We start from the raw sequence: 112,609 nt of genomic DNA, 5'->3' as shown, positions 1-112,609 counted from the left end.
CTGGGACGACCTGCTGCGCGCCGTCTGACTGGACGGGTCAGGCCGCCGGCTCAGGCAGCGGCCGGCCCGGCACCGGGAAGACGATGTCGTAGGCCCAGTTGAAGCAGAAGGCATAGACGCCGAAGAACACGCCGAAGCTGACGTCCATCAGGAATGCGGCGAGGAGACTCATGCCGAGCGCCCAGGCGATCATCGGCACCAGCAGCGCCAGCAGCCCGACCTCGAACAGCACCGCGTGCACGATCCGCAGGCCGACCGACTTCTGCGTCGTGCCGCGCCGGCGCTGCAGCACGCGGTCGAAGCCGAGGTTGAAGCCGTAGGTCCACAGCCCGGCGATGATCGCCGCCGCCACGGCCACCGGCCCCATCTCCTGCATCGGATAGCCGAACGCCCACGCCAGCAGTGGCGTGATGATCAGCAGCCCCGAAATCTCGAAGCTGACGGCATGGCGGATCCGGTCGGCGGTCGAACGCATAAAATAGTCCTCTCGGGCGGCTCCTGACCGGCACCGGTGATGGAGCGTTCTCTACCAGCCGCGCGGCGCGCGGTCTCCCTCGAGCGGCCGAGCACCCAGGAATTGGCGCAAAAAAAAGCCGGGCACGAAGCCCGGCCTTAGAAGTTTGGAGACGTCGCTCGCGGGGGGCGCGGCGCGTCATCCAGAGGGGAACAGCTGAACGTTCGACACTGCCGGGAGGAGATGGCAGGAAGAACAAACCCATCAGCTGCTGCTTATTTGCAATGCAGCACGGGCTTTCGCAAGGCGCGGATCTGCATGTCAGGCATGCAGTCGGCGATTCTATTGCCTATCAAACGATCAGCAAGCCGAATGGGTCAGCAAGCGGTCAATAGGCCCAGCGCTGCGCCTTGCCGACGAGGAAGTCGCGGAAGGCGTGCACGCGCGCCGAATTGCGCAGCTCGTCCGGGTAGACAAAGTAGGTGTCGTAGGACGGCAGGTCGACTTCCGGGATCAGTTGCACCAGGCCGGATTCCGCGTCGATCAGGTAGTCCGGCAGCAGCGCGATGCCGATGCCGCGCTGCACGGCGCGCTTGATCGCCACCACGTTGTTGACGCGCAGCACGGGCACGCGCGGGTTCTCGTAGGGCCGGCCGGCGGTCTCCAGCCAGTTCATGTCGCGCAGGTAGGTCGGTGCCGCGACGCCGAAGGTGACGATGCGGTGGCCGTCGAGGTCCTCGATGGTGCGCGGGCTGCCGAAGCGCTTCAGGTAGGCCTGCGACGCGTAGAGGTGGAAGTGCACGGTGAACAGCTTGCGCTGCACGAGGTCGGGCTGCACCGGCTGGCGCAGCCGGATCGCGACGTCGGCCTGGCGCATGGCGAGGTCGAGTTCGTCGTCGTCGAGGATGAGTTGCAGCTGCACTTCGGGAAAGAGATCGATGAACTCGTGCACCCGAGCGGTCAGCCAGCTCGAGCCGAGACCGACCGTGGTGGTGACGCGCAGGCTGCCCGACGGCCGCTCGCGCGAATCGGTCAGGCGGCTCTGCACTTCCTCGAGCTTCATCAGCACGTCGTGCGCGGTGCGGTAGAGCAGCTCGCCCTGTTCGGTCAGGATCAGGCCGCGGGCGTGGCGGTGAAACAGCGGGACGTTGAGGTCCTGCTCCAGCGCGCTCACCTGCCGGCTGACGGCGGACTGGCTCATGTTGAGCGTATCACCGGCATGGGTGAAGCTGCCCGCCCGGGCCGCGGCGTGGAAGATGCGCAACTTGTCCCAGTCCATCACGCGCGCTCCCCCGAGTTTCGTCTTTGCCGGTTGCCGGCCCTTTGGCCGACTATACACCAAGCTGTTGTTTTGTCGTGGAATGACGTGGGAATTTTGCGCGAGGGCGGGCAGGGTCCCAAACGCCGGGCCTACTCCGCCGCTACCGCGAGGCTCGTTGCCGACAGGAACCGCTCGGCTTCCAGCGCCGACATGCAGCCCATGCCCGCCGCCGTGACCGCCTGGCGGAACACGTCGTCGGTGACGTCGCCCGCCGCGAACACGCCCTCGATATTGGTCGCGGTGGAATCGGGCGCCGTCCAGATGTAGCCGCCGGCCTTCAGGCGCAGCTGGTCCTTGAACAGGCCGCTCGCCGGCGCATGGCCGATGGCGACGAAGATGCCGTCGGCGCCGATTTCGCGCGTCTCGCCGGTGTGGATGTTGCGCAGCCGCGCCCCCGTCACCGAGGGCGGGAAGCCGGTCGTGCCGGTCACTTCCTCGAGCACGCTGTCCCAGATGACCTCGATCTTCGGATGCGCGAACAGCCGGTTCTGCAGGATGCGCTCGGCGCGGAACTCGGAGCGGCGGTGCACGACGGTGACCTTGGAGGCATGGTGCGTCAAGTACAGCGCCTCCTCGACCGCGGTGTTGCCGCCGCCGATCACCAGCACTTCCTTGCCCTTGTAGAAGAACCCGTCGCAGGTGGCGCAGGCCGAGACGCCGAAGCCCTGGAACTGCTGCTCCGACGGCAGGCCGAGCCAGCGCGCCTGGGCGCCCGTCGCGATGATCAGCGCATCGCAGGTGTAGACGTCGCCGCCGTCGCCGACGAGGCGGAACGGGCGCACCGAGAGGTCGGCCTCGAGGATCATGTCGGAGACGAGCTTCGTGCCGACGTGCTCGGCCTGCCGGCGCATCTGGTCCATCAGCCAGGGGCCCTGGATGACGTCGGCGAAGCCCGGGTAGTTCTCGACGTCGGTGGTGATCGTCAGCTGGCCGCCCTGCTGCAATCCGGAGATCAGCGTCGGCTCCATCATTGCGCGCGCGGCGTAGATCGCGGCCGTATAGCCGGCCGGCCCGGAGCCGAGGATGAGGACCTTGCTGTGATGATGCGCCATGTCGTTGTTCCGCACTCGTGTCTCGGCCGTCCGCAGGACGGGTCGCGCCGGCCCGACGAAGCCGTCAGTCGGACGTGGCATATGGGGCGGGTCGCTCAGCGCCGGTAGGGCCGGGCCCGGCAGCCATGGTGGGCAGCAGGTCCGCGATCCGCGGCGGCAAACGCCTGCGGATCTCGTCCGCAATTTCCGGGGTCGAGTTTAGCGGCGGATAGGTCCAGTCGGCAAGCTGGCCCTCGAACCAGCGCAGGGCGCCGTGCGCGGTCATCCCCCGGTGAAATGCCTCGAACTTCGCCGAGCCGCCCGGCAGCTTCGCCGCGAACACCGGCCGGCCGGTCATCGCCGCCTCGCCGATCATGTTGGCGCTGTCGCAGCTCACCACGAAGTGGCTGGCGAGACCGATTGCGCCCGGATAGGCGTCCGGATCGCGGCTGCCGTCGAGCAGGCGATAGCGATCCGCGTCGATCGACGAGGCGATGGCGTAGAGCGCCGCCGGATCGGTGCGCCGCGACGGCAGGATGACGAGCCGCGCCCCGCCGGCCTGCAGCCGGTTGAGCTGCGCACCGAGCGCCGCGCCCTCGGCGCGGCCGAAGCGATAGGCGCCGGACGGCCCGCCGAGCAGCACGGTGACGAATGGCGCGCCCGAGTCGGCGCCAAAACCGGGGCCGAGCTTTGCGGCGAGCGCGGTGGCGGCGCGGGCACACTCGGCCGTCGTCAGCCCGTGTGGCGCGGTCAGCGTCGAGATCACGTTCGGACCGGCGAGCCCGTCGTGCAGGCTCGCCCAGACGAGGTCGAAGCGGCGCGGCGGCAGGCCGGGGTCGTCGAGCGCGACGAGGAAGCCGTCGGCACCGAGCGCGCGCTTCAGCGCCCGCCCGAGCGGGATGGTGCGCCGGCCCGACGCAAAGACGATCGCCGGGCGCGGCGGCGGCTCGAAACCCCGGGGCAGGGGCGGGCGGGCGTAGGGCGCCAGCAGCGACCACGGCCATCCGGGCGCCGGCACCAGCTTCGCCGCCAGCCCGAGCGCCGCCGCGATGCCGAGGCCCTTCACGTCGTGCCCGCGCTTGCCCGACGAGACGACGAGGGCCAGCGGGGGCGGGGGCGCGCCGGTCGGGCGGCCGATCTCGGACCTCGTCATGTCGGGCTGCACCGCTTCGGACATCGTGGTCTCCGGCACCCCGGCGGGCATCAGTGCTTCGCCGGTGGTTCTCCCTTGTTTCGGCGGCAAAAGCCGCCGGCGAGGCTTTCGGCGCTCCGCGGGCCGATGGTATATACGCCGGACGTTTCCCGACCAATCGACCGATCGCGGCCGGCGCCGCGCCGACCGTGCCTTGCGGTAGAGCCCCGAGCGAGTGCAGCCTTGACATTCAAGCCCGACGAGGTCGACTGGAAGATCCTGAAGGAGCTCCAGGACGACGGCCGTATCACCAACGTCGAGCTCTCCCGCCGCGCCGGCATCTCCGCCCCGCCGTGCCTGCGCCGGGTGCGCGCGCTGGAAGAAGCCGGCGTGATCGAGGGCTACCGCGCCCTGCTCGACGAAAAGACGCTCGGCTACGAGCTGACCGCCTTCGCCATGGTCTCGCTGTCGAGCCAGTCCGAAGCCGACCTCTCCGCCTTCGAGGCCGCCGTCGCCGGCTGGCCGATCGTGCGCCAGTGCTGGATGCTGTCGGGCGACACCGACTTCGTGCTGATCTGCGTCGCCCGCGACCTGAAATCCTTCCAGGACTTCATCATCCAGAGCCTGACGCGGCATCCCTCCGTCGCCGGCGTCAAGACGGCACTCACCATCAAGGCGTCGAAACGCGAGGCCATGGTGCCGATGGAGGCGGGGCGGGGCGCGTAGAGCGCCATTGTTTCACGTCCGGCGCCGTGGCATACCGCGCCGATCGAAGACAACCGGGCCGCAGGCGGCCCGCATCGCCGGACAGCACGCCGCTCGCCGGTCCAGACACGAGGTGGCGTGCGCTCATGAAGGTCGGCCTGATCGGATTCACCACGGTCAATCTCGGCGACGACGTGCAGGCGATCGCCACGTCCCTCAACCTGCCGTACGTCGACCGTCTCGTGCTGCGCGACAAGTTCGCCAGCCTGAAGCTCGACGAGCGCCATTTCTGCCTGATGCAGTCGTGGTTCACCAAGCAGCGCCTGCTCGCCCCGTCGAGCGCCATCGACCCGCTGTTCTTCGGCTTCTGCTTCGGCGGCGAGACGATGAGCTACGGCCTCTGGCCGCGCTACCTGCGCAAGTATCAGCCGATCGGCTGCCGCGACACCGGCTCGGTCGCGCGGCTGAAGAAGCTCGGCATCGACGCGCACTGGTCGGGCTGCCTGACGCTGCGCATCGGCAGCTTCCTGAAGCCGGTGCCGCGCGAGGAGCGCAAGGGGACCTACCTCGTCGACCTGCTGCCGGGCTCGCTGAAGTACATCCCCGAGGACATCCGCGCGCGCGGCGTCGCGATCTCCAACGCCGTGCCGCCGGCGATTCTCGACGATCCGCTCGCCCGCATGTCGCGCATCGCCAAGATCTGCGACGTGTTGCGCCGGGCCGAACTCGTCGTGACCAAGCGCCTGCACACCGTGCTGCCGAGCGTCGGCTTCGGCACGCCCGCCGTCGTCTTCGCGCTCAACCGCAAGGGCAACGTGCACCGCTTCTCGGGCTTCGAGGAGTTCGTGCCGATCAACTTCTTCGGCCCCGGCGTCGAGCCGAAGCCGGTCGACTGGGCGAACGTCGTCCCGGCGACGATCCCCGCCCATCTCGATGCCCGCTATGCGGAGCTGCGCGGCGAGATCGCATCCCGCCTCGGCGGCGTCGGCGAGACCCAGTACGACAACCTCTACCGCCGCGATGTGATCACCTTCCCCAACCCCGGCCTCGGCCACGAGGCCGGCCGCGTCGCGATCGACCTCGGCATGACGCGGGTCGAGCGCGTGCCGCTGGTCTGGACCGAGAAGTTCATCACGGTCGAGATCGAGAGCTACGCCTCGTTCGAGCGCTTCCGGGCGCCGCTGCTCGTGATGGGTAACCGCAACAAGGAATGGACCGAGGTCGGCCGCATCGACCAGATGATCGGTGCATCGACCGTGCAGCCCTATCCCTCCGAGGAGGAACTCCTCCGGGGCTTCGCTTGAGGCTCCTCGTCCTCGAGGACAAGAAGCCTGGCCATGCCCACCAGGCGCGCGGCATCGCGCGCGCCATCGCCCGGCTCACCGCCGTGGAAACCACGCAGATCGAGGCCCGTCCGGGCCGGCTCGGCCACCACCGCCTGCTCGCCTTCGCCGCCAACCGGCGCGGCGGCAAGGCCGCGACCTGGCTGCGCCGCCTCTACGGCATCGACGTCGCGGTGCTCGGTCGGCCGGATGCCGTCGTCGGCTCGGGCCGGCCGACCATCGCCGCGGGGCTCTTCCTCAGCCGCCATTTCGGGGTGCCGTTCGTCTACGCCGGCCGCATCAAGGGCTATCATCTCGACGACCGTTGCCTGCAACTCGTCGCGTCGCCGCGCCACGGCTTCGACCCCGGCTGCGCCTATGCCCCGGTGCCCGGCCTCATCGATCCCGCGGCGCTGCCCACGCCGCGGCGGCTCGACGACCCGGCCGCGCTGAACGGCGCGCTGGCGACGCTGTTCGTCGGCGGCGACGGTCCGGCGCATCTCTTTTTCGAAAAGGACTGGGCGGCGCTCGGCGCGCTGCTGCGCGAGGCCCGGGAGAGGCTCGGCCTGCGCTGGCAGGCGAGCACCTCGCGCCGGACGCCGGCCATCGCCGCCGACCGGCTGGCCGCACTCGCCGCCGAGGGCGTCATCGAGCGCTTCGTCGACTACCGCAGCGCCGGCGCCGGGTCGGCGGACGATCTCTTCGGCGCCGACGTGCTGGTGGTGACGGAGGATTCGCTGTCCATGCTGGCCGAGGCCGTCGCGGCGCGCCGACCGGTCGTCGCCCTGCGGCCGGCCATGACGCGCGACAACTTCGCGAACGAAGTCGTCGCCGCGATGGCGGGGCGGGGGGAACTTGCGGTCGTGCCGCTCGGCGCGGTGACGCCGGAGCGGCTCGGCGCCGCGATCCTCTCCTGCCGACCGTTCGAGGAAGATCCGCGCGACCGCATCGCGGCCGCGGTCGCGCCGATCCTCGGGCTCGATCAGCCGAAGCGGACGTCCAGCACCTCGTAGCCGCGGGCACCGCCCGGGGCGGCGACTTCGACGTTGTCGCCGATGGTCTTGCCGATCAGCGCGCGGGCGATCGGCGAGGAGATCGAGATGCGGCCGTTCTTCACGTCGGCTTCCTGGTCGCCGACGATCTGGTAGACCTTCTCTTCCTCGGTGTCCTCGTCGATGAGCTTCACCGTCGCGCCGAACTTCACGGTCTTGCCGCTGAGCTTGGTGACGTCGATCACTTCCGCGCGCGAGATCATGTCCTCGATGTCGGAGATGCGGCCCTCGTTCAGGCTCTGCTGCTCCTTGGCGGCATGATACTCGGCGTTCTCGGAGAGGTCGCCGTGCGCCCGTGCCTCCGAAATCGCGGCGATGATGCGCGGCCGTTCCTCGGACTTGCGCCGGTGCAACTCGCGCTCGAGCGCGGCATAGCCGTCGACGGTCATCGGGACCTTTTCCATCGTTCCTTCAGCCTTTCAAACCTTCCCCGGCCGTCGCGCCGGCCCGCACCGCGTCACATCCGCGGCGGGGCCGCGGCGCCGCCGCGGTCTGCTGTTCTTGTCGTTCCGGCCGCGGGATCGCTCCCGCCGCCGTTTCCAGCCCCGCGGGCCCGCCGGCAACGTCACCGGCCTGCCCGCAAAACGAGATGCCCGACGCAAGGGCGCGCCGGGCATGACTTCCAACTCCATACCGGTTCCACGGAACCGGCCTACAATCCCCGCCCGGTCCGAAGACCGGCCCGACAGGGAACCGGGTCACGGGGCACCCGTCAACGGCCCCGGCCGCGCCAGGTTCCCTTTCCGGCCCGCGTGGCCGTCCCGCCGACCGTTCCGCCCGGCCGACGCGGACGCAACCGCTCAGCCGGCCTTGGCGAAATAGTCCTGCAGCGGACGGACTTCCGCTTCCCCCGCCACCCACGCCTCGATCCCGCGCGCGGCGGCGAGCGCCCCGGCAAGGGTGGTGTAATATGGCACCTTGTGCAAGAGGGCCGCCCGGCGCAGCGAGCGGCTGTCGGCGAGGGCCTGGGCGCCCTCCGTGGTGTTGAACACCAGCTGCACACCGCCGTTCTTGATAGCATCGACGATGTGCGGGCGGCCTTCAAGCACCTTGTTGACCTTGGCGCAGGCGACGCCGTGCTCCTCCAGCCAGCGCTGGGTGCCGCTGGTCGCGAGAATCTGGAAGCCGAGCGCGTCGAGCCGGCGCACCGCGTCGAGCACGCGCGGCTTGTCGGCCTCCTTGACCGAGACGAACACCGTGCCCGAGGTCGGCACCCGGGTGCCCGAGCCGAGCTGCGATTTGGCGAACGCCACCGGGAACGCCTTGTCGAGCCCCATCACCTCGCCGGTCGAGCGCATCTCCGGGCCGAGGATGGTGTCGACGCCGGGGAAGCGGGCGAACGGGAACACCGCTTCCTTCACCGCGACATGGCCGAGCACCGGTTCCACGAGGTTGAACGAGGCGAGCGTCTCGCCGGCCATCACCCGGGCGGCGATCTTCGCCACCGGAATGCCGATGGTCTTCGCGACGAAGGGCACCGTGCGCGAGGCGCGCGGATTGACTTCCAGCACGTAGATGTCGCCGTCCTTGATCGCATACTGCACGTTCATCAGGCCGCCGACGTCGAGCGCCAGCGCCATCTTCGCCGTCTGCACCTTCAGCTCGGCGATGGTCTCGGCGGAGAGCGAGTAGGGCGGCAGCGAGCAGGCGCTGTCGCCCGAGTGGATGCCGGCCTCCTCGATGTGCTCCATGATGCCGCAGACGAAGACGTCGGTGCCGTCGCACAGCGCGTCGACGTCGACCTCGATCGCGTCGGCGAGGTAGCCGTCGATCAGCACCGGCGAGGTGCCCGACACCACCACCGCCTCGGTGATGTAGCGCTCGAGCTGCGCCGTATCGTGCACGATCTCCATCGCGCGGCCGCCGAGCACGTAGGACGGGCGGATCACGACGGGATAGCCGATCCGCTCGGCGATGACGCGCGCTTCGGCGCCCGACTTCGCGATGCCGTTGTTCGGCTGCTTCAGGCCGAGCTCGACCAGCAGCTTCTGGAAGCGGTCACGGTCTTCGGCGAGGTCGATCGCGTCCGGCGAGGTGCCGAGGATCGGGATGCCGGCCTTTTCCAGCGCATCGGCGAGCTTCAGCGGCGTCTGGCCGCCGAACTGCACGATGACGCCGGCGAGGATGCCGGTCTCCTGCTCGCGCTTCAGGATCTCGAGCACGTCCTCGGCGGTCAGCGATTCGAAGTAGAGCCGGTCGGAGGTGTCGTAGTCGGTCGACACGGTCTCCGGATTGCAGTTGACCATGATCGCTTCATAGCCGGCGTCCTTCAGGGCGAAGGCGGCGTGGCAGCAGCAATAGTCGAACTCGATGCCCTGGCCGATGCGGTTCGGCCCGCCGCCGAGGATCACCACCTTCTTCGCGGTCGAGGTCACGGCCTCGTCGGCAAGCGCGCCGGCGAACGGCGTCTCGTAGGTGGAATACATGTAGGCGGTCGGCGAGGCGAACTCGGCGGCGCAGGTATCGATGCGCTTGTAGACCGGGCGCACATCGAGCGAGGCGCGCAGCGCCGCGACGTCGGCCTCGGCGGCCCCCGTCAGCGTGGCGAGCCGCGCGTCGGAAAAGCCCATCGCCTTCAGGCGGCGCAGCTGGCCGGCGGTCTGCGGCAGGCCGTAGGTCCGCACCTTCTCCTCGGTGTCGACGATCGTCTTGACGTGCTCGAGGAACCACGGGTCGATCTTGCACGCCTCGTGGATCTGCTCGACCGTGAAGCCGTGCCGCATCGCCTGGGCGCAGACCAGCAGCCGATCCGGGGTCGGCCGGGCGAGCGCGGCGCGGATCGCGTTCTTGTCGTCGCCTTCGCCGAGGCCGGCGATCGCGATCTCGTCGAGGCCGCTGAGCCCGGTTTCGAGGCCGCGCAGCGCCTTCTGCAGGCTTTCGGGGAACGAGCGGCCGATCGCCATCACCTCGCCGACCGACTTCATTGCGGTGGTGAGCAGCGGCTCGGCGCCGGGGAACTTCTCGAAGGCGAAGCGCGGGATCTTGGTGACGACGTAGTCGATCGTCGGCTCGAAGGCCGCCGGCGTCGCGCCGCCGGTGATGTCGTTCTCGAGCTCGTCGAGCGTGTAGCCGACGGCGAGCTTCGCAGCGACCTTGGCGATCGGAAAGCCGGTCGCCTTCGAGGCGAGCGCCGAGGAGCGCGAGACGCGCGGGTTCATCTCGATGACGATCATGCGCCCGTCGGCCGGGTTGACGGCGAACTGCACGTTCGAACCGCCGGTCTCGACGCCGATCTCGCGGAGCACCGCGAGGCTGGCGTCGCGCATGATCTGGTATTCCTTGTCGGTCAGCGTCAACGCCGGCGCGACGGTGATCGAATCGCCCGTATGGATGCCCATCGGGTCGAGGTTCTCGATCGAGCAGATGATGATGCAGTTGTCGTCCCGGTCCCGGACGACCTCCATCTCGTACTCTTTCCAGCCGAGCACGCTCTCCTCGATCAGCACCTCGTTGGTCGGCGAGGCGTCGACGCCGCGCTCGACGATCTCGATGAATTCCTCACGCGTATAGGCGATGCCGCCGCCGGTGCCGCCCATGGTGAACGAGGGGCGGATGATCGCCGGCAGGCCGATCTCGTCGAGCGCCGGCAGCGCCTCGAGCAGCGAATGGGCGAGCCGCGACTTCGGTGTTGCGAGACCGATCTTGGTCATCGCGTCGCGGAACAGCTCGCGGTCCTCGGCCTTGTCGATCGCCTCGGCGGTGGCGCCGATCATTTCGACGCCGAACTGCTCGAGCACGCCCATCTTGCGCAGCGACAGCGCGCAGTTGAGTGCGGTCTGGCCGCCCATCGTCGGCAGCAGCGCGTCCGGGCGCTCCTTCTCGATGATCTTGGCGACGATCTCGGGGGTGATCGGCTCGATGTAGGTGGCGTGCGCGAGATCCGGATCCGTCATGATCGTGGCGGGATTCGAATTCACGAGGATGATGCGATAGCCCTCGGCTTTCAAAGCCTTGCAGGCCTGGGTGCCGGAGTAGTCGAACTCGCAGGCCTGGCCGATGACGATCGGGCCGGCGCCGATGATGAGGATGGACTTGATGTCGGTGCGTTTCGGCATCGGTACTCGCGTCTTGCCGCAGCCGACCGGCGCACTCTTCGGGAAAAGGTGCGGCAGGCGGGTCGCTGCTGTCGTCGTGAAGCGTTCGGGCTGGCGGGGCTTATAGTCGAAAAGCCCGGGCTCCGGAACCCTCGCAGGCGGATTTTTGCCCATCCGCGCGGCAGCCACGCGCACTGCGGCGGCCGCCGCGCCGGCGGCGAGGGAACCGCGCCGGCCCCGCCCGCGTTCGCTAGCCGGATGGGACGAGGCGGCGGGCTCGCGAAAGCCGCTGCCACAGGCTAGTGTCGCCGGAACGCGCGCCGCGATCGGCGCCGGCCGGACGACGGCCGGCGCGGACCGGATCGGGGCAGTGCCAGGGCGCGGGCCGTGGCGCAGGACGGAAGAGGACGGGGATCATGCGCTGGCAAGGACGGCGGGAGAGCAAGAACGTCGAGGACGGCCGTTCAGCCGGCGGCGGCGGGTTCGGCGGCGGCCTCGGCGGCCCGCGCATGCGCATTCCGATCGGCGGACGCGGCGGCGGCATGGGCATCGGCACGCTGGTCGTGGTCGGCGTCGTCTGCCTGCTGCTCGGCATCAACCCGCTGACGCTGCTGACCGGCGGCGACCTCGGCTCGGTGGTCGGCGGCGACACGCAGCGCCAGTCGGCGCCGGCCGGAGGCGCGCCGCGCACGGCGGCCGAGGAGGAAATGGTCTCCTTCGTGTCGGTGGTGCTCGCCGAAACCGAAGACACCTGGGGCCAGATCTTCGCAGACGCCGGCGAGACCTATCCGCAGCCGACGCTGCGCCTCTTCACCGGCCAGGTCTCCTCCGCCTGCGGCTATGCCAGCGCGGCGAGCGGCCCGTTCTATTGCCCCGGCGACCAGCGGGTCTACATCGACCTCGCCTTCTACGAGGAACTCCGCCGCCGCTTCGAGGCCCCCGGCGACTTCGCCCAGGCCTATGTGATCGCGCACGAGGTCGGCCACCACGTCCAGAACGTCATCGGCGTGCTGCCCGAGTTCAACCGCCGCCGCCAGTCGATGAGCGAAGCCGAGCAGAACGCCATGTCGACCCGCGTCGAGCTGCAGGCCGACTGCTTCGCCGGCATCTGGGCCGCCGACGCCGAGCGCAAGGGCCTGCTCGAAACCGGCGACCTCGAGGAAGCCCTCAACGCCGCCACCCAGATCGGCGACGACGCGATCCAGAAGCGGACGCAAGGCTACGTGGTGCCGGAGAGCTTCAACCACGGCACGTCGGAACAGCGCCGGCGCTGGTTCCAGACCGGGTTCGATCGCGGTGAGATGACGGCGTGCGACACGTTCACGGCGCGGAGCCTGTAGGGGCGCCGTGCCGTGGGGCTACCCCTCCCGACCCGGCCGCTGGCCGGGCCACCCTCCCCACAAGGGGGAGGGATGTTCTGGCTGATGATCTGAAGGTCCAGAATGCTCGCCGAAGGTTCTGCGCTGCAGCGTGATCTGCGACGTGCAGCGTTCTCGTCCCTCCCCCTCGTGGGGAGGGTGGCCCCGCGGAGCGGGGTCGGGAGGGGTAAGGCCCCACCCAAAGGCCTATCGAACGAAACCCCTCACCGCTCCGCCACGGCCTGCTGCCCCTTCCGTACCCGGCGCCCCCATCCGCCGCGCTACCCCCCGCTCCTCGGCCGAGTCAAGCTCACCGAGGCGGGGGCACCGAACGTCGCTCGAAAGTCGCGGGCGAAATGCGGCTGGTCGGCAAAACCCGCCGCGTGGGCCGCGGTCGTGAAATTGGCGCCGGCCACGATCTCGGCGATCGCCCGCCGCATCCGCGACCAGGTGCGGTAGCGGCGCAGCGACACCCCGATCTCCTGCTTGAACAGATGTTGCAGCCGCGACGGCGACAGGTTGGCCGCGCGCGCGAGATGCTCGACGCCCGGCACATGCTCTGCGCGGTCGAGCGCGCGCGCCGCCGCGGCGACCCGCGCGCAGATCGTCCTTCGGCTCCGCTCGCCGGCGAAGGCGAGCAGCCCGTCGAGGGCCGCGGCCGCGAACCGCGGACCGTCGGCCCGTTCGTGGAGCTCGCGGGCGAGCAGGCGGGTTGACGAGCGGCCGACGAGGACGCCGTCGTGGTCCTCGCCTTGGCTCACCAGCGAGGCGAGCAGCTCGGCGCCGCCGGCGCCCGGTTCCGCGTAGAGCACCATCACCGGCTCGCCGTCGAGCCGCAGCTCGTGGACGCGGCCGGCCGGGATCATCGCCGCCTCGCAGGCGATCCAGCGGCCGGACAGCCCGAGGCCGAAGGCGCCGCCGAGGCTCGAGAGATACACGGCGGCGCCGTGCTGGTGCGGCGCGTTGTAGACGAGCGGGCCGACGAACAGCGTCCGGCCGGGCTCGACACTCCACAGCGGACCCGCCGCCGAATGCGCCGGTTCCGGATGCGCCTGCCCCGGGCGCGCGGGGCCGGGCGGCGGCTGCGCAGCAGGTTCGTTCAAGCGGCTCTCCTCCCCTCGGCCTTATGGATCGGCCTGTTCCGTCCAGCATCGACCCGAGGTGAATGATGATCAAGTCCACCGGCCGTCCCACCCGCCGCAGCCTGCTTGGCGCTGGCGCCGGCCTTCTCGCCGCGCCGGCGCTGCTCCCGCTCCGACCGGCCCCGGCGATCGCCGCCGCCCCGATGCTCGGCGCGGTCGCGCCGGTCTTCAGCCGCTTCCGTCTCGGCAGCTTCGAGATCACCGCCGTCTCCGACGGCGGCGCGATGGTCGACGGCCCGTGGCCGATCGTCGGCGAGGACCGGCCGCGGGAGGAGGTCGAAGCGTTGATGCAGGCGAACCTGTTGCCGCCGCGGCGGTTCCAGCCCGGTTTCACGCCCGTGCTGATCAACACCGGGCGCGAACTGGTGCTGATCGACGCCGGAAACGGCGCCGAGGGCTTCATTCCGCGCCCGGCGGCGGGCCGCCTCGCCGACCACCTGCGATCGGCCGGCATCGCGCCCGAAGCGATCGACGTCGTCGCCCTGACCCACTGTCACGTCGACCACATCGGCGGCCTGGTGGAAGAGGGCCGGGCGGCCTTCCCCAATGCGCGCTATGCCGTCGGCGGTATCGAGTTCGATTTCTGGCGCAGCGACGAGCGGCTCGGGGCGCCCGAGGGCGACAACGAACGCAATTCGGCGCTGCTGTTCAGGAAGATCCTTCCGATCCTGGCGGATCGGACCACGCTTTTGCAGCCGGGTGACGAGGTCGTGCCGGGCATCACCTCGGTCGCGGCCTACGGGCATACGCCCGGCCATCTCGCCTTTCACCTCGAAAGCGACGATCGGCGGCTGCTCGTCTGGGGCGACTGCGCCCACCACGAGGTCGCGTCGCTCGCGCATCCCGAATGGAGCGCGCTGTTCGACATGGACAAGCAGCAGGGCGTCGCGACGCGGCGGCGGGTCTACGACATGGTGGCGGCGGAGCGGTTGCCGGTGCTCGGCTACCACACGTCCTTCCCGTCCTTCGGCTTCGTCGAACGAGCGGGCACGGCCTACCGCTGGCTTCCGGCGACCTATCAGTTCGCCGAGTGACGCGGCGGGGAGGGGCGTTGCTGCGGCCCGGTCGTGGTGCCTTGCCGTGCGGCGACCCCTCCCGACCCCGCTGCGCGGGGCCACCCCTGCTACGGAGCCGCGTGTCTCCTCCGCCTGCAAGGCAGCCCCACGAGGGGGAGGGATCAGGTTGTAGCGAGGTCCTATCGAATCGACATCCTTCCCCCTCGTGGGGAGGGTGGCCCGGCGCAGCCGGGTCGGGAGGGGTCTGGCCCCTCCTGCTATTCCGTCGCCGGCGAACCCATTACCGTTCCGCCACCGCCTCCTGCCCCTTGCGCGCCCGGATCAGATTGACGAACCGGGTGAAGAGGTAGTGGCTGTCGCGCGGACCCGGCGAGGCTTCCGGGTGGTACTGCACGGAAAAGACCGGCTTTTCCTTCAGGCGCAGCCCGCAGTTGGAGCCGTCGAACAGCGAGACGTGGGTCTGCTCGACGCTGTCCGGCAGGCTGGCCGCGTCCACCGCAAAACCGTGGTTCATCGAGGTGATCTCGACCTTGCCGGTGGTGTGGTCCATCACCGGATGGTTCGCGCCGTGGTGGCCCTGGTGCATTTTCTCGGTCTTGCCGCCGAGCGCGATGCCGAGCATCTGGTGGCCGAGGCAGATGCCGAAGGTCGGGATGTCGCGCGCGACGATCTCGCGGATCATCGGCACGGCGTAGTCGCCGGTCGCGGCCGGGTCGCCGGGGCCATTCGAGAGGAAGACGCCGTCCGGCGCGTGCGCCAGCACCTCTTCGGCGGTCGCCGTCGCCGGCAGCACGGTCAGCTTGCAACCCTGGTCTGCGAGCAGGCGCAGGATGTTGCGCTTGATGCCGTAGTCGATCACGACCACATGATGCTGCGGATCGGTCAGCCGGCCGTAGCCTTCCCCGAGCGTCCAGGTGGTTTCGTCCCAGTTGAAGGTCTGGCCGTGCGTCACGTCCTTCGCGAGGTCGAGGCCCTCGAGCCCGCCCCAGGCGGCGGCCTGCCGCTTCAGGTCGGCGAGGTCGAAGCGGCCGTCCGGGTCGTGCGCGATCAACGCGTTGGGCATGCCCTTCTCGCGGATCAGCGCCGTCAGCGCCCGGGTGTCGACGCCCGAGATGCCAATGATGCCGCGGGCGGCGAGCCAGGCGTCGAAGCGGCGGGTGGCGCGGTGGTTCGACGGCGCGGTGACCTCGTCGCGCACGACGCAGCCGCGCACACCGGAGGCGGCGGCCATGTTGACCGTCTCGATGTCCTCGTCGTTGACGCCGACATTGCCGATATGCGGAAATGTGAACGTCACGATCTGTCCGGCATAGGAAGGATCGGTCAGGATTTCCTGATAACCGGTCATGGCGGTGTTGAAGCAGACCTCGCCCACGGCCGCGCCGCGGGCGCCGATGCCGAAGCCCTCGATGACCGTACCGTCGGCGAGGACGAGCAGCGCGGTGGGCGCCGGCTCCTGCCAGGCATCGGCCCGGGCATCGGCGTCAGGCGCCAGAAGGCCCGGCGCCGCGTCAGCCGCGGGCGTCGTATCGGAGGAGATCGTCATGGTCTCTCTTTCAGCGTCTGCTATCGCCGTCCGGCCGGCTTCGGCGGGGCCGTCGGTGGAAGGCGAAGCGCATGGGCAAGGACGCGGGGCCGGGATACCGGGGTCGCCGGCAAACCGGCGCAACCGTTGCAAGGCCGGCTTTGCGGGCCGGCTCGGCCGGGCCGCGCGACGGCGGGACCATAGTGGAAAGGAATGGAGGCGTCAATGCCGCTCAGTCCTATGAAATGTGATCGAAATCAACAGCTTATCTGCGAGGCAGGTGTTGCGGCGACGAAGCCGGACGCCTAAGGCCTTCTCTCGAAGCGGAACAATCGGGTGCCCCATGCGTGAACGGCTCGGCGAAGCGCTGAAGCAGGCTTTGAAGACGCAGGACAAGCGTCGCACCTCGACGCTGCGGCTGATCAGTGCCGCGATCACCGATCGCGACATCGCCGCGCGCTCGAACGGCAAGGAGCGCGTCTCCGACGAGGAGCTGCTGCAGATCCTCGTCAAGATGATCAAACAGCGAGACGAGTCGGCGCGGCTCTACGAAGACGGCGGCCGTATCGACCTCGCCGAACAGGAGCGCGAGGAACTCGGCATCATTCGCGAGTTCCTGCCGCGCCAGTTCTCCGAGGAAGAGGTCCGCTCGGCCTGCCGTGTCGTCGTCGACGAGACCGGCGCGCACGGCCTGCGCGACGTCGGCCGCTGCATGTCGGCCCTGAAGGAGCGCTACCCCGGCAAGATGGATTTTGCCAAAGCGAGCGGCGTCGTGAAGGGGCTGCTCAAAGAGGAGTGAGCCGGCCGCGGCTCACAGGCGCTCGCCGGGCAGGCGGCTCGCCTGGACGACCCAGTCGGTGAAGCCGGCCTCGTCCAGCGTGTCGGTCTCGTGGATGTGGAAATAGCGCGTGGTGCCGCTCGTCGAGGCGTGCGGCGGAACCGGATCGAGCGCCGCGCCGCGGAAGAACGCCACTTTGATGTACTTCGTGAAGCAGTGGACGCTGAGAAACCAGCCGTCGTCCCCGGCGCCATAGAGCGGCGAGTTCCACTTCACCGCCTTGCGCACCCCGGGCACGGCGGAAACGATCAGCGCATCGAGCCGCTGCCCGACGCCGCTCTTCCAGCCCGGCATGGCGGCGATGTAGGCGGCGACCGGCGCGTCGCCGTAGCCCTTGGCGATCTGCGGATTGCCGCCGGAGAGCAGCACCGGTGCGCCGGGTCCTGACACGGTCGGGGACGCCTTGGCGGCTTTCGGCTTTTTCGGCGTCGATCCGGCCATCGCCCCGCTCCTCATGATTGCGAGGTTGAGGGTGCCGCAGCTTCGGCGCCGGGTAAAGCCAACCGGCCGCCGCGGGGCCGCAATGCAGCTTTCGTCGCCGCCGGAACCGCCGCGCCGTTGGACGCCCGCCCCGCCACGCCGTAGAATGGACCGATGCGCTTCTCGCCCCAACTCCTCGACGACATCCGTGCCCGGCTGCCGATCTCCGCGATCGTCGGGCGCAAGGTCACGTGGGACCGGCGCAAGTCGCAGCCGGCGCGCGGCGATTTCTGGGCCTGCTGCCCGTTCCACAAGGAAAAGTCGCCGTCGTTCCATTGCGACGACCGCCGCGGCATCTACCACTGCTTCGGCTGTGGCGCCTCGGGCGACCATTTCAAGTTCCTGAGCGAGACCGAGGGGCTGTCGTTCCCCGAGGCCGTCGAGCGCCTCGCCGAGGACGCGGGCGTCGCGCTGCCGAAGGCCGACCCACGCGAGATCCGCCAGGCCGCCGCCCGCAAGGGCCTGACCGAGATCGTCGAGATCGCCGCGCGCTTCTTCGAGCAGCGGCTGCAGGCACCCGAGGGCCGCGCCGCGCGCGACTACATCGAGCGCCGCGCCCTGAGACCCGAGACCGTGGCGGCGTTTCGCATCGGCTTTGCCCCGGCCGAGCGCGACGCGCTGAAGCGTCACCTGAAAGAACAGGCGGTCGAGGAGAAGGACGCCGTCGAGGCCGGTCTGCTGATCGTGCCTGACGACGGCCGCCCGAGCTACGACCGCTTCCGCGGCCGGCTGATGATCCCGATCTGCGACGACCGCGGCCGTGCCGTCGCCTTCGGCGGCCGGACCCTCGATCCGAAGGGCGAGCCGAAGTACCTGAACTCGCCGGAGACGCCGGTTTTCCAGAAGGGCTCGATGCTCTTCAACCTCGACAAGGCGCGCGAGCCCGCCCACAAGGCCGGCGGCGTCATCGTCACCGAGGGCTACCTCGACGCGATCGCGGTGTGGCAGGCCGGCGTCGGCAACGTCGTCGCCACCCTCGGCACCGCCTTCACCGAGGATCACATCCACCGCCTCTGGCGCCTCGCGCCCGAGCCGGTGATCTGCTTCGACGGCGACCGCGCCGGCATCGCCGCCGCGCATCGCGCCATCGACCGCATGCTGCCGCTGTTGAAATCCGGCTTCTCGTTCAACTTCGCCTTCCTGCCCGACGGCAAGGATCCCGACGACCTGATCCGCAGCGGCGGCCGCGAGGCGTTCCTCGCCGAGGTCGGCCGGGCGAGCCCGCTGTTCGACGTCATCGTCGCCCGCGAGACCGCCGAGGCGCGCATCGACACGCCCGAGCGCAAGGCCGCGCTGGAGGCGCGCTTCGACGATCTCGTCCGCCAGATCAAGGACGAGCGCGTCGCGCGCCGCTACCGCCTCGCCCTGCGCGGCCGGCTGTCGGAGCTGTTCTGGAGCCACGACCGCGGCGGCCGGCGCCGGCCGGGCGGCGACGTCGCCCCCGGCGGCAGCAGCACGGTCGATCTGCGCCACGCCGACCAGTCGGAACTCGCCACCATCGAGCGCATCCTGCTCGGGCTCTGCGTCGAGAACCCGCCGCTGTTCGAGCGCCGCCTCGACGCGCTGCTGCGCATCGAGATGCACGGGCCGGGGCTCGAAGCCTTCAAGCGCGCGCTCTACCGCGCGGCGATCGAGATCGACGAGATGAGCGCGGACGCCTGCTACGCCCACCTCGGCGCCGAGCATGCCGCGGTGCTCGACGAGGTGCACGGCGAGGCGGCACGCACCGCGACCGGCCTCGGCCTGCCGCGCGGCCACCGCCTCACCGAGCGGCTGCCGATCCTGCGCTTTGCGCCGCCGGCCGAGTTCGTCGAGACCTGCTTCGACCTGATGGTCGAGCGCCTGTCGCTCAGGCTGCTCTCGGAGGACATCGAGGCGGAGATCGCCGGCCTCGCCGATGCCGACGAGGACCCCGCCGCCGCCATGCGGATTCTGGAACTGACGCGCGAGCGCGGCCGGCGCCGCGAGGAACTGCTGCGCCTCGAGCAGGAACTCGCCGAGACGGCGAAGGCGATTCGGGGCAGCGGCGTGCGCGCCGCAGCGCCCGCCGCGACGGGGTGAGATCGCACGCCGGCAATATTCTGGGGATAAGCGGTGGATCGGCGCAACACCGGCGACAGCCGGCATCCAATTCGCGCGTGGCTGGCGCCCCGGAGGGCGAATCACCCTTGCGAAAACCGATCCGATCGCTAAATACACCGATCCGGCTGTCGCGGCTTTCGTTTCGGCAGCCGAAAGCCATGGCACGCCCGCCGCCGGCGGACGTGGCGCCGCGCAAGCGGGGCGAAATGCAACAAACGGCATGGCCGCCGGTTCGAATTACAGTGGCCGGTCATGCGGTGCAATCGGAACCGGCGTGTTTGTCGCGCGGGCCGGAAAACGGGCCGGCGACGTGTCGGCGGACGGCGATCCCGGGTGGCGTCGAGCCGGGTGCGCGGCGAGACGGACAGAGAACTCGGCGGCAGGGTTAATCCGGATTTAAGAGCGCATCGACATGCTGCACGGGGCTCCGCGCGGCAGCAGGACGAACGGACCCGAAGGACGGCGGTCGATCGGGCCTATGGGACACAAGGCGGGAGCGCTTCCGGCGGGAGGCGCGGACTCGCGACGGATGGCACGCGGCGACCCCCGCCGCGCGGCCGCCGAGGTTGGAGAGAAGCGAATGGCGACGAAGGCAACTGAGAACGAGGAAGCCCCGGAAACCGCCGCGGAGACCCCGGACGGTCCGCTTCTCGATCTCTCCGATGCCGCCGTCAAGCGGATGATCAAGCTCGCCAAGAAGCGCGGCTATGTCACCTACGACGAGCTCAACGAGGTGCTGCCCTCCGAGGAAGTGACCTCGGAGCAGATCGAGGACACGATGGCGATGCTGTCCGACATGGGCATCAACGTCGTCGAATCGGAAGAGGCCGAGGACAGCGACGAAACCGCCGCCAGCACCAAGGACAACGCCGCCGGCGACGACGCCGACGAAGTGGTCGAGGCGACCGGCACCGCCGTCGCCAAGACCGCGGCGCGCGAGCCGGCCGACCGCACCGACGACCCGGTCCGCATGTATCTGCGCGAGATGGGCTCGGTCGAGCTGCTGTCGCGCGAGGGCGAGATCGCGATCGCCAAGCGCATCGAGGCCGGCCGCGAGGCGATGATCGCGGGCCTCTGCGAGAACCCGCTGACCTTCCAGGCCATCATCATCTGGCGCGACGAGCTCAACGAGGGGAAGATCCTCCTCCGCGACATCATCGACCTCGAGGCGACTTACGCCGGCCCGGACGGCAAGGGCGCGCCGCAGATTCCGGTCGACGCCGAGGCGGCGGAAGCCGAGGAAGTGCCGCCGCCGGAGCTCGAAGCCGACGGTGAGGAAGGCGACGACCTCGAAAACAACATCTCGCTCTCCGCGATGGAGGCCGAGCTCAAGCCGAAGGTGCTCGAGACCTTCGACCGCATCGCCGAGAACTACAAGAAGCTGCGCCGGCTGCAGGACCAGCACGTCGAGAACCGGCTGAAGAACACCACGCTCTCGCCGAGCCAGGAGCGCCGCTACAAGAAGCTGAAGGAAGAGATCGAGGAGGACGTGAAGTCGCTCTCGCTCAATTCCAACCGCATCGAGAGCCTCGTCGAGCAGCTCTACGACATCAACAAGCGCCTGATCGGCAACGAAGGCCGCCTGCTGCGCCTCGCCGAGAGCTATTCGGTGCGCCGCGAGGACTTCATCGTCCAGTACCAGGGCTCCGAGCTCGACCCGAACTGGATCCGCAAGATCGCCAGCTTGTCGAGCCGCGGCTGGAAGGACTTCGTCGCGAGCGAGAAGGAACAGATCCGCGAGATGCGGATGGAGATCCAGAACCTCGCCACCGAGACCGGCCTCGAGATCACCGAGTTCCGCAAGATCGTCCATCTGGTGCAGAAGGGCGAGAAGGAAGCACGGCAGGCGAAGAAGGAGATGGTCGAGGCCAACCTCCGCCTCGTCATCTCGATCGCCAAGAAATACACCAACCGCGGCCTGCAGTTCCTGGATCTCATCCAGGAGGGCAACATTGGCCTGATGAAGGCGGTCGACAAGTTCGAGTACCGCCGCGGCTACAAGTTCTCGACCTACGCCACCTGGTGGATCCGGCAGGCGATCACCCGCTCGATCGCCGACCAGGCCCGCACCATCCGCATTCCGGTGCACATGATCGAGACGATCAACAAGATCGTCCGCACCTCGCGCCAGATGCTGCACGAGATCGGCCGCGAGCCGACGCCGGAAGAGCTCGCCGAGAAGCTGGCGATGCCGCTGGAAAAGGTCCGCAAGGTCCTGAAGATCGCCAAGGAGCCGATCAGCCTCGAGACGCCGATCGGCGACGAGGAGGATTCGCACCTCGGCGACTTCATCGAGGACAAGAATGCGATCCTGCCGATCGACGCGGCGATCCAGTCGAACCTGCGCGAGACGACGACGCGCGTGCTCGCCTCGCTCACCCCGCGCGAGGAGCGCGTGCTGCGCATGCGCTTCGGCATCGGCATGAACACCGACCACACGCTGGAAGAGGTCGGCCAGCAGTTCTCGGTGACGCGCGAGCGCATCCGCCAGATCGAGGCGAAGGCGCTGCGCAAGCTCAAGCACCCGAGCCGCTCGCGCAAGCTGCGCTCGTTCCTCGACAACTGAACGCATCGTTCACGACGACTGCAAAAGGGCCGCGCAAGCGGCCCTTTTTGCGTTGCGGCTTAAGTCTCGCAAGAGAAGTCGGTGCGAAGCTCGGGTGACGAATCTCTCGTTGTCGCCACGAGCCTTAACGCCATGTCGAGAACCCGGCTCACCATCGCCATCGCCGCCGCGCTGTTTTTCGCGATCCCGTTCGTCACCTTCATCAGCATGATGGTGGTGTTCCCGATCCTGTTCTACGGCCTGATCGCCGCCGTCGCCAACTTCGGCCCGCCGCTGCTGCTCGCCGCCTTCGGCCTTGCCCACGCCGGCTGGCGGGTGAAGGCGCAGGGCCTGTACGAGACCTGGCAGGTCTGCAGCATCCTATGGGTCGGCTGCGCCTTCGGCATCGCGCACTGGGGCGACGTCGCCGCGTCGATGGGCGCGCGCAACACGCCCTTCCTTGAGGTGCTGTTCGCCCCCTGGCTCCTGCTGCTCGGCTACGAGGTCGGCTGATCCGGGCGACCGGGGCGGGTCGCGGCCTCTCCGGTTCGTGCCGGCTTCGGCCGATCACGGCGTCGATTGGAGGGCATGTTTCACCGTGTTGCCCTGCACGACCACGGTGTTGAAATTCGGCCCGGCGGACTCCGGTGCCGATGGACTCGCTTTCGATCGTCATCGCCGGGCTTGACCCGGCGACCCAATGGCCGTGCGGCATCGTTCGAGCCAAGATATTGATCTACCACAGTAATTCGATTGCGAGTGCCATCCCGTTCTGAGGGGCGAGTGGGTCACCGGCTCAAGGCCGGTGATGACGGTCGCGAGGTTGAGAAACCCGACGTCGCCGCAACGCGCCGAACCGGACAGCAGTGCGGCCGAGCCGGCTGCCGACTTGCCCGGCGCGGCCGCGCATGGTCTGCTCGGACGCCATCAGGGAGCGCCGATGCCCGCGACACCGCCGACCGACCTCGTCACCATCGCCTCGGCCGACCTTTCCGCCGCAATCTCGCCCGACGGCGCCGAACTGCGCTTGCTTCAGGACGCAGCTGGCCGCGACCTGCTCTGGGACGGCGATCCCGCCGTCTGGGCCGGGCGGGCGCCGATCCTGTTCCCGATCGTCGGCACCGTCGCCGGCGACCGCTACCGGATCGGCGATGCCAACTACAACCTGCCGCGGCACGGCTTCGCCCGCCGTCGCCGCTTCGAAGTGGTCGAGGTGGCGCCGTCGCAGGCGCGGTTCCGGCTGGAGGACGATGCCGAGACCCGCGCGGTCTACCCGTTCGCGTTCCGCCTAGACCTCGTCTTCGCCCTCGACGGCACGGCGCTCGCGATGACCGCGACCGTCACCAACCGCGGCGACGCGCCGATGCCGGCGAGCTTCGGCTTCCATCCCGCCTTCCGCTGGCCGCTGCCCTATGGCGCCGCGCGGTCCGCGCACATCGTCCGCTTCGACGTCGCCGAGCCGGCGCCCGTGCGCCGCCTCGATGCCACGGGGCTGGTCGATCCGGTGCCGCGCGACACCCCTGTCGCCGGCCGCGACCTCGCCCTCGCCGACGAGCTCTTCACCGATGACGCGATCATCTTCGACCGGCTCGCCGGGCGCGGCCTCGTCTATGGTGCCCCGGGCCACCCCGGCCTCGTCGTTCACTACCCCGCGATGCCTGAACTCGGGCTGTGGTCGAAGCCCGGCGCCGGCTATCTCTGCATCGAGCCCTGGCAGGGCCATGCCGACCCGGCCGGCTTTGCCGGCACGCTGTTCGAGAAGCCCGGCATCGTGGTGCTGGCGCCCGGCGAAGCCCGCGATTTCGCGATGACCGTACGCCTCGATCCCGATCCGCTGCCGGCCGGCTGACCTCGCCGACCGGGCGGCTCGCTTGGTTTCGCCGCCCGCTTGGTCTATCAACCTTGCCTCGGCATGCCGCGCCGGACGCGGCGTGCCTTCGCCCTGGAGGCCGAGATGTCGTTCCTGAAATCGCTGTTCGGCGGCCGCAAGCCGGCCGAGGATCGCCCCCCGGCCGAGACCGGCCGCATCGAGCACAACGGCTTCGTCATCATCGCGCGGCCCTACAAGGTCGGCGGCGAATACCAGACCGCCGGGCTGATCACCCGCGAGATCGGCGGTGTGCTGCGCGAGCACGGCTTCGTGCGCGCCGAGCGCCACGGCACGCTGGAAGCGGCCGGCGACTATTCGCTGACCAAGGGCCGCCAGATCGTCGACCAGCTCGGCGAGCGCCTGTTCGACTGAACCGGCCGCGGGTCCGGCGCGTTCAGCCCTCGCCAGGCCGCCGGCGCCCGGTCTCCCTTGTGCCGGTCATCTCGGGAAGGTCATGCCATGAGCCGCCGCTTCATCGTCGCCGCCGCCCAATATCCGATCGAGGAGATCGCCAGCATCGACGCCTATGAGGCGAAGGTGGCGCGCTGGATCGGCGAGGCCGCGGCGCACGGCGCCAAGCTCGCCGTCTTCCCCGAATACGGCATCATGGAACTCGCCGCCGCCTTCCCGCACGCCGCCGGCGACCTCGCGCTGTCGCTCGGCGTGCTCGGCCCGCTGGTCGACGAGGTCGACGCGCTGCACCAGGCGCTCGCCCGCCGCCACGACATGCACATCCTCGCCTCCAGCGCGCCGGTGCAGGGCGGCGACGGCCGCTATCGCAACGTCGCCCGCCTGTTCACGCCGCAGGGCACCGTCGGCCGGCAGGAGAAGCTGGTGATGACGCGCTTCGAGCGCGACAGCTGGGACATCGCCGCCGGCAGCCCGATCCGCGTCTTCCGCACGAAGCTAGGCCTGATCGGTGTGTCGATCTGCTACGACGTCGAGTTCCCGCTGATCGCCCGCGCGCAGGCCGAGGCCGGCGCCGAGCTGATCCTCTGCCCCTCCGCCACGGACACGTTGAAGGGCTACTGGCGCGTGCGCATCGGCGCGCAGGCCCGGGCGCTGGAGAACCAGTGCTACGTCGTGCACGCCCCGACCGTGGGCGACGCGCCGTGGTCGCCGGCGATGGACACCAACCGCGGCGCCGCCGGCCTCTACGGCCCGCCGGACGCCGGCTTCCCCGACGACGGCGTCGTCGCCGTCGGCGACCTCGACCAGGCGACCTGGCTGTTCGCCGAGGTCGACCTCGACAAGGTCACCGCCGTGCGCGCCGACGGCGCGGTGCTGAATTTCCGGCACTGGAGCGAGCAGGGCGGCGCCGACGCGGTGCCCCCCGCCGGCCCGGTCGCCGAGATCGTCGACCTCACCTGACGGGGTGCCGATCCGGTCAGGTATATCCGCGCCCGATGGGCGGCTGCGATCGAGAAGAAAACGAGGTGTGGCGAACCGACGCCTCGGCTTTTCCCTCGCCCTTCGAGACAGCCGCTACGCGGCTTCCTCAGTATGAGGGAAAAGGACAACTGACTGCAGTAAAAAGAGAAACTCTCGTAGGCCTCATCCTGAGGAAGCCGCGTAGCGGCTGTCTCGAAGGACGAGGCCGGGTGTGCCGGCCCCTGCCGTTGACTGGAATGGGACGGCGGTGCCTGACCCTCGGTCCCGCCCGGCGACCATTGCACCGGGCGGGCCGGGTCAATCGTCACTGCGTCGGCAGGATTTCGAACTGCACCTGCACGCCGACGCGGATTTCCTGCTCGCCGGCCTGCACGGGCACGGTCTTCATGTCGGCCATCGCCGCCTCCATGCGCATCATCGGCGCCGGCATCGGCATCAGGCCGCCGCTTTCGGCGACCTGCAGCAGCCGGCCGAGCCGGAAGCCGCCGGCCTCGGCGTAGAGCTCGGCCTTGCGGCGCGCCTCGGTGATCGCCCGCTTGCGCGCCTCGTCGAGCAGGGCCGCGTCGTCGGAGACGGCGAATTCGATGCCGCGGATCTGGTTGGCGCCGAGTCGCACCACCCGGTCGAGCAGCCCGCCGGCGGCGGCGATGTCGCGGATGCGCACGGTGACGGTGTTCGACACGCGGTAGCCGGTGATGCGCGGCGGCTCCTGCTCGCCGTCCGCCCGCGGGCCGGGGTAGACGTAGACCGGCTCGATCGAGAAGTTCGAGGTGCGGATGTCCTTCTCGTCGATGCCGGCGGACTTCAGTTCCTCGACCAGCGCGCCCATCGCGGCGTTGTTCTCGTCGAGCGCCTCGGCGGCGGTCGCCTTTTCGGCGAGCACGCCGGCGCTGACGATCGCGGTGTCCGGCACGGCGGTGGCGATGCCTTCCGCCGACAGCGACAGGCGGGCGATTTCGGGCTTTTCCTGCGCCTGTGCGGCGACCGGCGGCAGGACGGCGAGCGACGCGCCGGCAAGGAGAAGGGCGAGGGCGGCGGCCGGGCCGCGGGCGAGCTGGCGCATGATGGTGGATCCCCGTTGAACAGGTCGCCGGCCAGTGCGGCCGCGACCCCGGACCCCTCTCTCCTCGCCGCCGATTGGGGCCTTATTGCGGTCAGCCGCCGGCGCGCCGCGCGTCGCCGGCCGCGAGCGTCGCGAGCAGCACCGCGAACAGCACCGACACCCCCGCCCCGGCGAAGAACACCGCCGGCAGGCCGAAGCCGACCAGGATCGGCTGGGCGAGCAGCGGCGACATGAACTGGCCGAGGAACACCGCCGTGGTCATGCTGCCCGTCGCCCGGCCGCGAAACCGCGCCGGCGTCGCGCTCATCAGCCAGGTCGACAGCGCCGGAAACATCAGCCCGAGCCCGGGGCCGCTGAACACGAGGCCGAGCAGCGCCATCGTCACGCTGGACGACAGCGCGATCACCACATAGCCGATGCCGATCAGGAGGAACGACAGCGCGAGGATCCCCCGCGACGACAGCCGCGCCCGGAAATGGCGGAAGTTGAGCGAGGTCACCGCCGACAGCGCGGTGTTGATCGCGAGCCCCGCCCCGGCGAGCCACGGGCTCGGCGAGCCGAGCTCGCGGAGCAGGAACGGCAACTGCACGGGCAGCGCATAGAACACCGCCATGCCGAGGAAGGCGGTGACGAAGACGCCCGCCGCCAGCATCAGCGGGAACGGCCCGGCGTCGAGCGCCGCTTCCCCCGGCGCCGACGCGCGCGGGCCGGCATCGCGGATCACCGTGATCACGAAGGGCACCAGCAGCAGCGCCGTCGCATAGACGAGGAACGGCCCGCGCCAGCTGAATTCCGCGAGGATGCCCCCGAGCGGCAGGAACACGACGCCGCCCCCCGCCATGAACGCCGCCTGGGTGCCATAGGCGCGGTCGCGCGCGGCCCCGTGAAAATAGTCGGCGATCAGTGCCGTGGCGCTCGGCAGCAGGCCGGCGACGGCGAGCCCGAGCACGACGCGCGAGGCGAGCAGCGCGCCGATCGAATCCAGCACCAGCCCGGCGCTGCCGGCGAGGGCATAGAGCAGCACGGCGGCGACGATCACCCGCTTGCGCCCGACCCGGTCGGTGAGCCAGCCGACGAACGGCGCCGCCACCGCGATCGCCAGCCCCGGGATGGTCAGCACCAGCCGCACCAGCGCATCGGCGTTGGGCACGTCGGCATAGTGGTCGGCGAGCCCCGGCAGCGACGGCGCGATGGTGGCGCTCGCCATCACCGTCAGCGCGGAGACGCAGAGGATCACCGGCAGCAGGAAGCGCGGGGGCGCGCCGAACGGGACGCCGGCGGCGGACGAGGACGCGGGGGAAGCGGGCATGGGGATCCGGACGACGAGGTGAGGGCGGCCCGGCCGGGACGGCCGCGGCGCGGGAGGGCACGGCGGGCGGCCGGCGCGACGGCCTGCCTTGAAACGGGAGGACGCGGCGGAGGTTCCGTCATCCGGCGCAAGCGGCGGACGACGGCCCGCGATCGCCGCACGACGCGCAGCCAACACCGCTTCCCCGCGAGCCGCAAGCCCGCCGCGCGGCGATCACGCCATCGTGTGGACACGAACGAGTTCGCCGCCCGCCGCCGGCCGCCCACCCGCCGACGGTGACCGCTGCGACACCGGCCGGCCAACCCCGCGCCACGCTCCCCGCGACCCATCTTGCCGCCCGCGCACGCTTCGGTGTAACTGGAACCAACGCCGCCCGCGAGGACCGGCCGGGCCTGTAGCTCAATGGTTAGAGCCGACCGCTCATAACGGTCTGGTTGGGGGTTCGAGTCCCTCCGGGCCTACCAGATTTCCTCGCCCTTGATGGCGTCGCCCAGCGCCGACAGGTCGCTGACCTGCGCTGCACCCCCGCGACGTACTCCGCATTTCGACCGATTAACGGAAGCGGGAGAGGTGACAAGCAACGCGGGGTCGCGATTAGCCGAGCGCAAGCCTCATGAAATGCAAAATTAGCCGAGGGCTCAGACGATAAGTATGCAAACGAGAAACTCAGTTGCTATAATGATATAGACATTATCCCTTTCACGGGCATGCAAACAATCATGCAAGATTGGCCACTTTCTTCCGACGAGCTTGGCGAACACGGCGATGCATACTTTCGGACGCTTTGCACAAATTCAGGCCTCATTGCCAATAGGGCCGAGAGAGATCGTACCGGGTGGGACTATCGAGTTGAATTTCCAAATTCGCGACTAAATTCCCAAAGAATATGCAGATAAACGAATTATTCCTCACCCATTCAATGTTCAAATAAAAACAATGTGGAGTAAAATCCGTAGCTTTCTAGCCCCTCTCCTGTCGATTGAGAGATTAGCAAAATCCCCAGATCCATCATTTATAATTGTAATTCGGGTTGATGAAACCAAAATTACTTCAGATGTATTTTTGATACACTTAGGAGGCGTAAATCTAGATAAGATACTGAAAAGACTTGTTATCGAGAGCAGCAAAAAATCGCTGATAACAAACAGTCAGAAAATCAGGTTCACGCAAGATGGTTCGTGGATTAAGCTATTTAAAGAAAAAGAACTCGAAGAATTAGTTTTAGATATATGTAACACGTATGCGGGGGGGTGAGCCTTATTCGATTGTAAAAAGCAGGGCCCTGCGAGAATCGGGATATTGGATCTCTCCTATTAAGTTTCGAGTAACTGTTCAATCTGATAGCGAAGAAGGTCTCATTGAAGGTTTCTTGGGCCTAAGGCCGCTCGAACTCATTGAACTAGAGGGCCGAGAAGAACGTTTCGGTGTGGAAAGGCCGTATCCTATCGACTTATCAGTCCCTGGGGACATTCAATTCGAACCTCTGGGCGGGCCAAACTGCCGAATTTTTTTCAGGCGTCAGCGATATGGCACTCCGATCGCACGTCAAGGTAAGTTGATTCCCGCACCCTTCCGGCATGATATGCAAACCTACCGATTTATAGTGAGATCAGACCCCATACAACTCGATATCAATTCGTCTGGAAAGTTAAATATAAAAGCCCTAGAGATAAGTGTAAAAAAATATTCAGTTACTACATGGATCGAACTCTTCAGTATTTTGGAAATGACGGGGTCAAACGAATTCTGCGTCGAAATTTTTACCGAAGAAAATCAAAAAATATACGGGGGTAAGGTCGTCAACGCAATGCTGACCGAAGCAGAAGCATGCCAATACAGAAATATACTGCTGATGTTGAGGGGGGTCGAGCAATTAATGATCCGAATAGGCCGGAGAGACGTTCAATTTTCAATTGAAGAGATATTATCGTCCGGTGACGCGTTGCGAAAATGCCTTGATCTAGTCAATATCTCTGGCACACGCTTTAGCATGCGTTTAGACGGCCTACCGAGTTCGTCTGGAATCTCCTTTAAAGGTAAAAAGATCGGTATTTTGGTTGACACACTCCAAGTTGGTCCCGTGGGTGTAATGTTCGGAGCAATTGCAGAGATCACAATAATGGAAAGCCTTCAAGATTTGTTGCTGCAAGGCGAGATTGTCCGGCAAGGCATTGTGGAGCCCAGCAACAGTATGCCGATTGAAACTTTCGCGGAATCATTTGGAAAAGATGTTGGCGCCGCGTTTCAGATTATTGGTGATGGTTCGGGAAGCTTACTAAAAGGGCGGGAACGCCCCTAGTTTCTGAGATTTTTCCTATGGTTAATCGGACAGATGTAATCTAGCGGACAGCACCATTCGGGCCTCGTCCTTCGGGACAGCCGTGCGGGGAATTTCGGGGTCATTTTCAGGTGTTTGCCCTTTTCCCTCATCCTGAGGAAGCCGCGCAGCGGCTGTCTCGAAGGGCGGGGGAAAAGCCGGGGCGCCGCTCCCGGCCCCGCCTACTTCACCACCATCAGCGGGCCGCTGTACGCATAGGATTTTCGCGAGTTCCCGCAGACGTTGGTCCGCGTGAACCCCCCTGAGAAGGCGGAACCGGTGCGGGTGGCGGACATCGTCCAGCGGCCGGTGCCGCCGGCGCAGGCGTAGGAGTGGTCATAGGCGAACGACGCGGCGCTGCTGGTGGCGGTGTCCCACCAGTCATAGGTCGATGCCTCCGTGCCGCAGGTGCCGGTGGTTTCGGTCGACTTGATCCGCAGCCGCGGCCGCGCCGTCGAGCCCGCCGGCGGAATGCTCGCCTGGAACTTCGCGTCGAGGCGCACCTTCGAGGTGCAACTCGGCGTCTGGTGCGTCCCGGCGACCGAAACGCTGCCCTCGGCCAGCGTCCAGCACGGCAGGTTGAGCGTCTTCGTCACTTGCGACGACGTGGCGGGCACCGTGAACGGGCCGTATTGCGCCGGCACGCGGTCGCCGTTCGGCGTCCGGTAGTTGACGTAGATCGTCACCGTCCGCGCCCCCGCCGTGACGTCGGCGAGCTTCTCGCGGTCGCGCCTGACGATCCACTCGTTCCCCGCCTCCTGGATCGCGCAGGCCGCGCCGGACAACCCGCCGAACACGACGTTGCAGAGACGGCGGTCATCCGACTGCACCATGTTGACGCAGGCAAGGTCGCGCAGGGTCTTCGGAACGGTGCAGGCGTCGTTGATGCCTTGCGCGAGGGCCCGCCGCTGCGCGGCAAGGCTGCGCGCCACGTTGAGGGTCGACGAGATGTTGAGGCTGCTGACGAGGCGGGTCGCCGACACCTCTTCCATCGGCCGGCTGAACGGCGGGTTCGCACCGAGCTGGTAAACGATGTAGGCGTCCATCACCTGGGCCGCCTTCGGATAGACCGCGCACTGCTTCAGGTTCGCGGTGACGTTGAGCGTCGCCGGCGGAACCACCGCATGGGCAATGAGGCTGCCGCGCGCTGCCCGGGAGGCGAGGGCGGTGGGGAGCGTCCTGTTGCGCGCAATGACCTGGCGGTAGGTGAAGCCGTCGTAGCTTTCGAGGGAAATGTGGACCTTGCCCGTCGCCAGCCATTTCAGTCCGACGCGTGTACCGTCGCGCGACTCCAGCGATTTCATGCGCCCCAGACTGTCATAGCTGAGCGTATAGGAGCCGGACGAGGCATTTATCTTGACGACATCGTGCCCATAAGGATCGGTTTCCGGGTGCTCGGAAATGAAATACGCCGTGTTGGACCCAGCGGATAGTGACCCGAGCTCGCCCTTGATCGGATATGAATTGACCGTCGCAGTTACCGACTGCGCGGCGACTGGCACCAGTGCGGCGAAAACGGCGAAACCCGCCAGAAAAAGCGACGATATCCCGTGGGAAAACGACCGACACGACATGAATGATGACCTCGAAAATTTGTACTTTATCTTCAAGGTCCGGCGTTTTTCCGCAAGTGGATTCTAAGGTTTTCAGAGCGGCGAAATCGGATTCCCGCCCGAAACATCGGGTGGAACGACGTCCCCGCCGTTTCCGCTCAGATCCCCCGGAAAAAACCCTCCTCGATGTCGATCTCCGGCACCAGCCGGGTCGTGACGCCGAGCTTCAGGTCGCGCAGCAACTCGCACAGGGTTTCGCCGTCGACGAGGTCGATCGCCGGGGCGCCGTCGCGCGTCGCCTCGCGGTGGGCGTCGGCGGTGAAGGTCGAGGTGGTGATGATCAGCCCCTTGTCCGCGCGCCCCACCCGTTCGCGCAACAGTAGACAGCCGGCCGCGCGCTCGCAACCGAGGCCCGGGCGCGGGCTTCCGAACAATCCCCCGTCCCCGGCGTTGACCATGAGACGCACGATTCATGGAAAGGAAACCCGATGGACAACCTGCTCTGGTTCTTTGCGGTCGCGATCGGCCCGCTGCTGCTCGGCGCTGCGATCGTTTACGGCATGACGCGCAACCGCAATCTCACCGCGCCCGAGAAGCGCGCGCAGACGGCGGCGACCGAAGAACTCTATGACAAGGACGAGCGCTCGCCGACCAAGGGCCCGGTCGCCGGCGAGCATCCGGTCACGAACCGCTGAGCGGCGGCCGGCCGGCAGCGGAAGGAGTTCCGCGCCGGAGGAGCGGTCAGCCGGGCGCGGGCTCCGGTTCTCCTTCGCGCGCGGGCACCTCGCCGGCGGCGTCCCAGCCCGGCGTCGTCTTCAGCACGCCGGCGGCGAGTAGCGAGGCGGAGCCCGTGTAGGGCCGCGTCTCGGCCGACAGCACCGACCGGTGCATCTCGTCTTCCAGCAGCTGGTAGCGCGAGAACGACTGTGACGCCGAGGCATACTGGTGCTCGGCGGCCACCCGACGCGCCCGCTCGAAGAAATCCGGCCGGAACTTGTAGTGCAGCAGCACCATGCCGACCGACGCGACCCGCGCCGGCGAGGTGCGGTGCGACGCCCGCGTCTGCTCCACCGTGCCGCCCCCGCGCAGGCCGGAGCATTTCGTCAGATGGTCGCTCGGGATGCCGAGCAGCCGGGTGCGCGGGCCGCCGCGATAGGAAAAATACGGGCAGGTCACCACCGGCATCGGCGGCGGCGGCGGCTCGAAGAAGCGGGCGCGCTCGGTGAAGTCGGCCTCCGGCGCCGCGACGTGGGCCAGGGTCTCGGGCAGCATGTCCAGCATGTGGCCGGCGAGCACCTCCGCCCCTTCGCCCTGCATGTAGTCCCACAGCGCCGCCACCGGCCGCGTCTCGACATGCGGATAGACGAGATGCTCGTCGGCATCGACGCGCAGGCACAGGGTGTCGGCATAGGCCGGCCGCGCGATCAGCGGATTGGTCCAGGCGTTGCCGGCCTCGGCGCGGCGGAACGGGCTTGCACTGCGGAAGAGCTCGGTGTCCGGCTGCGCGGAGAGCCATTCGGTGCTGCCGTCGCTGGAGCCGTTGTCGATCATCACGAAGCGCTCGACGCCGATCTTCCGGTAGTGCCGGAAGAAGGCGGGCAACATCGGCATCTCGTTGCGCAGCTGGCAGACCACGACCACCGGCGGCGGCGGCCCCGGCAGCGCGCGCAGGCATTCGAGCTCGTCGCTGCGGTCGCGCCGGGCGATCATGCGGCGGCGGTGCCAGTAGGACGCCTGCGCGCCGGCGACGTCGCCGCGGCGCACCGCCTGCCATTCGAGCAGTTCGCCGATCAGCGGCGGCGAATAGGGCCAGCCCCGCACCGTGGCGGCGAGGCCGTCGATCACGGTTTCGGCTTCCTCCGCCGCCCCCGCCTCGATCAGCGCCGAGGCGAGCCGCACCCGCATTTTCAACCCGCGCGGACTGTCGGGATAGGCCGCGACGTCATCGACGGCCTTGCGGGCGGCGGCGAGGCGCAGCTCCGGCGTCGCCCGCGCGCCTTCGTCCAGCAGGCCGCGCAGGATCGTCTCGTGCGCCGGCAAGCCGCTGGCGGCGATCAGCCGGGCGCGCAACTCCTCGGTGAAGAACAGGTGCCGCGTGCCGAACATCTCGGCGAGCAACTCCTCGACCTCCGCAGCGCCGAGGCGCAGCGGCACGAGGCGCTGGACGAAGCCGACGAAGTCGTCGTCGTTGCCGAACTGCTGGATGAAGCGCGCCTCGGCGGCGAGCACCTTCACATCGCGCGGATGGCGCTTCTGCGCCCGCGCCAGCGCGGCGGCCGCCGCGGTGCGGTCGTAATGCAGCAGATGCACGTCGATCTGGCCGACCAGGCCGGTGGGCTTGCCCGGCTGCGCCTCGGCGAGGAAGACGAAGTCGGTGAGGGCATCGAGCCGGCGGCCGGCCGCCATCGCCGCCCGTGCCCGGGCCGCGCGCAGCCGCACCTCGGTCTCCGGGCCGGCGCCGCCCTGCAGCGCGGCGTCGAGCACGGCGAGCGCGGCGGTGTGGTTGCCGAGCTTGCCGTGCAGCCTGGCCTCCTGCAGCACGCCGCGATGGTCGCTGCCGGGCGGCGTCGGGATCGCGCGATAGACGGCGATCGCCTCGCCGATCCGCCCGAGCCGCTCGAGCACGGCGGCATGTTTCAGCCGGTCGCGACCGCGGATGCCGAAGAGCGCTTCATAGCGCTGCCAGGCGCGCAGCGCGGCGTGGAAATCGCCCGTCGCCGTGGCGAGCGCGGCTTCCAGCGCCAGCCGCGCCGGATGCTCGTCGCGCCGCGCGGCGGCGAGGGTGGCGAGCAGCCGGCCGGCGAGATCATGGTCCCCGTCGCGGATGGCGGCCTCCGCGGTGCGGATTCCCTCGTCGAAACTCACCGCCTCACTCATGCCTGGTCCCGGATTTCGGCTCACTCGAAACATCGAAAGACGCATACCAGCGAAACCGTGCCATGCGAGCCGAACATGGGTCTATCCCCAAGATTTTGGGGAAGCCCTTGATTCATCATACTTCTCAGTGGAGCGGCGTCCGGCCGGGTGGCGAATCGGCCCTGCGCTTGATCCCGATCAAACGGCGCTGGGGCGGGCTGCGCTAGCCTGCGGCTCCATCGGTCGCGCCGGGACCCCGCGCTCCTGCGGACCCGGCCCGCTCCGCCACCGCGGCCTCCGGGCGCGCGTCATTCGAAGGACCAGACCATGGCCAGCACGATGAAAGCGGCAATCTTCGTCGAGCCGAACCGCATCGTCCTCGACGACAAGAAGATCCCCGACGTCGGCCCGCTCGACGCGCTGATCCGCGTCACCACGACGACGATCTGCGGCACCGACGTGCACATCCTGAAGGGCGAATATCCCGTGGCGCGCGGCCTCACCATCGGCCACGAGCCGGTCGGGGTGATCGAGAAGCTCGGCAGCGCGGTGCAGGGCTATACGGAAGGCCAGCGCGTCATCGCCGGCGCGATCACCCCGAGCGGCTATAGCAACGCCTGCCTCTGCGGCTGCCACTCCCAGGACGGCGCCGGCACCCGGCACGGCTTCCGCCCGATGGGCGGCTGGCGCTTCGGCAATACCATCGACGGCGCCCAGGCCGAATACCTGCTGGTGCCGGACGCGATGACCAACCTCGCGCCGATCCCCGACGCGCTGTCGGACGAGCAGGTGCTGATGTGCCCCGACATCATGTCGACGGGCTTTTCCGGCGCCGAAAGCGGCAAGGTGCGCATCGGCGACGTCGTCGCGGTGTTCGCCCAAGGGCCGATCGGCCTCTGCGCCACCGCCGGCGCCCGGCTGATGGGCGCCACGACGATCATCGCCGTCGATTCGATCCCCTCGCGCATGGAGATCGCGAAACGGATGGGCGCCGACCACGTCGTCGACTTCTCGAAGGTCGACCCGGTCGAGGAGATCATGCGCCTCACCGACGGCCGCGGCGTCGACGTCGCGATCGAGGCGCTCGGCCGGCAGCAGACCTTCGAGGCGGCGCTGCGCGTGCTGCGCCCGGGCGGCACCCTGTCGTCGCTCGGCGTCTATTCGGAAGACCTCAGCATCCCGCTCGGGCCGTTCCTCGCCGGCCTCGGCGACCACACCATCGTCACCTCGCTCTGCCCGGGCGGCAAGGAGCGCATGCGCCGTCTGATGGACGTGATCGCCTCGTCGCGGCTCGACACCAGCCCCCTCGTGACGCATCGCTTCCGCCTCGACGACATCGAGGCGGCCTACGACCTGTTCGCCAACCAGCGCGACGGTGTGCTGAAGGTGGCGATCACGCCGTAATCACCGGCTTGGCCGCCGTTGCCCGGCGTCACTTGTCGGGCAGCGGCGGCAGGCTGCGCAGATAGAGGATGACGGCCTTAAGGTCGTCGTCGGTGAAGCTCGCGAGATAGCCGTAGGGCATCGGCGGGTGCATCTGGCTGCCGTCCGGCCGCACGCCCTTGGTGATCATCGTGGCAATCTCGGCGTCGGTATAGCCGGCGAGGCCGTCGGCGTGGCTGGTGAGGTTCGACGCCACCGAAACGCCCCACGGCCCCGGAAACTCGAAGCCGCCGCGGCCGAGGTCGGTATCGAGCATCGGCCCCTTGTCGCCCATCGGCGTGTGGCACTCCATGCAGTGCGACACCGGGCCGGCGAGATAGGCGCCGTATTCGACCGACACCGCCGGCGCGATTCCCGCGACGCTCGTCACCGGCGGGCCGTAGGCCGGGGGCAGGGGGATGCGGTAGACCGATTTCGGCTCCTCGTTCTCGACCGGCGCCAGCGTACGCAGGAACATCACGATCGAGGCGACGTCGTCGTCGGAAAGGCCGCGGTACATCGAAAACGGCATCGGCGGGCCGATCAGGCTGCCGTCGGGGCGCAGGCCCTCGCGGATGGCGCGGCCGAGTTCGGCGTCGCTCCAGCCGCCGACCGCGCCGGCCGGGGTGATGTTCGGCGCGTGCGCGGTGAAGGCGGGATTGTCGTCGACCAGCCGGCCGGAGAGTTCGCGCGCCATGTCGGGCCCGGCGGCGCCGAACGGCGTGTGGCAGTTGCCGCAGCCGCCGGGGCCGCGCACGAGGTAGCTGCCGCGTTCCAGCGACGGTTTGGCCTGCGCGCCCGGCGCGGCGAGAATGGTGGCCGCGGCGAGCGAAAGCGCGGCGAGCATCGGTGTCGTCTGCATGATCGAAAGGTCCCCCCGGACACGACATGACACGCATCACTCCGGCACCGATCCTTCGCCGGCTTTCCGGCGTGGAAGACTGCGGGGATGCCTGCGTTAACGAAACATGAATGGACGTATTACTTCTTTACCCGTCTTGTGGTGCGTCGCAGCGCACGCGGCGCAAGTAGTCGTGACGAATCCGCGGCAAGATGACATGGGCGGCGGAAGATTGGAATGGGTCAAAAACCGGTGGTGCACCTCATGCGAGCCGGCCCCACGGCCGTGCCGAGGGAGACGGCGCCGGGGGCGTCCGCTATGCTTGTCTGCCTCAGGTACGGCGGGAAGGCAGAGCGATGGCGGACGCGGCGGGACGGATCCGGGTCGGAATCGGCGGCTGGACCTTCGAGCCCTGGCGGGGCGTCTTCTACCCTGAGAAGCTCGCCCACAAGCGCGAGCTCGAATATGCGAGCCGCAAGCTCGCCTCGATCGAGGTCAACGGCACCTTCTACGGCTCGCAGAAGCGCGAGAGCTTCGAACGCTGGCACGGCGAAACGCCGGATGATTTTGTTTTCGCCCTGAAAGGCCCTCGCTTTGCCACCAACCGCCGCGTTCTCGCCGAGGCCGGCGAGTCGGTCGCCCGCTTCGTCGGCAGCGGCATCGCGGCGCTGGGGGACAAACTCGGGCCGATCAACTGGCAGTTCGCCGCGACCAAGGCCTACGACCCGGCGGATTTCGCAGCCTTCCTCGCGCTGCTGCCGGCGGAGGCCGAGGGGGTGCCGCTCCGCCACGCGGTCGAGGTGCGCCACGCGAGCTTTGCGGTGCCGGAGGTGGTGGAGGTCGCCCGCGCGCACGGCGTCGCCATCGTCTGCGCCGGCGATTCGGAATATCCCTGCATCGCCGACCCGGCGGCGCCCTTCGTCTACGCGCGGATCATGGGCACCACCGAGGATGAAGCCACCGGCTATGGGGACGCCGCGCTCGGCGCCTGGGCGAAACGGGCGAAGCAGTGGGCGAAGGGCGGCGTCGCCGACGGCCTGCCGACCGTGGCGGAGGCGCCGGCGAGCGAGCCGCGCGACGTCTTCCTCTACGTGATCAGTGGCTTCAAGGCGCACAACCCGGCCGCGGCGATGGCGCTCGCCGAGCGGCTCGGCTGACGGCGATGCCGCTGCAGAACCGCGTCACGCCGTTCGGCGCCATCGTCGCCGACCCGGCGCGCGGCCGCTTTACCGGCAACCGCGGCATCCTGCACGATCCGGCGACGCGCACGCTGCGACGGGCCTGGGCCGGCAAGGCCTGGCTGATCTGCCGCCTCGACTTCGAGGATCGCCGCCGGCCGGTGATGGGCAAGGGCTGGACCGAGCTGTTCTTCCTCGACGAGGCGACCGCGCTCGCCGCCGGCCACCGCCCCTGCTTCTTCTGCCGCCGCGCCGAGGCCGAAGCCTTTCGCGACGCCGTCGCCGCCGGCCGGCCGCTCCGCGCCGCCGCGATGGACACCGTGCTGCACACCGAGCGGCTCGCCGGCCGCGCGAAGCGCCTGCACCCGCTCGCGGGCGCGGCGGAGGACCTGCCGGACGGCGCGATGGTCGCGGCGGGCGGCGCGGCCTATCTGGTGCACGCGGGGCGGCTGCGGCCGTGGTCGGCGTCGGGTTACGGCCCGGCGGTGCGGCGCGCCGCGGTGGACGGCGTGCTCACCCCGCCTGCAGCGCTGGCGGCGCTCGCCGCCGGCTACCGCCCCGACCTGCACCCTTCCGCCTTTGCCCCCTCCGGGTGAGGCGCAGCGCGGAGACCGCGGATGATGGACGATCTCTTTGCCGGGTCGCTCCCGGCGGCCGAACCGCTCGGCGACGGCGCGGTGTTGCTGCGCGGCCGGGCGGGGGCCGACGCCGGGGCGCTGCTCGCGGCGATCGAGGCGATCGCCGCGGTGGCGCCGTTCCGCCAGTTCACGACGCCGGGCGGGCGCGAAATGTCGGTGGCGATGACCAATGCCGGCGTCGCCGGCTGGGTCAGCGACCGGGCGGGCTATCGCTACCAAGGCGAGGATCCGCTCACCGGCCGGCCGTGGCCGGCGATGCCGGCACCGTTCGCGGCGCTGGCGCGGGAGGCGGCGGCGGAGGCCGGCTTTGCCGGCTTTGCGCCCGACGTCTGCCTGATCAACCGCTACCGCCCGGGCACCAAACTCTCGCTGCACCAGGACCGCGACGAGGCCGACCTCGGCCATCCGATCGTCTCGGTGTCGCTCGGCCTGCCGGCGACCTTCCAGTTCGGCGGCCTCGCCCGCACCGATCCGGTGCGCAAGGTGCCGCTCGTCCACGGCGACATCGTCGTCTGGGGCGGCCCGGCGCGGCTCGCCTACCACGGCATCCTGACCCTGAAGGCCGGCGAGCACCCGGCGACCGGGCCGTTGCGCTATAACCTCACCTTCCGCCGCAGCGGCTGACACCGACTACGTGCAGCGCCCGCGTCAGGCGAGCTCCGGATAGCCCGCCGCGGCCGCGGCGCGGGCATGATCGGCGAGCACCTCGTAGTCGGCGAAGTCCGGAAACGCCATGCCGGTCAGCCCAAGCGTCGCCCGCACGCCCGCGAGTTCCCGGTCGGCGGCGACCTCGGCGAGCGCGTCGCGGAGTGCGCCGAGCTCGCGGGGCGGGGTCGCCGCCGCGGTGATCAGCGGCAGGCCGGGGCCATACGGCGTCTCGGCGAGCACGCGCAGGCCCGCGATCCGCTCCGGCGCATGGGCGGCGAACAGGCCGAAGGTGACGCTGTCGACCGCCGCGACGTCGGCGTGGCCGGCCCGCACGGCGGCGAGGCTCGCGGCGTGGCTGCCGGTCCAGGTCACCGCGCCGAAAAAGCGGCCCGCGCGATTGAGCGGCGCGACCAGCGCGCGCAAGAGATTGGTGCCCGAGTTGCTGTCCGGTGCGTTGGCCGCCACCCGCCGGCCGCGCAGTGCGGCGATCTCCCCGGCCGGCTCGTCGCTGCGCACCACAATCAGGCTCGCCCGGTAAAACCCGTCGCCGCCGGGAAAGCCGTAGATGGGCGCCGCGACCACCTGCACCTCTGCGCCGAGCCGCGTCACCAGCGGATAGCCGCAGGTCTGTGCCAGCAGGAGATCCGGCGCCAGCCATGCCGCATCGAAGTCGCCGCTGCGATCGAGCTCCGGCGGCGCGTCGATGCCGCGCGCGGCGAGGCGCATGGCGATCGCCGCCCACAGCGCGTCGTTGGCGGCGTCGACGATCGGCGGATCGGCGTACATGCGGAGGCTGATGATGCGCATTCCGGGGCTTTCGAACGGGTCTCGCGGCCGGAGCCGGCTTATCCACCGGTCTTTTTCGCATTTGCCGGCAAAGACGCAATGACATGGCGTGATTCATGCGTTGAAAATGGTGATAGATAAGATCTCTGCCTCAGATCATCCCCGCCGATCATGCCCCTCGAAACCCTTCCAAGAATCGACCGCTCCACGGCCGAATGGCCGACCATGCTGCTCGCCGTGGTCATCTACGGCGGCTGGCTGCTCGTCACGTTCTACTGGCAGTCGCTGCCGCTTGTGCTCGTCGTGCTGCTCGGCGGCTGGCTCGTCGCCTGGCAGGGCTCGCTGCAGCACGAGGTGATGCACGGGCATCCGACCCGCTCGCGCGCCGTCAACGACGCCATCGGCTGGCCGCCGCTGTCGCTGTGGCTGCCCTACCGGGTCTACCGGCTGTCGCACCTGCGCCATCACCGCGACGAATATCTCACCGACCCGATCGAGGATCCGGAATCCGCCTACGTCACGCCCGAGCGCTGGCAGCGGCTCGGGCCGGTCGCCCGCGCGGTGCTGAAATTCAACATGACGCTGGTCGGCCGGCTCACCGTCGGTCCGGCGCTGATGATCGGCCTGTTCCTCGCCGACGAGGCGAAGCTGGTGATCGCCGGCGAGCCCGGGCGGCGGCAGGTGTGGGCGCTGCACGTCGTCAGCGTCGCCCTGGTGCTGGCTTGGCTGGTGCTGGTCTGCGCGATGCCGCTCTGGATCTATCTGGCCGGCTTCGTCTATTTCGGCGGCGCGCTGACGCGGCTGCGCTCGTTCGCCGAGCACAAGGCGGCCGAGCGGGCGGAGGAGCGCACGGCGATCGTCGAGAACGGCGGCCTGCTCGGCCTGCTCTATCTCAACAACAACCTGCACGTCCTGCACCACCTGCGCCCGGCCGTCGCCTGGTACCGGTTGCCGTCGCTCTACCGCGCCGAGCGTGACGCCCTCGTCCGCCACAACGGCGGCCTCGTCTACGACGGCTACGGCGACATCCTGCGCCGCTATTTCCTCAATCGCCACGACGAGCCGCCGCATCCGGGCATGTGACGCAGGGGCCGGCGGCCGCGCCGCCGGCGTCCGGCCTTGTCCCCGGTCAGACCATGCCGGTCGGCAGCACCACCACGCGGGTGCCGTTCGGCACGCGCTGGTGCAGGTCGATGATGTCCTGGTTGAACAGCCGCACGCAGCCGCTCGACAGCGACTTGCCGATCGACAGCGGGTCGTTGGTGCCGTGGATGCGGTACAGCGTGTCGACGCCGTTCTTGAAGAGATAGAGCGCGCGGGCGCCGAGCGGGTTCTTGAGGCCCGGCTCCATGCCGCCCGCGAACGGCAGGTTCCGCTCGGGGTCCTCGGCGATCATCGTTGCGGTCGGCGTCCAGCGCGGCCACTCCGCCTTGCGCTGGATGATCGCGTCGCCCTGGTAGTCGTAGCCGGCGCGGCCGACGCCGACGCCGTAGCGCATCGCGCGGCCGTTCTCGCGCACGAGGTAGAGGAAGCGGGCGCCGGGATCGACGACGATCGTGCCGGGGCGCTCAAAGCTGTCGTAGGCGACTTCCTGCCGGAACAGCTGCGGGTCGATCCTGGTGACGTCGATCGCCGGGATCGGGAACCGCTCGTCGGGGCGCGCGCCGTACATCGCCACGAACTGCGGATCGACGGTCGGCGCCATCATCTGGGGCATGCCCGGGCGGGCGCTGGCGCAGCCGGCGAGGGCGGCGGAGGCGGCGGTGACCAGAAAGGCGCGGCGGGAGAACTCGGCGGACATCGGTTTCCTTTTCATCGGCTTGGCGCCGAAGCGGCATGGCTTCGCCGACGCCGGCGCGTGCCTTGCGTCTCGGGAGAGGGCGAAGGGAGGTGTCCCGCCTCGGCGGCGAAACGTTCGGCGCCCAAAACGGCCGCGCAATGCGGCGAGGGGGTGGCGCTGACGCCCGGTCTGACTGGATTGTGAGGACGTTACGGGCGAGCGTTGCGTAAATAACACAGCCGGGTGGCGGCTCCGGCGCCCGCCGAAACAGGCGAGACGGCGCCGCAACGCAAAACGGCGGCCCGCCTGGAGCCGCCGCTGTCGCGAATCACTGTGGTTGCATGCCGGCCGCGGACGCGTGTCCGTGGCTGGCAAGATGTTGCCGGATCAGCCGGCGCTGGCGAGCTTCGCCGCGATCTCGGCGACGTGGCGGCCCTGGGACTTCGCCATCTCGAGTTCGTTCTCGCTCGGCTGGCGCGAGCCGTCGCCGCCGGCGATCGTGGTGGCGCCGTAGGGCGAGCCGCCGCTGATTTCCGACAGCGTCATCTGGCGCTGCTCGGAGTAGGGCAGGCCGACGATCACCATGCCGTGGTGCATCAGATTGACGATCGTCGAGATGATCGTCGTCTCCTGGCCGCCGTGCTGGGTGGCGGTCGAGGCGAACACCGAGCCGACCTTGCCGATCAGCTTGCCCTGCGCCCAGAGGCCGCCGGTCTGGTCGAGGAAGCTCGCCATCTGCGAGGACATGCGGCCGTAGCGCGTCGGGACGCCGAAGATGATCGCGTCATAATCGGCGAGTTCCGCGACGGTGGCGATCGGCGCCGCCTGGTCGAGCTTGAAGTGGGAGGCCTTGGCGATCTCTTCCGGCACCGTCTCGGGCACGCGCTTGATCGTGACCTCGGTGCCGGCGACGGAGGCCGCGCCTTCGGCGACGGCGCCGGCCATCGTCTCGATGTGGCCGTAGGACGAATAGTAGAGGACCAGGATCTTGCTCATCGCGTATCTCCGTGTTCGGGGCGTCGCGAGAACAGGTAGGCCTTTCCGGGCGACGGCGACAGGGGCGCCGGGGCAGACCCACCGTTTCCATATGGTGAACAGTCGTGGAGACTTTCCACCGGGTCGCCCGCGCCGGGCAAGCGAACGGGGCGGATCCTCCGATCCGCCCCGTCGCGTTGTGCAACGACCGCAGCCGGGCCCTTGCGGGCCCGACGCGTTATTTCGCCAGGGCGCCGGCGATCTTGCCCGACACCAGGCCGAACAGCGCGCCGATGATCATCGACAGGCCGATGGTGATGAACGGACCCTGGCCGGGAACCAGCGAGAACAGCGTCGCGTTGGACAGCGTGCCCGGCACAAACAGCGCCAGGATGATGAAGCCGGCCGTGGCCGCATAGCCGTAGACCGCCGCCGGAATGGCGCCGAACAGCGGCAGGTGCGCGCCGAGGATCATCAGGGCGACCGTCACGCCGACCCAGACCGCCGCGTTCAGCGGCAGTTCGCCGATGCCGACGTTGAGGATGAGCGCGAACGCGATCGTGGCCCAGACCGAACCCCAGAGATTGGCGATCACCGAGGATTTCAGCGCGGCTTCATTGCCGCCGCAGTGGAAGAAGCTGCCCCAGGCGATGAAGGCCGCCCAGATCTGCAGGCCGAGCCCACCCGCCGGTCCCAGAAACAGATAGGTCGCGATAGCGCCGAGTACGCCGATGACGACCGCCAGCGCGGTTACGAGATTCATGAATTCCTCCCCCGATTTTTGCTCTGTCCGTGCCACGTCCGCCCGGGCCTTGATTTGCGGGAGCCGGACTTGGGGCAGGTCCGCTCTGTTTCGTTAGCCGGCCCGGCCACGCGACACGAGCGGACTATGCCCTAGAAAAGACATGGAGTCATCGGGGACGAAGACTGTGTGCGCCGCGACAATCAACCGCGCGGCACCGCCATTGTGCATCGCAATACACGGGAAAAACTTCACGCCCCAAGAAGTTTTTTTGAAGAGAGCCTAATGCTGACTTGCGCTCGTCGCATAGGCCGTAGATCGAAGTATCCGCCGACGGTCGCAGCCGGAGCCGCGGGCCATCGCCGGCGGCGTCCTTAAGTAAAACTTTAGTATGACGCCGTGTGCGTTGCCCGCCGGCCCGCCGGGGTCGCCGGCGAGATCAGCGCAAGATCGATCGTATTATGAATTTCGCAGTGATCGACGTGCAAAGGTCTGATTGGTCGGCAACGCGCCGTCCGCCGGCGCCGCCCGTCTTTCGATGACGCGCCGCGAAGAACGACGCCCCGCGGCCTGCCGCACCGCGATGAGACGGCGCTTGCGGGCATCGGCGAGCCGGGACGGGCCGGTGGGGTGGAACCTCGAACGGTAACTTGCGTTAAGTCGGTGACCGGAGATGGATCGCGACGCATGCGGATATTGATTCTCGAAGACGACCCCTTCATCGCGACCGATCTCGAGATGCTCGTCGATGATATTGCCGGGGCTGTCTCGGTGGTGTCCGCCTCGATCGCCGGCGCGCGGGTGGCGATCGCCGACGAACTCGCCTTCGCGATCCTCGACGTCGACCTCGTCGACGGCAAGAGCTTCGAGATCGCCGACGCGCTCACCGCCCAGGCGACGCCCTTCGTCTTCGTCTCCGGCTCGCCGCGCGAGCAGATGCCCGAGCGCCTGCGCGCCGCCCCGTTCATCGCCAAGCCGTTCCGGCTCTACGAGTTGCAGGCGGCGATGCGCGCGGCCGGCATCGGCTGATTGCCCGCCGGCCAAACCGGCCCGCATGGCTGCCGCCCCTTTCGTTCGCCCGCCCGCCGCGTTAGAACGACGGCAAATTCCGACACCGTTTGCGGCCCGACCTCGGGCAGTCAGGGCGATCCATGGCGCGTCAGTTCATCTATTACATGCACGGCCTCACCAAGGCCTACGGCGGGGGCAAGAAGGTCCTCGACAACGTCCACCTGCAGTTCTACCCGGACGCCAAGATCGGCGTGCTCGGCCCGAACGGCTCGGGCAAGTCGACCCTGCTCAAGATCATGGCGGGGATGGACAAGGAGTGGAGCGGCGAGGCCTGGGTCGCCGACGGCGCCAAGGTCGGCTATCTCGCGCAGGAGCCGCATCTCGACACGACGAAGTCGGTGTTCGAGAACGTGATGGAAGGCGCCGCCGACAAGAAGGCGATCATCGACCAGTACAACGAACTGATGATGGACTACTCGGACGAGAACGCCGAGAAGGCCGCCAAGCTGCAGGACGTGATCGACGCCGAGAATCTCTGGGACATCGAATCGAAGGTCGAGATGGCGATGGACGCCCTGCGCTGCCCGCCGGGCGACGCCGAGGTCGGCCCGCTGTCGGGCGGCGAGAAGCGCCGCGTCGCGCTGGCAAAGCTGCTCCTGTCCGAGCCCGACCTGCTGCTGCTCGACGAGCCGACCAACCATCTCGACGCAGAGACCGTCGCCTGGCTCGAAAAGCACCTGCGCGAGTTCAAGGGCGCGGTGCTGATCGTCACCCACGATCGCTACTTCCTCGACAACGTCACCGGCTGGATCCTCGAGCTCGATCGCGGCCGCGGCATCCCCTACGAGGGCAACTACTCGGCCTACCTCGAAAAGAAGTCGAAGCGGATGGAGCAGGAGGGCCGCGAGGACGAGGCCCGCCAGCGCGCGCTCAACCGCGAGCGCGAGTGGATCTCGGCCTCGCCGAAGGCGCGCCAGACCAAGTCGAAGGCGCGTATCCAGGCCTATGACGAACTGCTGCAGCGCTCCGAGGAGCGCCAGGCCTCCGGCCAGGCCCAGATCGTCATCCCCGCCGGCGAGCGCCTCGGCGACACCGTGATCGAGGTGAAGAACCTCTCCAAGGGCTATGGCGACCGGCTGCTGATCGACAATCTCTCGTTCTCGCTGCCGCCCGGCGGCATCGTCGGCATCATCGGCCCCAACGGCGCCGGCAAGACGACGCTGTTCCGCATGATCACCGGCCAGGAGCAGCCCGACGCCGGCTCGATCCGCGTCGGCGAAACCGTCAGCCTCGGCTACGTCGACCAGTCGCGCGACAGCCTCGGCGGCAACAAGACGGTGTGGGAGGAGATCTCCGGCGGCCTCGACATCATCACGCTCGGCAAGCGCGAGGTGAACAGCCGCGCCTATTGCGGCGCCTTCAACTTCAAGGGCGGCGACCAGCAGCAGAAGGTCGGCACGCTCTCCGGCGGCCAGCGCAACCGCGTCCACCTCGCCAAGATGCTGAAAGCCGGCAACAACGTCCTGCTGCTCGACGAGCCGACCAACGACCTCGACACCGAGACGCTGTCGGCGCTGGAAGACGCGCTCGAGGATTTCGCCGGCTGCGCCGTGGTGATCTCCCACGACCGCATGTTCCTCGACCGCCTCGCCACCCACATCCTCGCCTTCGAGGGCGACAGCCACGTCGAGTGGTTCGAAGGCAACTTCGAGATGTACGAGGAAGACAAGAAGCGCCGCCTCGGCGCCGACGCGGTGCTCAACCCGCGCCGCATCAAGTACAAGCCGCTGACGCGCTGAGGGCATCGGACGACCGGCGGGCTGCGCATCCGCCGCCGGTCGTCCCGCCTCGTCCACGATATCGTCGCCTCTTGCCGGGATCGGCGCCACCGCCGACCGTTGACCGGCGGCGAGAGGGGATGCCGGCCGTTCGGCTGCCGCCTGGTTCGGGCCCGGCCGTATGCTGCGGCGCGCAGCATGATGCTGCGATGCAATCGATCCGTTCGCCGACGCACTCGGATCGCCCTCCGGCTAAACCCTTACCAAGCCTTAACTTGACCCTGTGTGACGAGATATGGCCCCGTCGGAGTCCGGGGGCGTCTGCGGACGTGACCACCCCGGGGAATGCGTGGTCTCGTCGGAGGGCGAGGACCGCTGTGACGTGCCTCGGGGGGCGTCGCCGCATCGATCAGACACCTTCTGGGGGAGGAGGCTTCAAGATGAAGAAGATCACACTCGCGCTGGCCACGGTTGCCGGCCTGATGCTCGCCGCGCCGGCAACGGCCGCGCCGCTCTGCGACGCCGCCAAGCTCGGCTTTGCCGGCCTGCTCGCCAAGTGCAACCGCGGCGAGCCGATCAACCTGTCGCTCGAGTCGGGCAAGCCGCTCTACGCCGGCGAACAGCCGGTCAAGCTGCAGTCGGGCGCTTATTACGAACTCCACATCGTCGCCGACGGCTCCGCCGAACTCGCGATCACCGGGCCGCAGTTCCTGCGCGCGATCTGGATGAACGAGATCGTCATCAACGACATCGAGATCCGTCCGATGGCGATCGACTCGATCGAGTTCGACGCCGGCGGCACGGTGAAACTGTCCTTCGTGGCGATCAAGCCGGGCACCTACGATCTCTACATTCCCAACACGACGGGCGAGTCGCAGCGCGTGTCGCTGGCGATCCAGTGATCCGACGCGCCTTCCGTCGCCCGGCGGCGGAACCGGCACCGGCAATGTTGATGAGGCTGCGGGCATCCCAATAGGTCCGAGGGACACGGGAGCCCGTTTTCGGGGAGGAGACCAGAAAATGATCAAGACCGTACTTTTCGCCGGCGCGCTCGCGCTGCTGCCCGCCGCCGCGCTCGCGCAGGAGGTTCCGGCCGACGTCGTGACCCGCATCCAGGCGATGCTGGCCGACCAGCAGTGCGAAGTCGACGCCGACAACATCGAGGCCGACGGCGACGGCTACGAGCTCGACGACGTGTTCTGCGCCGATGGCCAGTACGACATCGATCTCGACGCGAACCTCGCCATCGTCAACAAAAAGGCGGAATGAGGCAGGGCGCCTCGCTCCGCTGAGACCTCGGGAGGGGCGCGTCCGCCGGGCGCGCCCCTTGCCGTTTCGGCCGCCGCCGGGGCCGGCCGGAACACCCCGCGTCCGCGACGCACGGCGATCTCGGCCCGCCCCATTGCCGCGGCGGCCGTCCGGCGCGACACTTCCCGCTCGCGGGAGGATTCCCGCTTGTCGGAACGGCGCAGGGGAGATCGTGTTGGCTTCGAAACCGGTGCGCAGCGGCTACAATTCCGCCCAGCGCGTGATCCACTGGCTCACCGTGATCATCGTGGCCGCGCAGATCGCCTTCGGCGACAGCGTCAGCGCCGTCGAGCGCGCCATGCGCGAGGGCCGGACGCCGGACGGTTTCGATGCCGGCATGGCCAACGCGCATTTCTGGGGCGGCATCTCCGTGCTCACCCTGACGGTGCTGCGCCTCGTCATCCGTCACCGCGACGGCGTGCCGCCGCCGCTCGCCACCGGCCTGCAGGCCAGGCTCGCCACCGCGTCGCACCACCTCTTCTACGTGCTGCTGATCCTGATGCCGCTCACCGGCCTCGTCGCCTGGTACGTGCTGCCGGCGGCCGGCGCCGTGCACGAGCTCGGCAAGCCGGTGCTGATCGTGCTGATCGCCGTGCACGTCGCCGCGGCGCTGTGGCACCATTTCGTCACCCGCGACACGACGCTGACCCGGATGCTGCGCGGCCCGCGCTAGGCGGCTGCCCGCAATCGCCGGGGGAAAATCGAAGGCGCGCGCTGGCGTCCGCCGGCCGCCTCGCGCACCATGGCCGCTACCCCGCAGCCCGGAGACCGCCGTGACCCAGGCCGAACTCGATATCGTCGCCGACCCGCGCATCGTCCCGTCGCGCAAGCTGCCGGGGCGCGTCACCGCGCTCGGCATCGCCGACGGCGAGGGTTTTCGCACCCGCGGCGTCGCCACCCTCGACCTCGGGCTGGACGGGATTCCCGGCGACCGCCATGCCGGCTTCACCCGGCGCTCGGGCAGCCGCGAGCCCTGGTATCGCCGCGAGACCGAGATGCGCAGCGGGCGGCAGCTCTCGATCGTTTCCGAGGAGGAGCTCGAGCAGGTGCGCCGCGCCATGGACCTGCCGCGCCTCGAGGCGGGCTGGATCGGCGCCAACATCGTCACCGCCGGCCTGCCGCGGCTGTCGTTCCTGCCGATCGGCACCCGCCTGTTCGTCGACGGCGAGGCCGTGCTGGTGGTCGAGGGGCAGAACGCGCCGTGCCGCTACGCCGGCCGTTCGATCGCCGAGGCCTATCCGGAGCGCAGCGGCCTCGACCTCCTGTTCCCGCAGGTCGCAAAGCGCCTGCGCGGCGTCATCGCCACTGTCGAGCGCGCCGGCGCGATCAGCACCGGCGCCGCCTTCACGGCGAAACTCCCCGAGCAGTGGATCTACGGCTGATCGCCGCTCACGGGATGCGCGCGTCGGGCACCGAATCGATCGTCGAGAAATAGGGCTTGATGTCGATCAGCGGCGTGCCGTTGCGGCAGTCGAGCTGCTCGACCTCGACGAGGCCGTGCTCGGCCTCGATCGCGATGATCGCGGCGACCGAGAAGGCGATCGGGTTCGGCCGGGCCGGCGAGCGGATCGAGAACACGCCGCGCGGCCCCTCCGCATGGCGCGGGTACTGCACCATCACGTCGCGCTCCGCCTCGTCCATCCAGTAGAGCACGATGACGTGCGAGAAGGCTTCCAGCCGGTGCAGGCCAGGGCGATAGATCGGGTCGAGCTCGAGGATCGCCGTCCCGCCCGCCTCGCGCGCCCGGAGCACGTTGCGCGGGCAGTCGGCGCGGCGCTGCCAGGGCGTATGGATTCGCCCGATGAACACGACGCCCGCATCGGGCGCCATCTGCGGCGGGGTCGGTCCGGCATAGGGCTCGTGGCCGGCGTCGGAGGGCGGCATCGGTCGGTCTCCAGTGGCGCGGGGTTTGCCCGCAGCCGAAGGGTTCGGCACGCAACGGTCGTGCCGGGCCGGGTGCGGGTTCCCGGCGCGGCGGCGCCAGACCGGTATGCAGCGCATTTGATTAAAACTTCCGGCAAATACGCCTCGAATGCGCCCGGGGCACTTCACTCTACGTCGACGCGGGCCTGCTACAAGTCGAGTATCGGTCCCCGAACGCGTGGCATCCTCAATGATCGAGACGAACCTTATCAACTTCAGCAGCCTCGACCGCGATCCCACTTCCGATCGGCGCAACGAACTCATGCGCAGTGTCGCCGCCCTGTTCGCGGTGACGTCGGAGAAATGCTCGCACGAGGAGATCGAGATCTACGATCAGGTCCTCGGCCGGCTCGCCGATATGGTCGAGGTCGAGGCGCGCGCCTATGCCTCCGCGAAGATCGCGCCGCTGCGGCGGGCGCCGGAAAACACGGTGCGCCGCTTCGCCCGCGACGACATCCGCGTCGCCGGCCCGGTGCTCGGCCTGTCGCCGGTGCTCAATGACGTCGACCTGCTCGCGATCGCCGATGGCTTCGGCCGCGACCATCTCGCCGCCATGGCCGGCCGCGCCAACCTGTCGGAAGAGGTCACCGACCTGATCATCGAGCGCGGTGATCCGGATGTGCGCCGGACCATCGCCGCCAACACCGGCGCGACCATCTCCGCCTGCGCGCTGCAGGTGCTGGTCGACCAGGCGCTGGCCGACGTCGCGACCGCGACCGCCCTCGGCAACCGCCCCGACACGCCGGACGGGGTGATCGCCGACCTCGTGCAGCGGGCGAGCGCGGAGGTGCGCCGCGCCTTCATGGCGCGTGGCCTCGACAAGGACGCCGAGGTGATCGCCGGCGCGTCGAAGGTGGCGCACGAGCGCATGTCGAACAGCTACTGGATCGGGCTCTACGACTTCGAGACCGCCTGGGCCCGCCTGCTGCAACTCGGCGGCTCGAAGAACATGTCGGAGGCGCTGCTGGTGCGCTTCGCCATGGAGGACCGTTTCCCCGAGGCGGTGGCGGCCTTCGCGCTGATCACCTCGATCAGCCTCGAGGAGGCCAAGCACTGGCTGGTGCGCGCCGATACCGACCCGTTCCTCACCGTCGCCAAGGCCTACGGCTTCCGCTACCAGACGATCCAGGCGCTGCTGAAGGTCGGGCCGTGGAAGCACCGCCTCGGCAACGACGCCCGCACCGCGGCGCTGAACACCTATCTGACCCTCGACGCGCGCGTCGCGCGCGACAAGTTCGCCTCCTACATGCAGACCCGCCGGGTGGGCTGACCGCCCTTTGGTGATGCCTCGACGTCCTCCCTGCCTCTGACCGACTTTGCGGCCCGTCCCTCCCGGCGGGCCGTATTCTTTTGCCGGGTGTGCTTGTGCGGGCTTGAAAGGACGTATAAAGATATCTTTATATCACTTTCGCGGCCGCGGCCGCATGACCCAGGCAGGGAGGCCGCCGTGAACGCACTGATGCCGTCGCCCGCGCGCCTGTCGCTCGGCGCCGTGCTCGCCGGTCTGAAGGCCGCCGGCGAGGCGACGCGGCTTCGCCTGCTGGCGCTGCTCGGCAGCGGCGAGCTCACCGTGAAGGACCTGACCGAGATCCTCGCCCAGAGCCAGCCGCGCGTCTCGCGCCATCTGAAGCTCCTCACCGATGCCGGCCTGATCGAGCGCTACCCCGAAGGCGCCTGGGTCTACTACCGGATTGCCGGCGACGGGGAGGGTAGCGTCGTCGCCCGCTCGATCCTCGCCAGCCTCGACCCGGCCGACGCCGTGCTCGCCCGCGACCGCCAGCGCCTCGCGGCGGTGAAAACCGCCCATGCCGAGGCCGCCGCCCGCTATTTCGGCGCCAACGCCGCGAACTGGGACCGGTTGCGCTCGCTGCACGCCCCCGAGACCGCCGTCGAGGCGGCGATCCGCGCCGCCGTCGGCGAGCGCCCGGTGCAGGCGCTGCTCGACATCGGCACCGGCACCGGCCGCATGCTGGAACTGCTCGGCGACCTCGCCGTGCGCAGCGTCGGCATCGACGCCAGCCACGAGATGCTGTCGATCGCCCGCGTCCGCCTCGCCGAAGCCGGCCGCGACGGCGCGCAGGTCCGCCACGGCGACGTCTACGACATCCAGGCCCCGGCGGGCGCCTTCGACCTCGTGGTGATCCACCAGGTGCTGCACTATCTCGACGACCCCGCCCGCGCCATCCGCGAGGCGGCGCGCGTGCTGCGCCCGGGCGGCCGGCTGCTCGTCGTCGATTTCGCGCCGCACGGGCTCGAATTCCTGCGCGCCGAGCACGCCCACCGCCGCCTCGGCTTCGCGCACGACCAGATCGCCGGCTGGTGCGAGGCGGCGGGCCTTGCCCGTCCCGAGATCCGCGACCTCGCCGGCACGGCGGAGGCGGCGACGCAGCTCACCGTGACGCTGTGGCTCGCCCGCGATCCGCGTGTCGAGATCGCCGCCGAGCCCGCTCCCGTCCGCCTGGCGCTCGGCGCCTGACCGAACCCATCGCTCGCAAGCCCCGCTCAAGAAGGCTCACTCCCATGCGCACCAGCCGCCGCACCGACAGTCTCGATCTCGGCATCTCCTTCGAATTCTTCCCGCCGAAGTCGGAGAAGATGGAAGAGACCCTGTGGGCCTCGATCGAACGGCTGGCGCCGCTGAAGCCGAACTTCGTCTCCGTCACCTACGGCGCCGGCGGCTCGACGCGCGAGCGCACCCACAACACCGTCGCCCGCCTGATCCGCGAGACCGGCCTGCAGCCGGCGGCGCACCTCACTTGCGTCGACGCCACCCGCGCGGAAGTCGACGACGTCATCCGCGCCTATCGCGCGGCCGGGGTCCGCCATATCGTGGCGCTGCGCGGCGACCCGGCCGGCGGCGTCGGCGCGCGCTACGAGCCGCACGCCGGCGGCTATGCCTCGACGCCCGACCTCATCCGCGGCATCCGCGACATCGGCGACTTCGACATCACCGTCTCGGCCTATCCCGAGCGCCACCCGGAAAGCCCCGACCTCCTCGCCGACATCGCGCTCCTGAAGCGCAAGGTCGAGGCGGGCGCGACGCGGGCGATCACCCAGTTCTTCTTCGACAACGACGTCTTCGAGCGCTACGTCGAGAAGGTCCGCGCCGCCGGTATCGACATTCCGATCATCCCCGGCCTCGTGCCGGTGCACAATTTCGCCCAGACGGCGCAGTTCGCAAAGCGCGCCGGCGCCAGCGTGCCTGACTGGCTCGCCCGCCGCTTCGAGGGCCTCGAGGATGACCCCCACACCCGCCAGCTCGTCGCCGCCGCCGTCGCCGCCGAACAGGCCTTCGACCTCGTCGACCGCGGCTTCCGCGACTTCCACTTCTACACGATGAACCGCGCCGACCTCGTCTACGCCATCTGCCACCTGCTCGGGCAGCGGCCGCAGAAGGCGGCGGCGGAGGTGGAGGCGGCGGCTTGAGGGGGTTTGCATTGAGGTTCGGTCGTGCCGTGGGGCCTCCCCCCTCCCTGTCCCTCCCCCGCTTCGCAGGAGAGGGGACGATGGGCGAGAGAACTTTCGCACATCAGGCGTTTCGCCGAACCGAAGCGTGGATCTGAACGGCGATCCATCCTCCTGCGTCCCCTCTCCTGCGAAGCGGGGGAGGGACAGGGAGGGGGGAGGCCACACGGCACAGCAGAGGGAAAGGGCGAAAGGACATGCGCAACAAACGCCTGCAACCCGTCGCCCGCCGCCTGCGCAAGGAGATGACCGAACACGAACGCAGGCTCTGGTACCGGGTCCGCGCCCACCGCTTCGAGGGCTTCGGCTTTCGCCGTCAGGTCCCGATCGGCCCCTATGTCGTCGACTTTCTCTGCGCCGAGGCGAAGCTGGTCGTCGAACTCGACGGCGACAGCCACGGCGAGCAGCGACAGCAGGCTCGCGATGCGACGCGGGATGACTATCTGACGACCGAGGGCTACCGCATCCTTCGGATCTGGAATTTCGAGATCATGGACGACTTCGACGCCGTCCTCGATCGCCTTCTTGCTGAACTGAGCGGCGCCTCCGTCGCTGCCTGAAAGGACCCTGAACCATGTCCGCCCCCGCCCCCTCCGCCATCGAATCCCGCCTGCGCGCCCTCGCGGCCCGCCGCATCCTCGTGCTCGACGGCGCCATGGGCACCATGATCCAGCGCTGGAAGCTGGACGAGGCCGGCTATCGCGGCGCGCGGTTCGCCGATTGGCACCGCGACCTCCGGGGCAACAACGACCTCCTGTCGCTGTCGCGCCCCGACATCGTCAGCGACATCCACCTGCAGTATCTGCGCGCCGGCGCCGACATCGTCGAGACCAACACCTTCTCCTCGACGACGATCGCCCAGGCCGACTACGGCATGGAGAGCCTCGCCTATGAACTCAACTTCGAGAGCGCCCGGCTCGCCGCCGAGGCTTGCCGCACGGTGGAGGCCGAGGATCCGGCGCGGCCGCGCTTCGTCGCCGGCGCGATCGGACCGACCAACCGCACCGCCTCGATGTCGCCCGACGTCAACAACCCGGGCTTTCGCGCCGTCTCCTTCGACGACCTCCGCGCTGCCTATGGCGAGGCGGCGCGCGGCCTGATCGAGGGCGGGTCGCACATCCTGCTGGTCGAGACGGTGTTCGACACGCTGAACGCCAAGGCAGCCCTGTTCGCGATCGAGGAGGCCTTCGAGGCGACCGGCGTGCGGCTCCCCGTCATGGTGTCGGGCACGATCACCGATCTCTCGGGCCGCACCCTGTCGGGCCAGACCGCCGAGGCGTTCTGGTACTCGGTGCGCCACGCCCGGCCGTTCTCGATCGGCCTCAACTGCGCCCTCGGGGCCAAGGAGATGCGCGCCCACATCGCCGACCTCGCCCGCGTCGCCGACACGCTGGTCTGCGCCTATCCGAACGCCGGCCTGCCGAACGAATTCGGCGAGTATGACGAGAGTCCGGAGGCGATGGCCGCCCTCGTCGGCGAGTTCGCGCGCTCCGGCCTCGTCAACATCGTCGGCGGCTGCTGCGGCACCACGCCCGACCACATCGCCGCCGTCGCCGCCGCGGTGGAGGGCGTCGCGCCGCGCGTGGTGCCGGAGATCGAGCCGCGGCTGCGCCTCTCGGGGCTGGAGCCGTTCATCGCGGCGGCTTAGGGTTTGCCGTGAGGCTGCCCCCTCCCTGTCCCTCCCCCGCTTCGCAGGAGAGGGGACGCAGGAGGTCAGGTCTCCCGTCTCACCGGCTCTTCGGTCCGGCGTACCGTCCTTTTGCGAAAGCCCTCTCGCCCATCGTCCCCTCTCCTGCGAAGCGGGGGAGGGACAGGGAGGGGGGAAGCCCCACGGCACGACCCGCCGTTTCCGACTTGAATTCCCACGTCCCCCGGCCCATCCCATCCGGGACGCCATGATACGGATCAGAACGCCCGCGCAATGACCGAACCGACCGCACTTCCCGCCGCGACCCGCGCCTCCTTCGTCAACGTCGGCGAGCGGACCAACGTCACCGGCTCGGCCCGCTTCCGCAAGCTGATCCGCGAGGGCGACTATGCGACGGCGCTCGAGGTGGCGCGCGAGCAGGTGGAGAACGGCGCCCAGATCCTCGACGTCAACATGGACGAGGGGCTGCTCGATTCCGAAGCGGCGATGGTGACGTTCCTCAACCTGATGGCGGCCGAGCCCGACATCGCCCGCGTGCCGGTGATGGTCGACAGCTCGAAGTGGAGCGTCATCGAAGCGGGCCTCAAGTGCGTGCAGGGCAAGGCGATCGTCAACTCGATCTCGCTGAAAGAGGGCGAGGCGGCCTTCCTCGCCCAGGCGCGCCTCGTGCGCCGCTACGGCGCCGCCGTGGTCGTCATGGCCTTCGACGAGACCGGCCAGGCCGACACGCTGAAGCGCAAGACCGAGATCTCGGCCCGCTCCTTCAAGCTGCTCACCGAGGAGGTCGGTTTCCCGCCGGAGGAGATCATCTTCGATCCCAACGTGTTCGCGGTCGCGACCGGCATCGAGGAGCACGACAACTACGGCGTCGACTTCATCGAGGCGACGCGCTGGATCCGGCAGAACCTCACCGGCGCGCACGTCTCGGGCGGCGTCTCCAACCTCTCCTTCTCGTTCCGCGGCAACGAGCCGGTGCGCGCGGCGATGCACTCGGTCTTCCTCTACCATGCGATCGCCGCCGGCATGGACATGGGTATCGTCAATGCCGGCCAGCTGCCGGTCTACGACCAGATCGACCCGGAGCTGCGCGAGCTCTGCGAGGACGTCGTCCTCAACCGGCGCAAAGACGGCACCGAGCGCCTCGTCGAGGCCGCGCCGCGCTTCAAGGGCGACGGCGCGATGGCCCGCGTCGTCGATCTCGCCTGGCGCGACCTTCCCGTCGAGAAGCGGCTCGAGCACGCCCTCGTGCACGGCATCACCGAGTTCATCGAGCAGGACACCGAGGAGGCGCGACTCACCGTCGCCCGGCCGCTGCACGTCATCGAGGGGCCGCTGATGAACGGCATGAACGTCGTCGGCGACCTCTTCGGCGCCGGCAAGATGTTCCTGCCGCAGGTGGTGAAGTCGGCGCGCGTGATGAAGCAGGCGGTCGCCTGGCTGATGCCGCACATGGAGAAGGAAAAGCTCGAACTCGGCCTGCTCGACGCGCCGTCCGCCGGCCGCATCCTGATGGCGACGGTGAAGGGCGACGTGCACGACATCGGCAAGAACATCGTCGGCGTCGTGCTGCAGTGCAACAACTACGAGGTGATCGACCTCGGCGTCATGGTGCCGGCGCAGAAGATCCTCGACACGGCGCGCGAGCGCAACGTCGACATCATCGGCCTGTCCGGCCTGATCACGCCGTCGCTCGACGAGATGTGCTTCGTCGCCGCCGAAATGGAGCGGCAGGGCTTCGACGTGCCGCTCCTGATCGGCGGCGCGACGACGAGCCGGGTCCATACCGCGGTGAAGATCCACCCGAACTACCGGGCGGGGCAGGCGGTCTACGTCACCGACGCCAGCCGCGCCGTCGGCATCGCCTCGAGCCTGCTCGGCGACAAGCGCGAGGCGACCGTCACCGACATCCGCGCCGAGTACAAGCGCATCGCCGAGGCGCACGCCCGCGGCCGCGAGGACAAGCGCCGGCTGACCCTCGAGGCCGCCCGCGCCCGCGCGCCGCGCTATGATTTCGCGGCCCTGCCGCCGGTGAAGCCGGCGTTCACCGGGGTGCGCGCGTTCGACGCCTACGACCTCGGCGAGATCGCCCGCTTCATCGACTGGACGCCGTTCTTCTCGACCTGGGAGATGAAGGGCAGCTATCCGGCGATCCTCTCCGACGACATCTACGGGGCCGCCGCGCGCTCGCTGTTCGAGGACGCGCAGGCCATGCTGGCGCAGATGATCGCGGAGAAGTGGCTCACCGCCCGCGCCGTGATCGGCTTCTGGCCGGCCAACGCCGTCGGCGACGACATCGAGCTCTACACCGATGAAAGCCGCACGACGCGCCGCGCCACGCTGCACAGCCTGCGCCAGCAGATCGCCCGCGACACCGGCCGCGCCAACCTCGCGCTGTCGGATTTCGTGGCGCCAAAGGAAAGCGGCATCGCCGACTGGGTCGGCGGCTTCGCCGTCACCACCGGCATTGGCGAGGAAGCCGTCGCCGAGCGCTTCGCCCGCGCCAACGACGACTATTCGAAGATCCTGTCGCAGGCCCTCGCCGACCGCCTCGCCGAAGCCTTCGCCGAGCACCTGCACCAGCGGGTGCGGCGCGAGTTCTGGGGCTACGATCCGGGCGAGACGCTCACCCCCCGCGATCTGATCGCCGAGAAGTACCGCGGTATCCGTCCGGCGCCGGGCTATCCGGCCCAGCCCGACCACACCGAGAAGAAGACGCTGTTCGAACTGCTGGAGGCCGAGCAGAACGCCGGCATCGCGCTCACCGAGAGCTACGCCATGTGGCCCGGCGCCGCCGTGTCCGGCCTCTATTTCTCGCACCCCGAGAGCCACTATTTCGGCGTCGGCCGCATCGACCGCGACCAGGTGGTCGACTACGCCGCGCGCAAGGGCATGAGCCTTGCCGAGACCGAGCGCTGGCTGGCGCCGATCCTCAACTACGATCCGGTGCGGGTGGACGCCGCGGCGGCGGAATAGGCGGCCGGTTCAGCGCACCGAGCCGGTCACCTCCGGCGGCGGTAACAGCGGCGGCATCGCGCCCTGTTGCCAGACCAGCGGCGGGCTTCCGACGCTCGCCGGATAGGCGGGCGCGACCGCCATCGGCACGCCAAAGCTGGGATTGGGTCCGGGGTAGGGGCCGGGGACCGGCGCCGGTACTGCCTCCAGTGTCGGCGGCGCCACCGGCAGCGGCTTCGGCCGGCAATAGGGCTCGCCGCTGCGGCGCAGCGCCAGATCGAGATGCAGGTGATCCTCGTGCATCCCGTCCGAGCCCGGGCCGAGCACGGTATGGAACGGCCCGCAGGCGCCATCGTGCACCCGGCGCAGGAACGTCCGGTCCGCGGCCTCGCCGCGCCACCCGCCAGCGACCGTCACGCTGCGCCCGTCGGCGAGGGTGAAGGCGGCGATGTCGAGCGCGTTGGCGAAGGCGTGTTCCGAGAGCTTGGCGCCGCGCTTGTGGTTGCGGGTGCGGCAGCCGTAGGACGCGGCGTTCTTCACCGAGACCACCGGCATGCCATAGGCCGCCAGCGCCGCCGGCTGCACCACGGTGCCGATCCAGCGCTGCAGGGCGGCCGTCATCGGGCAGCCGAGCGTCGCGCCCGGCGCGACCGCCACGCTGCCGGCAAAGCCGCCGTCCGCCGTCGCCGACACCTTCAGCGGCCGCTCGATGCCGCACACCCCCGGGCCGTCGATCTCGCGGATCAGGCTCGCCTGCGGCCCGGGCACCACCTCGCTGCGGGCAAAGCATGCGGCCTCGGCCTGCCCGCGCCAGGCTTCGCGCTCCTCGCCGTCGAAGAACAGCCCGCAGGCGCCGAGCGGCAGCGCCAGCCCGAGCAGCGTGGCGAGGCGAAGGGTAGGGGGAGCGATCCTGCGCATCGGCAGAGCCTACGGCGCGCGGATTAAGCCTTCGTCAACGATCTAAGCCATTGCGATTGAACAGAATAGGCCTGGCGCTGCCGCTGCGGGGACGAATGGCGCGCCCGCGCGCTGAAGGCAAGGCGGCTCAGCTCCCGCGGACTTGATCGTCCGCGCCGCGACCCCGCTGGCGCCGGGACCGGCCGATCGATCATTGCATCCTGAGATTGTATGGCTTTATTTGTCGGGGCGAGGGTCGCATCGGGCTGCCCCGCGGCGATTTCGGCGGGGACAATCGCCCATGCGGTTGCAATCCCGCCGTGCGGCAGCTGAAATAGTCATGCGATCACTTTGTGATCTGAAGGGTGGAAAGTTTCAGCAGGGCCTGCACCGTGAAGCGGCACATAATCTGGGTGATATCGATTGCGCATAAAATGAATATTCGAATATTTCGCATATTCATCAGAAGCTTCATTTTCGGGGTTTGATAACGAATACAACTTGAGTATGCGTGAAGGAGCATTTTTCTCCGCTTGAAGACAGGCTTGATTTGATCCGCCTGAAAATCGTCCTTCCGGGCTGTGCTGGCCGGGCGCCGTGGCAGGCGGTGGTGGAACCTGCGCAAAAAAGAGGGACGTCGGTTCGAAACAAACGAATGCCGCTGATGTCTTAGCGTGGACGGCAATCGGAGAGCGGGATCATGAGGCAGCCCAACGATATCTGCTCGGCCCTCAAGGCCTACCGCGTGCAGCGGCGGATCAAGCAGGACAAGATGGCCGAGATGCTCGGCGTGACGCAGTCGCAGATCTCGCGGTGGGAACGGGGGCTCGATACGCCGCGGCCGGGCAACGTGGAGCGGATCAAGCAGGTGCTGTGGGGCGGCTATCCCGCGCCCGACCAGTCGCTGCTGCATTTCGTGAAGAAGTCCACCGCGCCGCTGCTGCTGCTCGACGAGCAGGCCGACATCGTGGCGATCTCGCAGGGGCTCGGCGCGCCGGGCGGCGATTTCGAGCGCTTCGGCTGGGTGCTGCGATCCGACCCGAACTCGCGGTTCGGCCAGATCGCCGACCGCCTGCGCGCGGTGCTCGCCAATCCGCACGGCGTCATCGCCGCCGACATCCGCGTCCCCTTCGAGGACGGCGACAACCGCCACGTCCTGCATCTCTACGGCACGATCTACGCCGGCGGCAGCGGCGTCATGTGCATCACCGAGGTCGCGATCCGGGGAACGCAGGACAAGGAGCACATCGCCGAGCCGGTGATCCGGACGATCCCGGCCTGATCGGCCCCGGACCGCCCCGCACTCGGATTGGCTCTCGCCATCCCGCGACGATTGCCCGTCAGATCGAGCTGATCGTCTTCAGGCGCACGCGCGGGTGCACCTCCGCCTGGCTCATCACGGTGGTGTGGGCGCGGAAGCGCTCGACGATCGAGCGGACGTAGGGCCGGGCCATCGGGCTCGTCATCAGCACCGGGATCTCGCCCTTCTTCGCCGCGTCCTCGAAGGCGTCGCGCACCTTCACCACGAAATCCTGCAGCTTCGACGGCGCCATCGCGAGGCGCTTTTCGTCGCCGTCGCCGACGAGCGATTCGAGGAACGCCTGCTCCCAGGCGGGCGACAGCGTGATCAGCGGCAGGTAGCCGGCCGGCGACGAATGCTGCGCACAGATCTGGCGCGCGAGCCGGGCGCGGACGTGCTCGGCGATGTTCTGGGTCGAGCGGGTGAAGCCGACCGCCTCGGCGATGCCCTCGAGGATGGTCGAGAGATCGCGGATCGAGATGCGCTCGTTGAGGAGCTGCTGCAGCACACGCTGGATGCCCGACACCGAGATCTGGCCCGGGACGATGTCGTCGACCAGCTTCGCCTGTTCGCTCGGCAGGTCGCCGAGCAGCTTCTTGACGTCGGCGTAGGAGAGCAGCTCGGCGATGTTCGCCTTCAGCACCTCGCTGAGATGCGTCGAGAGCACGGTCGCCGGGTCGACCACGGTATAGCCGCGCAGCGCCGCTTCCTCGCGCAGCCGGCCCTCGACCCAGGTCGCCGGCAGGCCGAAGGTCGGCTCGGTGGTCTGCGTGCCGGGCAGGCCGACCTTGCCGCCGTTCGGGTCCATCACCATGAACTGGCCCGGGAAGATGCTGCCCGACCCTGCGTCCACCTCCTTGATCTTGATGACGTAGTCGTTGCCCGAGAGCTGCACGTTGTCGAGCAGGCGCACCGGCGGCATCACGAAGCCGATCTCGCCGGCGATCTGGCGCCGCAGCGCCTTGATCTGGTCGGAGAGCTTGTCGGTGCCGTCCGGGCCGCTGATCAGCGGCAACAGGGCGTAGCCGAGCTCGACGCGCAGGTCGTCCATCTTCAGCGCGCTGCTGATCGGCTCCTCGCTCGGCGGCGGCGGCGGCGCGTCGGCCTTGATCTGCTCGGCGACCGCGGCCGCCGTCCGGCCGTCGTTGCGCTGCCGTGCCCGGTAGGCGAGGAACCCCGCCAGCGCCGAGAGGCCGAGGAACGGGATCACCGGCATGCCCGGCAGCAGCGCCATCGCCGCCATCAGGAACGACGACAGGCCGAGCGCGGTCGGATAGCCCGACAGCTGCTCGAACAGCGCCTTGTCGGTGGAGCCGGACACGCCGGCCTTGGAGACGAGCAGGCCGGCGGCGGTGGAGACGATCAGCGCCGGGATCTGCGAGACGAGACCGTCGCCGACAGTGAGCAGCGTGTAGCTGCGGCTTGCCTCGGAAAAGGTCAGCTCCATCTGGACGACGCCGATGATGATGCCGCCGATGACGTTGATGAAGGTGATCAGCAGGCCGGCGATCGCGTCGCCGCGCACGAACTTCGAGGCGCCGTCCATGGCGCCGAAGAACGAGCTCTCGTCCTCGAGTTCCTTGCGCCGCTTGCGGGCCGAGGCCTCGTCGATCATGCCGGCGGAAAGGTCGGCGTCGATCGCCATCTGCTTGCCGGGCATCGCGTCGAGGGTGAACCGCGCCGCGACTTCCGCGATGCGGCCCGAACCCTTGGTGATGACGATGAAGTTCACCAGCACCAGGATCGCGAACACGATCAGGCCGATGACGAAGTTGCCGCCCATCACGAAGCTGCCGAACGCCTCGATGACGTGGCCGGCGGCGGCGGTGCCCTCGTGGCCGCCCGCGAGGATCAGGCGCGTCGAGGCGAGGTTGAGCGCCAGCCGCAGCATGGTGGCGATCAGCAGCACGGTCGGGAACGAGGAAAACTCCAGCGGCTTCTGGATGAACAGCGCCGTCATCATGATCATGATCGAGAAGATGATCGAGATGGCGAGGCAGAGGTCGAGCAGGATCGGCGGCAGCGGCACGATGAGGATCATCAGGATCGTCATCACGCCGAGCGCCAGCGCGATGTCGCCGCGCAGGAGGGCGGTCTTGAGGTCCGCGAAGGACGGCCCGGATCGCCCGGCAGTCGGGGCAGCCGTCTCGACGCTGGTCAGCTCTGACATCGATTTTTCCAGAAGGCAGGGACACGGGCACTGGCGACGAGCGCCGACCCGGCAATTTTTGCCGCCCTTATGGTTACCGAAGGGTTAACAGTCGGTGTGACGGGCAAAACCCTTCGGCGCGCTTAAGTGCCGGTTAAGGCGCCATGTGGGATTTAAGGTTGCAGACTCCGCCTTTTTCCGCCGTATCCGATGTGGTGGGCCGGGCGATGGAACTGCGGGGGCGGGGCGGGGTTGGCCTCCACTCCGGGACACGGCGGGAACGCGAGCGAGCGCATGCCGAGGCGAATCGAGGACTGCACCGAGGAGTTGACCAACGTCACGCACTTCACCGACGTGCGGGATCTCTTCGCGCTGTGGACTGCGCACGCCGCCGCCGGCCTGCCCGATCTGTCCGTCTTCGATGCGTTTCTCGCCGGCCCGGGCGCGGTGCACGTGCTGCTGCTCACCGGCGGCGACGAGGATCTGATCTACCGCCGGGTCGGCCGCAACGTGGAGCGCATGTTCGGCCACAACCCGCTCGGCCGGCGTCTCGACCAGCTGAACAACGGCGGCGTCGAGCTCTACCGCGCCCGCTACCATGCCGCCATTCGCGGCGGCCATCCGCTGTTCTGCGTCGAGCACAGCCTGGAACGGGCGCTGATCGGCTCCAGCGAGCGCCTGCTCCTGCCGGTGGCGACGTCCGACGGCGGCGGCATCCTCGTCTACGTCCGCCTGCGCGAGGACGGCAACGCGATCCTGCGCGCGATCTTCGACGCCAGCGCCGACGGCATCTTCGTGCTGCGCCCGGTGCCGGCGCCTGGCGAGGCCGTTGCCGATTTCCGCATCATCGCCGCCAACCGCGAGGTCGCCAGCCGCGTCGGCGCCGAGCCGAGCGGGCTGGTCGGCCGGTTGTTTTGCGACATCTATCCCGTCGCGCGCGAGACGGGGCTGTTCGACTTCTACCGCGACACGCTGGCCCTCGGTGCGCCCGCCGTGCGCACGTTCTCCTATGAATTCCGCGGCGGCCTCGTCGAGCGTGAGATCCGCGTCGTGCCGCTCGACGACGGTCTCGTGGTGACGACGGTGGACATTGGCCCGCTGCGGCAGGCCAACCGCGACCTCGAACGCCGCGCCGTCGTGCTCGCCGCGACCAACGACGCCTACCTGCAGCAGGCCGTCGAACTCGGCGAGGAAGTCCGCCGCAATCAGCTGCTGCAGCGCGAGTTGGAACGCCTCGCTCACCTCGACGGGCTGACCGGCGTCGCCAACCGCAGTCACTTCGAGGTCTGCTTCGAGGAGACGCTGGAGGCGGCCGCGACGACGGGCACCGAGGTGGCGATCGCCATCCTCGACCTCGATCACTTCAAGAGCATCAACGACAGCCTCGGCCACGGCGCCGGCGACATGCTGCTGCGCGAGATCGCCGGCCGCATCTCGGCGGCGCTGGGCCCCGGCGATCTCGTCGGTCGGCTCGGTGGCGACGAGTTCGCCATCGCCGTCGTCGACCGCGGCGGCGCCGAGCCGGCGTCCGCCGCGATGGCCGCGATCATCGAATCGCTCGGCCGTCCCTACGTCGCCGAGCACCGCGACCTCTCGACCTCGGTCAGCGCCGGCGTCGCCGTCTTTCCGGAGCACGGCCGCATCGCCGCCGACCTGCTCTCCAACGCCGACATCGCCGTCTACCAGGCCAAGCGCGCCGGCCGCGGCCGCATCGTGCGCTTCGAGCCGGCGATGCGCGCCGCGGTCGAAACCCGCTTCCGCCTGCTCGCCCGCTTCCGGCAGGCGCTCGAGGCCGGCGAGATCGTGCCGTTTTACCAACCGGTGATGCGCGCCCAGACCGGCCGCCTCGACGGCTTCGAGGTGCTGGCGCGCTGGCGGCATCCAGAAGACGGCGTGCTGACGCCGGCGCGCTTCCTCGACGTCTTCGACGAGCCGGACCTGTCGGTGGCGCTCGGCGAGGCGATGGTCGACCAGCTCATCGCCGACCTCCGCCGCTGGGGTGACGCGGTCAAGGGCATGAACTTCGGCGTCAACGTCACCGGCTACGACCTGCGCCAGCCGTCGTTCGCCGCCCGCCTCGTCGACTGCTTCGCCCGCGGCGGCATCTCGCCCCGCTCGATCGTGATCGAGGTCACGGAAGGCGTCATCCTCTCGCGCGACGGCGAGCGCGTGCTGCAGGCGATCGCCGACCTTCGCACCGCCGGCTTCCGCATCGCGCTCGACGACTTCGGCACCGGCTACGCCAGCCTGTCGCACCTGCGCAGCCTGCCGGCCGACATCATCAAGATCGACGCCTCCTTCGTGCGCCGGGCCGACACCGACGAGAAGTCGGCGGCGATCATCCACGCCATCGTCGCGCTCGCCGGCGCCTTCGGCCTGAAAACCGTCGCCGAGGGCGTCGAGACCGAAGCCGAGTACGAGGTCGCGCGCCGGGCGGGCTGCAACGCGGTGCAGGGCTTCCTGTTCTCCCCGGCGCTGCCGGCCTGCGACGTGCCGGCGATCCTGCCGCTGGCGCTGGACGGGCAGGGCGCCACGCGCCGCGCCGTGCCGCCGTCCCCCTGTGACACCACCGGCACTGGCTGAGCCGGCCAGGCGCCCGCGCCGTCAGGCCGCCGCGATGCGCGATTCGCCCGGCTGCGGTACCTCGAGGCCCCCGGCCGTGTATTCGTTGAGCTTGTTGCGCAGCGTCCGGATCGAGATGCCGAGGATGCGCGCGGCATGGGTGCGGTTGCCGAGGCAATGGTCGAGCGTGTCGAGGATCAGGTCGCGCTCGACGTCGGCGACGGTGCGGCCGACGAGGGCGCGCGTCACCGCCTCGGCCGTCATCGCCGCGGCGCTCGCCGCGTCCCGGGTCCGGCTCTCGACGGTGGCGTCGAGCCGGCCGCCGTCCGGCGAACGGATCGCCTCGACGCCGATCTCCGGCCCGGTCGCGAGCAGCACCGCGCGGTGCATGGTGTTTTCGAGTTCGCGCACGTTGCCCGGCCAGCGTGAGGCGATCAGCTCGCGCTTGGCCTCCTCGGCGATGCCGCGCGGCTCGATGCCGTTGATCACGGCGTACTTCCGGGCGAAGTGCTCGGCGAGGGCGACCACGTCGGCCGGGCGCTCGCGCAGCGGCGGGATCTTCAGGTTGACGACGTTGAGCCGGTAGAGCAGGTCCTCGCGGAACGTCCCCGCCCGCACCGCCTCGCCGAGGTTGCGGTTCGAGGTGGCGATGATGCGGATGTCGACCGGCACCGGCTTGCCGCCGCCGATCCGGTCGATCACCCGCTCCTGGATCGCGCGCAGCAGCTTCGCCTGCAGCCGGACGTCCATCTCCGAGATCTCGTCCAGCAGCAGCGTACCGCCGGTCGCCTCCTCGAACTTGCCGATGCGGCGGGCGACCGCGCCGGTGAACGCGCCCTTCTCGTGGCCGAACAGCTCGGATTCCAAGAGGTGCTCGGGGATCGCGGCGCAGTTGACCGAGACGAAGGCCTTGCCGGCGCGGCCGGACTTGCCGTGCACGTGGCGGGCGAGCACCTCCTTGCCGGTGCCGCTCTCGCCGGTGACGAGGATCGAGGCCTCGGAGGCCGCGACTTGGTCGGCGAGCTTCACCACGAAGGCCATGGCGTCGTCGCGCACGATGAAGTCGCGCGTCTCGTCGGCGACGGCGGCGAGGATCGCGGCGATCAGCTCGGCGTCGGGCGGCAGCGGAATGTATTCCTTCGCCCCGGCCCGGATCGCCGCGACGGCGGCGCGGGCGTCGGTGGCGGTGCCGCAGGCGACGACCGGGACATGGATCCGTTCGGCTTCCAGCGCGCTGATCAGCGCAGCGATCGGCAGGGCGACGTCGATCATGATCAGGTCGGCGCCGCGCCCGCCGCGCAGCGTCTTCAGCGCCGTGTCGATGCTGTCGGCGTGGACGACGGCGGCGCCCTTGTCGATGGCGATGCGGGTGGCGGCGGTGAGTTGTCCGTCCAGCCGGCCGACGATGAGAAGTCGCATGGGTTCGTTCCTCTGCTCCTGAGCCGCGCGCGCCCCGGGGGCGCGCCGGCCGCCGTCAGCGCTCGGCCTTGATGATCTCGGTCATGGTGACGCCGAGCCGGTCCTCGACGAGCACCACCTCGCCGCGGGCGACGAGCCGGTTGTTGACGAAGATGTCGATCGCCTCGCCGACCTTGCGGTCGAGTTCGACCACCGTGCCGGTGGAGAGCTTCAGGATCTCCGACACCGGCAGTCGCGCCCGGCCGAGAATGGCCGAGACGCGCACCGGCACGTCGAACACCGCTTCGAGCTCGGCGGCACTGTGGGTCAGGTTCGGATCGACGTCGGGCTTCTCGCCGCGCTTGGCGGTCTGATGCTCGTCGAAGCGGATGCCGCTGTCTTCGCCGGCGCTCATGCTTCGGCCCTTCTCTTGTCGCTATGCCCGCCGGACGCCGCGCCGGCCCGCGTTCCGCTGTCGTCCGCCGCGCCGGTCTCCGCCGCGGCCGGGAAGGCGCTGGCGAGATGCCGCGCCACCGCGGCCGACACCGCCGCCTCGGTGGCGGCGCGATCGAGCACGATGCCGCCGTCGGCCCATTCGATGCGGCAGTCGCCGCGCGCGATACCGTCCTCGCCGAGGATCATCAGCCGGCCCTCGAAGCCGCGCTCGGCCGCGATGCGCCGCAGCGCTTCGCCGATCGGCCCGGCGTCCGCCTCGGCGAGCCGCACCACGAGGTGCGGCGTGCGCCGGAGCGGCGCCAGCGCCTCCTCGATCACCGAGAGCACCGCCTCGGCCGGATGCAGGTCGACGAGGGCGCCGGCGAGCCGCCGGCCGATCGCTTCGGCAAGCTGCACCGCCTCGCGCTCGATCCGGCAGCGCTCGCTGTCGAGCACGCCGAGGATCGACTGCGCCGCCGCGGCGAGCCGCGCCGCCTCGTCGGCGAGCCGGCCGGCGGACTTCGCCTCGCTCGCCTCGCGTCCGGCCTTCTCGCCGCGCTCGAAGCCGCGTCGCTCGGCGTCCACGAGCAGCGCCTCGTGCACCGAGAGCTCGATCGTCGGCACCGGCGGCGCGAGCGGCGCCGGCGCGGGCGGCGGGGCCGCGAAGTCGAGTTCGAACAGGAACGGAGCCGGCGCGGCCATACGGGTGGTCCTGACTTCTTCTCGTGGCCCGGGGGCCGGCTACGGGGGGCGGGCGGTGGTCAGTAGACCAGCTCGTCCTCGCCCTTGTTCTTGGTGATCATGATCTCGCCGCGCGCGGCGAGGTCCTTGGCGGTGTTGATGAGCGACGACTGCGCCTCGTCGACGTCGCGCAGGCGCACCGGGCCGAGCCCGTCCATCTCTTCCTTCAGATTGGCGGCGGCGCGGCTCGACATGTTCTGGAAGAAGAAGTCGCGCACCGTGTCGTTGGCGCCCTTGAGGGCGAGGCCGAGCTTGTCCTTCTCGATCGAGCGCAGCAGCGTCTGGATCGCGGCGGCGTCGAGCTTGCCGAGATCGTCGAAGGTGAACATCAGCGTCTTGATCTTGTCGGCCGCCTCGCGGTTCTCGTCCTCGAGCGCCGTCAGGAACCGCGCCTCGGTGGTGCGGTCGAACTTGTTGAAGATCTCCGCCATCAGTTCGTGGCTGTCGCGCCGCGAGGTGTGCGAAAGATTCGACATGAACTCGACGCGCAGCGTCTGCTCGACTTTGTCGAGGATGTCCTTCTGCACCGCTTCCATCCGCAGCATGCGGTTGACGACCTCGAGCGCGAAGTCCTCCGGCAGGATCGCCAGCACCCGCGCCGCATGGTCGGAGCGGATCTTCGAGAGCACCACGGCGACGGTCTGCGGGTATTCGTTCTTGAGGTAGTTGGCGAGCACGTTCTCCTGCACGTTGGAGAGCTTCTCCCACATGTTGCGCCCGGCCGGCCCGCGGATCTCCTCCATGATCAGCGAGACCTTGTCGGGCGGCAGCACCGACATCAGCAGCCGCTCGGTCGTGTCGAGGTTGCCGGTCAGCGCGCCGGACGAACTCACCTTGGTGACGAACTCGACCAGGAGGTCGTCCAGCATCTGCGGCGTGATCGGCCCGAGCCGCGACATCGCCGACGACACCTGCTTGATCTCGACCTCGTCGAGCTGGCCCCAGATCGGCGCGCCGAACTTTTCGCCGAGCGCGAGCATCAGCGCCGCCGCCTTCTCGGTGCCGGTCAGCGTGCGCTGTGTGCCGGACGACGAGACGGTGAGCGACGGCCCGCCGTTGCCGCCGCCGAAGGTCAGGGCCCGGTTGTCTGCTGCACTCGCCATGGTCAGGCCGCCTCCGAGAGCCAGGTACGGACGATGATCGACGCCTCACCGGGGTTTTCGACGACGAGTTCACCGACCTTGCGGACCTGCACCATCTGCGCCTCGCCCTGCGCCTGCGCTTCCTCGATGCGCGAGGGCACCGGCGGGCCTTCGATCTGCACCATCACCGGATTGCCGTCCGGCCCGATCTGGGCGACGGCGATCGGGTTGCCGCTCTCGTCGACCTGCACGGTGGCGCCGGAGATCGTGCGGTGCTCGGTGATCACTTCCGGCGACAGGATGCGCTTGATCAGCGGCCGGACGGCGAACAGCAGCACCAGCAGCGTCAGCACCGCCATCACGCCGAGTTCGGCGAAACGCATAATGTCGGCGCGGTCGAACTCGAACAGGCCGGGCTCGCCGCCGTCCGAGCCGAGCAGCTGCGGGCCTTCGGCAAAGCGCAGGTTGACGATCTCGATCTGGTCGCCGCGCGACTGGTCATAGCCCATCGCCGTGCGCACCAGCGCGGCGATGCGGTCGAGTTCGGCCTGGTCGCGCGGCGAATAGGTCGGCACGCCCTGCGCGTCGGGCAGGTAGTAACCGTCGATCAGCACCGCGACCGACAGCCGCTTGACGCCGCCCGCCTCGACCACCTCGGTGCGCGTCGTCTTGGAGATCTCGTAGTTGACGGTCTCCTCGCTGGTCGTGGCGGCCTCGCGCGGTCCGCCCGCGGCGTCCTCGCCACCGGCGCCGCCGTTCGGCACCTGGTTGCCGACGGTCATCTCGCCCTGGGGCTCGGACGAGCTCGACTGTTCCTCGCGCGTCTGCGTCGAGCGCACGACCTGGCCTTCGGGGTCGAACAGGTCGCGCGTTTCGGTGACGCGGTTGAAGTCGAGCGTCGCGCTGACCCGCGCCCGCGCCCGGCCCGGCCCGACGATGCTGGAGACGATCTCCTCGATCTTCGCTTCCAGCCGGTCCTGGTACTGCTCGGTGCGCTCCTGCATCGACGAGGCGAACATCGATTCGGCGTTGGCATCGCCCCCCGCCGCCAGCAGCCGTCCGGCCTCGTCGACGATCGAGATCCGCGACGGGTCGAGGCCCTCGACCGCCGAGGCGACGAGATGCTGGATCGCACGGATCTGCGAGGGCTCCAGCGTGCCGCGGGTGCGCAGCACGATCGATGCGGTCGGCACTTCCGCCTCGCGCCGGAACAGCTGCCGCGTCGGCAGCACGAGATGCACCCGCGCCGCCTCGACGCGGCCGATCGCGCGGATCGTGCGGGCGAGCTCGCCTTCAAGGGCGCGCAGGTGGTTGACGTTCTGGACGAAGCTCGTGGTGCCGAGGGCGTCGGTCTTGTCGAAGATCTCGTAGCCGACGGAACCGCCGAGCGGCAGGCCTTCCTCGGCGAGCGACATGCGCAGCCGCAGCACCCGGTCGGCCGGGACGAGGATGGTGGCGCCCTCGTTGCGCATCTCATAGGGCACCTGCTGCGCCTCGAGCGCGCTGACGATCGAGCTGGAGTCCTCGAAGGAGAGCTGGTTGTAGAGCGGCGCCATCTGCACTTCGTTGAAGCGCATGATCATGAACGCGAAGAACGCGACCAGCCCGAGGGCCACGGCGCCCATGGCACCGAGCCGTGCCGCTCCCAGCGACTTCAGGACTGCCATGAGGCCGTTCACGCGCAACTCGCTCCGCACACGCCGATCATTGGGGCCGGTTTCCGGCCGGGTATGGCGACGGCCGCCCCGTACCCGGCAGGAATTTCCGCACGAGTTTGGTAAACAAGTTCTTAACGATGCCGAGGTCGCCGCACGGAACCGCCGAAAGCCGCGGAATTTTCGTTGGCAAAGCGTGAAGGCGACCCGGCAAATTTTGCCGGGTGGCGTCGCCGGGGCGTGGCGGCGTTGCGATCTGCGAGGGCGGCGGAGATTCGCGCGCACGTCCGGGCCCCGGACGGCGGACGAAAAAAGGGCCCGGATTCGCATCCGGGCCCTTCGTCGTTCGAAGTCTTGTCGGGGCCCCCGATCGGGGACCCTGCCGTCGAACCGCGATGCGGTCGTCAGGGGCGATACTGCTGTACCCGGGTAGCCCTGAGCCCGGCGAGGCCGTGCTGGTCGATCGACTGCTGCCAGGAAAGAAACTCTTCCACCGTCAGCGTATAGCGATTGCAGGCTTCCTCCAGCGAGAGCAGACCGCCGCGAACGGCCGCCACCACTTCCGCCTTGCGCCGGATCACCCACCGCTTGGTGTTCTCCGGCGGAAGATCGGCGATCGTCAGCGGGCTTCCGTCCGGCCCGATCACATACTTCACACGCGGACGCATTTGCTCGGTCATCGTACTCTCACACTGAACCCGACCTGTCCAGTTACCGAGATTACGCGCCGCGCTTTAAAATTCGGCTAATCCGACCTCAACAATTCGGTAAGAATTGGAAGGGGTTGGCGGGTGCCTCCTGAAGCTTTTGGTTAACTTCCGGATTCGCTCACCGCCAGGATCTTGCTGAGCGGGATCACCGTGGCCCCGATTGATAGCATGGGTTCGGCCTTGGAGGTGTCGATCGCCGACACCCGGCCCGTCACCCGGGTCGACACGGCGACCGCCTTGCCGTCGGCGTCCTTGGCCTGGAAACTGACCGAATAGCTGCCGTCGGGCGCCGTGGTGCCGGCATTGGTGACGCCGTCCCAGGCGAGCAGATTGTCGCCCGATTGCGCCGACATCGTGCTGGTGCTGACCACCGCGCCGGCGCTGTTGCGGATCGTCACGTCCACCGTCTCGGCGTTCTTGGCGAGGTTGAACGTCCACTTCGCGCTGCCGTTGCTGAGCAGGGTCGTGTCCGAGTTCGCCGTCACGGTCTTGCCGATGTAGTTGACGAGCCCCAGCGCGGCGTTGGTCGCCAGCGTCGACATGATCGTCTCGAGATTGCTGTTCGTCTTGATCTGCTGCTCGACGCCGGAAAATTGCACCAGCTGCTCGGTGAACTTGTCGGCGTCGGTCGGGTCGAGCGGGTTCTGGGTGCGGATCTGCGTCGTCAGCAGCTTCAGGAAGGTATCGAAGTTGTTGTTGAGCGAGATCGCCGAGGTCGCGGAGGCGGCCGACGTCGAGGTGCTGCTCGACGAGGCCGAGGAGGACGACGAAGTCGAGGTCGATTGGGCCGCAGCGAGCGTCGAGATGTCCATGGTCGGTCTCCGCGGCGCCGGGCGCCGTCCTCAATTCCTGGTCACGCGGCCGGCGGGCGCCGGCCGTCAGATCCTGATGTCGACGCGGGTCGCCGACCGATGTCCGTAGAAGCCGGCGGCCTGGACCACGGCGGCGGGCGCCGTCTCGTCCTCGGTCGTCACCGGCGTGCGCGCCGCGGGCCGGGCGTCGCGCCACGACCGGCCGTCGCCGCCCTGGTCGCCGCGCATCGAGAAGCTGAGGCCGCCGTCGCCGGTCGAGAGCCCCGCCTCGCGCAGCGCCCGCTCCAGCATGCGCTGGTCGCGCAGCATCAGGTCGAGCGTCTCGCGCCGCTCGACGGCGATATGGGCCCGGGTGGTGCCGTCGCTGTCGATCTCGAGCTCGACGTCGACGCGGCCGAGCTCGGCCGGATCGAGGCGGATCTCGAAGCGCGTCTCGCCGCTGCCGGCGCGGGCGGCGATCTGCCGGCCGAGTGCCGCCGCAGCCGCGGCATGGGCGGCGGCCGAGGCGCCGTGCGGCAGGCCCGTGGCAAGGCCGGCCGTCTGCGTCGCGGCCGAGCCGGTATTGCCGCCGAGCGCGGCGAGGAAGGCGTCGCCACCGTCACCGTCGCCCGCGTCACCGGCGTCGTCCGTCGCGAGATCGTCGGCGACCAGCGCCGTCATCCGGTCGGCGAAGGCCGCGGCGGCCGCGCTGACGCCGGCGGCTCGCTGGCCGGTCGTGGCCGTCGGGCCGGCGGCCGCCGCGGCGATGGCCGCAGCAATCGCGGACGGCTGGCCGCTGCCGGGCTGGCCGGTCGCCGGCTGGCTGGTCGCCGGCTGCAGGGCGGTCTCCGGCGCGGCCCCGGCGTCGTCCGGCGGCGGCGCGGCCTGTCCGCTCGCTGGCGGCACCAGTCGTGCGGCGGCGGCCAACGCTGCCGCGAGTTGCGGCTGGATCGGCGTCGCGGCCGCCTGCGCGGCGACCGCGGGGGACGCCTCGGGCCGGGCCACGGGCGCCGGCGGTGCGGCGGCGTCCGTGTCCGCGGCCGTCCGTCCGCGGATCGTCGTCACGCCGGCGAGGTCGATCGGGGCATCGGCGGCCGCCGCGGCGGCGGTCTCCGGCAGTCCGGCCTTGGCCGGGCCGGCCGGCGCCACGCCCGCTGCATCGACGACCGGCCGCTGCACCAGCTCGCCGCCGCTCTTCGCATCGAAGAAGGGACGCTCCAGCACCTGCTTCGCGTCGTCACCCGGCATGATGACCGGCCGCTCGGCGATGATCCCGCTGCCGTCGAAGAACGGCCGCTCCAGCACGGTGTCGTCGGCGGGCTTCGTCTTGCCGTCGAAGAACGGTCGCTCCAACAATGCGTTGTCGGCGGGCTTGGTGTTGCCGTCGAAGAACGGGCGCTCCAGCAGGGTGTCATCCGCGGGCTTCGCCTTGCCGTCGAAGAACGGGCGTTCCAGCACGGTGTCGTCGGCGGGCTTGGACTTGCCGTCGAAGAACGGGCGCTCCAGCACGGTGTCGTCGGCGGGTTTGATCGTGCCGTCGAAGAACGGGCGCTCCAGCACGGACTCGTCGGCGGGCTTGGTCTTGCCGTCGAAGAACGGGCGCTCCAGCACGGCCTCGTCGGCCGGTTTGGTCTTGCCGTCGAAGAACGGGCGCTCCAGCACGGTGTCGTCGGCGGGCTTCGCCTTGCCGTCGAAGAACGGCCGCTCCAACCCGAAACCGTCCTCGCCGGGGGGCAGCACCGGGCGCTCCACGAGCCCGTCGTCGGCGGACGGCCGGTTGATCCCGGCGATGCGGGCGGCATAGCCGGCGGCGGCCGAGGCGGGCGCATCGGCGTCCACCGCGGCGGTCGGAACTTCGGCAGCCGTCTCGGCGCCCTCGGGCAGCGCCGCGAGGGGCGCCCGCGCCGCGCCGGGCTCCGCCGCGGGGCTGGCGGCCGAGGCGGCGGGGGGCGTCTCGGGCGCGGTGCCGGCAATCAGCGCGGCGAACAGCCCCTGGTCGCCGGAGGACGGCGCGGCCCCGGCGAGCGGGGCGGCGGCCGGGAGAACGGCGGGTCTGGCGACGGCAATGGTCATGGCGGTTCCGGCTGCTCGGTTGCTCTCCCTTCAGCAAGCCGCGCGCCAAGCCGCGGCGTCCGTCGCCGGCCCGGCAAGCAAAAGCCGAAACCGCGTGCCGCGCGAACGGCTTGCGCCCTTGACAGCGCGGCCGGCGAGCGTCATCCGATCCCGGTCGGGGCACCTTGCGGCGCGCGGCGCGGCGGCGTGCCCGGCAGGACGTACCCCGGCCGCGGAAAATTCTGCCGGGCGCGCCCTGCAGAATGCCGCCCGGCGGGCGCGCGCGGGGGGCGAGTTCGCCTTGACCGGGCGCGGGTCAACGACCATCTTTGCCCGGCGGACACGGGCGCCGACGGGCTGCCGGCCGCAGGTCCGGCGCTGGTCGCGGCGATGTGTGGCGCTTCGATGTCAGGCGCCTAGACAACGGGCGCGGCGACGACGGGCGCTCCGGCGTGGCCGGCGGGAGTATCAGGAAAGCCGATGATGAACAGCCTCGATCTGCCGGGACGTCCGGAGGACACCCGGATCGTCGTCGCCATGTCGGGCGGCGTCGATTCGTCGGTGGTCGCGGGACTGCTCAAGCGGCAGGGTTACGACGTCGTCGGCATGACGCTGCAGCTCTACGACCATGGCGCCGCCGTCCACCGCAAGGGCGCTTGCTGCGCCGGGCAGGACATTCACGATGCGCGCGAGGTCGCCACCGCGCTCGGCATCCCGCACTATGTGCTCGATTACGAGGAGCGCTTCCGCAGCGCCGTCATCGACCGTTTCGCCGAAAGCTACATCCACGGCGAGACGCCGATCCCCTGCGTCTCCTGCAACCAGACCGTCAAGTTCTCCGACCTGCTCGAGACCGCGCGCGACCTCGGCGCCGCGGCGCTCGCCACCGGTCATTACGTCCGCTCGCGCCGCACCGCGACCGGCCGCGCGCTCTATCGCCCGGTCGATCTCGACCGCGACCAGAGCTACTTCCTGTTCGCGACCACGCCGGCCCAGCTCGATTTCCTGCGCTTTCCGCTCGGCGACCTCACCAAGGCCGAGACCAGGGCGATCGCGCGCGACCTCGGCCTCGTCGTCGCCGACAAGCACGACAGCCAGGACATCTGCTTCGTGCCGAGCGGCAAGTACGCCGACGTCATCGAGCGGCTGAAGCCGGACGCGGCCGAGGCCGGCGAGATCGTCCACGTCGACGGCCGCGTGCTCGGTCGTCACGACGGCATCATCCACTACACCGTCGGCCAGCGCCGCGGCCTCGGCATCGCCTTCAGCGAGCCGCTGTTCGTCGTCAAGCTCGACGCGGCGCAGCGCCGCGTCGTCGTCGGCCCGCGCGAGGCCCTCCTCACCGGCCGCCTGACGCTGCGCGACGTCAACTGGCTCGGCGACGGCCGCCTCGCCGACCTGCCCGAGGACGGGCTCGACATCTTCGTCAAGGTGCGCTCCAGCCGCCCGCCCCAGGCCGCGGTGCTCTACGCCGAGGGCGGGTCCGTCTACGTCGACCTCGCCGACGGCGAGCAGGGCGTTGCGCCCGGCCAGGCCTGCGTCTTCTACGAGAGCCTCGACGACGGCGCCCGCGTGCTCGGCGGCGGCTTCATCTCGTCGACCGCCGCGCTCGCCACGGGGCGTGCGGCAGGGGGTCGTCTGGTGCTCTCCCAGCTTTCCGGCTGAAAAAGTCGCCGCGCCGGCCACCGAGGCGGAACCAACCGAGCCGTCCGGACCTTGAGTCCGCGACGGTCCGCCTTGCAGCCGGCCGGCTTTCAGCAACCATCGAAAGGGAGAGCGATGGCGGGGCAGGACAGGACGAGGAGCCGCGGCGCGTCCGCACGCGCCGTACAGCGACTGCGCGAGGAGGAGGTCGTCGGGGCCTATGCCCGCTGGGCGCCGGTCTACGACCACATCTTCGGGCCGATCATGGACGGCTCGCGCCGCGCCGCCGTCGCCGCCCTGCCGGCAGGCGCCCGCAAGGTGCTCGAGGTCGGCGTCGGCACCGGCATCTCGCTGCCGTTCTATCCGCGCGGCGTCGATGTCGTCGGCATCGACCTCAGTCCCGACATGCTGGCGATCGCCCGCCGCCGCATCGCCCGGCACGGCCTCTCGACGTCGGCGACCGTGCACGAGATGGACGCCTCGGCGATGACCTTCGCGGACGGCGCTTTCGACGCGGTGATGGCGATGTACGTCATGACGGTGGTGCCCGATCCCGCCGCCGTGCTGTCCGAAATCCGCCGGGTGGTGAAGCCGGGCGGCCGGGTGCTGGTGCTCGGCCATTTCGCCGCCGACAGCGGGCCGAAGGCGTTCTTCGGCACGCTGCTCGCGCCGATCAGCCGGCGGCTCGGCTGGAACGCGCGCGTCACCGCCGGCTCGCTCGCCGGCCATCCCGGCCTGCGCTTCGTCGGCGACCGCCCCGCCGGGCTTTCCGGCTTCTACCGGCTGCTCGAATTCGAAGCCGAAGCCTAGGTTCGGCGCCGGAAGTTCACATGCGCGCAACCAAGCTGTGCGATCATGCTCGGAACGGCCGAAGAGGCCCGGTCGGCATCCGCCGACTGGCCCCTGCGGCACCGAACGACGCGAGGGCGGGAGGCGAACTCCCGCCGCATCGCAGCGACTGGCATGGCGGGCGGTAAAAGGCGCAGATGACGATCACCATGCCGGACAACGAAGGCGCGCCCAAGACCGGGCGCCGGCGGCTCGCCGGCCTGCTCACCCGTCGTCGCCCCACGTCGCGCGCCCAGCGCTTCTCGACCGTGCTGCGCCGCATCGGTGACGAGGCCGACGAGCGCATCTTCTTTTCCGAGCTCGCCGAAGTGTTCGGCGACCGCGTGTTCGGCGCGCTGATGTTCATCTTCGCGGTGCCGAACGTGCTGCCGCTGCCGCCCGGCACCTCCTCGGTGCTCGGGGCGCCGCTGATTCTGATCGCCGCCCAGCTCGCCGTCGGCCGGCGCACGCTGTGGCTGCCGAAGTTCATCGCCGGGCGCTCGATCCTGCGCGAGGATTTCCAGCGCCTCGTCGGTCGCACGCTGCCCTACCTGCGCCGGCTGGAGCGCTTCCTCGCGCCGCGTTTCGACGTGATGTTCGGCATCGTCGGCGACCGGCTGATCGGCATCGCCTGCTTCCTGCTGGCGGTGATCCTGTTTCTGCCGATCCCGCTCGGCAACATGCTGCCGGGCCTTGCCATCGTGCTGTTTTCACTGGCCCTGCTGCAACGCGACGGCATCGCCGCGATCGCGGGCTGGGTCGCGACGGCGGCAAGCGTCGCCGTGCTGGTCGCGATCTCCGGCGCGCTCTGGATCGCCGCCAAGGCTTTCGTCCACGCGCTGTTCTGAGGCCGGAGCGTCCGCGTCAGAGCGGCTTGCGCGCCACGAGAAACCCGTCCGACGGGCGCGCCACGGCGCGCTCGCCGAGCACCTTGTCCGCGACCCAGGCGAGGCTGTAGCCGATCGCGAGGCCGGCGTGCCAGCTCCAGCGGTGCGCGTAGTACGGCCCGCCCGCGGCGCCGCGCGTGCGCACGATCAGGAAGCGGTCGAGCCAGCCGAACAGCGTCTGGTGCGGCGACCCCGGCAGCACCTCGTTCTCCAGCACCTCGAGCCCGAACTCGGCGGCCAGCGCCGCGAACGCCGTCTCGTTCCACCAGGTGAGGTGATGCGGCGGTGCGTTGACGAGGTTGTTCGGCACCTCGGTGAGAATCGACGGATGCGTCGGCGCGCAGAGAATCAGCAGCCCGCCGGGCTTCAGCAGCCGGACGAGATCGGCGGCGAGGCCGCGCGGATCCTCGACGTGCTCGAGCACCTGAAACGCCGTCACCACGTCGTAGCTGCCCGCGGCGGCGTCCGCGTGCTGCGCGGCGGTGACGCGCAGCACGCGTGCGTCGGCCTCGGGCGGCGCATAGGGGTCGATCGCGGTGAAGTCGGCCGCCGGCACATGGCGGCCGAAGTCGCCCTCGCCGCCGCCGACGTCGAGCACCCGGTCGCCCGGCCGCACGTGGCGTGCGGCGCGCAGGAACTCCTGCCGCCGCTCGGCGCCGCGCTGCAGCAGGCCGTGCGCGTTCCAGCGCTTGTAGAGCGTGCCGTAGAAGGCGGCGTTGCCGGGAATCGGCGGGTGGAAGAACATCAGCCCGCAGTCGGACTGGTAGAGATGGACGTGGCTGAGGCCCTGATAGTGGTCGGATACGTCGACCTTGCCCATGATGCGCCAGAGATCGATCAGCAGGCTCGTCGAGATCCTCTGCACCAGCTTGCTGCGCCCGCCGGTGATGGGGCAGGGCGGCGTGCGCGGCTTCGCCGCCTTGGCCGGTTTCGCCGCCTTGCCGGATGGCCGCGGGGCGGGCGTCGCGACCGGATCCGGAACTGACTGCATGGGCTGGCGTCCGTGGTCGGGGTTGCGCGAAGCGCCCGGTAGCTGGAAGATTGCGCCGGGGCAAGGGGGAGATGGACCGCCGGCATGGTTCGCCGACGGGCGGATCGTCGGGCGGAGATCACCGTTGGCTTCGAATATCCTGTTGCTTTCGATCGGGACGCAAGGGGATTTTCTGCCCTATCTCGCCCTCGGCCGCGCCCTGGCGCAACGCGGCCACACCGTCACCATCGGCGGTCCCGCCGGGTTCCGGGCGCAGGTCGAGGAGGAGGGGCTCGCCTTCTTCACCATTGCCACCGGGCTCGGCGACGTGCTGCAGGGGCCGGTGGCCGCCATGATCGTACGGCACCGTCCGCTCGACCTGCTGCGGCTGCCGCTCGCCGTCCTCCGACTCGCCAAGGACGTGGCCGCCGATGTCGTCGCCCGCATCGTGCCGCACCTGCGCCGCGCCGACGTCGTCGTCTACCACCCGATGCTGCCCTTCGTGCCCGACGTCGCCGCGGCGATGGGGGTGTTCAGCGTCCTCGCCGCGCCGCAGCCGGTGGTTGCCACCTCGGCCTTCCCGCTCTGCGCCCTCGGCACCACGCAGCTCGGTCCGCTCAACCGCGCGAGCTACCGCCTCGTCGACCTCGAACGCCGGCTGGTCGCGAGAACCGTCGCATCGGCTGCCGGCGAGGCGGGGGTGCGGGTCGACCCGGCGCGGCGGGCGCCGCCCAACCTGGTGCTGCACGCCTACAGCCCGGCGCTGGTGCCGACCCCGGCCGACTGGCCGGCGAATGTCGTCGTCACCGGGGACTGGGTTCCCGAGGCCGAGCGCCCCTGGCGTCCGAGCCAGCCCTTCGAAGACTTTCTGTCCCGATCGCCGGCGCCGATCTTCGTCAGCCTCGGCTCGATGCTCTGGAACGCCAGGCGCAATCGCAGCATCGTGCTCGAGGCGCTGCGCCACTGGGGCGGCCGCGCCGTGCTCGGGCGCGGCTGGGGCGGCATCGAGGCGGCGGACCTGCCGGCGCACATCTATCCGGTCGGCTTCGTGCCGCACCGGCAACTGCTGCCGCGCGTCGAGGCCGTCATGCATCACGGCGGCGCCGGCACCACCGCGGCCGGCCTGCGCGCCGCCCGGCCGACGCTGGTGACGCCGATCCTGATGGACCAGTTCTTCTGGGCGCGCCGGGTGGCGGAACTCGGCGCGGGGCCCGCCCCGCTGCCGCTCGGCAAGGCCGATGCCCGGACTCTCGCGGCGCGGTTCGACGCGCTGACCGGCGATGCCGCGTATCCCGCCGCGGCCGAATCGCTCGCCGCCGCGATGGCCGCCGAGGACGGCCTCGCCCGGGCGGTCGCACTGGTCGAGGCGCGCCGCGTGCCGCCGCGGGCGGCCTGACGATCGCCGAGCGTGGCCGCCGCGTCATTTGCGCGAGACGCCTGTGCCGCTATGGTCCGATCGACGCGGCGGCGCGCACCGGCCTCTCGGAGCGCCGTTTCGAAGCGGGGAGACAACGGCATGGCGGGTGGCGCGAGCACGGGTGAACTGGTCCAGGTCGTCGCCCTGCTCGGGGCTGGCGTCGTCGCGGTGCCGATCTTCCGCCGGCTCGGGCTCGGCTCGGTGCTCGGCTATCTCGCGGCAGGCCTCGCCATCGGCCCGTTCGGCCTCGGCCTCTTCACCGACGCCGGCGCTATCCTGCACGTCGCCGAACTCGGCGTGGTGATGTTCCTGTTCATCATCGGGCTCGAGATGCAGCCCTCGCGACTATGGAACCTGCGCGCCGAGATCTTCGGCCTCGGCGCGGCGCAGGTCGCCGTCTGCGGCGCCCTGCTCACCGGCCTCGGCATCCTCGCCGGCTTTTCCTGGCAGGTCGCCTTCGTCGCCGGCATGGGCTTCGTGCTCTCCTCGACCGCCATCGTGATGCAGATCCTCACCGAGCGCGGCGAGGCCTCGACGCCGGCCGGCCAGCGGGTGATCTCGATCCTGCTGCTCGAAGACCTCGCGATCGTGCCGCTGCTCGCCCTCGTCGCGCTGCTGGCGCCGTCGGCCGAGACGGTGTCGGCGGCGGAGCGCTGGATCGAGCTCGGCATCGCCGCCGCCGCCGTCGCCGGCCTCGTCATCGCCGGCCGCTTCCTGCTCAATCCGCTGTTCCGCCTGCTCGCCGCCGCGGGCGCCCGCGAGGTGATGACCGCCGCGGCGCTGCTGGTGGTGCTCGGCTCGGCGCTCGCGATGCAGCTCGGCGGGCTCTCGGCCGCGATGGGCGCGTTCCTCGCCGGCGTGCTGCTGTCGGAATCGACCTTCCGCCACCAGCTCGAGGCCGACGTCGAGCCGTTCCGCGGCATCCTGCTCGGCCTGTTCTTCCTCGGCGTCGGCATGTCGCTCGATCTCGCCGTCATCGCGCGCGCCTGGGCCGAGATCCTCGCCCTCGTCGCCGGCTACATGGTGCTGAAGGGCCTCGGCATCTACGTCGTCGCCCGGCTGATCTGCGCCCGCCACGACGAGGCGATCACCCGCACCGCGCTGCTCGCGCAAGGCGGCGAGTTCGCCTTCGTGCTCTATGCCGCCGCCGCCGGCGTCGGGCTGCTTGACGCCGAGCTGCACGCCCGCCTCACCGCCACCGTGATCATCTCGATGGCGCTGACGCCGTTCGCGGTGATGGGGCTGCGCTTCGTCACCAGTCGGGCCGGCCAGTCGATGGACGGCGTCGACGTCGCCCACGACCTGCATTCGAGCCTGCTGCTGATCGGCTACGGCCGCTTCGGCCAGATCGCCAGCCAGCCGCTGCTCGCCCGCGGCATCGACATCTCGATCATCGACCACGACACCGACATGATCCGCGCCGCCGCGACCTTCGGCTCCAAGGTCTATTTCGGCGACGGCGCCCGCCTCGACATCCTGCACGCCGCCGGCGCCCACCACGCCCGGGCGATCCTCGTCTGCGTCGACGACAAGGTCGCCGCCACCCGCATCGTCGAGCTGTGCAAGGCGGAGTATCCGCTGACGCCGGTGTTCGCCCGCGCCTTCGACCGCGGCCACGCCATCGAGCTCGTCCACGCCGGCGCCGACCTCCAGATGCGCGAGACCTTCGAATCGGCGCTGCTGTTCGGGGCGAAGGTGCTCGAAACCCTCGGCACCGCCCGCGAGGACGTCGCCGAGGTGGTGGCCGACGTGCGCCGCCGCGATGCCGAACGCCTCGACATGCAGCTCGGCGGCGGCATCTACGCCGGCCGCGACCTGCTGCTCGGCAACCTGCCGAAGGTGCCGACCGGCCTGATGCCGCGCGAGCCCGAGCGCAGCCCGGTCGCAACCCCCGGCGATCCCTGACCGCTGCCGCCGACGCGGCGTTCCGACCCCGATCCGACGAGCCCGAGGACCCACATGACCGACCCTGCCGCCGCGCCCCGCCACGACGCCGTCTGCCGCTTCTGGCGCGAGGCCGGCCGCGAGGCCTGGTTCACCAAGGACCCGGCGTTCGACCGCCGCTTCCGCGACCGGTTCATCGACCTGCACCTCGCCGTCGCCCGCCGCGAGCACGACGACTGGATCGAGACGCCGGAAGGCGCGCTGGCGCTGATGCTGCTGCTCGACCAGTTCCCGCGCAACGTCTTCCGCGGCACCGGCCACATGTACGCCACCGATCCGCTCGCCCGCCATTTCGCCCGCCTCGCGGTCGGCAAGGGCCACCAGTTCGGCATCGAGGTCGAACTCCGGGTGTTCCTGTTCCTGCCGTTCTCGCATTCCGAGGCGCTCGCCGACCAGGAGCTCGCCGTCGCGCTGCACCGCGCCGCCGGCGACGCCGAGGGCCTGCACCACGCCCTCGGCCACCGCGACATCGTCGCCCGCTTCGGCCGCTTCCCGCACCGCAACGCCATCCTCGCCCGCGACACGACGGAGGCGGAGCGCGCGTTCCTCGACGCCGGCGGTTTTTCCGGGTGAGCACCCGCCGGCCGCGCGGCGGATGCCGTTGCGAATGCGAATGACTATAATGTGCAAGTATTTGAAATACTTGACCTTATTTCGCAACTAAGTTATTCGCGCCGCATCGGGGAGTAACCACCGCTGCCGGGCAGCGGGGTCGCGTCAACAGGCTCGCGCATCCGGCGCGTGGCGCGACCAGCCGGCGGACGCCGGCTCGGCCAGACCGTGGAGCTGATCGCCGCTGCGAGCCGGCGTCCCGCTCCCGGTCTCATGCGTTCGCCGGGTTTGCCGCCATGTCCCCCTTCACCATCCTGCTGCTCGCCGTCAGCATGTCGGTCGACGCCTTCGCCGTCTCGGTCGGCCGCGGCGCCGCCATCGGCCGTCCACGCGTCGCCGAGGCGCTGCGCACCGGTGCCGTGTTCGGCGTCGTCGAGGCGATCACGCCGGTGCTCGGCTGGCTCGCCGGCGTTGCCGCCAGCGGCATCGTCGAGGCGGTCGACCACTGGATCGCCTTCGGCCTGCTCGCCGCCGTCGGGCTGCACATGACCTGGGCCGCCGTCGCCGGCGGGGAAGGGGCGGCCGTCCCCGGCCGCTCGTGGACGGTGCTGCTCGCCACCGCCGTCGGCACCAGCCTCGACGCCATGGCGATCGGCGTCTCGCTCGCCTTCCTCGACGTCGACATCCTCGTCATCGCGCTGGCGATCGGCGCCGCCACCTTCGTGATGGCGTCGGGCGGCATGCTGGTCGGCCGGCTGATCGGCGACCGCTTCGGCCGCTACGCCGCCGCCCTCGCCGGCCTCGCCCTCATCGGCCTCGGCGTTTCGATTTTGATCGAGCATCTTAGCGCGTGAAGGTGGCGGGGGCGAAAAGGTGACATCGCCCTTGTTTGCACCTTCCGGGCTCGGAAGACGCGGAAGGGCCGGCGCACCCGGCCTCGTCCTTCGAGACAGCCGCTGCGCGGCTTCCTCAGGGTGAGGCCTTCGAGGGTTTTTCGTTTTCGCTCAGACTTTTGTCCTTTTCCCTCGTCCTGAGGAAGGCGCGCAGCGCCTGTCTCGAAGGGCGAGGCAAAAGCCGAGGCGTCCGCCGGGTCGTTCCGGCGAATGCGGCAGTCTGCCTTCAAAGGGGGAGCGGTGGTAGCAGAGGGCGGAATCGAACCGCCGACCTACGGGTTATGAGTCCGTCGCTCTAACCGACTGAGCTACTCTGCTGTGCCACAAGCGGCGGGTGAGACCCGCCCTGCCGAAGCGCCGCCGATATAAGGAGGGGGTGCCCCCGGTGTCAAGCGGAACCGGCGGCGCTGTCACCGTCGGCCGGCTCGCGGTCCAGCGCCGCGATGGCGTGGAAGAAGCTGCCCGAAACATGGCCGCGCCGGCTGCCGTCGGGGGCCGCCGCGCCGCCGTGCGCGTCGCCGACGCTGGCGAACGGCGCATCGTCGCCGCGGGCGATGATCGAGGCGTAGTGGAATTCGTGGCCCGTCAGCACGGTGCCGGCCGGCCCGAACGGGCTCGCCGCGGGAAGGCTTGCCCGACGATAGCCGAGATGCAGCTTGCGCCGGGCAAAGCTCGTCTCGACCCCGAGCAGCCCGGCCATCGGATGGCGCACGCCGTCCGCATCGGTGATCGCCTCGCCGAGCACCATGTAGCCGCCGCACTCGCCGTGCACCGGGCGGGTTTCGGCAAACGCCCGCAGGCCGGCGAGGAAGCGGCCGGCGCTAGCGAGCCGCGCTGCGTGCAGTTCCGGGTAGCCGCCCGGCAGCCAGCAGGCGTCGCAGTCGTCCGGTGGCGGCTCATCGCCGAGCGGCGAAAACGGGACGAGTTCGGCCCCCGCCGCGCGCCAGCCGGCGACGACGTGCGGATAGACGAAGCTGAACGCGGCGTCGGCGGCGAGCGCGATCCGCCGGCCCGGCGGGGGTAAAGCGGGGCCGGCCGTGTCTGCCGACGACGGCCCGGCACGCGCGGCCGACCGCACCGCGTCGAGGTCGACGTGGGCGGCGACCGCCGCGCCCATCGCGGCGAGTTTTTCGTCGAGGTCCGCCGATTCGCCGGCCTGGACGAGGCCGAGATGCCGCTCGGGCAGCACCAGCCCGTCCTGCCGCGGCACCGCGCCGAACACCGGCACGCCGAGCGCCGTGATCGCGCCGGCGGCGAGGCGGCGATGCCGCTCGGAGCCGACCTTGTTGAGGATGACGCCGGCGAGCGGCAGGCGCGGATCGAAGCTGCGCACGCCGTGCACGATCGCAGCCGCCGATTGCGCCTGGCCCGAGACGTCGAGCACGAGCAGCAGCGGCCAGCCGAACGCGGCGGCGACATCCGCCGAGGAGCCGGTGCGCCCCACCGGCCCCGGCACCCCGTCGAAGAGACCCATCAGCCCTTCCGCGATCACCAGCTCCGCGCCGAGGCCCGCCTGCCGGCCGAGACTGCCGAGCAGCGCCGGCGGCATCGCCCAGCTGTCGAGATTGAGGCTCGGCCGCCCGGTCGCGACCGCGTGGAAGGCGGGGTCGATATAGTCCGGGCCGCATTTCACCGCCGCGACCGCGACGCCGCGCGCCTTCAGCGCCTGCATCAGCCCGAGCGCGATGGTGGTCTTGCCGGAGCCCGAGCGCAGCGCGCCGACCAGCAGGCCCGGCGGCATCATCGCGCCGCGTCCTCGTCCGCGCCGGCGCGGCTGTCGCGGCCGCGGAAGCGGCGCTGGTAGTCGGCGCTGTAGAGCGCGCTCGCCGCCGCCGCCGGCCGGCCGAGCACCGGGCCGACGAGAATCAGCGCCGTGCGCTCGATCGGGTCGGCGGCGATCGCCGCCTCGATCGTCGCCAGCGTACCGCGCACGATGCGCTCGTCCGGCCAGCTCGCCCGGTAGACCACGGCGACGGGGCAATCTTCGCCATAGCTCGGGACGAGGTCCGCGACGACGCGGCCGAGGGCGTGGATCGAAAGATGCACCGCCAGCGTCGCGCCGCTCGCCGCAAAGCTGACGAGCGTCTCGCGCGGCGGCATCGCCGAGGCGCGGCCGGGGGTGCGGGTGAGAACGAGAGACTGGCCGATCTCGGGCAGCGTCAGCTCCTGCCGCAGCGCCGCCGCCGCGGCCGCGAAGGCCGGCACGCCCGGCGTCACGGTGTAGGGAATGCCGAGCGCCTCGAGCCGCGCGATCTGCTCGCCGAGCGCGCTCCAGATCGAGAGGTCGCCGGAGTGCAGCCGGGCGACGTCCTCGCCGGCGTCATGCGCCCTGACGAACTCCGCGGCGATCTCGTCCAGCGACAGCGGCGCGGTGTCGACGATGCGCGCCCCCGGCGGGCAATGCCTGAGCAGCGCTTGTGGCACCAGCGACCCGGCGTAGAGGCAGACGGGGGAGGCCGCGATCAGGTCGCGGCCGCGCAGGGTGATCAGGTCGGGCGCGCCGGGGCCGGCACCGATGAAGTGCACCGTCACGACCGCGTCCCCTCCGCCGGCGTGCCGCCGATCGCGATCGCGCAGGTGACGCCGTCCGCCGTCATGCGCGGCACGATGATCCGCGAGCCGTCGCCGGCGCCGGCGAGCGCGCAGGTTTCCGCCACCGACGGCACGCCGAACAGCTGCACCACCCGCTCCGAATGCGTCACCGTACGGTCGGAGGCCGCCTGCAGCGCCGCCTTCGGCAGGTGCACCAGCGGCAGGCCGAGCTCCAGCGCGGCCTGGGCAAACGCCGGCTCGCCGTATTTTTCCACCGGCGCGAACAGCGCCACCGGCGCCTCGGAGGCAACCCGCGCCAGCGCGCGCTGCACCAGGCTGACCACCGCCGCGACCTCGACGCCGCGCCGCGAGCCGAGCCCGACCGCGACGATCGGCATGCGTGCAGACGTCACATTGGTGCCGGCTTCGTTGCCCGGTCCGGGGCCGGATCTGCCGCCACGACCGCCACTATCGCGCATGGGGTTTCTCCCGGCGCCACTGCACCACGGTCATTGCCGGGCGGAAGGCATGGAAGCCACCGACCGGCCCGGCTCGCGCGATCGCGATCTCGGTGAGGTCGCCGCCATCCGCAGCGTAGCGGGCGGCGAGCAAAGCCTGGGTCTCCAGCGTCACCGCGTTGACCACCAGCCGGCCGCCCGGCCGCAGCGCCGCGAACGCCGCGTCGATCAGCCCCGGCACGGTGGCGCCGCCGCCGATGAACACCGCGTCGGCCTCGCCGAGGTCGCCGAGCGCCACCGGCGCCGCGCCGGTGACGACGGCAAGGTCGGGCACGCCGAGCGCGACGGCATTGCGCCCGATCCGGCTGGCGCGCGCTGCGTCCCGCTCGATCGCCACCGCGGCAAGGCTCGGGTCGGCCAGCATCCATTCGATCGCGACCGAGCCCGAGCCGGCGCCGATGTCGAACAGCATCTCGCCGCGCCGCGGGGCGAGCGCGGCGAGGGTCATCGCGCGTACCTCCCGCTTGGTGATCTGGCCGTCGTTCTCGAACCAGTCGTCCGGCAAGCCGGGCGACAGCGGCAGCACCCGGGCGCCCGGATCGGCCACGATCTCGAGCGCGACGGTGTTGAGCGGATCGGCGGGGCCGAGGTCGAACCCGGCGGCGGTGGTTTCCGTCACCCGCTCGCGCAGGCCCCCCATCGCTTCGAGCACGGTGAGCCGCGACGAACCGAAGCCCTCGGCGCTGAGCAGCTCCGCCAGTCGCCGCGGCGTCTCGCCGTCCCACGACAGCGCGAGCAGGCGCGCGCCGGGGTGGAGATGGCGGCGGACCTGCGCCAGTGCCCGTCCGTGCAGCGAGAGGCGCACCACGTCCTGCCCGGCCCAGCCGAGTCGGGCGCAGGCGAGCGCATAGGCGGACGGCGCCGGCAGGCACAGCATTTGGCCCGCATCGACGAGGCGCGTCAGCAGCGAGCCGACGCCGTGGAAGAACGGATCACCGGTCGCCAGCACCACCACCGCCCGCCCGCGCCGGGCGAGGATCGCCGGGAAGGCATCGGTGAGCGGCGACGGCCAGGTGAGCGTCGCCGCGCCGGGCGCGATCAGATCGGCCGCGAGGGCGAGGTGCCGCGCGCCGCCGACGACGAGGTCCGCCCCGGCGACCAACCGCCGCGCCGCGGGCGACAACCCGTCAACGCCGTCCTCGCCGAGCCCGACGATGCCGAGCCAGCGGCCTGCGGCGGCTGAAGCGGGAACTCCGGCAGCCGCGGGCCGCGGCGCGGCCGCGTTCACGAGGCCTCCGCGAGATCGCCGCGCGCCGCCGCCACGCTGCGCGGCGTCAGCAGCACGTCGCGGCCGCCGGCGGAAAACCACCGCGTCTCCGACGAACCGATCAGCACCAGCGTCGCCATGTCGGCGACGCCGGGATCGGCGTCGCCGAGCGTCGTCACCACGATGCGCTCGTCGGGGCGGCCGACGGCGCGGGCAAAAGCCACGGGGGTCGTCCCCGCCTTCAGCCCGCGCAGCAGCGCGAAGGCCTGATGGATGCGGTCGGGCCGGGCTTTGGAAGCGGGGTTATAGAGCGCGACGACGAAGTCGCCGTTTGCTGCCGCCGTCAGCCGGCGCTCGACCAGCGCCCAGGGCTTCAGGTTGTCGGAGAGCGAAATCGCGCAGAAATCATGGCCGAGCGGCGCGCCGAGCCGGGCAGCGGCCGCCTGCATCGCGCTGATGCCCGGCAGCACGCGAACCTCGACGCCGGCGGGTAGCCCGTCGACCTCGATCGCCTCATAGACGGCGGCGGCCATGGCGAAGATGCCCGGATCACCGCCCGACACCACCGCGACCTGCCGCCCCGCGGCGGCGAGGCGGAGCGCATGGCGGGCGCGGTCGAGCTCGACGCGGTTGTCGCTGGCGTGCCGGGCTTGGCCGGGTCGCTCCGGGCAGCGCGCGACATAGGGCTGGTAGCCGACGAGGTCGGTCGCGGCCGCGACGGCGTCCGCGGCTTCCGGCGTCAGCCAGCAGTCCGGCCCCGGGCCGAGGCCGACCACTGTGAGGTGCCCGCCCGCGGCGCCGCTCATGGCCGCCGCCCGTTGCCGGGGATCAGCACCAGCGAGAAATACGGCGCGCTGTCGTCGGTCTTTTCGATAAGCGGCAGCACGGTCTCACCGGCCATGGTGCCGCGCTCGACATAGACGGCGCGCTCCAGCAGCCCGGCGGCCGCAACGGCTGCGCGCACCTTCGGGAAGTTGGTGCCGAGCTTCATGATCACGGCGGCGTCGGTGGTGGCGAGCCGGCGCGTCAGGTCGGCCTCGGGCAGCGTGCCCGGCAGCACGGTGAGCACGTCGTCGCCCCAGGTGATCGGCTGGCCGGCCGCGGTCCAGCAGCCCGACATGCCGGTGACGCCCGGTGTGATCGCAGTGCGGAAGCGGTCCTTCAGGCGGATGTAGAGATGCATGAACGACCCATAGAACAGCGGGTCGCCCTCGCAGACCAGCACCACGTCGCGCCCGGCGCCGAGTTCCAGCGCCACCGCGGTCGCCGCCTCGGCATAGAAATCGGCGAGCGCGGCGTTGTAGGCGGGGTCGGCATGCGCGATCTCGGTCGTCACCGGATAGTAGAGCGGCAGCTCGCGCACCCCCGGCTGCAGCCAGCGGTCGACGATGGTGCGGGCGTGGCCGCGCCGGCCTTTTTTCGCGAAGTAGGCGACCACCGGGCTTTCCTGCACGAGTCGCACCGCGCGCATCGTCAGGAGTTCCGGGTCGCCGGGCCCGAGGCCGACGCCGTGCAACGTTCCGGCGACGACGGTCGCCGCGTCGCCGGGGTCGGTCGCCGGCAGGTTGGGGTCGATCATGTTCATTCGGCGTCGCTCGCGAGCGCGTTGACGGCGGCGGCGGCCATGGCGCTGCCGCCCTTGCGGCCGCGCACGATCAGCGCCGGTGCGCCGCCGTGGGCAAAGAGGGCGTCCTTCGATTCCGCGGCGCCGACGAAGCCGACCGGCATGCCGATCACCGCGGCGGGCGGCGCGGCGCCGGCGTCGATCATCTCGAGCAGGCGGAAGAGGGCGGTCGGCGCGTTGCCGATCGCCACCACCGACCCGGCGAGCCGCTCGCGCCACAGCTCCATCGCCGCGGCGGTGCGCGTGGTGCCGAGTTCGGCGGCGAGGCCCGGCACGCGCGGATCGTCGAGCGTGCAGATCACCTCGTTGCCGGCCGGCAGCCGCGCCCGCGTCACCCCGTTCGCCACCATCTTGGCGTCGCAGAGGATCGGTGCGCCCGCGCGCAGGGCGGCTTTCGCGGCGAGCACCGCGCCGGGCGCAAAGGCGATGTCGGCGGCGGCCTCGACCATGCCGCAGGCGTGGATGATCCGCACCGCCACCTTCTCCTCCGCGGCCGAGAAGCGCGCAAGCTCCGCCTCGGCGCGGATGATCGCGAACGACCGGCGATAGATCGCCGCGCCGTCGCGCTCGTAGTCGTAGGCTGGGGCGGTGCCAAGCGTCGTCACGGGGTCGGTCGTCCTGTTGCCGCGCCGGCGCCGATCAGCGCCGCGGCGTCGTTGAGCGAAAGGCCGCGCTGCGTCGGCGCCGCGTCGGCCCTGCCGTTTTCTATCAGATCATAGGCGCCTGCGCGCCCGACCAAAGTGTAGCGAGCCGGTGCCGAGCGTGCACAGCCCTTCGCGCAGCCCGAGACGTGCAAGGTCTCGCCCCGCAGCAGCGGCGCGAGCGTCGCCGCCGCGCCGCGGGTCTCGGCTTCGCCCGCGTTGCAGTCCGGCGCGCCGGGACAGGCGTCGACGCCGAGCCGCGGATCGTCTTGGCGCGTCACCAGCCCCAGCGACGCCGCCAGCGCCAGCGCCGCAGCGTCCGCGCCGGCGAGAATCAGCCCCCGCCACGGCGTCGGCCGCACGCCCCCCGGCGCCAGCGCCGCGAGCTTCGCAAAGTCCGCCGCCGCAATCCGCCCGAACGGCGCCGCGATGCCGACATAGGCGGGATGCACGCCGAGAGCCGCCCGCTGCGCCACCGATCCTGCCGTGAGATCGGACGTTTCCGCCGCCGGGTCTGCTGATCCTGCCATGAGCTTCGGCGCAGGCAATACTGGCTCCCGATCCCCGGCGCCCGCCAAAATTCCCTTCTCCCCTTGCGGGAGAAGGTGGCTGCGTAGCAGCCGGATGAGGGGTTCCGCCCCGACCTCCCGCACCAGCCCCGCCATCCGCCGCGGCCCGCCCGCAGTGCCGAGCTCCAGAAACCCCCGCGCGAGCCGCCCCGCGACCGCCGCGGCCGCCGCGGCCTCGACCAGCCCGAGCGGCACGGCACTCGCCGCGTCCCCGCCGACCGCAACCAGCACCCGCGCCCCGGCCCCGGTCATGACCCCCGTCAGCCGGATATCCGCCGCCACGTCGCCGAGCGGCAGCGCGCCGCCCTCGTCGACCAGAAACCCGAACTTCTGCGGCAGCGCGCGCAGCGCGTCGTCACCCGCGAGCACCGCCTCCAGCGCCGCCACGAGTCCCACGCCATCGATGATCGCCGTCGCATCGAGCCCGGCGAGCGGCGGCGCGATGATGTTGCGGATGCCCTCGCTCTCGGCATCCGGGTCGAGCAGCCCGAACCCGTCCAGCGCATCGAGCAATGCGGGGAACGTCGCCTCGCCGACGCCGCGCAGTTGCAGGTTGGCGCGGCGGCTGATGTCGATCAGCCCGTTGCCGTGCGTCGCCGACAGCGTGGCGAGGGCCAGCGCCTGTTCTTGCGTGAGTAGCCCGCCGTGCGGCCGCACCCGCACGATCAGCCCGTCGCCGCTCGCCATCGGCCGCCGCGCGCCGGGGCACCAGCCCTTGACGCGGGACGCCGCGGCCGTGTCGCCGGCGGCCGGCATCGGCAGCGCGCTCATCGCGCCGCCTCGGCGGCCGGGCCGAGCACCTCGGCGAGCCGGCCGGCGACGGAGTTGCGCCGCGTCGGCCAGTAGCCGCGCCGGATCGCGGCGTCGAAGCTGCGCGCCGCCGCCTGTGTGGCGGCAGGGTTGGCGTCCAGCATGAAGCGGCGCACCGCTTCGTCGCCGAGCGTCGCGTCGAATAGCCGGTCGAAGGCACGCGGCGGCACCGCGTCGGTGGTGGCGGCAAAGGCAAAAAGGTTGCCGATCGTCTCGGCGATCTCGGCGGCGCCGCGGTGGCCGTGCCGCATCTGGCCGGCGAGCCAGCGCGGGTTGGTCGCCCGCCCCGCGACGACGCGGGAGATTTCCTCTTCGAGCGTGCGCACCTTGGTCGCCTCGGGCCGGGTGGCGTCGACGTGGTAGAGCGCCGGCCGCCGGCCCATGCTCGTCGCGGCCGCGGCAAAGCCGCCGGTGTGCTCGGCGAAGGCGTCGGCGTCGAGCACGTCCTGCCCGGCAAGGTCGTGCACGTGCACGAAGGCGTCCGCCCCCTGGATGCGCTCGGCGAGGGCCGCATCGGCAGCGATCCCCTCGCCGTCGCGGCCATAGGAAAAGCCGCTCGCCGCGAGATAGCCGGCGCCGAGGGCGGCGCGATCCTCGAAGGCGTCGGTGGCGATGGCCGCGCCGATGCCGACGCCATAGGCGCCCGGCGCCGTGCCGAACACGCGCGGGCCGTCGTTGGCCGCCAGCGGATTGTCCTCCGGCGCCTCGTCCAGCGCCGCGACGCAGCCCACTGCTGAGTCGAACAGCCGGATCTGCGGCTCGAACACGTCGCGGAACAGCCCGGAGATGCGCAGCGTGACGTCGACGCGCGGCCGGCCGAGCCGGGCCGGCGAAATCACCTCGAAGCCCGAGACGCGCGCCGTCGCCGGATCCCACACCGGGCGGACGCCGAGGAGAGCGAAGGCCTGCGCGAGGTCGTCGCCGCCGGTGCGCATGGTGGCGCTGCCCCAGAGGTCGATCACGATCCGCCGCGGCCAGTCGCCGTGGTCCTCGGCATAGCGGCGGACGACCTCTTCCGCCGTGCGCCGGCCGATCTCCCAGGCGGTGCGCGTCGGCACCTGGCGCGGGTCGACGGTATAGAGATTGCGCCCGGTAGGCAGCACGTCGAGCCGCCCGCGCGCCGGGGCGCCGGCCGGGCCGGGGGCGACGAAGCGGCCGTCGAGGGCGGCGAGCAGCCCGTCGCGCTCCGCCGACGCCGAGGCGTGCAGCAAGTCGGCGACGTCGTTCGTCTCGCGCCCGGTGCCGGCCGCAATGCCGGCGGCCGCGGTCTGGCGTAGTGCGGCTTCCGCGGGCCGGGCGAACACGTGCAGCCCGTCGCCGATCCGCATGTCCTTGACGTCGCAGAGCCAGGCGTCGAGCCGGGCGAGCTTCTCGGCCCGGTCGAGGTCGTCGGTCAGCCCGCCGTCGGCGGCGAGCCCGCTCTGCGCGGCCGCGTCGAGGATCGAATCCGCGAGGCGGCTCGCCCGGCGCGGGTCCAGCGTCTGCGCCTGCGCGAACTCGTCGAGCAGCGCCTCGATCTCGGCCGCCGCGCCGTGCAGCCCGGCCTCCACGAGCGGCGGCGTCAGGTGGCCGAGGGTGAGCGCGGCGATCCGGCGTTTCGCCTGCGCCGCCTCGCCGGGGTTGTTGACGATGAACGGATAGATCACCGGCAGCGCCCCGGTCAGCACCCGCGGCGCGCAGGTCGCCGTCAGCGCCACCGCCTTGCCGGGCAGCCATTCCAGCGTGCCGTGCGTGCCGAGGTGGATCATCGCGTCGGCGGCGAACACATGCCGCAGCCAGAGATGGAACGCGACATAGCCGTGCGAGGGGGCAAGGTTCGGGTCGTGATAGTCGCCGGCCCGCGCGGCCCGCCGGCCGCGGTCGGGCTGCACGGCGATGGCGAGTTTGCCCGCGACGTGCACGGCGAGGCGGAACGCGCCCTCCGCCACCGCCGCATCCGCCTCCGGCCGGCCCCAGGCGGTCTCCACCGCCGCGCGAAACGCGTCCGGCAGCGCCGCGAACAGGCGGGCATAGTCGGCGAGCGGCAAGGTCACGGTCATCGTCCGCGCCTCGAGCCCGCGGATCAGGTCGGCCGCCTCCGGCAGCGCGGCGATGTCGTAGCCGGCGCGCCGGAGATCGTCCGCGATCGCCGCAATGCTCGCCGGCCCGTCGAGCCCGACGGCATAGGCGGTGCGCCCGCCCTTCGCGGGATAGTCGGAGAGCACCAGCGCCAGCCGGCGCGCGGCGCGCGGCGCGCGCCCGAGCCGCGCCCAGCCGGCGGCGAGCGCCGCCGCATGGGCGATGCCGTCCGGCTCCGGCCGGTGCGTCACCCGGGAGAACTGCAGCGTGTCCGAGCGCGCACCCGCGCTCTTGAACGAGGCCGCGCCGGCGATCAGCCGGCCGTCGACCTCGGGCAGCACCACGTTCATCGCGAAATCGGCGGCGCCGAGGCCGCGGGCGCTGGTCGTCCAGGCGTCGTGGAAGGTAGTCGCCAGCGCCACCTGCAGCACCGGCACGTCGGCGCGGTCGAGCACGGTGCCGCCGTCGTCCTGCCGCGCGGAAAAGGCGGTGGTGTTGAGCACGACGGCCGGCGCGGTCTCCGCGATCAGCCCGGCGACCACGGCGACGGCGGCCGGGTCCTTCAGGCTGGTGACATAGACCGTGGTGACGGCAAAGCCTTCGCCGAGCAGCGCGTCGGCAAGGGCTGCCACCGGCGCGCCGTCGCCGGCCGCGAGCACGGAGCGGTAGCAGACGACGAGGGCCGCCGGCGCCCCGGCGTCCGCCGCCCGGCAGGCCGACAGCCAGCGCCCGGCCGCGATCATCGGCGCCGGCTCGGGCACGATCGCCGGCCGGCCGAGCCGGTCGTTCGCGAAGCTGAGCACCGCGGCGGCGTTGTCCGGTCCGCCGTGCTGGAACCAGCCCCAGATCCGGCGGAGGTCTGCTTCCGGCAAGGTGGAAGCGGCGTCGAGCCGCGGGTCGGGCCGGTAGTCGCCCGGCACGACGGCCAGCATCACGCCGTGCCGCCGCGCCGCGGCGGCGAGTTCGTCGACGCCGTAGCGCCAGTAGTCGAGCCCGCCGAGGCAGCGCACGATGACGAGCCGCGAGCGCGCCGCGACGCTCTCGACGTAGAGGTCGACCGAATAGGGATGCAGCAGGTCGGCGATCCGCGCGAGGCGCAGCGTCGGCGGCGCAAGGCCGCCGGCTACGGCCGCCTCGTGCGCCCCTGCCAGCAGCGCGAGGTCGGAATCGCTGAACGACAGGATGACGAGCTCCGCCGGGCTCTGGCCGAGATCGACCGCCTGGACGGTATCGTCCAGCGACCGGATCTGCTCGGCGAGCACATGCATCGCGCGTCTCCTTGCCCGAGGGCCTCAGGCGGCGATCGCCGCCTCGATCGCGGCGCGGTCGAGGCCCTTCTCGCCGATCACGACGAGCCGGCTCTGCCGCGGCCGGTCCACCGACCACGGCACATCGTACTGGTGCCGGAAGCGCGTGCCCACACCCTGCACCAGCAGGCGCATCGGCTTGCCGGTCACCTCGACGAAGCCCTTGATGCGCAGCACGTCGTGGTCGGCGGCGATGCCCGAGAGCTTGTCCACCAGCGCTTGCGGGTCGTCGGTGGCGGCGATCTCGACGACGAAGCTGTCGAAGTCGTCGTGGTCGTGCTCCGGCTCGGCGTCGTGGTGCGAGGGGCGGGCGGCGAGGTCGTCCTCGGCGGCGGCGCCGAGGCCGAGCAGGATCGCGGTCGCGACCCGGCCTTCCTCGGCCTCGACCAGCTTCACCGCCCGCGGCACGATGCCCGTGATCGCCGCGGCGATGTCGGCGCGCTCGCCGGCGCTGACGAGGTCGGACTTGTTGAGCACCACGAGGTCGGCCGAGAGCAACTGGTCCTCGTAGACCTCCTCCAGCGGATTGTCGTGGTCGACGGCATCGTCCGCCGCCCGCTGGGCGAGCACCGCGTCCGGATCGTCGGCGAAGCGCCCGGCGGCGACCGCCGCGGCGTCCACCACCGCGATCACGCCGTCGACCGTGAGCCGGCTGCGGATCGGCGGCCAGTCGAACGCCTTCAGCAGCGGCTTCGGGAGTGCGAGGCCGCTCGTCTCGATCACGATGTGCTCGGGCGGGTTGGCATTGCCGAGCAGCCCCTCGATCGCGGGGACGAAGTCGTCGGCGACGGTGCAGCAGAGGCAGCCGTTGGCGAGCTCGACGATGTTCTCTTCCGTGCAGCTCTCCACGCCGCAGGCGCGCAGGATGTCGCCGTCGACGCCGACGTCGCCGAACTCGTTGACGATCAGGCCGAGGCGGCGGCCGCCGGCGTGCTCGATCAGGTGGCGGATCAGCGTCGTCTTGCCCGCACCGAGGAAGCCGGTGACGATGGTGACGGGGATTTTGCCGGCGGCGCCGGGCTTCTGGGCGGATGTGGTCATTCGGCGGCCTCCGATGGCGCGGTCGAAGAGGAAACGGGGGCGGCGCGGACGTCGGCCACCCCGAGCGGGGAGGGCGGAATCCGGGCAACGACGCCCTTCTTGAAGCACTGCGGCCGCTCGCGCCACGGCACGATGCCGTCGGGCGCTTCGCGGTAGGCGAGGGCGCCCGCGACGATCTCGTCGAGATGCGCCGCGAGGTCGAGGTCGCCGATCACATAGGTCCAGCGCCGCCCGCCGGAGAGGGCGATCGTGCCGGGCCGCTTGCACACCGACAGGCACTCGGTCGCCGTCACCGCAATGCCGGCGACGCCGGCGAGCCGGTCGGCCAGCGCGGCATGAAGCGGCTCGCCGGGGCGCTCGAAATCGCCGCTCTCGCCGATGGCGCGGCGGCAGGTGGTGCAGACGAACAGGGTGACGTCGGTCGGGTCGGCTCGGTCCATCGCCGGCTCCTCTGGCATGCGCAAAGCGACCGGCGGGCCGCTGCGGCGCCGGCAGCGATGCCGGGCCGCGACGACCCGCCGCGCGCGAGGAACGGGATCAGGCGGCGGCGAGCCGGGGCTCGCCGCGATGCCACAGCATCCCGACGGCGGCGCCGATCGAGAGCCACAGCACGGCGGAGACGACCAGCGAAGCCGACGCGAACTGCGCCGCGAGCTCGGCCGGCACCGGGCTTTCCATCACCGGCGGATGCGGCGCGCCGATGACGTGCGGCCCGACCAGCAGCGCGGCGCCGATCGCCCTCGAAACGAGCGACGGCGCCCGGGCGACGAGATAGAGCCCGAAGCCGGTGGCGAGCACCGTGCCGAACCACCAGATCTGGCGCGCCTCCACCGCCGCGGCGCTGGCGCCCGGCAGTTCCGGCGGCAGGCCGAGCGCCGGGGCGAGCCCGGTGGCGAGGAAGCCGCCGACGGCCCAGGCGGTCGCGGTGCGCGGCGTGATCGTCTCGCCGGCGACGGTCATCGCCGCGACGAGAATCAGCGCGAAGCCGATCGCGGTGACGATGGTGGACAGCGCGGTCGACAGCGTGCGCTCGAGGCCGTCGGCCGGCATCCACGCCTCGGGGTCGTGGCTGTGCCCGACCTCGGCCACCGCGTCGGCGCCGTGGTGATGCGGCGTCGCCGCGGCCTCGGCGCTCGCATGGTCGTGCGGCGCGATCTCGGCCGGCGCGCCTTCGTAGGATTCGGCGGCGATGATCAGCGGTGTGGTGGTGAAACCCTGCACCACGGCGACGAGCACGCCGGCGATTAGCCCGGCGAGCAGGCAGACCCAGAAGATCCGGTTCAGCATGACAGCCTCCCTCGATTTCCCTGCGCTCAGTGGCAGGGGAAGCTGAGGGCGTGGCGCGTGTCGTGCGCCGCGTTGTGCAGCACGTCCGGCATCGCGAACCCGGTCGTGAAGACGAGGGCGGCGCCGACGACGAGCGCGCAGAGCGCGGCTTTCAGGGCCTCCGCACGGGCCGGTGCGGCAGTGGAAACGGTCTGGGTCGTCATCTTGGTGTCCTTCCTTGCCGCCCCACCGGCGGCCGGTTCGGAGTGGGGTTGCGACGGCAGGTCTCCTGGCTCACGTCCCTGACGCCACCGCCTTCCCGGACCGAATCGTCCAGTGGCATCGTGGCGGCGCCGAAAACGCCTACAGTTGCGGGGGCAGCCGCGGTGTTGGACCGCGTTCCCTTTTCACCTCGTCTCCGAGGCACCGTCGCGCGGAGATTAGCCGCGCCCCCGGTGTCACGCAACGCACAAACCGCGCCGGGCCGCGGCGGGGTCGTTTGGCCGCGGGGATTGCGGCGCCGGCCCGCCGATGCCATCTCCACGTCGCACGCGACAGGAGAGCCCGGATGGACATCGCCGACGACCACGCCTCGCCCGAGGCCGAGCGCCACCGGGCGAAGATGGCGAAGCGCAAGGCGGTGCAGGACGCCGAGGTCGCCTCGAAGTCCATTACCGAGAAGGGCCTGCTGATCGTCCACACCGGCCCGGGCAAGGGCAAGTCGACGGCCGCCTTCGGCCTCCTGCTGCGCGCGCTCGGCAACGGCTGGCGCGTCGGCGTGGTGCAGTTCGTCAAGGGCGCCTGGGACACCGGCGAGCGCCGCGCGGTGGAGCGCTTCGGCGACCAGGTGACGTGGCATGCGATGGGCGAGGGCTTCACCTGGGAGACCCAGGACCGCGACCGCGACGTCGCCGCCGCCCGCCGCGCCTTCGAGAAGGCCGAGGAACTGATGGCCGACCCCGGCATCCGCCTCGTGATTCTCGACGAACTCAACATCGCGCTGCGCTATGACTATCTGCCGCTCGCCGAGGTGGTTGAGGCGCTCGTCGCCCGCCGCCCCGATCTCAACGTCGTCGTCACCGGCCGCAACGCCAAGCCCGAACTCGTCGCCGCCGCCGATCTCGTCACCGAGATGGGGCTGGTAAAGCATCATTTCGCGGCCGGCGTGAAGGCGCAGCCGGGGATCGAATTCTGAGCCGTGCGGCCGCGCGGCCGCTGTTCGGCCGCCCGGCCCTTGCTCGCCCGCGACCTGCGCTGGCCGTCTCATCAAAACGTCATATTTCCTGACCTTTGATGCGACGACCGGTGAACAAAACCCGGCGCTCGCCGTTGCTCAGTCCGTCCTCCCGCCCGATCGGATGCTCATGACCGCCAGTGCCCCCCGCCGCAAGGCCCTCGTGATCGTCAACCGCCGGGCGCGGCGCGGCTCCGAGGCGATCGACGACGCGCTCGACCGGCTCGACGACGGCGGCATCGACCTCGTCGCCGTCGAGAGCGCCGAGCCCGAGGCGATCGCCGACCACATCGAGCGCCACCGCGCCGACATCGACCTCGTCATCGCCGGCGGCGGCGACGGCACGTTGAACGGCGTCGCGCAGTTGCTGCACGGCGGCGAGCTGCCGCTCGGCATCCTGCCGCTCGGCACCGCCAACGACCTCGCCCGCACCCTCGGCATCCGGCCGGAGCTCGACCACGCCGTCGACGTGATCCTCGCCGGCCACATCCGCCGCCTCGACCTCGGCGAGGTCAACGGCCGCGTGTTCTTCAACGTCGCCAGCCTCGGCTACAGCGTCGAACTCGCGAAAAACCTCACCTCGGAGGCGAAGAAGCGCTGGGGCGCGTTCGGCTATGCCATCGCCGCCATGCGCGTGCTCGGCCAGATGCGCCCCTTCACCGTGTTCATCGAGGAAGGCGGCGTCACCCGCCGGGCGAAGACGCTGCAGATCGCCGTCGGCAACGGCCGCTTCTATGGCGGCGGCATGGTGGTGGAGGAGAGCGCCCGTCCCGACGACGGCTCGCTCGACGTCTACAGCCTCGAATTCGAGAACTGGTGGCAATTGCCCGCCATCGTGCCGGCGCTGCGCCGCGGCCAGCAGGGCCGGCACCCGGCGGTGCGCACGCTGAAGACCCACGAGCTGACGATCCGCGCCCGCCGCCCGCACCAGGTCAACGCCGACGGCGAGATCGTCACGGTGACGCCGGCGACCTTCAAGGTGGTGCCGAAGGCGATCGGCATCTACGCCCCGCTCGACATCGGACTGAAGTAGGCCCCGGCGGCGGCGGCCGCCGTCGGCGGCGGATCAGAAGTAGATCCCCATCCGGGCCGCGTGCACCCGCGGCGCCCGGATCGGCGGCACCAGCGAGCGGCCGACCGGGAAGCCGCCCTCCGGCAGGGTGAACACCGGCCGCGCGCCGGTCCGCAGCTCCAGCAGCCGCGCGACACGGTCGGCGGTCTTCGGGTGCGTGCGCAGCAGCGACGGTTCGGGGACGCGCGCGCCCGGCAGGGTGAGGCCCTCCCAGAGCCGGCCCTGGATCCGCTCCAGTCGCACCAGCGCCCGCGCAAGGCCTTCCGGATCGCCGGTGAGGTGCGCCGCGCTGAGGTCCGCCTCGAACTCCCGCGTCCGCGACAGCGCGAGTTGCAGCAGCCCGCCGATGGTGGGGGCGAGCAGCAGGATCGCGATGCCCGGCAGCGGCATCGCGATGCCGCCCATCAGGAAGGCCGGCAGCGAGACGAGCAGCATCACGAAGCCGGCGAACGACATCACGCTGGTCATCCGGCTTACCATGTCGGCGAGCGCCATCACCTTGATGTCGCCGGCCGCGATGTGGCTCACCTCGTGCGCCATCACGGCGGCGAACTCACGCGCGCTCATCGTGCGGATCAACCCGTCGGTGACAGTGATCGCGGCGTCGTCGCGCGTGCCGACGGCGAAGGCGTTGAGCAGCTTGCTCGGCAGGTAGTGCAGTCGCGGTGCCCGCGGCAGGCCGGCGCGGGCCCCGAGGTCGGCGACGAGGCGCTGGCCCTCGGGAAACACCGTCGGCGGCAGCGGCCGCGCGCCATAGAGCTTCAGCACGAGCCGCGGCGAGACGTGCGTCGCGCCCCAGAGCGAGGCGCCGCCGAGGATCGCCGCCCAGAGCACGCCGGCCTCGCCCGCGAGCACATAGGCCGACAACGCCAGCAGCCCGAGGCTGCCGGCGACGAGCAGCCAGGTGTGCAGCGTGTTGCGCAGCCGGTTGCGCCGCAGCGCCGCCGCGTGGAGGAGGGGGGTATCGGTCATGCACCCGATATGGCGGTCGCGGGCGCCGGCGGAAAGAGGCGCCGGGCCCGCGCGGGTGCGGATTTCCCCTAGTTCGCGACCAGCACCTCGCTGCAGGCGGGCGGCAGGTCGGCGAGGGTGACGGGCTTCGGCGGCTTCGGCGGCGGCGCGCCGGGCTTGGCATAGGGCGCGTCGGTGAACCAGTAGGCGAGGTCCTTGCCGCAGCCGTCGCCCGGCGGCGGCGCGTCCTGCGCCTTGCAGCCGGCGGACCCCGCCGGGCAGCCGATACGGACGTGGAAATGATAGTCGTGGCCGTACCACGGGCGCACCTTGCGCAGCCAGGCGCGGTCCTTGCCGGCGCCCTCGCACATCGCCTGCTTGATCGCCGGGTTGACGAAGATGCGCGCCACCGCCCGGTCGGACGCCGCGGCCTTGACGATCGCGAGATGCGCCGCGGTCCAGATCTTCGGGTCGACCGACTTCTTGTCGGCGCCGAGCATCGAGGTTGCCTGGATCGTCTCGCGCTCCTTGCGGCTGAGCTCGCGCCGCGGCATCGGGTTCAGCCAGATGTCGGCGTCGAGGCCGACCTGGTGGCTCGAATGCCCCGTCAGCATCGGACCGCCGCGCGGCTGCGCGAGGTCGCCGACGAGCAGGCCGTTCCAGCCGACCTTCGGCGCCGTCGCCGCGAGCCGTTCGAGGAAGGCGATCAGCTCGGGGTGGCCCCAGTTGCGGTTGCGCGACAGCCGCATCACCTGCCACTGCGGCCCGTTCACCGGCAGCGCCACCGCGCCGGCGAGACAGCCGCGCGCGTAAGAGCCGATCGCCCGCGCCGCGAGCGGGGCAGGTGCTGCGGCCGCCCCGAACAGCTCTTTCGCCGGCGTATCCGAGGCGGCAAGCGCCGGGCTCCCCGTGAGGGCCGCACCAAGCAGCGCGCCGGCGAACGCCAGCCGCCGCAGGATCCCGAAGACCGATCCGCTCATCGTCGCCGATCCCTTCCGCAGCCGGCGCTCAGCGCCCGGCGGCCTCGTGCTCCCCAGCAGGCCGGATGATAGCGCAGCGGCGGCCCCGGTGGGTTAACCAAAGGTTAAGCCGGCAGCCGAGGGCGGGTCGTCCCTCACTTTCTCGACGCGCGGCGACATGCGAGAAAGATTCCCCGCCATTCAGCGAGTCGCTCTCATGACCGTCTCTTCCCGCACGATCACCCGCGCCGGTTCCGCCGGCTCGCCGCTTCGCCTCGCCTTCGTCGCCGGCGGCCTCGTCGCAGCTCTCGCCGCGCTGTCGGGCTGTGCGACGCTGTCGCAGGAGCAGTGCCGGTCGGGCGACTGGGTTTCGATCGGGCGCATCGACGGGGAGAAGGGCGAGCCGTTCGAGCGGATCGCCGAGCACGACAAGGCCTGCGGCCGCTTCGGCATCACCGTCGACCGCGCCGCCTATTCGGCCGGGCGCGACGCCGGGCTCGGCCAGTTCTGCCGCCCGGCGCGCGGCTTTGCCATGTCGCTCGCCGGCGAGGCCTATCGCAACGTCTGCCCGCCGGCGCTGGAGGGGCCGTTCCTCGCCGGCTACGACATCGCCCGTTACGCGGGCACGGCGCGCAGCGCGGCCAAGGCGGCGGAGGCCGAGGCGAACCGCGCGCGGAACGACCTGCGCGAGATCGAGCGCGACCTCGACCGGGTCGGCGCGGAGATCGCCACCGCCGAGGGCGAGGCGCGCGCCGAACTCGACCGGCGGCGACGCCGGCTGTCCGACCGGCGCTTCGAGGTCCGCTTCGACCTGATGCGAGCCGAGCGCGAGGCCGACCGGGCCGCCGATGCGGCACGTTACGCCGAGGCCGAAGCGCGCGCCCGCTTCGTTGCCGCCTTCGGCATCCCACCGGCCTGAGGCGGCCTGAGGCGGGCTGGGGCTCAGGCCCCGCCGGTCCCGGTGCCATTTTCCAGGATCGACCACACCGCGATGCGCTCACGGCTGCGCGCGTCATAGAGCTCGTAGACGCCGTTGCCCGGGGACACGACGTAGCCGATCGCTTCCTCGGACACGTGGACGAGCACGTCCGGCCAGGTTCGCCCGCCGAGCTCGATGTCCTTCAGCGCGTGCGACCAGTGCTGGAAGGTCCGGCCGGCCTTCTTCGCCAATGCATGGCCGAGCCTGAACGAGGCATCCTTCATCCGCTCGGCGAGCGCGGCCGCCTGCTGCGCCTCGCGCCGGGCGGCGAGCGCCGGATCGGCGGCGAGCTCGTCGAGCCGCCGCGCAAAAGCCTCCGCCGGCAGCACCTCGACCTCGGGGCGCGCCACCAGCCACGGCGTCATGATCCCGGTCAGCGGGGCGGTGCGATGCAATTCGAAGAAGCGGGTGTCGAGCGCCTCGATCGCCGGGTCGATGGTGCCGAAGCCGGCGCCCTTGCGGATCGCTTCGGCGCGGGCGGGGTCGCGGGCGAGGATGGCGCAGAGCTCGTCGAAGGCGGCGAGATAGTCGGCGGCGCCCATTGCGGCAAGGCCCGCACGGGCGAAGCGCCAGGTGTTCTCGTGCCCCGCCGCATTGTGCGTGAACTGGCCGTGGCCGCCGTTCAGCACCTGCTGGTAGTAGAAGTCGGCGCTGTAGACCATGGCGTATTCGGCCGGAATCTCGTCCATCATGTAGCCGTGCCTGAAGCACAGGAAGTTCACGACCTCGATCACCTGGCCGACGACGGCATAGGCGTCGCTCGACCGGATCGCCGGCTCGGAGAGATAGATCTTCGGCACCGGCGGAACCCGGCCGTGGCCACCGCCGCCGCGGTTCGGCGGTGCGCGCGGCGGCTCGCCGCCGCCGCTGCGGCCGGACACCGGCGGCACGGCCGTGCGCGGCGCACCGATCGGGACGTCGTCGCCGCGCCGGGGGGTGACCTCGGCCCCGCGCCGCGTCGCCCGTTCCATCACCGCCTGCAGCCGCGTCTCCGGCACGGCGCCGACCGCGGCGAGGGCGGGGGCAGGGCGGGTGAGCAGGCCCTTGAACAGTCGCAGCATCGCGGCCTCCCGAGCGGAGCGGCGAGGGGACGGGGCGACCGCCCCGGCCGCTCCGCGCCGCACTCCATGGAAAAGTGCCCGGCGGGAGTGAAGCGAGGGTGAACGCGGCCGCAGAAACCCGGGCTGCGCCGGCTGCATTCGACGCAGGGTCAGCCCGTCCGGCGCGGATGGTTAAGGCGGCGTTGCCCATGGCCACCGGCGGAACGAGGCCCGCGGCCGCGCCGCGCTCAGGCCGCGTGGCGGCTGGCGTCGGCGCCGTAATAGGTGATGTAGCGCGGGTTGATCGCCGACACCGGCAGCACGACCAGCACGTCGGTGGTGCCGAACTGGTGGTCGACCACCGCCCCGTCGCCGATGAAGGCGCCGACGCGCAGGTAGCCCTTCAGCAGCGGCGGCAGCGCCGCCAGCGCCGCGCGGGCGTCGATCGCCTCGGCCGGCATCCGGTTCATCTCGACGCGCCGCTCGGGCAGCGCCGACACTCGCCACGCGTCGGGCGCGCGGGCGTTGTGGTGCAGGAACGAGAGCGGCAGCGCCAGCCGCTCCGGGTCCGTGCCCTCGATCGAGGCGCAGCCGATCATCACGTCGATGCGGTGGGCGCGGACATAGGACCAGATCCCGGCCCAGAGCAGCTCCACCGTCCGCTTGGTGCGATAGGGTTTCAGCACGCAGGAGCGGCCGAGCTCGAGGAAGTTGAGCTTGCGGTGCGCGGAGATCAGCGGCTGGATGTCGAATTCGTTCGCCGTGTAGAAGCCGTCGGCGAGATCGGCCACCGTCTGGCGCAACAGGCGGTAGGTGCCGACGACGGGCGGCCGCGGCTTCTGGAACGGTCGTCCGGCTTCCGGCGGCGCATCGTGATCGAGCACCAGCAGGTGGTCGCAGACCGCGTCAAACCCGTCGACGTCGCGCCGGGTGGCGAGGCCGCCGGCATCGGCGATCGCCGCCATCTCCTCGTAGAACACGCGGTAGCGCAGCGCCTGCGCCGTACGCACCTCGGCTTCCGAGCGGGCGAGCCGCGCTTCCAGCGAGCCGATCCGCCCGAGCGGTCCATCGAGGCCGGGGCCGGCGACGCGCTGGCCGACTGGCAGCTTCAGCGCATGGGCGGTGCCGCGCACCAGCGGTCCGAACTTCGAGACGATCTCCCTCGGCGACATCCGCTCCCTGAGCACGGCCCGCGCATCCTCTCCTCTGCAGCGGCTGCGCCGCCCATCCGGCAAGTATAGACCACCAAACGCCGACAGTTTGGTGACAATGCCGTCAGAGTCGACCATTCCGTTGCCGGCGCGTCGGATTTGCTTTGCCGGCTTTGTTCAGCGGAAGTGCTTGGAGAGCTTCAGCCCTTGCGCCTGGTAGTTCGAGCCGATGCCGGCGCCGTAGAGCGTGTCGGGCACGGAGCGCATGTGCTCGTAGACCAGCCGGCCGATCGTCTGGCCGTGATCGAGGATGAACGGCACCTCGCGCGAGCGCACTTCCAGCACCGCGCGCGACCCCCGCCCGCCGGAGGGGGCATGGCCGAATCCGGGGTCGAAGAAGCCGGCGTAATGCACGCGGAACTCGCCGACCAGCGGGTCGATCGCGACCATCTCGGCCGCCGTCGCCGGCGGCACCTGCACCGCCTCGCGCGAGGCGAGGATGTAGAATTCGCCCGGGTCGAGGATCAGGCTCGGCTCGCCGCGGGCATGGATCGGCTCCCAGAAGTCGAGCACGTCGAAGGCGGCGCGCGCGTCGACGTTGACGACGCCGGTGTGCCGCTTCGCCCGGTAGCCGATCAGCGCCCCCGGCCCCTCGCGGGCGAGATCGATCGACAGCGTCAGCCCGTCCTCGAAGCGCGGCGGCTCGGTGTCGACCAGCGGCGTCGTCGCGTGCAGCGCGGCGAGGTCGGCATCCGACAGCCGCGTCTGCCCGGCGCGGAAGCGCACCTGGCTCAGCCGCGACCCGGTGCGCACCAGCACCGGGAAGGTGCGCGGGCTGACTTCGACGTAGAGCCCGCCGTGGTAGCCGGCGCCGATCGTGTCGAACGCCTGCGCCCCGTCGGTGATCACGCGGGTGAAGATGTCGAGCCGGCCGGTCGAGCTCTTCGGGTTGGCCGAGGCCGAGATGTCGGCGGGCAGGGCGAAGGCTTCGAGCACCGGCACCAGATAGACGCAGCCGGTCTCCAGCACCGCGCCTTGCGTGAGGTCGATGGTGTGCAGCCGCAGCCGCTCCAGCTTCTCGTCGATCCGCGCGCCCGGGCCGGGCAGGAAGCTCGCGCGCAGCCGGTGCGCCACCGCGCCGAGGCGGAGATCGAGGCTGGCCGGCTGCACCTGGTCGGCATCGAACGGCCGGTCCGCGGTGATCCCGCCCGCTGCCGAAAGTGCCGTGATGTCCTGGCTCGGCAGGATCCCCGTCGTACCCGTCATGCTGCCCCCGTGCGCGCGCCCGCAGCGCTGCGTCGTCGGCCCGTTCTTAGCCGCTCGCGCCGGCCGCGTCACTGTCCGAAGACGCCGGCGCGGCTCAGCCGGAGGCCCGGCCCGCGGCCCTGCCGGCGAGTTCGGTCACGAGGTCGGCGAGCTGCTCGTCGCTGAACGGCTTGATGATCACCGCCGCGCCGTCCAGCGGCGCCGCGGCGCCCGGGCCGGCGTCGCCGGTCGCAAACACCACCGGCAGATCCGGCTGGCGCTCGCGCAGCTGCCGGGCGAGGTCGATGCCGGACATGTCGGGCAGGCCGACGTCGGTGACCAGCACGTCGAGCCGCGCCGTGGGCGCCTGCGCCAGTGCCTCGCCGCCGCTTCCCGCCTCGATCACGGTCATGCCGCGTTCGAGCAGCGCATCGGCCGTCGCCATGCGGATCAGCACCTCGTCCTCGCACAGCAGCACGACGAGGCCGGCGCCCGAAACGGGCGGCGCCGGCGACAGGCCGGCGATCGGCACGGCGCCGTCGCCGTCGGCCGCGGTGTCCGGCCCGCCGCTCGCCTCGGGCGCCGTCGCCTCGATCACCTGCCGGATCTTCACGGCGAGGGCCTCCCGCGTATAGGGCTTGCTCAGAAGGTGCACGCCGGGGTCGAGCCGGCCGCCGTGCACGATCGAGTTCTCGGTGTAGCCGGAGGTGAACAGCACGGCTAGCCCCGGCAGCCGCTCCTTCGCCTTGCGGGCGAGGTCGCGGCTCTTCAGGCGCCCGGGCATCACCACGTCGGTGAACAGGAGGTCGATCGCGATGCCGCTTTCGACCACGGTCAGCGCGCTGTCGGCGTCCTTCGCCTTCAGCACCCGGTAGCCGAGTTCGCCGAGCAGCCCGACGGTGGTCTCGCGCACGGCCTCGTCGTCCTCGACCACGAGCACCGTCTCGTTGCCGCCGGCCGCGGGGGGCGCGAGCTCGGAGCCCGGCTGTGTCTTGTCCTCGGCCTCCAGCGAGCGCGGCAGGTAGAGCTTCACGGTCGTGCCGTTGCCCGGCTCGCTGTAGATCTTGATGTGCCCGCCCGACTGCTTGACGAAGCCGTAGACCATCGAGAGCCCGAGCCCGGTGCCGCGGCCCGCCGGCTTCGTCGTGAAGAACGGGTCGAACGCCTTCCGCAGCACCTCGGGCGTCATGCCGGCGCCGGTGTCGGAAACGGCGAGCATCACATACTGCCCGGCGACGGCCTCGGCGTTCATCCGCGCATAGTGATCGTCGAGGAAGGCGTTGCCGACCTCGATCGTCAGCTTGCCGTGGCCTTCCATCGCGTCGCGGGCGTTGATCGCGAGGTTGAGAATGGCGTTTTCGACGTTGGCCGGGTCGACCTGGGTGGTCCAGAGCCCACCGCCGACGATGGTGTCGATCTCGATGCCTTCGCCGAGGCTGCGGCGCATCAGGTGGTCGAGGTCGCGGATCAGCCGGCCGAGGTTGACCGCGCGCGGCTCCAGCGGCTGGCGCCGGCTGAACGACAGCAGCTGCGAGGCGAGCCTCGCCCCGCGCACCACGCCCGACAGTGCGTTGGCGACGCGCCGCTCGGCGCGCTCGTTGCCGGCGATGTCGGCGCCGAGCAGCTGCAGATTGCCGGAGATCACCTGCAGCAGGTTGTTGAAGTCGTGCGCGATGCCGCCGGCGAGGTTGCCGATCGCCTCCATCTTCTGGCTCTGGCGCAGCACTTCCTGCGTCTGCATCAGTTCGGCGGTGCGCTCCTGGACCCGGTCCTCCAGCGTCGCGTTGAGATGCTCGAGAGCCTGGGCGGTCGCCTTCGGATCCTCGATGTCGGTGTTGGTGCCGACCCAGCGGGTGATCTCGCCGGCCGCGTTGACGAAGGGCACGGCACGCGCGATGTGCCAGCGGTACATGCCGTCGTAGCGGCGCAGCCGGAACTCGGTCTCGTAGAGGCTGCCGTCGGCGAGCGACGCCTGCCAGCGTTCGGCCGCCGCGGCGCGGTCCTCGGGATGCACCAGCTCGGCCCAGCCCTCGCCGTCGAGCTCGCCGGGGCGCACGCCGGAAAACCGGTAGACCTGATCGTTGAACCAGTCGAGCCGCCCGTCGGGCAGGGCGGTCCAGGCGTGGTTGGGGATCGACTGGGCGAGCAGCTGGAAGCGCCCCTCGCTGTCCTGCGCCGCGCGGACGGCGCGGTGCTTCTCGGTGACGTCGTAGCCGATCACGAAGATGCCGAACGGCTTGCCGCCCTCGCCCTTCAGCGGCTGGTACAGCAGGTCGACGACGCGCTCCTCGAGCGCGCCGCCGCGCGTGCGCTGCAGCAGCACCCGCGCACCCTCGCGGCTTTCCGGCTGGCCGGTCTGCATCACGAGGTCGAGCAGTTCGAAGAAGCCCTGGCCCTCGATCTCGGGCAGCGCCTCGCGCACGGTGCGGCCGATCAGTTCGCGATGGCCGACGAGCTGCAGGTAGGGCTCGTTGGCGATGTCGAACACGTGGTCCGGCCCGAGCAGCACCGCCATGAAGCCGGGCGCCTGCTCGAACAGGCTGCGCAGGTAGGCGCGCTCCTCGCCGAGCTGCAGGTTCTGCATCGCGACGGTGTCGGCCCGGTTCATCACGTCGGTCTGCAGCTGCAGGCCGCGTTCCGACGCGGTCTGGCGCAGCAGGTGCAGTTCGGTGACGTCCACCGTGTGCTGCAGGACGAACGCGACCTCGCCGCCCGCGCCGCGCACCGCCTTGTGCGTCGCGCTCCAGTAGCGGTCCTCCATCACCCCGTCGTCGCGGGCGATCGGATAGGGGATCAGCGGCAGCGTATCGTCGGTGCCGGTCGTCAACACCTTCTCGAGCGAGCGGCGCAGCAGCTTGTCCGGCACCGAGCCGGGTTCGCTCGGAAACGCCTCGAACAGGTTGCGGCCGAGCAGGCCCTCGCGGGTGCGTCCGGTCACGGAGAGGTACGCCCCGTTCATGCCGACGATGGCCAGCGACCTGTCGAGGATGACGTAGGGGTTCGGGGACAGTTCGAAGAGGTGGGCAGGATCGACGGCGCTGAGCTCCGGCGCGCGGAACATCGGGTATTCTCCATGGCGTCATCGGGCCGTGCGCTGGCCCCGTTATGCTCTCATGTCATGACGGCGCGTTCATTTCAAACGGCTAACGAGCGCCGGCGTTTTTGCGCGCCGGCCGAAATTCATCATACGATCCGGCAGCTTCGCCCCGATCGTCGGTTCCGGCCCGCGTGGGTGCGGGTTTCGCCCGCCGGCCCGGCGCTTGACGTCCCGATCCCCCGGGTCTAACGATGGCAGGATCGTGGTCATTTGAGCCGGCCGGCTTGCCGCCACGTTAAACAACGGGCTAAAAAGGTCGGGGCCGCGTCTTGGACGCGCGAGCAACCCGGCCGGCATTCGCCCGCCGGGTTTTTTGTCGTCCGCGCTGCGGACCCTGCTTCGGGACCACGCCATGACCGACCGCCGCCTCCACCCCGACACGCTGCTCGTTCACGGCGGCACCTTGCGCTCGCCGTTCGGCGAGACCTCCGAGGCGCTGTTCCTGACCCAGGGCTACGTCTACGCGAGCGCGGAGGAGGCCGAGGCGCGCTTCCTCAACCTCAGCCCCGGCTACCAGTATTCGCGCTTCTCCAACCCGACCGTGACGATGTTCGAAGAGCGCATGGCGCTGTTCGAAGGCGCCGAGGTGGCCCGCGCCACCGCCACCGGCATGGCCGCCGTCACCGCCGCGATGCTGTGCCAGGTCAAGGCCGGCGACCATGTCGTCGCCGCCAAGGCGCTGTTCGGCTCGTGTCGCTACGTCGTCGAGGACCTGCTGCCGCGCTTCGGCGTCGCCTGCACCCTCGTCGACGGCACCGACCTCGACCAGTGGCGCGCCGCCGTGCGGCCCGAAACCGTCGCCTTCTTCCTCGAAAGCCCGACCAATCCGACGCTGGAACTGGTCGACATCGAGGCGGTCGCCAAGATCGCCCACGACGGCGGCGCCCGCCTCGTCGTCGACAACGTGTTCGCGACGCCGCTCTGGCAGCAGCCGTTGAAGCTCGGCGCCGACATCGTGGTCTATTCCGCGACCAAGCACATCGACGGCCAGGGCCGCTGCCTCGGCGGCGTCGTCTGCTGCTCGAAGGAATTCCTCGACACCTACCTGCAGGTCTTCATCCGCCAGACCGGCCCGTCGATGAGCCCGTTCAACGCCTGGGTGTTGCTGAAGGGCCTCGAAACGCTGCCGCTGCGCGTCGAGCGCCAGACCGCGACCGCCGCCAAGGTCGCCGACGCGCTCGCCGCCCACCCGGCGGTGACCCGCGTGATCTATCCTGGCCGCGCCGACCATCCCCAGGCCGAGCTCGTCAAGCGCCAGATGAGCGGCGGCTCGACCATGGTCGCCTTCGAGGTGACCGGCGGCAAGGCCGGCGCCTTCGCCGTCGCCAACGCGCTCGAGATCGTCAAGATCTCCAACAACCTCGGCGACGCGAAAAGCCTCATCACCCATCCGGCGACGACGACGCACCAGCGCCTCTCGGAAGAGGCCCGCGCCGAACTCGGCATCGGCCCCGGCCTGCTGCGCCTCTCCGTCGGCCTCGAACACCCCGGCGACCTGATCGCCGACCTGACCACGGCGCTCGACGGGATTGCGGCGGAGCGCGCCGCGGCGGAGTGATCGGGGGCGTCTCGGGCCGGCGGGGTCATTCCCCCGCCGTCACCGCCGCAGCCCGCTCCGGCGCCCGCAGCACCTTGGCGAGGATCGTCAGCGAAGCCGTCAGCAGCAGGGCGCCGTTGAGCGGGTGCATCGCCATCGGCCAGCCGAGCCCGCTCGCCTCGCCGGCGACGACCCAGCCGATCTGGGTGGCGTAGAGCAGCGCCTGCAGGCCGGCCCACCAGCGCAGGTGCCGGTTGCGCCCGCCGCGCAGCGCGCCGGCGAGCACCACGAGGATCGGGATCGCCGCCGCGCCGCCGACGGCGCCGTGCACGCCCCAGAGCCCCGCATCGGTGAAGAGCGCCAGCCCCGCGAGCAGGAACTGCGTCAGCAGCAGCACCGGCACCAGCAGCGCCGCCAGCGCGACGACGCGGCTCGCCCTTTCCTCACGGCGCGTCAGCATGCGGCACCGGCGGCGATCCGCGCGGGCGCGGCAATCGCCGGCAAGGCAGCGGCGCGCCCCGGCACCGACCGGCGCCAGCTCTCGATCCGCGCCGCATAGGCCCGCCCGGCCTCGGCGAGAGCGGCGTCGTCGAGACGGCCCGTCTCGTAGACGAAGAACGGCGAGGCCCACGGCAACCCGCAGCGATTGGCGGTCGCCTGCAGCGGCCGCATCATCTCGGTGAGCGGATAGAGGTTGGCGCCGCCGGGCGTATAGGCGGCCGCCGTGTTGCCGGCCGTCGACGCCACCAGCAGCGGCGTCCCCATCAGGCGGTCGCCCTCCTCGCGCGGGTGAATGTAGTACATCCGCGTCAGCACGAGGTCCTGCCACGCCTTCAGCAGCGGCGGCACCGAATACCACTGCAGCGGGAACTGCAGCACCAGCCGCCGCGCCGACAACAGGCGGGCGACCTCGGCGTCGGCATCGATCGCGCCGTTCGGATAGAGCGCCTGCATGTCGACGACGGCGACATCGTCGAGGGTGGCCGCCGCCGCCGCCAGCGCCGCGTTGACGCGCGAGGTTGCGGGGGAGGGGTGGAACATCAGGACGAGGGTGTCGGGCATCGGACATCTCCGGGTTGGCTGTTGACGTCCGGAGGGTGCCGCAGCGATCATCATTCATCCAATGGATCGTCTGTATATCGAGATATCCGTTTCATGAATTTACGCGGCGTCGATCTCAACCTGCTGGTGGTGCTGTCCGCGGTGCTCGAGGAGGCGCACGTCTCCCGCGCCGCCGACCGGCTCGGTCTGTCGCAGCCGGCGACCTCGTCGGCGCTCGACCGCTGCCGGCATCTGTTCGCCGATCCGCTGCTGGAGCGGCGCGGCGCCCGCATGCAGCGCACGCCGAAGGGCGAGCGCCTGCGCGCGCCGCTGCGCCGGCTGCTCGCCGACGTCGGCGCCCTGGTCGACGCGCCCGAAGTGCCGCTGGTCGATCTCCGCCAGACCGTCCGCGTCGTGATGGCCGATCACCCGGCGATGGTCGTCGCCGGCGCGCTGCACCACGCCCTTGCCGCAACCGCGCCGGGCCTCGACCTCGTCGTGCTGCCGTGGCGCGGCGCGCCGGAGGCGATGGAGCAGCTCGCGCGCGGCAGCGCCGATCTCGCGCTTTCGGTGTTCGCGGCGACCGACGCCGATATCCGGCGCGAGGAATTGCTCGAGGAGACCTACCGCGTCGTGATGCGGCGCGGCCATCCGACAGCGACCCGCTTCGACCTCGACGCCTGGCTCGCCTTTCCGCACATCCTCGTCTCGGGCCGCGGCGAGGCGCATGGCGCGGTCGACGAGGCGCTGCTGAGACTCGGACGCCGCCGCCGCGTCGGCATGGTGGTGCCGAGCTTCCTGCTGGTGCCGTCGCTGCTCGGCGGTTCCGATCTCGTCGCCATGATGCCGAGCCGCTGTGTACCCGTGGAACCGGCCGGCGCCTTCGCGGTGTTCGCGCCGCCGATCGCCGTGCCGGGCTTTCCGCTGCATCTCGCCTGGCACGCCCGCGCCGACGCCGACCGCGCCGTGCAGCACGTTGCCGGCCTGATCCGCGACTGCCTCAGCGGTCTGCCCGTTCCCCCGCTGGCGGCGCCTTGAGCCGCGCGGCGCCGATGACGATCCGCGCCGCCGCCGACACCGCCGTCAGCGCAGCAAAGCCCCAGGCGAGCACCGGGAACCAGCCCGGAAACGCCGCCATGGCGAGAAACACCGCCACGGTTTCGGTGCCCTCGGCGAGCCCGGCGACGTAGTAGAGCGACTTCCTGCCCTGCGCCTCGGTGGCGAGCCCGCGCTTTTCCGCCATCACCGCGAAGGCGAGGAAGGCGGCGCCGTTGACGTAGAAGGCGGTGAGCAATGCTGCGGCGGCGAGCGCGTTGGCGGCGGGATCGGCGATCGCGAAGGCGAGCGGGATCGCGCCGTAGAAGCCGAAGTCGAGCACGATATCGAGAAAGCCGCCGCGGTCGCTGGCCGTGGTCGCCCGGGCGACCGGTCCGTCGAGCCCGTCGACCAGCCGGTTGATCGCGATCAGCACGAACCCCGCCGCGAACCACCCCGCCGCGATCGCCGCCGTCGCCAGCATGCCGACGCCGAAGCCGGCGAGCGTCAGCCCGTCGGCGGTGACCCCGGCGGCGGCGAGACGCCGGCCGGCGCGGGCGAGCGGCGGGTCGATCAGCGGGCGGATGCGGGCATCGAACATCGGCGGCTCCGGCTCGGCGGGCGCGGCCACGTCCGCACGGTGCGGCAGCGGTTGACGTGGCGCCGCGCCGGCGCAACTCCTATCATGGTTCGAGAGCGCTGCGATCCGGGGCCGGCGAAAGCCCGGTCCGGCCGCGCGGCTGGCGAGGGCAGGCGGCCGGATGTCGGCCGGATTTTCGGGGGAGATCGCCCATGTACCGCGCGGTGACCCGCGACATCGAGGTGACGGTGACGCCGGTCTACCGGCCGGACGAGTCGCGGCCCGACGAAGGCCGCTGGTTCTGGGCCTACGAGGTCGGCATCGTCAACGGCGGCGAGCTGGCGGTGCAGCTGCTCGCCCGCCACTGGGTCATCACGGATGCCCACGGCGCGGTGCAGGAGGTGCGCGGCCCCGGCGTCGTCGGCCAGAAGCCGCTGATCGGCGCCGGCGAGCGCTTCGACTACACCAGCGGCTGCCCGCTGACGACGCCGTCCGGCTTCATGCAGGGCGCCTACCGCATGGTCGATGAACTGGGCGAGGTCTTCGACATCGGCATCCCGGCGTTTCCGCTCGACGTGCCGGATGCGAGGCGGGTGCTGAACTGAGGGCCGTGACGCGGGAGGCCCCCTCCCTGTCCCTTGTAAGTTACCTCTGCCGTCCTCTGGTACAGTGCCAGGTGCGGCGTCGGATGCGCGACCGCCGGTCCCTGGGTCGTC

99 protein-coding genes, 2 tRNA genes, 2 pseudogenes and 3 riboswitches (1 of these 106 cut by a window edge) are annotated in these 112,609 nt (G+C 70.5%); of the genes and pseudogenes, 49 read left to right on the top strand and 54 right to left on the bottom strand.

Annotation, left to right across the window (positions count from 1 at the left end):
- Positions 1-28: the 3' end of a choline/ethanolamine kinase family protein gene (locus I5731_RS00875; protein ID WP_197309460.1), read on the top strand. 914 nt of this gene lie to the left of the window's left edge; only the last 28 of its 942 coding nucleotides appear in the window; the start codon falls outside the window, past its left edge; it ends in the stop codon at positions 26-28.
- A 9-nt stretch (positions 29-37) separates the two neighbouring features.
- Here the strand turns inward: I5731_RS00875 and I5731_RS00870 are convergent, their stop codons facing one another.
- The 4 genes from I5731_RS00870 to I5731_RS00855 form a co-directional block, all read right to left on the bottom strand.
- The gene (locus I5731_RS00870) at positions 38-475 is read right to left on the bottom strand and encodes a PACE efflux transporter (protein ID WP_197309459.1); all 438 of its coding nucleotides are present in this window, start codon (positions 473-475) and stop codon (positions 38-40) included.
- A gap of 367 nt (positions 476-842) precedes the next feature.
- Entirely contained in the window at positions 843-1,733 is an 891-nt protein-coding gene (locus tag I5731_RS00865; protein ID WP_197309458.1) for a LysR family transcriptional regulator, read from the bottom strand.
- 131 nt (positions 1,734-1,864) lie between these two features.
- On the bottom strand, positions 1,865-2,827 hold the full coding sequence (gene trxB, locus I5731_RS00860) for a thioredoxin-disulfide reductase (RefSeq protein WP_197309457.1): 963 nt from the start codon (positions 2,825-2,827) through the stop codon (positions 1,865-1,867).
- Positions 2,828-2,891: 64 nt separating this feature from the next.
- On the bottom strand, positions 2,892-3,983 hold the full coding sequence (locus tag I5731_RS00855; RefSeq protein ID WP_197309456.1) for a mitochondrial fission ELM1 family protein: 1,092 nt from the start codon (positions 3,981-3,983) through the stop codon (positions 2,892-2,894).
- A gap of 198 nt (positions 3,984-4,181) precedes the next feature.
- Here I5731_RS00855 and I5731_RS00850 point away from each other — a divergent pair, with 198 nt between their 5' ends.
- From I5731_RS00850 to I5731_RS00840, 3 genes are all read left to right on the top strand, one after another.
- Positions 4,182-4,664 carry an Lrp/AsnC family transcriptional regulator gene (locus I5731_RS00850; RefSeq protein WP_235981461.1) on the top strand — a complete coding sequence of 161 codons (483 nt, stop codon included), beginning with the start codon at positions 4,182-4,184 and terminating at the stop codon, positions 4,662-4,664.
- 125 nt (positions 4,665-4,789) lie between these two features.
- The gene (locus I5731_RS00845; RefSeq protein ID WP_197309454.1) at positions 4,790-5,947 is read left to right on the top strand and encodes a polysaccharide pyruvyl transferase family protein; all 1,158 of its coding nucleotides are present in this window, start codon (positions 4,790-4,792) and stop codon (positions 5,945-5,947) included.
- Positions 5,944-6,978 carry an ELM1/GtrOC1 family putative glycosyltransferase gene (locus I5731_RS00840; protein WP_197309453.1) on the top strand — a complete coding sequence of 345 codons (1,035 nt, stop codon included), beginning with the start codon at positions 5,944-5,946 and terminating at the stop codon, positions 6,976-6,978. Before I5731_RS00845 ends, I5731_RS00840 begins: the two co-directional genes overlap by 4 nt.
- Here the strand turns inward: I5731_RS00840 and greA are convergent.
- Positions 6,948-7,421 (bottom strand): transcription elongation factor GreA, encoded by a 474-nt coding sequence (gene greA / locus I5731_RS00835; protein WP_197309452.1) that lies wholly within the window; start codon positions 7,419-7,421, stop codon positions 6,948-6,950. The genes I5731_RS00840 and greA overlap by 31 nt on opposite strands.
- A gap of 396 nt (positions 7,422-7,817) precedes the next feature.
- Entirely contained in the window at positions 7,818-11,072 is a 3,255-nt protein-coding gene (gene carB, locus I5731_RS00830) for a carbamoyl-phosphate synthase large subunit (protein ID WP_197309451.1), read from the bottom strand.
- Positions 11,073-11,467: 395 nt separating this feature from the next.
- Between carB and ypfJ the strand changes: the two genes are divergently transcribed.
- On the top strand, positions 11,468-12,391 hold the full coding sequence (ypfJ, locus tag I5731_RS00825; RefSeq protein WP_197309450.1) for a KPN_02809 family neutral zinc metallopeptidase: 924 nt from the start codon (positions 11,468-11,470) through the stop codon (positions 12,389-12,391).
- A gap of 299 nt (positions 12,392-12,690) precedes the next feature.
- On the opposite strand, the gene I5731_RS00820 is transcribed toward ypfJ, so the two are convergent.
- Complete coding sequence (locus I5731_RS00820) at positions 12,691-13,512, bottom strand: helix-turn-helix transcriptional regulator (RefSeq protein ID WP_197309449.1); 822 nt, start codon at positions 13,510-13,512, stop codon at positions 12,691-12,693.
- A 65-nt stretch (positions 13,513-13,577) separates the two neighbouring features.
- On the opposite strand from I5731_RS00820, the gene I5731_RS00815 reads away from it, so the two are divergent.
- Complete coding sequence (locus tag I5731_RS00815) at positions 13,578-14,585, top strand: MBL fold metallo-hydrolase (protein ID WP_197309448.1); 1,008 nt, start codon at positions 13,578-13,580, stop codon at positions 14,583-14,585.
- Positions 14,586-14,847: 262 nt separating this feature from the next.
- Here the strand turns inward: I5731_RS00815 and carA are convergent, their stop codons facing one another.
- Positions 14,848-16,113 (bottom strand): glutamine-hydrolyzing carbamoyl-phosphate synthase small subunit, encoded by a 1,266-nt coding sequence (gene carA / locus I5731_RS00810; RefSeq protein WP_197309447.1) that lies wholly within the window; start codon positions 16,111-16,113, stop codon positions 14,848-14,850.
- A 322-nt stretch (positions 16,114-16,435) separates the two neighbouring features.
- On the opposite strand from carA, the gene I5731_RS00805 reads away from it, so the two are divergent.
- A complete protein-coding gene (locus I5731_RS00805; protein ID WP_197309446.1) occupies positions 16,436-16,891 on the top strand; it encodes a GatB/YqeY domain-containing protein in 456 nt (151 codons plus the stop codon).
- A 12-nt stretch (positions 16,892-16,903) separates the two neighbouring features.
- Here the strand turns inward: I5731_RS00805 and I5731_RS00800 are convergent, their stop codons facing one another.
- Positions 16,904-17,371: a DUF1801 domain-containing protein gene (locus I5731_RS00800; protein WP_197309445.1), complete on the bottom strand. Its 468-nt coding sequence runs from the start codon at positions 17,369-17,371 to the stop codon at positions 16,904-16,906.
- Between the two features lie 153 nt (positions 17,372-17,524).
- Here I5731_RS00800 and dnaG point away from each other — a divergent pair, with 153 nt between their 5' ends.
- The 6 genes from dnaG (at position 17,525) to I5731_RS00770 (ending at position 25,278) form a co-directional block, all read left to right on the top strand.
- Positions 17,525-19,471, top strand: coding sequence for a DNA primase (gene dnaG, locus I5731_RS00795; RefSeq protein ID WP_197309444.1), 1,947 nt, complete (start codon positions 17,525-17,527; stop codon positions 19,469-19,471).
- A 601-nt stretch (positions 19,472-20,072) separates the two neighbouring features.
- Positions 20,073-22,058: an RNA polymerase sigma factor RpoD gene (gene rpoD, locus I5731_RS00790; protein WP_197309443.1), complete on the top strand. Its 1,986-nt coding sequence runs from the start codon at positions 20,073-20,075 to the stop codon at positions 22,056-22,058.
- A 132-nt stretch (positions 22,059-22,190) separates the two neighbouring features.
- Positions 22,191-22,550 (top strand): hypothetical protein, encoded by a 360-nt coding sequence (locus I5731_RS00785; RefSeq protein WP_197309442.1) that lies wholly within the window; start codon positions 22,191-22,193, stop codon positions 22,548-22,550.
- A gap of 427 nt (positions 22,551-22,977) precedes the next feature.
- Complete coding sequence (locus tag I5731_RS00780; RefSeq protein WP_197309441.1) at positions 22,978-23,886, top strand: aldose 1-epimerase family protein; 909 nt, start codon at positions 22,978-22,980, stop codon at positions 23,884-23,886.
- Positions 23,887-23,991: 105 nt separating this feature from the next.
- Positions 23,992-24,279: an HlyU family transcriptional regulator gene (locus tag I5731_RS00775; protein WP_197309440.1), complete on the top strand. Its 288-nt coding sequence runs from the start codon at positions 23,992-23,994 to the stop codon at positions 24,277-24,279.
- Between the two features lie 87 nt (positions 24,280-24,366).
- On the top strand, positions 24,367-25,278 hold the full coding sequence (locus I5731_RS00770; RefSeq protein WP_197309439.1) for a carbon-nitrogen hydrolase family protein: 912 nt from the start codon (positions 24,367-24,369) through the stop codon (positions 25,276-25,278).
- Positions 25,279-25,603: 325 nt separating this feature from the next.
- Here the strand turns inward: I5731_RS00770 and I5731_RS00765 are convergent, their stop codons facing one another.
- Both I5731_RS00765 and I5731_RS00760 read right to left on the bottom strand, forming a co-directional pair.
- Positions 25,604-26,362, bottom strand: coding sequence for an SIMPL domain-containing protein (locus I5731_RS00765; RefSeq protein WP_197309438.1), 759 nt, complete (start codon positions 26,360-26,362; stop codon positions 25,604-25,606).
- 91 nt (positions 26,363-26,453) lie between these two features.
- Positions 26,454-27,671 (bottom strand): MFS transporter, encoded by a 1,218-nt coding sequence (locus I5731_RS00760; RefSeq protein ID WP_197309437.1) that lies wholly within the window; start codon positions 27,669-27,671, stop codon positions 26,454-26,456.
- A 388-nt stretch (positions 27,672-28,059) separates the two neighbouring features.
- Between I5731_RS00760 and I5731_RS00755 the strand changes: the two genes are divergently transcribed.
- A tRNA-Ile gene (locus I5731_RS00755) sits at positions 28,060-28,135 on the top strand.
- Positions 28,136-29,097: 962 nt separating this feature from the next.
- Entirely contained in the window at positions 29,098-29,970 is an 873-nt protein-coding gene (locus tag I5731_RS00750) for a hypothetical protein (protein ID WP_197309436.1), read from the top strand.
- A gap of 200 nt (positions 29,971-30,170) precedes the next feature.
- Here I5731_RS00750 and I5731_RS00745 read toward each other — a convergent pair whose 3' ends face one another.
- Positions 30,171-31,292: a hypothetical protein gene (locus I5731_RS00745; RefSeq protein ID WP_197309435.1), complete on the bottom strand. Its 1,122-nt coding sequence runs from the start codon at positions 31,290-31,292 to the stop codon at positions 30,171-30,173.
- 97 nt (positions 31,293-31,389) lie between these two features.
- On the opposite strand from I5731_RS00745, the gene I5731_RS00740 reads away from it, so the two are divergent.
- Positions 31,390-31,629, top strand: a complete 240-nt coding sequence (locus I5731_RS00740) for a hypothetical protein (protein WP_197309434.1) — start codon at positions 31,390-31,392, stop codon at positions 31,627-31,629.
- Between the two features lie 70 nt (positions 31,630-31,699).
- Here the strand turns inward: I5731_RS00740 and I5731_RS00735 are convergent, their stop codons facing one another.
- The gene (locus I5731_RS00735) at positions 31,700-31,918 is read right to left on the bottom strand and encodes a restriction endonuclease (protein WP_235981460.1); all 219 of its coding nucleotides are present in this window, start codon (positions 31,916-31,918) and stop codon (positions 31,700-31,702) included.
- A 111-nt stretch (positions 31,919-32,029) separates the two neighbouring features.
- Here I5731_RS00735 and I5731_RS00730 point away from each other — a divergent pair, with 111 nt between their 5' ends.
- Positions 32,030-32,236, top strand: coding sequence for a hypothetical protein (locus I5731_RS00730; protein ID WP_197309432.1), 207 nt, complete (start codon positions 32,030-32,032; stop codon positions 32,234-32,236).
- A 46-nt stretch (positions 32,237-32,282) separates the two neighbouring features.
- Here I5731_RS00730 and I5731_RS00725 read toward each other — a convergent pair whose 3' ends face one another.
- Complete coding sequence (locus I5731_RS00725) at positions 32,283-34,418, bottom strand: glycosyltransferase family 2 protein (RefSeq protein WP_197309431.1); 2,136 nt, start codon at positions 34,416-34,418, stop codon at positions 32,283-32,285.
- Between the two features lie 306 nt (positions 34,419-34,724).
- Here I5731_RS00725 and I5731_RS00720 point away from each other — a divergent pair, with 306 nt between their 5' ends.
- A complete protein-coding gene (locus I5731_RS00720; protein ID WP_235981459.1) occupies positions 34,725-35,801 on the top strand; it encodes an NAD(P)-dependent alcohol dehydrogenase in 1,077 nt (358 codons plus the stop codon).
- A gap of 28 nt (positions 35,802-35,829) precedes the next feature.
- On the opposite strand, the gene I5731_RS00715 is transcribed toward I5731_RS00720, so the two are convergent.
- Positions 35,830-36,681, bottom strand: a complete 852-nt coding sequence (locus I5731_RS00715; protein WP_197309430.1) for a c-type cytochrome — start codon at positions 36,679-36,681, stop codon at positions 35,830-35,832.
- 335 nt (positions 36,682-37,016) lie between these two features.
- On the opposite strand from I5731_RS00715, the gene I5731_RS00710 reads away from it, so the two are divergent.
- The 3 genes from I5731_RS00710 to alkB are packed head-to-tail and all read left to right on the top strand — an operon-like array spanning position 37,017 to position 39,100.
- Positions 37,017-37,817: a DUF72 domain-containing protein gene (locus I5731_RS00710; protein WP_197309429.1), complete on the top strand. Its 801-nt coding sequence runs from the start codon at positions 37,017-37,019 to the stop codon at positions 37,815-37,817.
- Positions 37,818-37,822: 5 nt separating this feature from the next.
- Positions 37,823-38,434 carry a hypothetical protein gene (locus I5731_RS00705; protein ID WP_197309428.1) on the top strand — a complete coding sequence of 204 codons (612 nt, stop codon included), beginning with the start codon at positions 37,823-37,825 and terminating at the stop codon, positions 38,432-38,434.
- 24 nt (positions 38,435-38,458) lie between these two features.
- Positions 38,459-39,100, top strand: a complete 642-nt coding sequence (gene alkB, locus I5731_RS00700) for a DNA oxidative demethylase AlkB (protein WP_197309534.1) — start codon at positions 38,459-38,461, stop codon at positions 39,098-39,100.
- 24 nt (positions 39,101-39,124) lie between these two features.
- Here alkB and I5731_RS00695 read toward each other — a convergent pair whose 3' ends face one another.
- Entirely contained in the window at positions 39,125-39,931 is an 807-nt protein-coding gene (locus I5731_RS00695; RefSeq protein WP_197309427.1) for a phosphate/phosphite/phosphonate ABC transporter substrate-binding protein, read from the bottom strand.
- Positions 39,932-40,081: 150 nt separating this feature from the next.
- Here I5731_RS00695 and I5731_RS00690 point away from each other — a divergent pair, with 150 nt between their 5' ends.
- Positions 40,082-40,993, top strand: coding sequence for a fatty acid desaturase (locus tag I5731_RS00690; protein ID WP_197309426.1), 912 nt, complete (start codon positions 40,082-40,084; stop codon positions 40,991-40,993).
- A gap of 46 nt (positions 40,994-41,039) precedes the next feature.
- On the opposite strand, the gene I5731_RS00685 is transcribed toward I5731_RS00690, so the two are convergent.
- The 3 genes from I5731_RS00685 to I5731_RS00675 form a co-directional block, all read right to left on the bottom strand.
- Entirely contained in the window at positions 41,040-41,711 is a 672-nt protein-coding gene (locus I5731_RS00685) for a L,D-transpeptidase (RefSeq protein ID WP_197309425.1), read from the bottom strand.
- 366 nt (positions 41,712-42,077) lie between these two features.
- On the bottom strand, positions 42,078-42,686 hold the full coding sequence (gene wrbA / locus I5731_RS00680) for an NAD(P)H:quinone oxidoreductase (RefSeq protein ID WP_197309424.1): 609 nt from the start codon (positions 42,684-42,686) through the stop codon (positions 42,078-42,080).
- 217 nt (positions 42,687-42,903) lie between these two features.
- Positions 42,904-43,428, bottom strand: a complete 525-nt coding sequence (locus tag I5731_RS00675) for a DUF1097 domain-containing protein (RefSeq protein WP_197309423.1) — start codon at positions 43,426-43,428, stop codon at positions 42,904-42,906.
- 666 nt (positions 43,429-44,094) lie between these two features.
- Here I5731_RS00675 and I5731_RS00670 point away from each other — a divergent pair.
- The 6 genes from I5731_RS00670 to I5731_RS00645 all read left to right on the top strand — a co-directional run bounded on the left by I5731_RS00670 (position 44,095) and on the right by I5731_RS00645 (position 48,886).
- A complete protein-coding gene (locus I5731_RS00670; RefSeq protein ID WP_197309422.1) occupies positions 44,095-44,436 on the top strand; it encodes a response regulator in 342 nt (113 codons plus the stop codon).
- 122 nt (positions 44,437-44,558) lie between these two features.
- Complete coding sequence (gene ettA / locus I5731_RS00665; protein WP_197309421.1) at positions 44,559-46,217, top strand: energy-dependent translational throttle protein EttA; 1,659 nt, start codon at positions 44,559-44,561, stop codon at positions 46,215-46,217.
- A 419-nt stretch (positions 46,218-46,636) separates the two neighbouring features.
- Positions 46,637-47,098 (top strand): cupredoxin domain-containing protein, encoded by a 462-nt coding sequence (locus tag I5731_RS00660; protein ID WP_197309420.1) that lies wholly within the window; start codon positions 46,637-46,639, stop codon positions 47,096-47,098.
- A 118-nt stretch (positions 47,099-47,216) separates the two neighbouring features.
- Entirely contained in the window at positions 47,217-47,465 is a 249-nt protein-coding gene (locus tag I5731_RS00655) for a PepSY domain-containing protein (protein WP_197309419.1), read from the top strand.
- 214 nt (positions 47,466-47,679) lie between these two features.
- Complete coding sequence (locus I5731_RS00650) at positions 47,680-48,177, top strand: cytochrome b (RefSeq protein WP_197309418.1); 498 nt, start codon at positions 47,680-47,682, stop codon at positions 48,175-48,177.
- A gap of 100 nt (positions 48,178-48,277) precedes the next feature.
- Complete coding sequence (locus I5731_RS00645) at positions 48,278-48,886, top strand: MOSC domain-containing protein (RefSeq protein WP_197309417.1); 609 nt, start codon at positions 48,278-48,280, stop codon at positions 48,884-48,886.
- 7 nt (positions 48,887-48,893) lie between these two features.
- On the opposite strand, the gene tsaA is transcribed toward I5731_RS00645, so the two are convergent.
- Entirely contained in the window at positions 48,894-49,388 is a 495-nt protein-coding gene (gene tsaA, locus I5731_RS00640) for a tRNA (N6-threonylcarbamoyladenosine(37)-N6)-methyltransferase TrmO (protein WP_235981458.1), read from the bottom strand.
- A gap of 229 nt (positions 49,389-49,617) precedes the next feature.
- Between tsaA and I5731_RS00635 the strand changes: the two genes are divergently transcribed.
- The 6 genes and pseudogenes from I5731_RS00635 to metH form a co-directional block, all read left to right on the top strand.
- Positions 49,618-50,697, top strand: a complete 1,080-nt coding sequence (locus I5731_RS00635; protein WP_197309416.1) for a DUF2336 domain-containing protein — start codon at positions 49,618-49,620, stop codon at positions 50,695-50,697.
- A gap of 189 nt (positions 50,698-50,886) precedes the next feature.
- The gene (locus I5731_RS00630; protein WP_197309532.1) at positions 50,887-51,903 is read left to right on the top strand and encodes an ArsR/SmtB family transcription factor; all 1,017 of its coding nucleotides are present in this window, start codon (positions 50,887-50,889) and stop codon (positions 51,901-51,903) included.
- Positions 51,904-51,947: 44 nt separating this feature from the next.
- On the top strand, positions 51,948-52,853 hold the full coding sequence (gene metF, locus I5731_RS00625; RefSeq protein ID WP_197309415.1) for a methylenetetrahydrofolate reductase [NAD(P)H]: 906 nt from the start codon (positions 51,948-51,950) through the stop codon (positions 52,851-52,853).
- A gap of 236 nt (positions 52,854-53,089) precedes the next feature.
- Positions 53,090-53,452 carry an endonuclease domain-containing protein gene (locus I5731_RS00620; RefSeq protein WP_235981457.1) on the top strand — a complete coding sequence of 121 codons (363 nt, stop codon included), beginning with the start codon at positions 53,090-53,092 and terminating at the stop codon, positions 53,450-53,452.
- 14 nt (positions 53,453-53,466) lie between these two features.
- Positions 53,467-54,525, top strand: a pseudogene (locus tag I5731_RS00615) (homocysteine S-methyltransferase family protein); the annotation flags it as partial.
- A 330-nt stretch (positions 54,526-54,855) separates the two neighbouring features.
- Positions 54,856-57,513, top strand: a pseudogene (gene metH / locus I5731_RS00610) (methionine synthase); the annotation flags it as partial.
- 9 nt (positions 57,514-57,522) lie between these two features.
- Here the strand turns inward: metH and I5731_RS00605 are convergent.
- On the bottom strand, positions 57,523-58,410 hold the full coding sequence (locus I5731_RS00605; RefSeq protein WP_197309412.1) for an extensin-like domain-containing protein: 888 nt from the start codon (positions 58,408-58,410) through the stop codon (positions 57,523-57,525).
- Between the two features lie 679 nt (positions 58,411-59,089).
- Between I5731_RS00605 and I5731_RS00600 the strand changes: the two genes are divergently transcribed.
- Positions 59,090-59,671 (top strand): helix-turn-helix domain-containing protein, encoded by a 582-nt coding sequence (locus I5731_RS00600; protein WP_197309411.1) that lies wholly within the window; start codon positions 59,090-59,092, stop codon positions 59,669-59,671.
- A gap of 58 nt (positions 59,672-59,729) precedes the next feature.
- Here the strand turns inward: I5731_RS00600 and flhA are convergent, their stop codons facing one another.
- Complete coding sequence (flhA, locus tag I5731_RS00595) at positions 59,730-61,859, bottom strand: flagellar biosynthesis protein FlhA (RefSeq protein WP_197309410.1); 2,130 nt, start codon at positions 61,857-61,859, stop codon at positions 59,730-59,732.
- Between the two features lie 273 nt (positions 61,860-62,132).
- Between flhA and I5731_RS00590 the strand changes: the two genes are divergently transcribed.
- Positions 62,133-64,421, top strand: coding sequence for a putative bifunctional diguanylate cyclase/phosphodiesterase (locus I5731_RS00590; protein ID WP_197309409.1), 2,289 nt, complete (start codon positions 62,133-62,135; stop codon positions 64,419-64,421).
- A 21-nt stretch (positions 64,422-64,442) separates the two neighbouring features.
- On the opposite strand, the gene flbD is transcribed toward I5731_RS00590, so the two are convergent.
- The 8 genes from flbD to I5731_RS19640 all read right to left on the bottom strand — a co-directional run bounded on the left by flbD (position 64,443) and on the right by I5731_RS19640 (position 73,285).
- A complete protein-coding gene (gene flbD / locus I5731_RS00585) occupies positions 64,443-65,819 on the bottom strand; it encodes a sigma-54-dependent transcriptional regulator FlbD (protein WP_197309408.1) in 1,377 nt (458 codons plus the stop codon).
- Between the two features lie 55 nt (positions 65,820-65,874).
- Positions 65,875-66,213, bottom strand: a complete 339-nt coding sequence (gene fliN / locus I5731_RS00580) for a flagellar motor switch protein FliN (protein WP_197309407.1) — start codon at positions 66,211-66,213, stop codon at positions 65,875-65,877.
- On the bottom strand, positions 66,210-66,935 hold the full coding sequence (locus tag I5731_RS00575) for a FliH/SctL family protein (RefSeq protein WP_197309406.1): 726 nt from the start codon (positions 66,933-66,935) through the stop codon (positions 66,210-66,212). Before I5731_RS00575 ends, fliN begins: the two co-directional genes overlap by 4 nt.
- Positions 66,936-66,994: 59 nt before the next feature.
- Positions 66,995-68,077, bottom strand: coding sequence for a flagellar motor switch protein FliG (gene fliG / locus I5731_RS00570; protein ID WP_197309405.1), 1,083 nt, complete (start codon positions 68,075-68,077; stop codon positions 66,995-66,997).
- 2 nt (positions 68,078-68,079) lie between these two features.
- Positions 68,080-69,723, bottom strand: a complete 1,644-nt coding sequence (gene fliF, locus I5731_RS00565; RefSeq protein WP_210336210.1) for a flagellar basal-body MS-ring/collar protein FliF — start codon at positions 69,721-69,723, stop codon at positions 68,080-68,082.
- Between the two features lie 392 nt (positions 69,724-70,115).
- The gene (gene sciP / locus I5731_RS00560) at positions 70,116-70,391 is read right to left on the bottom strand and encodes a CtrA inhibitor SciP (protein ID WP_197309403.1); all 276 of its coding nucleotides are present in this window, start codon (positions 70,389-70,391) and stop codon (positions 70,116-70,118) included.
- A gap of 131 nt (positions 70,392-70,522) precedes the next feature.
- Positions 70,523-71,233 (bottom strand): flagellar hook assembly protein FlgD, encoded by a 711-nt coding sequence (locus tag I5731_RS00555; RefSeq protein ID WP_197309402.1) that lies wholly within the window; start codon positions 71,231-71,233, stop codon positions 70,523-70,525.
- 66 nt (positions 71,234-71,299) lie between these two features.
- Positions 71,300-73,285, bottom strand: coding sequence for a flagellar hook-length control protein FliK (locus I5731_RS19640; RefSeq protein WP_235981456.1), 1,986 nt, complete (start codon positions 73,283-73,285; stop codon positions 71,300-71,302).
- A gap of 462 nt (positions 73,286-73,747) precedes the next feature.
- Here I5731_RS19640 and mnmA point away from each other — a divergent pair, with 462 nt between their 5' ends.
- From mnmA to I5731_RS00535, 3 genes are all read left to right on the top strand, one after another.
- Entirely contained in the window at positions 73,748-74,929 is a 1,182-nt protein-coding gene (gene mnmA / locus I5731_RS00545; RefSeq protein WP_197309401.1) for a tRNA 2-thiouridine(34) synthase MnmA, read from the top strand.
- 114 nt (positions 74,930-75,043) lie between these two features.
- The gene (locus I5731_RS00540; RefSeq protein ID WP_197309400.1) at positions 75,044-75,718 is read left to right on the top strand and encodes a class I SAM-dependent methyltransferase; all 675 of its coding nucleotides are present in this window, start codon (positions 75,044-75,046) and stop codon (positions 75,716-75,718) included.
- Positions 75,719-75,894: 176 nt separating this feature from the next.
- Positions 75,895-76,584 (top strand): exopolysaccharide biosynthesis protein, encoded by a 690-nt coding sequence (locus I5731_RS00535; RefSeq protein ID WP_235981455.1) that lies wholly within the window; start codon positions 75,895-75,897, stop codon positions 76,582-76,584.
- A gap of 16 nt (positions 76,585-76,600) precedes the next feature.
- Here I5731_RS00535 and I5731_RS00530 read toward each other — a convergent pair whose 3' ends face one another.
- The gene (locus I5731_RS00530) at positions 76,601-77,614 is read right to left on the bottom strand and encodes a class I SAM-dependent methyltransferase (protein WP_197309399.1); all 1,014 of its coding nucleotides are present in this window, start codon (positions 77,612-77,614) and stop codon (positions 76,601-76,603) included.
- A 124-nt stretch (positions 77,615-77,738) separates the two neighbouring features.
- Between I5731_RS00530 and I5731_RS00525 the strand changes: the two genes are divergently transcribed.
- The 4 genes from I5731_RS00525 (at position 77,739) to I5731_RS00510 (ending at position 82,360) form a co-directional block, all read left to right on the top strand.
- A complete protein-coding gene (locus I5731_RS00525; RefSeq protein WP_197309398.1) occupies positions 77,739-78,989 on the top strand; it encodes a glycosyltransferase in 1,251 nt (416 codons plus the stop codon).
- Positions 78,990-79,109: 120 nt separating this feature from the next.
- Positions 79,110-80,915, top strand: coding sequence for a monovalent cation:proton antiporter-2 (CPA2) family protein (locus I5731_RS00520; RefSeq protein ID WP_197309397.1), 1,806 nt, complete (start codon positions 79,110-79,112; stop codon positions 80,913-80,915).
- Between the two features lie 54 nt (positions 80,916-80,969).
- Positions 80,970-81,527, top strand: a complete 558-nt coding sequence (locus I5731_RS00515; RefSeq protein ID WP_197309396.1) for a DUF924 family protein — start codon at positions 80,970-80,972, stop codon at positions 81,525-81,527.
- Positions 81,528-81,611: 84 nt separating this feature from the next.
- A riboswitch (yybP-ykoY riboswitch) is annotated at positions 81,612-81,725 on the top strand.
- A gap of 77 nt (positions 81,726-81,802) precedes the next feature.
- The gene (locus tag I5731_RS00510; RefSeq protein WP_197309395.1) at positions 81,803-82,360 is read left to right on the top strand and encodes a manganese efflux pump MntP; all 558 of its coding nucleotides are present in this window, start codon (positions 81,803-81,805) and stop codon (positions 82,358-82,360) included.
- A gap of 280 nt (positions 82,361-82,640) precedes the next feature.
- Here I5731_RS00510 and I5731_RS00505 read toward each other — a convergent pair.
- The 14 genes from I5731_RS00505 to I5731_RS00440 form a co-directional block, all read right to left on the bottom strand.
- Positions 82,641-82,717 (bottom strand) — tRNA-Met (locus I5731_RS00505).
- 70 nt (positions 82,718-82,787) lie between these two features.
- A complete protein-coding gene (locus tag I5731_RS00500) occupies positions 82,788-84,143 on the bottom strand; it encodes a cobyrinate a,c-diamide synthase (RefSeq protein WP_197309394.1) in 1,356 nt (451 codons plus the stop codon).
- Positions 84,140-84,931 carry a precorrin-4 C(11)-methyltransferase gene (gene cobM, locus I5731_RS00495; RefSeq protein ID WP_197309393.1) on the bottom strand — a complete coding sequence of 264 codons (792 nt, stop codon included), beginning with the start codon at positions 84,929-84,931 and terminating at the stop codon, positions 84,140-84,142. Before cobM ends, I5731_RS00500 begins: the two co-directional genes overlap by 4 nt.
- The gene (locus I5731_RS00490; protein WP_328837822.1) at positions 84,928-85,344 is read right to left on the bottom strand and encodes a cobalamin biosynthesis protein; all 417 of its coding nucleotides are present in this window, start codon (positions 85,342-85,344) and stop codon (positions 84,928-84,930) included. The genes cobM and I5731_RS00490 overlap by 4 nt, the downstream gene beginning before the upstream one ends.
- A 55-nt stretch (positions 85,345-85,399) precedes the next feature.
- Positions 85,400-86,677: a precorrin-6y C5,15-methyltransferase (decarboxylating) subunit CbiE gene (cbiE, locus tag I5731_RS00485; protein WP_197309392.1), complete on the bottom strand. Its 1,278-nt coding sequence runs from the start codon at positions 86,675-86,677 to the stop codon at positions 85,400-85,402.
- Positions 86,674-87,462 (bottom strand): precorrin-3B C(17)-methyltransferase, encoded by a 789-nt coding sequence (gene cobJ, locus I5731_RS00480; protein WP_197309391.1) that lies wholly within the window; start codon positions 87,460-87,462, stop codon positions 86,674-86,676. Before cobJ ends, cbiE begins: the two co-directional genes overlap by 4 nt.
- Positions 87,459-88,241 carry a precorrin-2 C(20)-methyltransferase gene (locus tag I5731_RS00475; protein WP_197309390.1) on the bottom strand — a complete coding sequence of 261 codons (783 nt, stop codon included), beginning with the start codon at positions 88,239-88,241 and terminating at the stop codon, positions 87,459-87,461. Before I5731_RS00475 ends, cobJ begins: the two co-directional genes overlap by 4 nt.
- Positions 88,238-88,885: a precorrin-8X methylmutase gene (locus tag I5731_RS00470; protein WP_197309389.1), complete on the bottom strand. Its 648-nt coding sequence runs from the start codon at positions 88,883-88,885 to the stop codon at positions 88,238-88,240. The genes I5731_RS00475 and I5731_RS00470 overlap by 4 nt, the downstream gene beginning before the upstream one ends.
- Positions 88,882-90,246, bottom strand: a complete 1,365-nt coding sequence (cobG, locus tag I5731_RS00465) for a precorrin-3B synthase (protein WP_268926545.1) — start codon at positions 90,244-90,246, stop codon at positions 88,882-88,884. The genes I5731_RS00470 and cobG overlap by 4 nt, the downstream gene beginning before the upstream one ends.
- Positions 90,247-90,257: 11 nt before the next feature.
- Positions 90,258-93,626, bottom strand: a complete 3,369-nt coding sequence (gene cobN, locus I5731_RS00460) for a cobaltochelatase subunit CobN (protein ID WP_197309387.1) — start codon at positions 93,624-93,626, stop codon at positions 90,258-90,260.
- 24 nt (positions 93,627-93,650) lie between these two features.
- Positions 93,651-94,706, bottom strand: a complete 1,056-nt coding sequence (cobW, locus tag I5731_RS00455) for a cobalamin biosynthesis protein CobW (protein WP_197309386.1) — start codon at positions 94,704-94,706, stop codon at positions 93,651-93,653.
- Positions 94,703-95,146: a DUF1636 domain-containing protein gene (locus tag I5731_RS00450; protein ID WP_328837820.1), complete on the bottom strand. Its 444-nt coding sequence runs from the start codon at positions 95,144-95,146 to the stop codon at positions 94,703-94,705. Before I5731_RS00450 ends, cobW begins: the two co-directional genes overlap by 4 nt.
- A gap of 97 nt (positions 95,147-95,243) precedes the next feature.
- Complete coding sequence (locus tag I5731_RS00445; RefSeq protein WP_197309384.1) at positions 95,244-95,993, bottom strand: CbtA family protein; 750 nt, start codon at positions 95,991-95,993, stop codon at positions 95,244-95,246.
- A 26-nt stretch (positions 95,994-96,019) separates the two neighbouring features.
- Positions 96,020-96,196, bottom strand: coding sequence for a CbtB domain-containing protein (locus I5731_RS00440; protein ID WP_197309383.1), 177 nt, complete (start codon positions 96,194-96,196; stop codon positions 96,020-96,022).
- Positions 96,197-96,234: 38 nt separating this feature from the next.
- A riboswitch (cobalamin riboswitch) is annotated at positions 96,235-96,418 on the bottom strand.
- A 122-nt stretch (positions 96,419-96,540) separates the two neighbouring features.
- Here I5731_RS00440 and cobO point away from each other — a divergent pair.
- Both cobO and I5731_RS00430 read left to right on the top strand, forming a co-directional pair.
- Positions 96,541-97,167 carry a cob(I)yrinic acid a,c-diamide adenosyltransferase gene (gene cobO / locus I5731_RS00435; protein ID WP_197309382.1) on the top strand — a complete coding sequence of 209 codons (627 nt, stop codon included), beginning with the start codon at positions 96,541-96,543 and terminating at the stop codon, positions 97,165-97,167.
- Positions 97,168-97,330: 163 nt separating this feature from the next.
- On the top strand, positions 97,331-98,239 hold the full coding sequence (locus I5731_RS00430; protein ID WP_197309381.1) for a lipid kinase: 909 nt from the start codon (positions 97,331-97,333) through the stop codon (positions 98,237-98,239).
- A 33-nt stretch (positions 98,240-98,272) separates the two neighbouring features.
- On the opposite strand, the gene I5731_RS00425 is transcribed toward I5731_RS00430, so the two are convergent.
- Positions 98,273-99,250: a zinc metalloprotease HtpX gene (locus tag I5731_RS00425; RefSeq protein WP_197309380.1), complete on the bottom strand. Its 978-nt coding sequence runs from the start codon at positions 99,248-99,250 to the stop codon at positions 98,273-98,275.
- Between the two features lie 68 nt (positions 99,251-99,318).
- Positions 99,319-100,209 carry a penicillin-insensitive murein endopeptidase gene (gene mepA / locus I5731_RS00420; protein WP_197309379.1) on the bottom strand — a complete coding sequence of 297 codons (891 nt, stop codon included), beginning with the start codon at positions 100,207-100,209 and terminating at the stop codon, positions 99,319-99,321.
- 196 nt (positions 100,210-100,405) lie between these two features.
- On the opposite strand from mepA, the gene I5731_RS00415 reads away from it, so the two are divergent.
- Positions 100,406-101,107 carry a DUF2799 domain-containing protein gene (locus tag I5731_RS00415; RefSeq protein WP_197309378.1) on the top strand — a complete coding sequence of 234 codons (702 nt, stop codon included), beginning with the start codon at positions 100,406-100,408 and terminating at the stop codon, positions 101,105-101,107.
- Positions 101,108-101,130: 23 nt separating this feature from the next.
- Here the strand turns inward: I5731_RS00415 and I5731_RS00410 are convergent, their stop codons facing one another.
- From I5731_RS00410 to I5731_RS00395, 4 genes are all read right to left on the bottom strand, one after another.
- The gene (locus tag I5731_RS00410) at positions 101,131-102,228 is read right to left on the bottom strand and encodes a DMP19 family protein (RefSeq protein ID WP_197309377.1); all 1,098 of its coding nucleotides are present in this window, start codon (positions 102,226-102,228) and stop codon (positions 101,131-101,133) included.
- 227 nt (positions 102,229-102,455) lie between these two features.
- A complete protein-coding gene (locus I5731_RS00405; RefSeq protein ID WP_197309376.1) occupies positions 102,456-103,379 on the bottom strand; it encodes a GNAT family N-acetyltransferase in 924 nt (307 codons plus the stop codon).
- Positions 103,380-103,535: 156 nt separating this feature from the next.
- Positions 103,536-104,624 carry a 2'-deoxycytidine 5'-triphosphate deaminase gene (locus tag I5731_RS00400; protein ID WP_197309375.1) on the bottom strand — a complete coding sequence of 363 codons (1,089 nt, stop codon included), beginning with the start codon at positions 104,622-104,624 and terminating at the stop codon, positions 103,536-103,538.
- 94 nt (positions 104,625-104,718) lie between these two features.
- Complete coding sequence (locus I5731_RS00395) at positions 104,719-107,664, bottom strand: hybrid sensor histidine kinase/response regulator (protein WP_197309374.1); 2,946 nt, start codon at positions 107,662-107,664, stop codon at positions 104,719-104,721.
- 228 nt (positions 107,665-107,892) lie between these two features.
- Positions 107,893-107,972: riboswitch (SAM riboswitch) on the top strand.
- Positions 107,973-108,052: 80 nt separating this feature from the next.
- On the opposite strand from I5731_RS00395, the gene I5731_RS00390 reads away from it, so the two are divergent.
- Positions 108,053-109,258, top strand: a complete 1,206-nt coding sequence (locus I5731_RS00390) for an O-succinylhomoserine sulfhydrylase (protein WP_197309373.1) — start codon at positions 108,053-108,055, stop codon at positions 109,256-109,258.
- A gap of 25 nt (positions 109,259-109,283) precedes the next feature.
- On the opposite strand, the gene I5731_RS00385 is transcribed toward I5731_RS00390, so the two are convergent.
- Both I5731_RS00385 and I5731_RS00380 read right to left on the bottom strand, forming a co-directional pair.
- Positions 109,284-109,697, bottom strand: a complete 414-nt coding sequence (locus I5731_RS00385) for a DUF6220 domain-containing protein (protein WP_197309372.1) — start codon at positions 109,695-109,697, stop codon at positions 109,284-109,286.
- On the bottom strand, positions 109,691-110,299 hold the full coding sequence (locus I5731_RS00380; RefSeq protein ID WP_197309371.1) for an NAD(P)H-dependent oxidoreductase: 609 nt from the start codon (positions 110,297-110,299) through the stop codon (positions 109,691-109,693). The genes I5731_RS00385 and I5731_RS00380 overlap by 7 nt, the downstream gene beginning before the upstream one ends.
- A 93-nt stretch (positions 110,300-110,392) precedes the next feature.
- Here I5731_RS00380 and I5731_RS00375 point away from each other — a divergent pair, with 93 nt between their 5' ends.
- Positions 110,393-111,316 carry a LysR family transcriptional regulator gene (locus I5731_RS00375; RefSeq protein WP_197309370.1) on the top strand — a complete coding sequence of 308 codons (924 nt, stop codon included), beginning with the start codon at positions 110,393-110,395 and terminating at the stop codon, positions 111,314-111,316.
- Here the strand turns inward: I5731_RS00375 and I5731_RS00370 are convergent.
- The gene (locus I5731_RS00370) at positions 111,279-111,914 is read right to left on the bottom strand and encodes a CDP-alcohol phosphatidyltransferase family protein (protein ID WP_197309369.1); all 636 of its coding nucleotides are present in this window, start codon (positions 111,912-111,914) and stop codon (positions 111,279-111,281) included. The two genes, I5731_RS00375 and I5731_RS00370, sit on opposite strands and share 38 nt — an antisense overlap.
- A gap of 191 nt (positions 111,915-112,105) precedes the next feature.
- Here I5731_RS00370 and apaG point away from each other — a divergent pair, with 191 nt between their 5' ends.
- On the top strand, positions 112,106-112,498 hold the full coding sequence (apaG, locus tag I5731_RS00365) for a Co2+/Mg2+ efflux protein ApaG (RefSeq protein ID WP_197309368.1): 393 nt from the start codon (positions 112,106-112,108) through the stop codon (positions 112,496-112,498).
- Positions 112,499-112,609: the final 111 nt, after the last annotated feature.

It is taken from the genome of Methylobrevis albus (assembly GCF_015904235.1).
GTDB lineage: Bacteria > Pseudomonadota > Alphaproteobacteria > Rhizobiales > Pleomorphomonadaceae > Methylobrevis_A > Methylobrevis_A albus.
Note: the sequence above shows the minus strand (reverse complement) of the source record. Positions and strands in the feature narration are given on the sequence as shown.

Coding starts and splice junctions, on each gene's coding strand:
- I5731_RS00635 (WP_197309416.1), top strand. CDS start 49,618: ATGATCGAGACGAACCTTATCAACTTCAGCAGCCTCGACCGCGATCCC.
- I5731_RS00515 (WP_197309396.1), top strand. CDS start 80,970: ATGACCGACCCTGCCGCCGCGCCCCGCCACGACGCCGTCTGCCGCTTC.
- I5731_RS00530 (WP_197309399.1), bottom strand. CDS start 77,614: ATGCAGTCAGTTCCGGATCCGGTCGCGACGCCCGCCCCGCGGCCATCC.
- I5731_RS00590 (WP_197309409.1), top strand. CDS start 62,133: ATGCCGAGGCGAATCGAGGACTGCACCGAGGAGTTGACCAACGTCACG.
- I5731_RS00395 (WP_197309374.1), bottom strand. CDS start 107,664: ATGTTCCGCGCGCCGGAGCTCAGCGCCGTCGATCCTGCCCACCTCTTC.
- I5731_RS00390 (WP_197309373.1), top strand. CDS start 108,053: ATGACCGACCGCCGCCTCCACCCCGACACGCTGCTCGTTCACGGCGGC.
- I5731_RS00765 (WP_197309438.1), bottom strand. CDS start 26,362: ATGCGCCAGCTCGCCCGCGGCCCGGCCGCCGCCCTCGCCCTTCTCCTT.
- I5731_RS00535 (WP_235981455.1), top strand. CDS start 75,895: ATGACGATCACCATGCCGGACAACGAAGGCGCGCCCAAGACCGGGCGC.
- I5731_RS00630 (WP_197309532.1), top strand. CDS start 50,887: ATGCCGTCGCCCGCGCGCCTGTCGCTCGGCGCCGTGCTCGCCGGTCTG.
- tsaA (WP_235981458.1), bottom strand. CDS start 49,388: ATGCCGCCCTCCGACGCCGGCCACGAGCCCTATGCCGGACCGACCCCG.
- I5731_RS00690 (WP_197309426.1), top strand. CDS start 40,082: ATGCCCCTCGAAACCCTTCCAAGAATCGACCGCTCCACGGCCGAATGG.
- fliF (WP_210336210.1), bottom strand. CDS start 69,723: ATGGCAGTCCTGAAGTCGCTGGGAGCGGCACGGCTCGGTGCCATGGGC.
- wrbA (WP_197309424.1), bottom strand. CDS start 42,686: ATGAGCAAGATCCTGGTCCTCTACTATTCGTCCTACGGCCACATCGAG.
- cobG (WP_268926545.1), bottom strand. CDS start 90,246: ATGCCGGCCGCCGGCGACACGGCCGCGGCGTCCCGCGTCAAGGGCTGG.
- carB (WP_197309451.1), bottom strand. CDS start 11,072: ATGCCGAAACGCACCGACATCAAGTCCATCCTCATCATCGGCGCCGGC.
- alkB (WP_197309534.1), top strand. CDS start 38,459: ATGGACGATCTCTTTGCCGGGTCGCTCCCGGCGGCCGAACCGCTCGGC.
- fliG (WP_197309405.1), bottom strand. CDS start 68,077: ATGGCGAGTGCAGCAGACAACCGGGCCCTGACCTTCGGCGGCGGCAAC.
- I5731_RS00855 (WP_197309456.1), bottom strand. CDS start 3,983: ATGTCCGAAGCGGTGCAGCCCGACATGACGAGGTCCGAGATCGGCCGC.
- I5731_RS00375 (WP_197309370.1), top strand. CDS start 110,393: ATGAATTTACGCGGCGTCGATCTCAACCTGCTGGTGGTGCTGTCCGCG.
- I5731_RS00425 (WP_197309380.1), bottom strand. CDS start 99,250: ATGACCGATACCCCCCTCCTCCACGCGGCGGCGCTGCGGCGCAACCGG.
- I5731_RS00715 (WP_197309430.1), bottom strand. CDS start 36,681: ATGCAGACGACACCGATGCTCGCCGCGCTTTCGCTCGCCGCGGCCACC.
- I5731_RS00710 (WP_197309429.1), top strand. CDS start 37,017: ATGGCGGACGCGGCGGGACGGATCCGGGTCGGAATCGGCGGCTGGACC.
- I5731_RS00675 (WP_197309423.1), bottom strand. CDS start 43,428: ATGAATCTCGTAACCGCGCTGGCGGTCGTCATCGGCGTACTCGGCGCT.
- I5731_RS00760 (WP_197309437.1), bottom strand. CDS start 27,671: ATGCCCGCTTCCCCCGCGTCCTCGTCCGCCGCCGGCGTCCCGTTCGGC.
- I5731_RS00600 (WP_197309411.1), top strand. CDS start 59,090: ATGAGGCAGCCCAACGATATCTGCTCGGCCCTCAAGGCCTACCGCGTG.
- I5731_RS00720 (WP_235981459.1), top strand. CDS start 34,725: ATGGCCAGCACGATGAAAGCGGCAATCTTCGTCGAGCCGAACCGCATC.
- I5731_RS00805 (WP_197309446.1), top strand. CDS start 16,436: ATGCGTGAACGGCTCGGCGAAGCGCTGAAGCAGGCTTTGAAGACGCAG.
- fliN (WP_197309407.1), bottom strand. CDS start 66,213: ATGAGCGCCGGCGAAGACAGCGGCATCCGCTTCGACGAGCATCAGACC.
- cobN (WP_197309387.1), bottom strand. CDS start 93,626: ATGCATGTGCTCGCCGAGCAGATCCGGTCGCTGGACGATACCGTCCAG.
- I5731_RS00520 (WP_197309397.1), top strand. CDS start 79,110: ATGGCGGGTGGCGCGAGCACGGGTGAACTGGTCCAGGTCGTCGCCCTG.
- greA (WP_197309452.1), bottom strand. CDS start 7,421: ATGGAAAAGGTCCCGATGACCGTCGACGGCTATGCCGCGCTCGAGCGC.
- I5731_RS00845 (WP_197309454.1), top strand. CDS start 4,790: ATGAAGGTCGGCCTGATCGGATTCACCACGGTCAATCTCGGCGACGAC.
- I5731_RS00380 (WP_197309371.1), bottom strand. CDS start 110,299: ATGCCCGACACCCTCGTCCTGATGTTCCACCCCTCCCCCGCAACCTCG.
- apaG (WP_197309368.1), top strand. CDS start 112,106: ATGTACCGCGCGGTGACCCGCGACATCGAGGTGACGGTGACGCCGGTC.
- I5731_RS00620 (WP_235981457.1), top strand. CDS start 53,090: ATGCGCAACAAACGCCTGCAACCCGTCGCCCGCCGCCTGCGCAAGGAG.
- I5731_RS00800 (WP_197309445.1), bottom strand. CDS start 17,371: ATGGCCGGATCGACGCCGAAAAAGCCGAAAGCCGCCAAGGCGTCCCCG.
- I5731_RS00660 (WP_197309420.1), top strand. CDS start 46,637: ATGAAGAAGATCACACTCGCGCTGGCCACGGTTGCCGGCCTGATGCTC.
- I5731_RS00555 (WP_197309402.1), bottom strand. CDS start 71,233: ATGGACATCTCGACGCTCGCTGCGGCCCAATCGACCTCGACTTCGTCG.
- I5731_RS00405 (WP_197309376.1), bottom strand. CDS start 103,379: ATGTCGCCGAGGGAGATCGTCTCGAAGTTCGGACCGCTGGTGCGCGGC.
- I5731_RS00780 (WP_197309441.1), top strand. CDS start 22,978: ATGCCCGCGACACCGCCGACCGACCTCGTCACCATCGCCTCGGCCGAC.
- I5731_RS19640 (WP_235981456.1), bottom strand. CDS start 73,285: ATGACCATTGCCGTCGCCAGACCCGCCGTTCTCCCGGCCGCCGCCCCG.
- I5731_RS00705 (WP_197309428.1), top strand. CDS start 37,823: ATGCCGCTGCAGAACCGCGTCACGCCGTTCGGCGCCATCGTCGCCGAC.
- cobW (WP_197309386.1), bottom strand. CDS start 94,706: ATGACCACATCCGCCCAGAAGCCCGGCGCCGCCGGCAAAATCCCCGTC.
- I5731_RS00740 (WP_197309434.1), top strand. CDS start 31,390: ATGAAATACGCCGTGTTGGACCCAGCGGATAGTGACCCGAGCTCGCCC.
- flhA (WP_197309410.1), bottom strand. CDS start 61,859: ATGTCAGAGCTGACCAGCGTCGAGACGGCTGCCCCGACTGCCGGGCGA.
- I5731_RS00445 (WP_197309384.1), bottom strand. CDS start 95,993: ATGCTGAACCGGATCTTCTGGGTCTGCCTGCTCGCCGGGCTAATCGCC.
- I5731_RS00870 (WP_197309459.1), bottom strand. CDS start 475: ATGCGTTCGACCGCCGACCGGATCCGCCATGCCGTCAGCTTCGAGATT.
- I5731_RS00510 (WP_197309395.1), top strand. CDS start 81,803: ATGTCCCCCTTCACCATCCTGCTGCTCGCCGTCAGCATGTCGGTCGAC.
- I5731_RS00685 (WP_197309425.1), bottom strand. CDS start 41,711: ATGTCCGCCGAGTTCTCCCGCCGCGCCTTTCTGGTCACCGCCGCCTCC.
- sciP (WP_197309403.1), bottom strand. CDS start 70,391: ATGACCGAGCAAATGCGTCCGCGTGTGAAGTATGTGATCGGGCCGGAC.
- dnaG (WP_197309444.1), top strand. CDS start 17,525: ATGCGCTTCTCGCCCCAACTCCTCGACGACATCCGTGCCCGGCTGCCG.
- I5731_RS00605 (WP_197309412.1), bottom strand. CDS start 58,410: ATGCGCAGGATCGCTCCCCCTACCCTTCGCCTCGCCACGCTGCTCGGG.
- trxB (WP_197309457.1), bottom strand. CDS start 2,827: ATGGCGCATCATCACAGCAAGGTCCTCATCCTCGGCTCCGGGCCGGCC.
- I5731_RS00440 (WP_197309383.1), bottom strand. CDS start 96,196: ATGACGACCCAGACCGTTTCCACTGCCGCACCGGCCCGTGCGGAGGCC.
- I5731_RS00385 (WP_197309372.1), bottom strand. CDS start 109,697: ATGCTGACGCGCCGTGAGGAAAGGGCGAGCCGCGTCGTCGCGCTGGCG.
- I5731_RS00370 (WP_197309369.1), bottom strand. CDS start 111,914: ATGTTCGATGCCCGCATCCGCCCGCTGATCGACCCGCCGCTCGCCCGC.
- I5731_RS00540 (WP_197309400.1), top strand. CDS start 75,044: ATGGCGGGGCAGGACAGGACGAGGAGCCGCGGCGCGTCCGCACGCGCC.
- metF (WP_197309415.1), top strand. CDS start 51,948: ATGCGCACCAGCCGCCGCACCGACAGTCTCGATCTCGGCATCTCCTTC.
- mepA (WP_197309379.1), bottom strand. CDS start 100,209: ATGAGCGGATCGGTCTTCGGGATCCTGCGGCGGCTGGCGTTCGCCGGC.
- I5731_RS00475 (WP_197309390.1), bottom strand. CDS start 88,241: ATGAACATGATCGACCCCAACCTGCCGGCGACCGACCCCGGCGACGCG.
- I5731_RS00745 (WP_197309435.1), bottom strand. CDS start 31,292: ATGAAATCGCTGGAGTCGCGCGACGGTACACGCGTCGGACTGAAATGG.
- I5731_RS00770 (WP_197309439.1), top strand. CDS start 24,367: ATGAGCCGCCGCTTCATCGTCGCCGCCGCCCAATATCCGATCGAGGAG.
- I5731_RS00655 (WP_197309419.1), top strand. CDS start 47,217: ATGATCAAGACCGTACTTTTCGCCGGCGCGCTCGCGCTGCTGCCCGCC.
- cobO (WP_197309382.1), top strand. CDS start 96,541: ATGGACATCGCCGACGACCACGCCTCGCCCGAGGCCGAGCGCCACCGG.
- I5731_RS00500 (WP_197309394.1), bottom strand. CDS start 84,143: ATGATGCCGCCGGGCCTGCTGGTCGGCGCGCTGCGCTCGGGCTCCGGC.
- flbD (WP_197309408.1), bottom strand. CDS start 65,819: ATGCGACTTCTCATCGTCGGCCGGCTGGACGGACAACTCACCGCCGCC.
- I5731_RS00450 (WP_328837820.1), bottom strand. CDS start 95,146: ATGGACCGAGCCGACCCGACCGACGTCACCCTGTTCGTCTGCACCACC.
- I5731_RS00415 (WP_197309378.1), top strand. CDS start 100,406: ATGACCGTCTCTTCCCGCACGATCACCCGCGCCGGTTCCGCCGGCTCG.
- I5731_RS00400 (WP_197309375.1), bottom strand. CDS start 104,624: ATGACGGGTACGACGGGGATCCTGCCGAGCCAGGACATCACGGCACTT.
- I5731_RS00670 (WP_197309422.1), top strand. CDS start 44,095: ATGCGGATATTGATTCTCGAAGACGACCCCTTCATCGCGACCGATCTC.
- mnmA (WP_197309401.1), top strand. CDS start 73,748: ATGAACAGCCTCGATCTGCCGGGACGTCCGGAGGACACCCGGATCGTC.
- ypfJ (WP_197309450.1), top strand. CDS start 11,468: ATGCGCTGGCAAGGACGGCGGGAGAGCAAGAACGTCGAGGACGGCCGT.
- I5731_RS00815 (WP_197309448.1), top strand. CDS start 13,578: ATGATCAAGTCCACCGGCCGTCCCACCCGCCGCAGCCTGCTTGGCGCT.
- carA (WP_197309447.1), bottom strand. CDS start 16,113: ATGACGATCTCCTCCGATACGACGCCCGCGGCTGACGCGGCGCCGGGC.
- I5731_RS00695 (WP_197309427.1), bottom strand. CDS start 39,931: ATGCGCATCATCAGCCTCCGCATGTACGCCGATCCGCCGATCGTCGAC.
- I5731_RS00785 (WP_197309442.1), top strand. CDS start 22,191: ATGTCGAGAACCCGGCTCACCATCGCCATCGCCGCCGCGCTGTTTTTC.
- I5731_RS00725 (WP_197309431.1), bottom strand. CDS start 34,418: ATGAGTGAGGCGGTGAGTTTCGACGAGGGAATCCGCACCGCGGAGGCC.
- I5731_RS00730 (WP_197309432.1), top strand. CDS start 32,030: ATGGACAACCTGCTCTGGTTCTTTGCGGTCGCGATCGGCCCGCTGCTG.
- I5731_RS00430 (WP_197309381.1), top strand. CDS start 97,331: ATGCTCATGACCGCCAGTGCCCCCCGCCGCAAGGCCCTCGTGATCGTC.
- I5731_RS00865 (WP_197309458.1), bottom strand. CDS start 1,733: ATGGACTGGGACAAGTTGCGCATCTTCCACGCCGCGGCCCGGGCGGGC.
- rpoD (WP_197309443.1), top strand. CDS start 20,073: ATGGCGACGAAGGCAACTGAGAACGAGGAAGCCCCGGAAACCGCCGCG.
- cobJ (WP_197309391.1), bottom strand. CDS start 87,462: ATGAGCGGCGCCGCGGGCGGGCACCTCACAGTGGTCGGCCTCGGCCCG.
- ettA (WP_197309421.1), top strand. CDS start 44,559: ATGGCGCGTCAGTTCATCTATTACATGCACGGCCTCACCAAGGCCTAC.
- I5731_RS00775 (WP_197309440.1), top strand. CDS start 23,992: ATGTCGTTCCTGAAATCGCTGTTCGGCGGCCGCAAGCCGGCCGAGGAT.
- I5731_RS00575 (WP_197309406.1), bottom strand. CDS start 66,935: ATGGCCGCGCCGGCTCCGTTCCTGTTCGAACTCGACTTCGCGGCCCCG.
- I5731_RS00410 (WP_197309377.1), bottom strand. CDS start 102,228: ATGCTGCGACTGTTCAAGGGCCTGCTCACCCGCCCTGCCCCCGCCCTC.